The organism is Agrococcus jenensis (assembly GCF_003752465.1).
GTDB classification, from domain to species: domain Bacteria; phylum Actinomycetota; class Actinomycetes; order Actinomycetales; family Microbacteriaceae; genus Agrococcus; species Agrococcus jenensis.
The window spans coordinates 2,684,409-2,794,473 of record NZ_RKHJ01000001.1 but is presented as its reverse complement, the minus strand read 5'-3'; the positions used below and the strand labels follow the sequence as shown (position 1 = coordinate 2,794,473).

At 73.3% G+C, this 110,065-nt stretch carries 113 protein-coding genes, 2 tRNA genes, 1 pseudogene and 1 riboswitch (2 of these 117 only partly in view); of the genes and pseudogenes, 75 read left to right on the top strand and 41 right to left on the bottom strand.

Going from position 1 to position 110,065, the window contains the following annotated elements; translation table 11 throughout:
* A protein-coding gene (locus EDD26_RS13750) for a GNAT family N-acetyltransferase (RefSeq protein WP_123698220.1) crosses the window boundary here: on the bottom strand, window positions 1-752 show its 5' portion. 334 nt of this gene lie to the left of the window's left edge; the window shows 752 of its 1,086 coding nt (coding positions 1-752); it begins with the start codon at window positions 750-752; the stop codon falls past the left edge of the window.
* Complete coding sequence (locus EDD26_RS13745) at window positions 749-1,825, bottom strand: GNAT family N-acetyltransferase (protein WP_123698219.1); 1,077 nt, start codon at window positions 1,823-1,825, stop codon at window positions 749-751. Before EDD26_RS13745 ends, EDD26_RS13750 begins: the two co-directional genes overlap by 4 nt.
* 124 nt (window positions 1,826-1,949) lie before the next feature.
* Here EDD26_RS13745 and smc point away from each other — a divergent pair, with 124 nt between their 5' ends.
* Window positions 1,950-5,432 (top strand): chromosome segregation protein SMC, encoded by a 3,483-nt coding sequence (smc, locus tag EDD26_RS13740; protein WP_123698218.1) that lies wholly within the window; start codon window positions 1,950-1,952, stop codon window positions 5,430-5,432.
* A 6-nt stretch (window positions 5,433-5,438) separates the two neighbouring features.
* Here the strand turns inward: smc and EDD26_RS13735 are convergent, their stop codons facing one another.
* Window positions 5,439-6,113 (bottom strand): hypothetical protein, encoded by a 675-nt coding sequence (locus tag EDD26_RS13735; protein WP_123698217.1) that lies wholly within the window; start codon window positions 6,111-6,113, stop codon window positions 5,439-5,441.
* 93 nt (window positions 6,114-6,206) lie between these two features.
* On the opposite strand from EDD26_RS13735, the gene EDD26_RS13730 reads away from it, so the two are divergent.
* Window positions 6,207-6,926: an arginase family protein gene (locus EDD26_RS13730; protein WP_123698216.1), complete on the top strand. Its 720-nt coding sequence runs from the start codon at window positions 6,207-6,209 to the stop codon at window positions 6,924-6,926.
* Window positions 6,927-6,958: 32 nt separating this feature from the next.
* Here EDD26_RS13730 and EDD26_RS13725 read toward each other — a convergent pair whose 3' ends face one another.
* Entirely contained in the window at window positions 6,959-8,329 is a 1,371-nt protein-coding gene (locus tag EDD26_RS13725; protein WP_170165643.1) for an FAD-binding oxidoreductase, read from the bottom strand.
* A gap of 62 nt (window positions 8,330-8,391) precedes the next feature.
* Between EDD26_RS13725 and EDD26_RS13720 the strand changes: the two genes are divergently transcribed.
* Window positions 8,392-9,534 carry a class I SAM-dependent methyltransferase gene (locus EDD26_RS13720; RefSeq protein ID WP_245989929.1) on the top strand — a complete coding sequence of 381 codons (1,143 nt, stop codon included), beginning with the start codon at window positions 8,392-8,394 and terminating at the stop codon, window positions 9,532-9,534.
* Between the two features lie 13 nt (window positions 9,535-9,547).
* Window positions 9,548-10,468 (top strand): DUF817 domain-containing protein, encoded by a 921-nt coding sequence (locus EDD26_RS13715; RefSeq protein WP_123698213.1) that lies wholly within the window; start codon window positions 9,548-9,550, stop codon window positions 10,466-10,468.
* A 260-nt stretch (window positions 10,469-10,728) separates the two neighbouring features.
* On the opposite strand, the gene EDD26_RS13710 is transcribed toward EDD26_RS13715, so the two are convergent.
* Window positions 10,729-11,568 carry a DNA-3-methyladenine glycosylase family protein gene (locus tag EDD26_RS13710; protein WP_123698212.1) on the bottom strand — a complete coding sequence of 280 codons (840 nt, stop codon included), beginning with the start codon at window positions 11,566-11,568 and terminating at the stop codon, window positions 10,729-10,731.
* A gap of 7 nt (window positions 11,569-11,575) precedes the next feature.
* On the bottom strand, window positions 11,576-12,862 hold the full coding sequence (locus tag EDD26_RS13705; protein ID WP_342769318.1) for a TerC family protein: 1,287 nt from the start codon (window positions 12,860-12,862) through the stop codon (window positions 11,576-11,578).
* Between the two features lie 169 nt (window positions 12,863-13,031).
* Between EDD26_RS13705 and ftsY the strand changes: the two genes are divergently transcribed.
* Together ftsY and EDD26_RS13695 are read left to right on the top strand one after the other, a co-directional pair.
* On the top strand, window positions 13,032-13,901 hold the full coding sequence (gene ftsY, locus EDD26_RS13700) for a signal recognition particle-docking protein FtsY (RefSeq protein WP_123698210.1): 870 nt from the start codon (window positions 13,032-13,034) through the stop codon (window positions 13,899-13,901).
* Window positions 13,902-13,911: 10 nt separating this feature from the next.
* On the top strand, window positions 13,912-14,457 hold the full coding sequence (locus EDD26_RS13695; RefSeq protein WP_123698209.1) for a hypothetical protein: 546 nt from the start codon (window positions 13,912-13,914) through the stop codon (window positions 14,455-14,457).
* 100 nt (window positions 14,458-14,557) lie between these two features.
* Here the strand turns inward: EDD26_RS13695 and EDD26_RS13690 are convergent, their stop codons facing one another.
* Window positions 14,558-15,721, bottom strand: a complete 1,164-nt coding sequence (locus EDD26_RS13690; protein ID WP_170165642.1) for an AMP-binding protein — start codon at window positions 15,719-15,721, stop codon at window positions 14,558-14,560.
* Between the two features lie 79 nt (window positions 15,722-15,800).
* Here EDD26_RS13690 and ffh point away from each other — a divergent pair, with 79 nt between their 5' ends.
* The 6 genes from ffh (at window position 15,801) to EDD26_RS13660 (ending at window position 22,089) form a co-directional block, all read left to right on the top strand.
* Window positions 15,801-17,342, top strand: coding sequence for a signal recognition particle protein (ffh, locus tag EDD26_RS13685; RefSeq protein WP_123698207.1), 1,542 nt, complete (start codon window positions 15,801-15,803; stop codon window positions 17,340-17,342).
* Between the two features lie 150 nt (window positions 17,343-17,492).
* Window positions 17,493-18,485: a siderophore ABC transporter substrate-binding protein gene (locus EDD26_RS13680; protein ID WP_123698206.1), complete on the top strand. Its 993-nt coding sequence runs from the start codon at window positions 17,493-17,495 to the stop codon at window positions 18,483-18,485.
* Between the two features lie 90 nt (window positions 18,486-18,575).
* Window positions 18,576-19,556, top strand: coding sequence for an ABC transporter permease (locus tag EDD26_RS13675; RefSeq protein WP_123698205.1), 981 nt, complete (start codon window positions 18,576-18,578; stop codon window positions 19,554-19,556).
* Entirely contained in the window at window positions 19,549-20,640 is a 1,092-nt protein-coding gene (locus tag EDD26_RS13670) for an iron chelate uptake ABC transporter family permease subunit (protein ID WP_245989928.1), read from the top strand. The genes EDD26_RS13675 and EDD26_RS13670 overlap by 8 nt, the downstream gene beginning before the upstream one ends.
* Window positions 20,637-21,392 (top strand): iron ABC transporter ATP-binding protein, encoded by a 756-nt coding sequence (locus EDD26_RS13665; RefSeq protein WP_123698204.1) that lies wholly within the window; start codon window positions 20,637-20,639, stop codon window positions 21,390-21,392. Before EDD26_RS13670 ends, EDD26_RS13665 begins: the two co-directional genes overlap by 4 nt.
* A 37-nt stretch (window positions 21,393-21,429) precedes the next feature.
* Window positions 21,430-22,089, top strand: a complete 660-nt coding sequence (locus tag EDD26_RS13660; protein WP_123698203.1) for an NAD(P)H-binding protein — start codon at window positions 21,430-21,432, stop codon at window positions 22,087-22,089.
* Window positions 22,090-22,095: 6 nt separating this feature from the next.
* Here the strand turns inward: EDD26_RS13660 and EDD26_RS13655 are convergent, their stop codons facing one another.
* Window positions 22,096-23,202 carry a GNAT family protein gene (locus EDD26_RS13655; RefSeq protein WP_123698202.1) on the bottom strand — a complete coding sequence of 369 codons (1,107 nt, stop codon included), beginning with the start codon at window positions 23,200-23,202 and terminating at the stop codon, window positions 22,096-22,098.
* A 31-nt stretch (window positions 23,203-23,233) separates the two neighbouring features.
* On the opposite strand from EDD26_RS13655, the gene EDD26_RS13650 reads away from it, so the two are divergent.
* Window positions 23,234-24,043, top strand: a complete 810-nt coding sequence (locus EDD26_RS13650; RefSeq protein WP_211333867.1) for an LLM class F420-dependent oxidoreductase — start codon at window positions 23,234-23,236, stop codon at window positions 24,041-24,043.
* A 124-nt stretch (window positions 24,044-24,167) separates the two neighbouring features.
* Here the strand turns inward: EDD26_RS13650 and EDD26_RS13645 are convergent, their stop codons facing one another.
* Window positions 24,168-25,262 (bottom strand): glutamate--cysteine ligase 2, encoded by a 1,095-nt coding sequence (locus EDD26_RS13645; RefSeq protein WP_123698201.1) that lies wholly within the window; start codon window positions 25,260-25,262, stop codon window positions 24,168-24,170.
* Between the two features lie 183 nt (window positions 25,263-25,445).
* On the opposite strand from EDD26_RS13645, the gene rpsP reads away from it, so the two are divergent.
* The 8 genes from rpsP to EDD26_RS13605 all read left to right on the top strand — a co-directional run bounded on the left by rpsP (window position 25,446) and on the right by EDD26_RS13605 (window position 30,365).
* Window positions 25,446-25,871, top strand: a complete 426-nt coding sequence (gene rpsP, locus EDD26_RS13640; protein ID WP_123698200.1) for a 30S ribosomal protein S16 — start codon at window positions 25,446-25,448, stop codon at window positions 25,869-25,871.
* A gap of 2 nt (window positions 25,872-25,873) precedes the next feature.
* On the top strand, window positions 25,874-26,110 hold the full coding sequence (locus tag EDD26_RS13635; RefSeq protein WP_123698199.1) for an RNA-binding protein: 237 nt from the start codon (window positions 25,874-25,876) through the stop codon (window positions 26,108-26,110).
* The gene (gene rimM / locus EDD26_RS13630; RefSeq protein WP_245990119.1) at window positions 26,103-26,840 is read left to right on the top strand and encodes a ribosome maturation factor RimM; all 738 of its coding nucleotides are present in this window, start codon (window positions 26,103-26,105) and stop codon (window positions 26,838-26,840) included. Before EDD26_RS13635 ends, rimM begins: the two co-directional genes overlap by 8 nt.
* A gap of 3 nt (window positions 26,841-26,843) precedes the next feature.
* Window positions 26,844-27,584 carry a tRNA (guanosine(37)-N1)-methyltransferase TrmD gene (gene trmD / locus EDD26_RS13625; protein ID WP_123698198.1) on the top strand — a complete coding sequence of 247 codons (741 nt, stop codon included), beginning with the start codon at window positions 26,844-26,846 and terminating at the stop codon, window positions 27,582-27,584.
* 46 nt (window positions 27,585-27,630) lie between these two features.
* Window positions 27,631-28,260, top strand: a complete 630-nt coding sequence (locus EDD26_RS13620; protein ID WP_123698197.1) for a hypothetical protein — start codon at window positions 27,631-27,633, stop codon at window positions 28,258-28,260.
* A gap of 195 nt (window positions 28,261-28,455) precedes the next feature.
* Window positions 28,456-28,806 (top strand): 50S ribosomal protein L19, encoded by a 351-nt coding sequence (gene rplS / locus EDD26_RS13615; RefSeq protein ID WP_123698196.1) that lies wholly within the window; start codon window positions 28,456-28,458, stop codon window positions 28,804-28,806.
* A 132-nt stretch (window positions 28,807-28,938) separates the two neighbouring features.
* Entirely contained in the window at window positions 28,939-29,712 is a 774-nt protein-coding gene (lepB, locus tag EDD26_RS13610; protein ID WP_123698195.1) for a signal peptidase I, read from the top strand.
* Window positions 29,712-30,365 carry a ribonuclease HII gene (locus EDD26_RS13605; RefSeq protein WP_123698194.1) on the top strand — a complete coding sequence of 218 codons (654 nt, stop codon included), beginning with the start codon at window positions 29,712-29,714 and terminating at the stop codon, window positions 30,363-30,365. The genes lepB and EDD26_RS13605 overlap by 1 nt, the downstream gene beginning before the upstream one ends.
* Window positions 30,366-30,396: 31 nt before the next feature.
* Here the strand turns inward: EDD26_RS13605 and EDD26_RS13600 are convergent, their stop codons facing one another.
* Window positions 30,397-30,948: an alpha/beta fold hydrolase gene (locus tag EDD26_RS13600; RefSeq protein WP_170165641.1), complete on the bottom strand. Its 552-nt coding sequence runs from the start codon at window positions 30,946-30,948 to the stop codon at window positions 30,397-30,399.
* Window positions 30,949-31,016: 68 nt separating this feature from the next.
* Here EDD26_RS13600 and EDD26_RS13595 point away from each other — a divergent pair, with 68 nt between their 5' ends.
* Window positions 31,017-31,340, top strand: a complete 324-nt coding sequence (locus EDD26_RS13595) for a DUF2469 domain-containing protein (RefSeq protein WP_123698192.1) — start codon at window positions 31,017-31,019, stop codon at window positions 31,338-31,340.
* Between the two features lie 11 nt (window positions 31,341-31,351).
* On the opposite strand, the gene EDD26_RS13590 is transcribed toward EDD26_RS13595, so the two are convergent.
* Complete coding sequence (locus EDD26_RS13590; protein WP_123698191.1) at window positions 31,352-31,747, bottom strand: hypothetical protein; 396 nt, start codon at window positions 31,745-31,747, stop codon at window positions 31,352-31,354.
* Between the two features lie 3 nt (window positions 31,748-31,750).
* Window positions 31,751-31,939 carry a hypothetical protein gene (locus EDD26_RS13585; RefSeq protein ID WP_123698190.1) on the bottom strand — a complete coding sequence of 63 codons (189 nt, stop codon included), beginning with the start codon at window positions 31,937-31,939 and terminating at the stop codon, window positions 31,751-31,753.
* Window positions 31,940-32,049: 110 nt separating this feature from the next.
* Here EDD26_RS13585 and EDD26_RS13580 point away from each other — a divergent pair, with 110 nt between their 5' ends.
* The 5 genes from EDD26_RS13580 to EDD26_RS13560 all read left to right on the top strand — a co-directional run bounded on the left by EDD26_RS13580 (window position 32,050) and on the right by EDD26_RS13560 (window position 37,037).
* Window positions 32,050-32,403, top strand: a complete 354-nt coding sequence (locus EDD26_RS13580) for a YraN family protein (RefSeq protein ID WP_123698189.1) — start codon at window positions 32,050-32,052, stop codon at window positions 32,401-32,403.
* Window positions 32,400-33,911 (top strand): YifB family Mg chelatase-like AAA ATPase, encoded by a 1,512-nt coding sequence (locus EDD26_RS13575; RefSeq protein ID WP_123698188.1) that lies wholly within the window; start codon window positions 32,400-32,402, stop codon window positions 33,909-33,911. Before EDD26_RS13580 ends, EDD26_RS13575 begins: the two co-directional genes overlap by 4 nt.
* A complete protein-coding gene (gene dprA / locus EDD26_RS13570) occupies window positions 33,908-35,113 on the top strand; it encodes a DNA-processing protein DprA (protein WP_123698187.1) in 1,206 nt (401 codons plus the stop codon). The genes EDD26_RS13575 and dprA overlap by 4 nt, the downstream gene beginning before the upstream one ends.
* A 126-nt stretch (window positions 35,114-35,239) precedes the next feature.
* A complete protein-coding gene (locus tag EDD26_RS13565) occupies window positions 35,240-36,133 on the top strand; it encodes a metallophosphoesterase (RefSeq protein WP_245989926.1) in 894 nt (297 codons plus the stop codon).
* A 1-nt stretch (window position 36,134) separates the two neighbouring features.
* Entirely contained in the window at window positions 36,135-37,037 is a 903-nt protein-coding gene (locus EDD26_RS13560; RefSeq protein WP_123698186.1) for a tyrosine recombinase XerC, read from the top strand.
* Between the two features lie 144 nt (window positions 37,038-37,181).
* Here the strand turns inward: EDD26_RS13560 and EDD26_RS13555 are convergent.
* A pseudogene (locus EDD26_RS13555) lies at window positions 37,182-37,532 on the bottom strand (murein hydrolase activator EnvC family protein); the annotation flags it as partial.
* A gap of 262 nt (window positions 37,533-37,794) precedes the next feature.
* On the opposite strand from EDD26_RS13555, the gene rpsB reads away from it, so the two are divergent.
* The 9 genes from rpsB (at window position 37,795) to EDD26_RS13510 (ending at window position 44,348) form a co-directional block, all read left to right on the top strand.
* The gene (rpsB, locus tag EDD26_RS13550) at window positions 37,795-38,715 is read left to right on the top strand and encodes a 30S ribosomal protein S2 (protein WP_123698185.1); all 921 of its coding nucleotides are present in this window, start codon (window positions 37,795-37,797) and stop codon (window positions 38,713-38,715) included.
* 10 nt (window positions 38,716-38,725) lie between these two features.
* The gene (gene tsf / locus EDD26_RS13545; RefSeq protein ID WP_123698184.1) at window positions 38,726-39,553 is read left to right on the top strand and encodes a translation elongation factor Ts; all 828 of its coding nucleotides are present in this window, start codon (window positions 38,726-38,728) and stop codon (window positions 39,551-39,553) included.
* Window positions 39,554-39,713: 160 nt separating this feature from the next.
* Window positions 39,714-40,427 (top strand): UMP kinase, encoded by a 714-nt coding sequence (gene pyrH / locus EDD26_RS13540; protein ID WP_123698183.1) that lies wholly within the window; start codon window positions 39,714-39,716, stop codon window positions 40,425-40,427.
* Between the two features lie 44 nt (window positions 40,428-40,471).
* Window positions 40,472-41,023: a ribosome recycling factor gene (gene frr, locus EDD26_RS13535; RefSeq protein ID WP_123698182.1), complete on the top strand. Its 552-nt coding sequence runs from the start codon at window positions 40,472-40,474 to the stop codon at window positions 41,021-41,023.
* Window positions 41,024-41,045: 22 nt separating this feature from the next.
* On the top strand, window positions 41,046-41,975 hold the full coding sequence (locus tag EDD26_RS13530) for a phosphatidate cytidylyltransferase (RefSeq protein WP_245989925.1): 930 nt from the start codon (window positions 41,046-41,048) through the stop codon (window positions 41,973-41,975).
* 28 nt (window positions 41,976-42,003) lie between these two features.
* Window positions 42,004-42,552, top strand: a complete 549-nt coding sequence (locus EDD26_RS13525) for a DivIVA domain-containing protein (protein WP_123698613.1) — start codon at window positions 42,004-42,006, stop codon at window positions 42,550-42,552.
* Window positions 42,553-42,622: 70 nt separating this feature from the next.
* Window positions 42,623-43,291, top strand: a complete 669-nt coding sequence (locus EDD26_RS13520; RefSeq protein WP_245989923.1) for an aggregation-promoting factor C-terminal-like domain-containing protein — start codon at window positions 42,623-42,625, stop codon at window positions 43,289-43,291.
* Window positions 43,292-43,403: 112 nt separating this feature from the next.
* Window positions 43,404-43,580: a hypothetical protein gene (locus EDD26_RS13515; RefSeq protein ID WP_342769317.1), complete on the top strand. Its 177-nt coding sequence runs from the start codon at window positions 43,404-43,406 to the stop codon at window positions 43,578-43,580.
* Between the two features lie 45 nt (window positions 43,581-43,625).
* The gene (locus EDD26_RS13510) at window positions 43,626-44,348 is read left to right on the top strand and encodes an alpha/beta hydrolase (protein WP_123698181.1); all 723 of its coding nucleotides are present in this window, start codon (window positions 43,626-43,628) and stop codon (window positions 44,346-44,348) included.
* Between the two features lie 16 nt (window positions 44,349-44,364).
* Here EDD26_RS13510 and EDD26_RS13505 read toward each other — a convergent pair whose 3' ends face one another.
* Window positions 44,365-45,432, bottom strand: a complete 1,068-nt coding sequence (locus EDD26_RS13505) for an AI-2E family transporter (protein ID WP_123698180.1) — start codon at window positions 45,430-45,432, stop codon at window positions 44,365-44,367.
* 186 nt (window positions 45,433-45,618) lie between these two features.
* Here EDD26_RS13505 and EDD26_RS13500 point away from each other — a divergent pair, with 186 nt between their 5' ends.
* On the top strand, window positions 45,619-47,538 hold the full coding sequence (locus tag EDD26_RS13500; protein ID WP_148058749.1) for a DUF8094 domain-containing protein: 1,920 nt from the start codon (window positions 45,619-45,621) through the stop codon (window positions 47,536-47,538).
* Window positions 47,539-47,561: 23 nt separating this feature from the next.
* Window positions 47,562-48,461 carry a tetratricopeptide repeat protein gene (locus tag EDD26_RS13495; RefSeq protein ID WP_123698178.1) on the top strand — a complete coding sequence of 300 codons (900 nt, stop codon included), beginning with the start codon at window positions 47,562-47,564 and terminating at the stop codon, window positions 48,459-48,461.
* A gap of 430 nt (window positions 48,462-48,891) precedes the next feature.
* Here EDD26_RS13495 and glgB read toward each other — a convergent pair whose 3' ends face one another.
* The gene (gene glgB, locus EDD26_RS13490; RefSeq protein WP_123698177.1) at window positions 48,892-51,087 is read right to left on the bottom strand and encodes a 1,4-alpha-glucan branching protein GlgB; all 2,196 of its coding nucleotides are present in this window, start codon (window positions 51,085-51,087) and stop codon (window positions 48,892-48,894) included.
* Window positions 51,084-53,075 (bottom strand): alpha-1,4-glucan--maltose-1-phosphate maltosyltransferase, encoded by a 1,992-nt coding sequence (locus tag EDD26_RS13485; RefSeq protein ID WP_123698610.1) that lies wholly within the window; start codon window positions 53,073-53,075, stop codon window positions 51,084-51,086. The genes glgB and EDD26_RS13485 overlap by 4 nt, the downstream gene beginning before the upstream one ends.
* 85 nt (window positions 53,076-53,160) lie before the next feature.
* Here EDD26_RS13485 and glgP point away from each other — a divergent pair, with 85 nt between their 5' ends.
* Window positions 53,161-55,698 (top strand): alpha-glucan family phosphorylase, encoded by a 2,538-nt coding sequence (glgP, locus tag EDD26_RS13480; RefSeq protein WP_123698176.1) that lies wholly within the window; start codon window positions 53,161-53,163, stop codon window positions 55,696-55,698.
* Window positions 55,699-55,732: 34 nt separating this feature from the next.
* Here the strand turns inward: glgP and glgX are convergent, their stop codons facing one another.
* Window positions 55,733-57,862 carry a glycogen debranching protein GlgX gene (glgX, locus tag EDD26_RS13475; protein WP_245989921.1) on the bottom strand — a complete coding sequence of 710 codons (2,130 nt, stop codon included), beginning with the start codon at window positions 57,860-57,862 and terminating at the stop codon, window positions 55,733-55,735.
* A 20-nt stretch (window positions 57,863-57,882) separates the two neighbouring features.
* Here glgX and EDD26_RS13470 point away from each other — a divergent pair, with 20 nt between their 5' ends.
* Window positions 57,883-59,064: a cysteine desulfurase family protein gene (locus EDD26_RS13470; protein WP_123698175.1), complete on the top strand. Its 1,182-nt coding sequence runs from the start codon at window positions 57,883-57,885 to the stop codon at window positions 59,062-59,064.
* Window positions 59,065-59,094: 30 nt separating this feature from the next.
* Here EDD26_RS13470 and EDD26_RS13465 read toward each other — a convergent pair whose 3' ends face one another.
* On the bottom strand, window positions 59,095-59,655 hold the full coding sequence (locus tag EDD26_RS13465; protein WP_123698174.1) for a DUF2238 domain-containing protein: 561 nt from the start codon (window positions 59,653-59,655) through the stop codon (window positions 59,095-59,097).
* Window positions 59,652-60,425 carry a glycosyltransferase family 2 protein gene (locus EDD26_RS13460; protein WP_123698173.1) on the bottom strand — a complete coding sequence of 258 codons (774 nt, stop codon included), beginning with the start codon at window positions 60,423-60,425 and terminating at the stop codon, window positions 59,652-59,654. Before EDD26_RS13460 ends, EDD26_RS13465 begins: the two co-directional genes overlap by 4 nt.
* 57 nt (window positions 60,426-60,482) lie before the next feature.
* Here EDD26_RS13460 and mnmA point away from each other — a divergent pair, with 57 nt between their 5' ends.
* The gene (gene mnmA / locus EDD26_RS13455) at window positions 60,483-61,586 is read left to right on the top strand and encodes a tRNA 2-thiouridine(34) synthase MnmA (protein WP_123698608.1); all 1,104 of its coding nucleotides are present in this window, start codon (window positions 60,483-60,485) and stop codon (window positions 61,584-61,586) included.
* Between the two features lie 20 nt (window positions 61,587-61,606).
* Here the strand turns inward: mnmA and EDD26_RS13450 are convergent, their stop codons facing one another.
* Together EDD26_RS13450 and EDD26_RS13445 are read right to left on the bottom strand one after the other, a co-directional pair.
* A complete protein-coding gene (locus tag EDD26_RS13450) occupies window positions 61,607-62,098 on the bottom strand; it encodes a hypothetical protein (protein WP_123698172.1) in 492 nt (163 codons plus the stop codon).
* A gap of 10 nt (window positions 62,099-62,108) precedes the next feature.
* Window positions 62,109-62,519, bottom strand: a complete 411-nt coding sequence (locus tag EDD26_RS13445; RefSeq protein ID WP_123698171.1) for a DUF4383 domain-containing protein — start codon at window positions 62,517-62,519, stop codon at window positions 62,109-62,111.
* A gap of 192 nt (window positions 62,520-62,711) precedes the next feature.
* Between EDD26_RS13445 and ligA the strand changes: the two genes are divergently transcribed.
* From ligA to EDD26_RS13430, 3 genes are read left to right on the top strand one after another with little or no spacing between them, the layout of a single operon-like run.
* Window positions 62,712-65,054, top strand: coding sequence for an NAD-dependent DNA ligase LigA (gene ligA, locus EDD26_RS13440; protein WP_123698170.1), 2,343 nt, complete (start codon window positions 62,712-62,714; stop codon window positions 65,052-65,054).
* Complete coding sequence (locus EDD26_RS13435) at window positions 65,054-65,560, top strand: mycothiol transferase (protein WP_123698169.1); 507 nt, start codon at window positions 65,054-65,056, stop codon at window positions 65,558-65,560. Before ligA ends, EDD26_RS13435 begins: the two co-directional genes overlap by 1 nt.
* On the top strand, window positions 65,557-66,723 hold the full coding sequence (locus EDD26_RS13430) for an AAA family ATPase (RefSeq protein ID WP_123698168.1): 1,167 nt from the start codon (window positions 65,557-65,559) through the stop codon (window positions 66,721-66,723). The genes EDD26_RS13435 and EDD26_RS13430 overlap by 4 nt, the downstream gene beginning before the upstream one ends.
* A gap of 15 nt (window positions 66,724-66,738) precedes the next feature.
* Here the strand turns inward: EDD26_RS13430 and EDD26_RS13425 are convergent, their stop codons facing one another.
* A complete protein-coding gene (locus EDD26_RS13425; RefSeq protein ID WP_123698167.1) occupies window positions 66,739-67,800 on the bottom strand; it encodes an Rv2578c family radical SAM protein in 1,062 nt (353 codons plus the stop codon).
* Between the two features lie 251 nt (window positions 67,801-68,051).
* Between EDD26_RS13425 and EDD26_RS13420 the strand changes: the two genes are divergently transcribed.
* The 5 genes from EDD26_RS13420 (at window position 68,052) to EDD26_RS13400 (ending at window position 72,880) form a co-directional block, all read left to right on the top strand.
* Window positions 68,052-69,032 (top strand): YdcF family protein, encoded by a 981-nt coding sequence (locus tag EDD26_RS13420; RefSeq protein ID WP_245990116.1) that lies wholly within the window; start codon window positions 68,052-68,054, stop codon window positions 69,030-69,032.
* Between the two features lie 64 nt (window positions 69,033-69,096).
* Window positions 69,097-69,396, top strand: a complete 300-nt coding sequence (gene gatC, locus EDD26_RS13415; protein WP_123698165.1) for an Asp-tRNA(Asn)/Glu-tRNA(Gln) amidotransferase subunit GatC — start codon at window positions 69,097-69,099, stop codon at window positions 69,394-69,396.
* Between the two features lie 17 nt (window positions 69,397-69,413).
* Window positions 69,414-70,976, top strand: a complete 1,563-nt coding sequence (gene gatA / locus EDD26_RS13410) for an Asp-tRNA(Asn)/Glu-tRNA(Gln) amidotransferase subunit GatA (protein ID WP_123698164.1) — start codon at window positions 69,414-69,416, stop codon at window positions 70,974-70,976.
* Window positions 70,973-72,484 (top strand): Asp-tRNA(Asn)/Glu-tRNA(Gln) amidotransferase subunit GatB, encoded by a 1,512-nt coding sequence (gene gatB / locus EDD26_RS13405; RefSeq protein WP_123698163.1) that lies wholly within the window; start codon window positions 70,973-70,975, stop codon window positions 72,482-72,484. The genes gatA and gatB overlap by 4 nt, the downstream gene beginning before the upstream one ends.
* A gap of 120 nt (window positions 72,485-72,604) precedes the next feature.
* A complete protein-coding gene (locus EDD26_RS13400) occupies window positions 72,605-72,880 on the top strand; it encodes a GlsB/YeaQ/YmgE family stress response membrane protein (protein ID WP_123698162.1) in 276 nt (91 codons plus the stop codon).
* A 148-nt stretch (window positions 72,881-73,028) separates the two neighbouring features.
* Here EDD26_RS13400 and EDD26_RS13395 read toward each other — a convergent pair whose 3' ends face one another.
* On the bottom strand, window positions 73,029-73,949 hold the full coding sequence (locus EDD26_RS13395; RefSeq protein ID WP_123698161.1) for a TIGR03560 family F420-dependent LLM class oxidoreductase: 921 nt from the start codon (window positions 73,947-73,949) through the stop codon (window positions 73,029-73,031).
* Window positions 73,950-74,011: 62 nt separating this feature from the next.
* Between EDD26_RS13395 and EDD26_RS13390 the strand changes: the two genes are divergently transcribed.
* Window positions 74,012-74,875: a DUF3097 domain-containing protein gene (locus tag EDD26_RS13390; protein ID WP_425453452.1), complete on the top strand. Its 864-nt coding sequence runs from the start codon at window positions 74,012-74,014 to the stop codon at window positions 74,873-74,875.
* Window positions 74,876-74,892: 17 nt separating this feature from the next.
* Here the strand turns inward: EDD26_RS13390 and EDD26_RS13385 are convergent, their stop codons facing one another.
* A complete protein-coding gene (locus EDD26_RS13385) occupies window positions 74,893-75,654 on the bottom strand; it encodes an SGNH/GDSL hydrolase family protein (RefSeq protein WP_123698160.1) in 762 nt (253 codons plus the stop codon).
* 69 nt (window positions 75,655-75,723) lie between these two features.
* Window positions 75,724-75,833: riboswitch (TPP riboswitch) on the top strand.
* Window positions 75,834-75,856: 23 nt separating this feature from the next.
* On the opposite strand from EDD26_RS13385, the gene EDD26_RS13380 reads away from it, so the two are divergent.
* The 5 genes from EDD26_RS13380 to EDD26_RS13360 all read left to right on the top strand — a co-directional run bounded on the left by EDD26_RS13380 (window position 75,857) and on the right by EDD26_RS13360 (window position 80,315).
* A complete protein-coding gene (locus EDD26_RS13380; protein WP_123698159.1) occupies window positions 75,857-76,468 on the top strand; it encodes an ECF transporter S component in 612 nt (203 codons plus the stop codon).
* A complete protein-coding gene (locus EDD26_RS13375) occupies window positions 76,465-77,940 on the top strand; it encodes an ABC transporter ATP-binding protein (RefSeq protein WP_211333866.1) in 1,476 nt (491 codons plus the stop codon). Before EDD26_RS13380 ends, EDD26_RS13375 begins: the two co-directional genes overlap by 4 nt.
* Window positions 77,937-78,701: an energy-coupling factor transporter transmembrane component T family protein gene (locus EDD26_RS13370; protein ID WP_123698158.1), complete on the top strand. Its 765-nt coding sequence runs from the start codon at window positions 77,937-77,939 to the stop codon at window positions 78,699-78,701. The genes EDD26_RS13375 and EDD26_RS13370 overlap by 4 nt, the downstream gene beginning before the upstream one ends.
* The gene (locus tag EDD26_RS13365; RefSeq protein WP_148058748.1) at window positions 78,701-79,177 is read left to right on the top strand and encodes a nucleoside/nucleotide kinase family protein; all 477 of its coding nucleotides are present in this window, start codon (window positions 78,701-78,703) and stop codon (window positions 79,175-79,177) included. The genes EDD26_RS13370 and EDD26_RS13365 overlap by 1 nt, the downstream gene beginning before the upstream one ends.
* A gap of 79 nt (window positions 79,178-79,256) precedes the next feature.
* Window positions 79,257-80,315, top strand: a complete 1,059-nt coding sequence (locus EDD26_RS13360) for an NAD(P)-dependent alcohol dehydrogenase (protein WP_123698156.1) — start codon at window positions 79,257-79,259, stop codon at window positions 80,313-80,315.
* Window positions 80,316-80,570: 255 nt separating this feature from the next.
* Here EDD26_RS13360 and EDD26_RS13355 read toward each other — a convergent pair whose 3' ends face one another.
* Window positions 80,571-80,915, bottom strand: coding sequence for a metallopeptidase family protein (locus EDD26_RS13355; protein WP_123698155.1), 345 nt, complete (start codon window positions 80,913-80,915; stop codon window positions 80,571-80,573).
* A gap of 92 nt (window positions 80,916-81,007) precedes the next feature.
* Between EDD26_RS13355 and EDD26_RS13350 the strand changes: the two genes are divergently transcribed.
* Both EDD26_RS13350 and EDD26_RS13345 read left to right on the top strand, forming a co-directional pair.
* Window positions 81,008-81,844, top strand: coding sequence for a siderophore-interacting protein (locus EDD26_RS13350; RefSeq protein ID WP_123698154.1), 837 nt, complete (start codon window positions 81,008-81,010; stop codon window positions 81,842-81,844).
* Window positions 81,845-81,887: 43 nt separating this feature from the next.
* Window positions 81,888-82,166: a DUF3253 domain-containing protein gene (locus tag EDD26_RS13345; protein ID WP_123698153.1), complete on the top strand. Its 279-nt coding sequence runs from the start codon at window positions 81,888-81,890 to the stop codon at window positions 82,164-82,166.
* A 32-nt stretch (window positions 82,167-82,198) separates the two neighbouring features.
* Here EDD26_RS13345 and EDD26_RS13340 read toward each other — a convergent pair.
* The 4 genes from EDD26_RS13340 to EDD26_RS13325 all read right to left on the bottom strand — a co-directional run bounded on the left by EDD26_RS13340 (window position 82,199) and on the right by EDD26_RS13325 (window position 84,221).
* Window positions 82,199-82,271: transfer RNA gene (locus EDD26_RS13340), tRNA-His, on the bottom strand.
* Between the two features lie 102 nt (window positions 82,272-82,373).
* A complete protein-coding gene (orn, locus tag EDD26_RS13335; RefSeq protein WP_281273321.1) occupies window positions 82,374-82,997 on the bottom strand; it encodes an oligoribonuclease in 624 nt (207 codons plus the stop codon).
* Between the two features lie 9 nt (window positions 82,998-83,006).
* Entirely contained in the window at window positions 83,007-83,666 is a 660-nt protein-coding gene (locus tag EDD26_RS13330) for an HAD family hydrolase (RefSeq protein ID WP_123698152.1), read from the bottom strand.
* 33 nt (window positions 83,667-83,699) lie between these two features.
* On the bottom strand, window positions 83,700-84,221 hold the full coding sequence (locus tag EDD26_RS13325) for a pyridoxamine 5'-phosphate oxidase family protein (RefSeq protein ID WP_123698151.1): 522 nt from the start codon (window positions 84,219-84,221) through the stop codon (window positions 83,700-83,702).
* Window positions 84,222-84,294: 73 nt separating this feature from the next.
* Here EDD26_RS13325 and EDD26_RS13320 point away from each other — a divergent pair.
* From EDD26_RS13320 to EDD26_RS13305, 4 genes are all read left to right on the top strand, one after another.
* Window positions 84,295-84,367 (top strand) — tRNA-Arg (locus tag EDD26_RS13320).
* Window positions 84,368-84,461: 94 nt separating this feature from the next.
* The gene (locus EDD26_RS13315) at window positions 84,462-84,896 is read left to right on the top strand and encodes a hypothetical protein (protein WP_123698150.1); all 435 of its coding nucleotides are present in this window, start codon (window positions 84,462-84,464) and stop codon (window positions 84,894-84,896) included.
* A gap of 35 nt (window positions 84,897-84,931) precedes the next feature.
* Window positions 84,932-85,606 (top strand): DedA family protein, encoded by a 675-nt coding sequence (locus EDD26_RS13310; RefSeq protein ID WP_123698149.1) that lies wholly within the window; start codon window positions 84,932-84,934, stop codon window positions 85,604-85,606.
* 113 nt (window positions 85,607-85,719) lie between these two features.
* Window positions 85,720-86,280, top strand: coding sequence for a YceI family protein (locus EDD26_RS13305; RefSeq protein ID WP_123698148.1), 561 nt, complete (start codon window positions 85,720-85,722; stop codon window positions 86,278-86,280).
* 59 nt (window positions 86,281-86,339) lie between these two features.
* Here EDD26_RS13305 and EDD26_RS13300 read toward each other — a convergent pair whose 3' ends face one another.
* Window positions 86,340-86,591, bottom strand: coding sequence for a hypothetical protein (locus tag EDD26_RS13300; RefSeq protein ID WP_123698147.1), 252 nt, complete (start codon window positions 86,589-86,591; stop codon window positions 86,340-86,342).
* A gap of 69 nt (window positions 86,592-86,660) precedes the next feature.
* On the opposite strand from EDD26_RS13300, the gene msrA reads away from it, so the two are divergent.
* The 6 genes from msrA to EDD26_RS13270 all read left to right on the top strand — a co-directional run bounded on the left by msrA (window position 86,661) and on the right by EDD26_RS13270 (window position 91,998).
* Window positions 86,661-87,185, top strand: coding sequence for a peptide-methionine (S)-S-oxide reductase MsrA (gene msrA / locus EDD26_RS13295; RefSeq protein ID WP_123698146.1), 525 nt, complete (start codon window positions 86,661-86,663; stop codon window positions 87,183-87,185).
* Between the two features lie 81 nt (window positions 87,186-87,266).
* Entirely contained in the window at window positions 87,267-87,761 is a 495-nt protein-coding gene (locus EDD26_RS13290) for a single-stranded DNA-binding protein (protein ID WP_123698145.1), read from the top strand.
* A gap of 78 nt (window positions 87,762-87,839) precedes the next feature.
* Complete coding sequence (locus EDD26_RS13285; protein ID WP_123698144.1) at window positions 87,840-88,277, top strand: DUF6993 domain-containing protein; 438 nt, start codon at window positions 87,840-87,842, stop codon at window positions 88,275-88,277.
* A 4-nt stretch (window positions 88,278-88,281) separates the two neighbouring features.
* Complete coding sequence (gene ettA, locus EDD26_RS13280; RefSeq protein ID WP_123698143.1) at window positions 88,282-89,964, top strand: energy-dependent translational throttle protein EttA; 1,683 nt, start codon at window positions 88,282-88,284, stop codon at window positions 89,962-89,964.
* Window positions 89,964-90,419 carry an acyl-CoA thioesterase gene (locus EDD26_RS13275; protein ID WP_123698142.1) on the top strand — a complete coding sequence of 152 codons (456 nt, stop codon included), beginning with the start codon at window positions 89,964-89,966 and terminating at the stop codon, window positions 90,417-90,419. The genes ettA and EDD26_RS13275 overlap by 1 nt, the downstream gene beginning before the upstream one ends.
* Window positions 90,420-90,471: 52 nt before the next feature.
* Window positions 90,472-91,998, top strand: coding sequence for a CoA-acylating methylmalonate-semialdehyde dehydrogenase (locus EDD26_RS13270; RefSeq protein ID WP_123698141.1), 1,527 nt, complete (start codon window positions 90,472-90,474; stop codon window positions 91,996-91,998).
* Between the two features lie 72 nt (window positions 91,999-92,070).
* Here EDD26_RS13270 and EDD26_RS13265 read toward each other — a convergent pair whose 3' ends face one another.
* Together EDD26_RS13265 and EDD26_RS13260 are read right to left on the bottom strand one after the other, a co-directional pair.
* The gene (locus EDD26_RS13265; RefSeq protein ID WP_123698140.1) at window positions 92,071-92,643 is read right to left on the bottom strand and encodes a GNAT family N-acetyltransferase; all 573 of its coding nucleotides are present in this window, start codon (window positions 92,641-92,643) and stop codon (window positions 92,071-92,073) included.
* A complete protein-coding gene (locus EDD26_RS13260; RefSeq protein ID WP_123698139.1) occupies window positions 92,640-93,521 on the bottom strand; it encodes an acyl-CoA thioesterase in 882 nt (293 codons plus the stop codon). The genes EDD26_RS13265 and EDD26_RS13260 overlap by 4 nt, the downstream gene beginning before the upstream one ends.
* Before the next feature lie 52 nt (window positions 93,522-93,573).
* Between EDD26_RS13260 and EDD26_RS13255 the strand changes: the two genes are divergently transcribed.
* A complete protein-coding gene (locus EDD26_RS13255; protein ID WP_123698138.1) occupies window positions 93,574-94,188 on the top strand; it encodes a DUF8185 domain-containing protein in 615 nt (204 codons plus the stop codon).
* A gap of 24 nt (window positions 94,189-94,212) precedes the next feature.
* Here EDD26_RS13255 and EDD26_RS13250 read toward each other — a convergent pair whose 3' ends face one another.
* Window positions 94,213-94,680 (bottom strand): VOC family protein, encoded by a 468-nt coding sequence (locus EDD26_RS13250; protein WP_123698137.1) that lies wholly within the window; start codon window positions 94,678-94,680, stop codon window positions 94,213-94,215.
* A gap of 179 nt (window positions 94,681-94,859) precedes the next feature.
* Here EDD26_RS13250 and EDD26_RS13245 point away from each other — a divergent pair, with 179 nt between their 5' ends.
* Entirely contained in the window at window positions 94,860-95,906 is a 1,047-nt protein-coding gene (locus tag EDD26_RS13245) for an NAD(P)-dependent alcohol dehydrogenase (RefSeq protein WP_123698136.1), read from the top strand.
* Window positions 95,907-95,969: 63 nt separating this feature from the next.
* Here EDD26_RS13245 and EDD26_RS13240 read toward each other — a convergent pair whose 3' ends face one another.
* The 3 genes from EDD26_RS13240 to EDD26_RS13230 are packed head-to-tail and all read right to left on the bottom strand — an operon-like array spanning window position 95,970 to window position 98,163.
* The gene (locus tag EDD26_RS13240; RefSeq protein WP_148058747.1) at window positions 95,970-96,377 is read right to left on the bottom strand and encodes an NUDIX domain-containing protein; all 408 of its coding nucleotides are present in this window, start codon (window positions 96,375-96,377) and stop codon (window positions 95,970-95,972) included.
* A 17-nt stretch (window positions 96,378-96,394) separates the two neighbouring features.
* Window positions 96,395-97,432 carry an App1 family protein phosphatidate phosphatase gene (locus tag EDD26_RS13235; protein ID WP_123698134.1) on the bottom strand — a complete coding sequence of 346 codons (1,038 nt, stop codon included), beginning with the start codon at window positions 97,430-97,432 and terminating at the stop codon, window positions 96,395-96,397.
* Window positions 97,433-97,467: 35 nt separating this feature from the next.
* Window positions 97,468-98,163 carry an SOS response-associated peptidase gene (locus tag EDD26_RS13230; RefSeq protein WP_123698133.1) on the bottom strand — a complete coding sequence of 232 codons (696 nt, stop codon included), beginning with the start codon at window positions 98,161-98,163 and terminating at the stop codon, window positions 97,468-97,470.
* A 49-nt stretch (window positions 98,164-98,212) separates the two neighbouring features.
* On the opposite strand from EDD26_RS13230, the gene EDD26_RS13225 reads away from it, so the two are divergent.
* The 5 genes from EDD26_RS13225 to cydC all read left to right on the top strand — a co-directional run bounded on the left by EDD26_RS13225 (window position 98,213) and on the right by cydC (window position 104,823).
* Window positions 98,213-98,884 carry a TetR/AcrR family transcriptional regulator gene (locus EDD26_RS13225; RefSeq protein ID WP_123698132.1) on the top strand — a complete coding sequence of 224 codons (672 nt, stop codon included), beginning with the start codon at window positions 98,213-98,215 and terminating at the stop codon, window positions 98,882-98,884.
* 67 nt (window positions 98,885-98,951) lie between these two features.
* A complete protein-coding gene (locus EDD26_RS13220; protein WP_123698131.1) occupies window positions 98,952-100,376 on the top strand; it encodes a cytochrome ubiquinol oxidase subunit I in 1,425 nt (474 codons plus the stop codon).
* A gap of 9 nt (window positions 100,377-100,385) precedes the next feature.
* A complete protein-coding gene (gene cydB / locus EDD26_RS13215) occupies window positions 100,386-101,417 on the top strand; it encodes a cytochrome d ubiquinol oxidase subunit II (protein ID WP_123698130.1) in 1,032 nt (343 codons plus the stop codon).
* The gene (gene cydD / locus EDD26_RS13210; protein WP_245989919.1) at window positions 101,357-103,186 is read left to right on the top strand and encodes a thiol reductant ABC exporter subunit CydD; all 1,830 of its coding nucleotides are present in this window, start codon (window positions 101,357-101,359) and stop codon (window positions 103,184-103,186) included. The genes cydB and cydD overlap by 61 nt, the downstream gene beginning before the upstream one ends.
* Window positions 103,183-104,823 (top strand): thiol reductant ABC exporter subunit CydC, encoded by a 1,641-nt coding sequence (cydC, locus tag EDD26_RS13205; RefSeq protein ID WP_123698129.1) that lies wholly within the window; start codon window positions 103,183-103,185, stop codon window positions 104,821-104,823. Before cydD ends, cydC begins: the two co-directional genes overlap by 4 nt.
* Window positions 104,824-104,829: 6 nt before the next feature.
* On the opposite strand, the gene EDD26_RS13200 is transcribed toward cydC, so the two are convergent.
* Complete coding sequence (locus EDD26_RS13200) at window positions 104,830-105,474, bottom strand: DedA family protein (RefSeq protein WP_342769316.1); 645 nt, start codon at window positions 105,472-105,474, stop codon at window positions 104,830-104,832.
* Window positions 105,471-106,283, bottom strand: coding sequence for an aminotransferase class IV (locus EDD26_RS13195; protein WP_123698128.1), 813 nt, complete (start codon window positions 106,281-106,283; stop codon window positions 105,471-105,473). Before EDD26_RS13195 ends, EDD26_RS13200 begins: the two co-directional genes overlap by 4 nt.
* A 12-nt stretch (window positions 106,284-106,295) precedes the next feature.
* Here EDD26_RS13195 and EDD26_RS13190 point away from each other — a divergent pair, with 12 nt between their 5' ends.
* Entirely contained in the window at window positions 106,296-107,612 is a 1,317-nt protein-coding gene (locus tag EDD26_RS13190; RefSeq protein ID WP_123698127.1) for an anthranilate synthase component I family protein, read from the top strand.
* Between the two features lie 505 nt (window positions 107,613-108,117).
* Here EDD26_RS13190 and EDD26_RS13185 read toward each other — a convergent pair.
* The 3 genes from EDD26_RS13185 to EDD26_RS13175 all read right to left on the bottom strand — a co-directional run.
* Complete coding sequence (locus tag EDD26_RS13185; protein WP_342769315.1) at window positions 108,118-108,477, bottom strand: ArsR/SmtB family transcription factor; 360 nt, start codon at window positions 108,475-108,477, stop codon at window positions 108,118-108,120.
* Entirely contained in the window at window positions 108,474-109,439 is a 966-nt protein-coding gene (locus tag EDD26_RS14775; protein WP_170165640.1) for an SRPBCC domain-containing protein, read from the bottom strand. The genes EDD26_RS13185 and EDD26_RS14775 overlap by 4 nt, the downstream gene beginning before the upstream one ends.
* Before the next feature lie 163 nt (window positions 109,440-109,602).
* On the bottom strand, window positions 109,603-110,065 hold the 3' portion of the coding sequence (locus EDD26_RS13175) for an SRPBCC domain-containing protein (RefSeq protein ID WP_123698602.1). Its footprint extends 8 nt past the window's final position; the window shows 463 of its 471 coding nt (coding positions 9-471); its start codon lies beyond the right edge, outside the window — the gene reads right to left on this strand; the stop codon is at window positions 109,603-109,605.

The following is a 110,065-nucleotide window of genomic DNA, read 5'->3' as shown; positions in this document are numbered from 1 at the left end:
GTCTCGTAGCGCTCGAGCCGCTCCGCGTCCCAGCCCTCGGCCTCGTGCTCGACGCCCGCCGACGGCGCGTCCGTCGACATGCGCGCGTGCAGCGCGGCGAGCGATGCGACCCGCTCGGCCGGTGCTCGACCCTCCCAGGTCTCGACGCGGTACCGCGGCGCGGCATGTGCCTCGGCATCGGCGCGGTGCGCGGCCAGCGCAGGCACGGCGGCCGCGAGGCGCAGCTCGCTCGCCCGCTCGATCTGCTCGAGCTCGAAGCCGTAGCGCTGCAGCAGCGCCACCTGCGCGCTCGCGGCGGGGATCTCGCCGAAGCCGGTCGGCGACGGCATCGTCGGTCCCGGCTCCGGGTGGTGGTCGACCCACGCCTGGAACGTCGTCGCGCCGCGCTCCCGCATCCGCGCGACGAGGTCGTCAGCGAGCGCAGCGCCGACACCGCGGCGCCGCGCGCTCGGCAGCACCATCACGTCGACCTCGGCGATCGTCGTCCCCTCGAGCAGGCCGCGCGACGCGTAGCCCCGCCCCGCGGGCACGCCGTCGAGGAGCGCGACCGTGCGGAGGTCGTCGCTCTCGCCCACCTGGCTCTGCCACTGCGCCCAGGCCTCCCGATAGCTGAAGGCGTGGCTCTCGTCGCCGCCCCAGCCGTCGACGACCACGGCGTTGCGCACGTCGACGAGCATCCGCAGCCGCCTGGCGCCCTCGCTGTCGTCGTCCCACGCGGCCGGCACCTGCACGTCGATGATCTCGATCGTCATCGCTCCGCCTTCCACTGCCACTGCGCCTCGTAGGCGACCGGTGCGAATCCGGATGCCTCGTTCACGGCGAGCATCGGCCGGTTCTCCTCGGCGTTCCAGGTGACGACGCGCACGAGCTCCGGCCGCAGCTCGCGGAGCCGCACGAGGTTGTCGAGCTTCATGAGCATGCCGAGGCCGTGGCCGCGGTGCGGCTTCGTGACGAGGGTGTCGTGCTGGCGGGCGGTCGCACCGCTGAGCGGGAGGATGAGCGTCGAGAAGCCGCCGAGCTCGCCGGTCGACCGCTCGCGCGCGGCGACCGTGAGCAGCGTCCGGCCGCCCGCCTGCACCGTGCGCTCGAACTCCGCCAGCCGCGGCTCGTCCCAGACCTCCTCCTCCCAGGCGAGGTTGCCGATCGGCGCATCCGTCGACATGCGCTCGTAGAGCGTCCGCATCGCCGGCCGGTGCTCAGCGGGCGTGCCGCCGATCCAGCGCACGAGCTCGTACGCCGGGGCACCGGCCGCTGCCGCAACGAGCCGCGCATCGAGGTCGGGCAGGTCGGCGAGCTCGGCCACGCTCACCCGGTAGACCTGCTCGAGGGCGTAGCCGCGGCGCACGAGCGGCGCGGCCTCCGGATGCGCGGGGTCGGCACCCCCGAAGCCGCTCGTCGCGGTGACGGCGCCCTCGGCGGCGCCGACGGTCGACATGATGACCGTCGAGCGCCCGGCCGCGGCCGCCAGCTCGTGGGCGCGCTCGGTGAGGGCCTCGGCGAGCTCGTGCTGCTCGGCGGCGCTCAGCTCGCTCGAGAGCTCGGGCTGCGCCTCGACGACGTCGGTCGAGTCGAGCAGGTTCGAGTAGACGGTGATGATGCCCACGAGCCGGTCGCCGTCCCACGCGTGCAGCCGGTCGAGCCGGTAGTCGGCGTTCGGCTGCAGCGAGGCGAGGAACTCGACCGGGGTGTTCACGTAGAGGCCCTCGCCGTAGCGCTCGGCGTTGCTGCGCTCGTTGTAGGCGTGCGCGAGGCGGAACTCGTCGCCCGCCGGGCCGTCCTCGTCCGGGTGCGCCGGCAGCACCATGGGGCGGATGTCGATCTGCATGGGATTCCGCCGCTCGCACCGGCACCGTGCCGGCGGGCAGCCTTGCAGAGTAGCCGCGCGCGTGCCGTCGGCGCAACGAGCGATCGCCCGGCTACGGTGTTCCCAGCACCGACCCGGGAGCCGCATGCACCTCAAGACCCTCACCGTCAAGGGCTTCAAGTCGTTCGCGCGCCCGACGACCTTCCAGTTCGAGCCGGGCGTCACGTGCGTCGTCGGCCCGAACGGGTCGGGCAAGTCGAACGTCGTCGACGCCCTCGCCTGGGTGATGGGGGAGCAGGGCGCGAAGACGCTCCGCGGCGGCAAGATGGAGGACGTCATCTTCGCCGGCACCGCGACGACGGGGCCGCTCGGCCGCGCGCACGTCGAGCTGACGATCGACAACGCCGACGGCGCGCTGCCGATCGAGTACGCCGAGGTGCAGATCTCGCGCACGCTCTTCCGCAACGGCGGCTCCGAGTACGCGATCAACGGCGAGTCCTGCCGCCTGCTCGACGTGCAGGAGCTGCTGAGCGACTCGGGCCTCGGCCGCGAGATGCACGTCATCGTCGGCCAGGGTCAGCTCGACAACGTCCTGCAGGCGACGCCGGCGGATCGCCGCGGCTACATCGAGGAGGCCGCGGGCATCCTCAAGCACCGGCGGCGCAAGGAGAAGACGCTCCGCAAGCTCGACGCGATGCAGGCGAACCTCACGCGGCTGCAGGACCTCACGGGCGAGATCCGCCGCCAGCTCAAGCCCCTCGGTCAGCAGGCCGAGATCGCGAAGGAGGCCGCGACCATCCAGGCGACCGTCCGCGACGCTCGCGCACGGCTCATGGCCGACGAGGTCATCGGGCTGCGCCAGCAGCTGGAGTCGGCCGCCCGCTCGGAGTCGGAGCGCAAGTCGGAGCGGATCGTGCTGCAGGAGCAGCTCGAGCAGGCGCGCCTGCGCGCCGGCCGCATCGAGGAGTCGATGGTCGGCGACGACGTCGACCGGGCCCGCACCGTCGCCCACGCGCTCGAGCGGGAGCTCTCGCGCCTGCAGTCGCTGCACGCGCTCGCGGGGCAGCGGCTCGCGCTGCTCGAGGAGGCGCCGGAGGTCGGCGACGCGGCACCGCTCATCACGCCCGACATGGTGCAGGCCGCGCGCGACGAGGCCGCGGCGCTCGGCGCTCGGGTGGCGGATGCCGAGGGTCGCCTGGGCAAGGCCGCGTCGGCGACCGCGCTGGCCCGCGCCGGGCTCGACTCGCTCGACGAGGAGATCGCCGCGCAGGCCGCGCTGGTCTCGCGCCACGACCTCGAGGCTGCCGCCCATCGCTCGAAGGTCGAGGTCGCGCAGTCGACGCTCGCCGCCCGCGAGGCGGAGGTCGCGCGACGCGCGAGTGCGCTCGCGAACGCCGAGCAGCGGCTCGCCGACGCGCAGGGCGCCGCCACCGACCTCGGCGATGATCAGGCCGACGGCGACGCCGAGTCGCTCGCGCAGCGCTACCGCGACGCCGACGACCGGCAGGCTGCACTCTCCGCCGACCTCGACGAGCGGCGCGAGGCGCTCCACGCGGTCGAGCGCGAGCGCGATGCGCTCGCCGCCCGCACCTCGGCCCTCACGGCGGCGCTCGCGACCGCGAACGCGTCCGCCGGTCTCGTCGATGCGGGCATCCCGGGACTCCGAGGCCTGGTGGCCGAGCGGGTGAAGGTCAAGAAGGGCTTCGAGGCGGCGATCGCGGCGGCGCTCGGCACGCTCGGCGAGGCGGTGCTCGCCGACACGCGCGAGGCCGCTGCGGCCGCGATCGAGCACGCGCACGAGGCCGGCCTCGGCCGCGTCGAGGCGGTCGTCGCGGATGCGACGCCCATGCGGCCCGGCGTGCGGCCCATCGAGGGGGCCGTGCACGCGCCGTCGGTCGTGGATGCGCCGGCCGGCGTGCTGGGCGTGCTCGCGTTCACGTTCGTCGTCGACTCGCTCGAGGCGGCGCAGCAGGCGGGGCCGGCGATCGCGGCGCTCGAGCTCGGCGCGCCGGTGACGATCGTGACGAGGCGCGGCGACTACGTGAGCGAGTACCTGCTGCGCGGCGGCAGCGACGACGCGCAGTCGCGGCTCGAGCTGCTCGCCGAGCGCGACGCGGCGACCGAGCGGCTCGACGAGCTCTCGACCGCGATCGAGCGGGAGGCGGGCGCGCTCGAGGACGCGCGCCAGGCGCACCAGCAGGCCAAGCGCGGCGCGCAGGAGGCGCTCGAGGAGCTCCGCGCGCACGACGCGGCGTCGGCGGCGCGCGGCGAGCAGCGCAGCCGGGCTCGGGCCCGGCTCGAGTCGGCGACCGGTGAGCACCAGCGGGCCGAGGCCGCGCTCGCCGAGGCGAGGCAGGGCATCCGCGAGGCCGCGGAGGGCGTCGAGGCTGCGCAGCTCGCCCTCGAGCGCTTCCAGGCCAAGCCGCGGCCGATGCTCGACGCGTCCGCGCGCGACGGGATGCTGCAGGAGCTGGAGGCCGCGCGCACGGCCGAGACGGACCTGCGCATCGAGCTCGAGACGGCGCGCGAGCGCGTGCGCGCCGAGCTCGCCCGCGCCGAGTCGCTCGCCCGCGACGTCGAGGCGCAGCGGGCGCGCGCTGAGGAGGCCGCGCGGCGCGCCGTGCTGCGCGAGCGCCAGCGCGAGCAGGCGGCACGGGTGCTCGCCGCGATCCCGCCGGTGCTCGGCGTCGCCGAGCGATCGGTCGCCGACGCCCGCGGCGTGCTCGCCGAGCGCGAGGCCGCGCGACGCGACCGCAACGAGGAGCTCGGCAGGCTGCGCCGCGACGAGGCGAGCCTGCGCGAGCGGCTGCAGGTGATCACCGAGCACGTGCACGTCGCCGAGATGGAGGCGTACGAGCAGCGGCTGCACCTGTCGAACCTGCTCGAGCGCGCCGGCAGCGAGCTGGGCCTCGAGGAGGCGGTGCTCGTCGCCGAGCACGCGCCGGAGGAGGGCTGGGACCGCAAAGCGGAGCAGGCCCGGCTGCAGGACGCCGAGCGCAAGCTCGCTCGCCTCGGCCGCGTCAACCCGCTCGCGCTCGAGGAGTTCGCCGCGCTCGAGCAGCGCCACACGTTCCTCACCGAGCAGCTCGCCGACCTCGCGTCCACTCGCAAGGACCTCGAGCAGATCATCGCCGATCTCGACGTGACGATGGAGCAGATCTTCGCGGCGGCCTTCGAGGACACGAAGGCGGCCTTCACCGAGGTCTTCCCGATCCTGTTCCCGGGCGGCTCGGGCGCGCTTGCGCTCACGGACCCCGACAACATGCTCGAGACGGGCATCGAGGTGACGGTGCGGCCGGCGGGCAAGAAGATCGACCGCATCTCGCTGCTCTCGGGCGGCGAGCGCTCGCTCGCGGCGGTCGCGCTCATGGTCGCGATCTTCAAGGCGCGGCCGAGCCCGTTCTACATCATGGACGAGGTGGAGGCGGCGCTCGACGACGCCAACCTCGGGCGACTGCTGACCGTCTTCGAACAGCTGCGCGAGGCGAGTCAGCTCATCATCATCACGCACCAGAAGCGCACGATGGAGATCGCGGATGCCCTCTACGGCGTCTCGATGCGACAGGACGGCGTCTCGGCGGTCGTCGGCCAGCGCACGGTGCGCGAGCGGGAGCGCGTCGAGGCGTAGCGGGCGTCAGCCGCGCAGCGCCGGCACCACGAAGACCACGCCGTCGCCGTAGATGTCGTCGATGGCAGCCTGCACCGAGCCGTCGTCGTAGGTGACGTTCAGCACGACCGTGCCGCGCTCGCCCCAGCTGCCGAGCATGTTCGGCCCGGGGATGGTCGTCAGGTCCTCCTGCACGGCCGCGATCGTCGCCTCGTCGAGCTCGCCCTCGGGCGTCTCGACCGCGGGCAGCTGGATGGCGGCGGCGCTCGTCGGCTCGCCCGTCGGCGTGAAGGTCTGCGCCTCCGCGTCGTAGGTGCCCTCGATGGCGACGCCCTGCACCCAGCGCACGCCGCCGGTCTCCTCGTGGTCGAACGCGGCCCAGTCCCACCCGAGCAGCTCGGGGCCGTCGCACTGCGGCGGCGCGGACTCGGCCACGGCACCGACGCAGAGGATCGCGCCGCCGTCCTGCTCGAGCACGGTGCCGATCGCGAGCACGGGCTCGGTGGCGCTCGGGGTCGGCAGGTCGGCGAGCCGTGCCTGCGCGTCAGCGCCCGTACCGACGGGTGCGGCTGGAGCGGTAGGGCTGTCGGTCGCGCCCGGTGATGCGGGGGCGTCGGGCGCGCTCCCGGCTGTCGTAGCGCAGCCGGCGAGGGCGAGGACGAGCGATGCGGCCGCGATGCCGCCGAGCACGATGCTTCTCATGGCATCACGCTAGGTCGGCGCCGCGCGAAGCACATCCCAACGTTCTCCGGCATTCGCACGTCCAAGGCTCGGCACGCGGGCTAGCGTGACCGCATGCCGGTCATCCTGTCGCCGTTCCACCTCGATGAGCGACTGCGCGGCGGCTGGCCGCTCGACGCCGCGACCGTGCTCGACCCGTCGCTGCCGGATGCAGCGCCGTGGGAGCGCATGGCGGTCATCGCGCGCGGCATCGCGGATGCGGTCGCCGCGGAGCGCGCGCGCGGCGCGGTGCCGCTCGTGCTCTCGGGCGACTGCGTCGCCGCGCTCGCGGTCGTGGCCGGCGTGCAGCGCGTCGGCGACGACCCGGTCGTCGTCTGGCTCGACGCCCACGGCGACGTGCAGTCGCCGGAGACAAGCGCCTCCGGCTACCTCGGCGGCATGCCGATCCGGCAGCTGCTCGGCGGTGCCGACCGCACGGTCCCCGAGGCGCTGGGCCTGCGGCCGCTCGACGAGGGCGACGTGGTGCTGCTCGACGGGCGCGACCTCGACCCGCCGGAGGCGGCCTTCCTCGCCGCCTCGCGCGTGCGGCACGAGCCGCTCCACGCGGCGGAGGCCGACCGCCCGGTCGTGCTGCACGTCGCGGACCTCCCCGGCCTGCTGTTCCCGGTGGGCGGCGGACCGTCGCTCGAGCGCGTCGTGGAGGTCGTGACGGCGATCGTCGCCCGCAACGACGTCGTCGCGGTGAGCCTCGCGTGCACGACGGCGGATCGCGCGTCGGCCGGCGTGCGTGCGATCGCCGAGGTCGCGCGGGGCGCGCTCGAACGCTCGCGCTGAGCCGTCGCCTGGCTCGCCGAGCAGCGGCGAGGTCAGCGGGGGAGTCGCCCCTCGTGCAGCACGCCGTCGGGGTCGGCGGCGTCGCGGATCGCGCGCAGCCGCGCGAGGTCGTCGGCAGTCGCGCAGCGCTCGAGCGTGTCGTCCTCGCCGAGGAAGGTCGGCACCATCCGCTCGGAGGCGTGCGGCCGCAGCAGCGCGTCGAGACCGGCGAGGCTCGCTGCGCCCGCCTCGGGCGGTGCGCTCGGGAACATCGGCGCGAGCCCCATCGAGAGCCACGAGGCACCCGCGAGCGTCGCGAAGCCCGGACGCTGCGGCGCGTCGAGCGCACCGCCGAGCATGCGCATCGTCACGCCGATGAGCGGCGCCTGCTCGGGCAGCGCGCGCCACTCGAGCAGCTCGTCGATCACCGGGTCGGGCAGCGCGTCCAGCGCGATCGAGCTGCCGCGGCTCGGCGACGGATCCTCGGGCTCCATCGACATCGCGGCCATCGCCGCCTGGGTGGTCGCGCCGAGCTGCTCGCGGATCGGCGTCGCGACAGCGCGCAGGCCGGCGAGGGGTGCGAGGTCCGCCTCCGCGCGTGCGAGCACGTCGACGGTCGTGAAGCTGCGCCCGCGCACCTGCTCCGGCAGCATCGGCGCGTCCGGCATGCGCATCGTCGAGACGAACAGCCCGAGCCCCTCGGGGGCGTCCGCCGCCGCATCGCGCACGGCCCGCAGCACCGCGGGTCCGTCGGCGGCCGAGAACACGAGCGAGCCGCCAAAGAGTGTCGGCGCTTCGAGCAGGTCGATCTCGAGCTCGGTCACGATGCCGACCGTGCCGCCGGCGCCGCGCAGCGCCCACATGGTGTCGGGGTCGGAGGCGTCGTCCACGCGCTCGTGCGTGCCGTCCGGCCGCACGATCCACGCGGCCCGCAACGACTGCGCGCCGAGCCCGGCCCAGCGGCTCAGCCACGAGTGCCCGCCGCCCAGCAGGTAGCCGGCGGGGCTCACCACCCGGCTCGTGCCGGAGGGCACGACGAGGCCCGTGCCGTCGAGCGCCGCGATCACCGCGCCCCACTGCACGCCCGCGCCGACGACCGCGGTGCGCGCATCCGCGTCGATCTCGAGCCGGTCGAAGGCGGCAGGACGCGTGAGGATCGCCCCCTCGAGCGAGCCCGAGGCGCCGTGCCCGTTCGGCTGCACGGTGACGGTCGCGCCGCTGTCGCGGGCGAAGGCGAGGATCGCTCGCAGGTCGTCGACGCCCGCGGGGTGGGCGATCGCGGCGGGGCGCTGGTCGACGGCGAGGTTCCAGGGGGAGCGCTCGGCGTCGTAGCCGGGGTCGTCGGTGGTGGTGAGGCGACCGCGGAGGCTGGCGGCGAGGGAGGTGAGGGCGGCGGGGGCGACGTAACGCTGTTCCGTGGTCACGCGGGCGAACGTACTCCCTGCGACGGATGCCCGCCAGATGCGCGAGGTGCGAGGATCGACGGGTGACCGACCGCGACGCCCTCTTCGCAGGCCTCCGCCGGTGGCCCGACGTCGAGGACGCGGCGCTGCAGGCGCACGACGCGAGCGACGCGCTCATCCTCGACGAGGCGGCCGGGGGGACGGCACAAGGCAGGATGCCCGCCGACGTCGTCGTAATCGGCGACCGGCACGGGGCGCTCACCCTCGGCGCGCTGCACGACGGTGCCGAGCACGTGCGGGTGCACCAGGACTCGATCGTCGGGGAGCGGGCGCTCGACGCGAACGCGGCAGCGGCGGGCATGACGGGCTTCGCGCACCATCCGCTCGACGCCTCGCTCGTGGAGGGCGCGCGGCTCGTGCTGCTGCAGCTGCCCCGGTCGCTCGACGAGCTCGACGAGATCGCCGAGCTCGTCGCCACGCACGCCGACGAGCGCGTCGTGCTCGTCGCCGGCGGGCGCGTGAAGCACATGTCGATGAGCATGAACGCGCTGCTCGAGCGCAGCTTCCGCAGCGTCCACGCGTCGCTCGGCTGGCGCAAGTCGCGCGTGCTGCGCGCCCAGGCGCCGCGGCGGCCCGGCATCAGCTGGCCGCGCACGCGCCGGCACGACGTCGCGGGGGAGCCGCTCATCGTCGCGGCCCACGGCGGGGCGTTCGCCGGCACCTCCATCGACATCGGTGCGCAGACGCTGCTCGCCCACCTGCCGGAGATCCTCGACCGGCCGCTCGCGGCGGATGCGCCGCAGGTCGTCGACCTGGCGTGCGGCACCGGCGTGCTCGGCGTCGCGCTCGCGCTCGCGCTCCCCGACATCCGCGTGCTCGCGACCGACGCCTCCGCCGCGGCGGCGGCGTCGGCGCGGGCGACGGCCGCCGCGAACGCGGTGGAGGACCGCGTCGTCGTGCGGCAGGCCGACGGCCTCGAGGACGTGCCCGACGCCTCCGTGCCCCTCATCCTGCTGAACCCGCCGTTCCACATCGGCGCCGCGGTGCACACGGGCATCGCGGAGCGGCTCATCGCCGACGCGGGCCGGGCGCTCGCGCACGGCGGTGAGCTGTGGTGCGTGTGGAACGGCCACCTCGGCTACCGCCCGCTGCTCGACCGGATCGGCGAGACCCGCCAGGTCTCCCGCAACGCGAAGTTCGTCGTCACCGCCACGCGGCGTCGGTGACCGCGCACACCCGATGAGCGCCCGATCCGCGTCGGCACGCGAGTTCACCGCGGTCGAGGAGGCGATCGACCGCGCCGCTCACCGGCTGCTCGACGGCCGAGGCCGCTCGCGCTGGCGGCGGGGCGTCATCGAGCTGGGCGTCTTCACGCTCAAGCAGGCGTGGGCGAGCGTCTTCGGCGGCCTGCTCCTCGCCTGCATCCTCGCCGCGCGGCTGTGGTGGCCCGACGACGCCGCCATCGCGCGCAACGACGCGCTCACCGTCGCGGCCGTGCTCATCCAGCTGGCGATGCTGGGCTTCCGGCTCGAGACGCTGCGCGAGCTCTGGGTGGTCGCGCTCTTCCACGTCGCGGGCACGGTCATGGAGCTCTTCAAGACCGACGTCGGCTCGTGGGCCTACGAAGCGGAGGGCATCCTGCGCGTCGGGGGTGTGCCGCTGTTCTCCGGCTTCATGTATGCGGCGGTCGGCTCCTACATGGTGCGCACGATGCGCATGTTCGACCTGCGCTTCACGCGCTACCCGCCGCTCTGGGCGACGATCGCGGTGGCGGTCGGCATCTACGCGAACTTCTTCCTCCACCACTTCTGGATCGATCTGCGCTGGGTGCTCGTCGCCGCGATCGTGCTGCTGTGGGGCGCGTGCACGATGCGCTTCCGCGTGCTCCGTACCCACCTGCGGATGCCGATCCTCGCGGCGTTCGCGCTCGTCGCGATCGTGATCTGGGGCGCCGAGAACATCGCGACCTGGGGCGGCGCCTGGGCCTACCCCGACCAGCTCGACGGCTGGCAGCCGGTGTCGTGGACGAAGATCGTCAGCTGGTTCCTGCTGATGATCCTGTCGGTGGTGCTCGTGACGCTCGTGCACCGTCCGCAGCCGACCGTGCACCCGCGCGCCGACACGCCGTCGCCGCTGCGCGACGGCGTGCACGGCGACTGATCTGATGGCGGCACAGGAACCCGGCCACGTATGAGGTGGCCGGGCTTCGTGCATCCGGGGCTCCATGCATCCAGGGCAGCCCCGCCGGGGAGCGGGACGCCCTGAGACGAGGAGGAGGCCCCGCGCGGTATGAGCGTGCGGGGCCTCCGGCCCTCCGAGGAGGGTCACCCTCCGGAGAGGGTCGCATCAGCATGCACCTCGCCTCGACCGAGCGCAAGCCCCGTCGGCCAACCGGCCTCGACCGGTGGTCGAGGGTTCGGTCAGGGCCGCTCGCTCGCGGCCGCCCAGCAGCGCAGCATGAGCGCCGAGCGGTGCCCCGCGCAGTCCGCGGCGAAGGCGGCGAGGTCGGCGAGACCGTCGCCGATGCCGAGCCGCCGCGCGCCCTTCCGCACCGCGACGTCGCCGAGCAGCAGCACGTCGGGATCGCCCAACCGCAGCGAGAGGTAGCCGACGGTCCACGGCCCGATGCCCTTGAGCGCGAGCAGCTGCGCGCGGATCGCCTCGAGGTCGGCGGTGCCGGCGTGGGATGAGCGCTCGAGGGGGATCGCGCCGCTCGCGACCGCCTCGGCCGCCCGTCGCACGGTCGCGGTCTTCGCGGCTGGACCGCGCAGCACGTCGGCGCCGTCGGCGACCTGCGCCATCGTCGGGAAGCAGCGCTCGATGCCGTCGGCGGTGAGCGCCGGCGGCAGCGCGTCGCCCAGCGCGCCGAGCAGCGCGAGCTGCTGCGTCGCCGCGACGACCGAGATCTGCTGCCCGACGATCGCGCGCACGAGCATCTCGTGCGCGTCGGCGCAGCCAGGCTGGGCGAGCGCCGGCTCCTGGGCGACGGCGTCGGCGAGCGCAGGCACCCCGTGCCGCTCCGCCGCCCACGTGAGCCGCGCATCCGCATCGGCCCGCGCATCCGTGCCGCCGGCCGCCCGGTGCAGGTCGAAGACCCGCGCGAGGTCGGGGTCGGCCGTCGTGGCGACGTCGCCGGCCACCGCCGCGGTCGTCACGCGGGGACCGTGCAGCGCACGCCGGTAGCCGTCGGGCGCGACGACCTCGACGCCCGGCACCGCGCGCGGCGCGAGCCACGCGAGGATGCCGGACGCCCCGGTCACGCGTCGGTCAGACGTTGCGGTCGCCGCGCTCGTCGAGCTCGCGCGCGTCGAGGTTCTCGCCCTTCGCGATGCGGCGACGGACCTCCTCGAGCGCGTCCGGGTCCATGTCCTCGCGAGCGGCCTCGCGGAGCACGTCCTCGTGGAAGTCGGCGGCGGGCGCCTCGGTGCCCTTCGCGTCGATCACCTGAAGGGTGCCGGTCTCGGAGTGCTCGACCCGCAGCGGGCGGTAGAAGGTCCGGCCGGTCGCGTCGACGATGTGGTAGTGGCCGTCGGCGCCCAGCTCGGCCTCGGACGGGCCGAGGTGGAGCGATGCGTCGCCGGTCTGCTTGGCGTCCATGCGGATCTTGATGAGCGATGCGACGACCGCGACGACCATCGAGACGAGGATGACCAGCAGCGAGTGCCAGGTCTCGATGTGGGGGACCCACTCGATGTGCTGGCCGCCGTTGATGAACGGCAGCTCGTTCTCCTCCATGGCGTGGAAGACGAGCTTGACGCCGATGAAGCCGAGGATCGCCGCGATGCCGTAGTGCAGGTAGACGAGGCGGTCGAGCAGGCCACCGAGCAGGAAGTAGAGCTGGCGGAGGCCCATGAGGGCGAAGATGTTGCACGCGAAGACGAGGAACGGATCCGTCGTCACCGAGAAGATCGCAGGGATCGAGTCGATCGCGAACAGCAGGTCGGTCGTGCCGAGCGCGATGATCACCATCAGGAACGGGGTGAAGTAGCGGACGCCCTGCTCGGTGAGCGTGGCCTTGCCGCCGTTCCAGGTGTCGGTGAAGTTGACGCGCTTCTTCATGAGGCGGACGACGAGGTTGTCCTTCTCGCCGGAGTCGTCGTCGTGGCCGAACGCCTGCTTGTAGGCGACGTAGACCAGGTAGCCGCCGAAGATGTAGAAGAGCCACGAGAGCTGCTCGACGAGCTGCACGCCGACGACGATGAAGATGCCGCGGAGCACGATCGCGATGAGGATGCCGATCATGAGCACCCGCTGCTGCATCTCCTTCGGCACCGAGAAGCGGCTCAGGATGATGATGAAGACGAAGAGGTTGTCGATCGACAGCGAGTACTCGAGCAGCCAGCCGGTGACGAACTCGCCCGCGTGCTGGGCGTCGCCCATCACGAAGAGCACGCCGGCGAACACGAGCGCGAGCGCGACGTAGACGACGACCCAGCCGGTCGCCTCCTTCATCGACGGCACGTGCGGCCGCTTGATGACGATGAGCAGGTCGAAGATGAGGATGGCGACGAGGATCGCCATCGAGGCGATCTCGAAGATCTGATACGGAGTCAAGCGACGGCCTTCCGATGGGTGCGCGAACGGGCGCGAACGTCTCTCCCGCGCTTCACGCGCCGCCGCGACCGGGAGCGCAGCATCGGGCTCCGTGATGACGATCGCGGCGAGTCGGGATACTCCCCTTCGCCGGAGCCGAGTCTAGCGGCTGCCCGCCTAGCATGGACGCATGGCAGCGAAGTGGTCTCTCACCGGCGCCCTCCGGGGCATGTTCCAGCGCGAGACGATCACGGAGGAGACCTGGGACGACCTCGAGACGGCGCTCATCACGGCCGACTTCGGCCCCGACATCACCGAGCAGCTCGTCGACGCGCTGCGCGCTGACGTCGAGCGGCTCATGGTCGATGACCCGCAGGACCTGCGCCGGATGCTGCGGGAGCGGCTCGAGGAGCGCTTCGCCGAGTACGACCCGACGCTCGCGCTGAAGGAGCGGCCCGCGGTCATCCTCGTGGTCGGCGTCAACGGCGTCGGCAAGACCACGACGATCGGCAAGCTCGCGCGCTTCCTCGTCGTGAACGGCCAGTCGGTCGTCGTGGGCGCCGCCGACACCTTCCGCGCCGCGGCCGTCGAGCAGCTCGCGACCTGGGCGCAGCGCGCGGGTGCAGCGATCCTGCGGCCGGAGCGCGAGGGCCAGGACCCCGCATCCGTCGCCTTCCAGACCGTCGAGGCGGCGAAGGCGCACGGCCACTCGATGTGCATCATCGACACCGCCGGCCGCCTGCACACCAAGGGCGGGCTCATGGACGAGCTCGGCAAGATCAAGCGCGTCATCGAGAAGCAGTCGCCGATCGCCGAGGTGCTGCTCGTGCTCGACGCCACCACCGGTCAGAACGGCGTGAACCAGGCGATGGCCTTCATCGAGCACGCCGGCATCACCGGGCTCGTCGTGACGAAGCTCGACGGCAGCGCCAAGGGCGGGTTCATCCTCGCGGTGCAGGAGCGCACGGGCATCCCCATCAAGCTCATCGGTCAGGGCGAGGGGATCGACGACCTGACGGGCTTCACGCCGCACGTCTTCGTCGAGCAGCTCGTCGGGTAGATCGGCCGTCGTGACGGAAGGGCGATTGAGGGCGACGCCCGTTGCAGGGTCCCGCACGCAATTCGCCAATCCCTTCCAGCTCAACGCGTTGCTGCTCGCTGCGGCTCCCCTTCTGATCGTGATGGTCGGTCGTCATGCGCTCGCGGAGCGGGACTGGCTCGTGTGGTCGATGGCCTCGGCGACGCTCCTGAGCGGAACGCTCGCGCTCCTGGCGCTGGGTTGGCGCTGTCGCGTGCTGGTCACCGAGCACGAGGCGATCTTCATCAAGCGTCTCTCGGTCGTTCGCCTCGAGCGCCGCGCGATCGAGCGATTCTCGACCGTGGAGGACTGCGACGCGGCGACGGACATCGTCTCGCTCAGCCACCTGAACCTTCATCCGGATCTCTGCTCGATCGAGGTGCGCATGGTCGGACGACCACCCCTGCGCTTCAGGTCGAACGCCGGTACCCGACGCTCCGTCGAGGAGACCGTGAGGCGCTTGAACCTGTGGCTCGGAGACGGCGTCGCAGGCGCTACCCAGCCGCTTGCGGATCGGAGCAGACGGCACGAGGCATGACCGGGATGAGCCGCGTTCGAGGACCGGTGCATCCCTGCGCGCACGACGCCACCTCAGCTCCTCGATCAGCGGTGACGCCTCCCGCGGGATGGTCTCGCGGCTAGTCCGACGTGTCGGGCTGCGTGAGCGGGCCGACGATCGTCAGCATGCCGTCCTCGATGCGGGCGCGGTCCTCGGTGATGACGGTCGAGTGCGCCCCGCGCACCCACAGCAGGCCGCTCGCGTCGCCGCGGCCACGGTGGCCGACGATGCCGAAGTCGCTGCCCGGCAGGCGCCGCCCGACGGTGCCGGGATGCGCCGAGAGCACCTCCGGCGTCGCGACCGCGACCGTGCCGGTCTGCACCGACCCGTAGGCGCTCAGCACGATCGGTCCCCAGACCGTGTGGAGACGGCGCACGAGGTCGGCGTCGACATCCTGGCCGGCGACCACGATGCGGCGCAGTCGCGGCGGTGCCTCGCCGGTGCGCTCGAGCTCGTCGAGGATGCCGGCCAGCTGGCTCGGTGACGCGGAGAGCACCGACACGAAGCGGTCGCGGATGATGCGGATGCGATCGGCCGACGGCGTGTGGGCGGCGCTCACGAGCGTCGCGCCGGTGAGCAGCGCCATGCCGAGCAGCTGCAGTCCCTTACCGCGGTGCAGCGGCGCGCAGGTGAGGATGACGTCGGTGCCCTCGATGCCGAGCCGGTCGTGCAGGCCCGCGAGCTGCCGCAGGCCCTGCACGCCCATCGCGCCCTGCACATGCGTCGTGATCGTGCCGGCGAGCGAGCGGTCGGGGAGCACGATGCGCGCCCGGCGGCGCGGGCGGGCGAGACCGGAGCCGTCGCTGGTCGACCACGCGACGATCTGCTCGGCCTGCACCGTCGGGCCGCGGTGCCAGGCAGGCGCCTCGCCGTCGTGGATGAGCAGCGCGTCCTGCGGCACGGCCCGGCGGAACTCCTCGAGCGAGCCGCGGCTCACCGGCATGACGTCGAGCCCGAGCCGCGCGACGGCGATGAGCGAGAGCGGCATCGCCGGTCCGGCGCACGCGATCACGACCGGTCGTGGCGTGCGGTCGAGAGGCCCGAGGTAGAGCACGGCGGCGACGCCCTGCGCCGCGCTCCAGAGCTCGCCGAAGGTCACGCTCCAGCCGTCCACGACGAGCCCGAGGCTGTCGCGGTGCACGCGCGCCGCGTGGCGGGCGAGGGCCGTGATCGTGAAGCCGTGGAAGCGGACGCTGCGCGCCAGCGACCTGGCGTGCGACGGCGGCATGCCTCGAAGACGCATCCGGACCCTCCTCGTGCTGGCGGCAGGCGCGGCCTGCTCGCCACCAGCATGCCAGTCGGATCGGTAGACTCGGCCCATCATGGCTGCCTTCGGTTCACTCTCCACCCGCCTCACCGAGACCCTCGCCAAGCTGCGCACGAAGGGCAAGCTCTCGGCGGCGGACGTCGACGGCACGGTGCGGGAGATCCGTCGCGCCCTGCTCGACGCGGATGTCGCGCTCGAGGTCGTGAAGTCGTTCACCGCCGCGGTGCGCGAGCGCGCCCTCGGCGCGGAGGTGTCCGAGGCGCTCAACCCCGCGCAGCAGGTCGTGCAGATCGTCAACGACGAGCTCGTCGGCATCCTGGGCGGCGAGTCGCGCCGGCTCGAGCTCGCGAAGCAGCCGCCCACCGTCATCATGCTCGCCGGCCTCCAGGGCGCGGGCAAGACGACGCTCGCCGGCAAGCTCGCGAAGCACCTGCTCGGCCAGGGGCACACGCCGCTGCTCGTCGCGAGCGACCTGCAGCGACCGAACGCCGTCACGCAGCTGCAGGTCGTCGGCGGCCAGGCGGGCGTGCCCGTCTTCGCCCCCGAGCCCGGCAACGGCGTCGGCGACCCGGTGCGCGTCGCCCGCGACGGCGTCGCCGAGGGCAAGCGCAAGCAGCACGACATCGTCATCGTCGACACGGCCGGCCGCCTCGGCGTCGACGCCGACATGATGCGCCAGGCCGCGGACATCCGCCGCGCGGTGCAGCCCGACGAGGTGCTGTTCGTCATCGACGCGATGATCGGCCAGGACGCGGTCGCGACCGCGAAGGCCTTCCAGGAGGGCGTCGACTTCACCGGCGTCGTGCTCACGAAGCTCGACGGCGACGCGCGCGGTGGCGCCGCGCTCTCGATCCGCGGCATGACCGGCAAGCCGATCCTCTTCGCGTCGACGGGCGAGTCGCTCGACGACTTCGAGCCCTTCCACCCCGACCGCATGGCGAGCCGCATCCTCGACCTCGGCGACATCCTCACGCTCATCGAGCAGGCGCAGAAGGCGTTCGACGAGGACGAGGCGCTCCGCATGGCGGAGGCGATCGCGACCGACGGCTTCACGCTCGAGGACTTCCTCAAGCAGATGCAGCAGCTGCGCAAGGCCGGCAACTTCAAGCAGATGCTCGGGATGCTGCCGGGCGGCAAGGGCATGCGCCAGGCGATCGACTCGTTCGACGAGCGCGAGCTCGTGCGCACCGAGGCGATCATCCAGTCGATGACGCCGCAGGAGCGCAAGCAGTCGAAGCTGCTCAACGGCTCGCGCCGGCTGCGCATCGCGCGCGGTGCCGGCGTGACCGTGACCGACGTCAACCAGCTCGTCTCCCGGTTCGAGCAGGCGGCGAAGATGATGAAGACGGTCGCGAAGGGCGGCGTGCCGAACATGCCCGGCATGGGCCCGATGCCTCCGGGCATGCGCCCGCCGAAGAAGGCCGCGAAGCCGCAGGGCAAGCAGCAGCGACGGTCGGGCAACCCGGCGAAGCGCCAGGAGCCCGCGGCCGAGGCGCCGCAGGGGAGCGCCTTCGGCAAGCCGAAGGCGGAGGGCGCCTTCGGCGAGCTCTCCGGCCCCGACCAGGCGGCGCTGCAGCGCATGCTCGGCAACGGCTGACGCGCCGCGCCGAAAGATTTGACTTAGGTAAGGCTTACCTCATAGCCTGCTGTCAGACATGCAGGGCCGCCCGCGGCCGCATGCTGACCTCGCCCCGCTGAGCCCACGCCGGTCCAGCGCGCCGGCGGCATCCAGCACAAGGAGACAGCCATGCCCTCGAACCGTTCGCTTGCCGGCCTCTCGGCGCTCGCCGCGTCAGCGATGCTCCTCGCGGGCTGCTCCGCCGCCACCGCCGAGGAGGCGCCCGCCGAGACGACCGCTGCCGCCTCGACGGTCGAGATCACCGACAACGCGGGCACGCACACGATCGCGCTGCCGCCCACCTCCGTCGTCGCCCTCGACAACCGCACGTTCGAGACGCTCGACGCCTGGGGCATCGAGCTGAGCGCCGCCGCCGTCGCGCTCATGCCCGACACGATCTCGTACACCGAGGACGACGCGATCATCGACATCGGCAACCACCGCGAGCCCGACCTCGAGGCCATCGTCGCCGTCGAGCCCGACCTCGTCATCAGCGGCCAGCGCTTCTCGGACCGCGACGCCGACATCGCCGCCCTCGTGCCCGACGCGACGATCCTGCAGCTCGAGCCGCGCGAGGGCGAGCCCTTCGACGAGGAGCTCCGCCGCCAGGTGACCGTGCTCGGCGAGGTGTTCGGCAAGCAGGCGGAGGCCGCGCAGCTCGTCGCCGACTTCGACGCCGCGATCGAGCGCGCCGCCGCAGCGTACGACGACGCGGACTCGGTCATGGCGGTCACGACCTCCGGCGGCGAGATCGGCTACCTCGCGCCGAGCGTCGGCCGCACGCTCGGACCGGTGTTCGACATCCTCGGCCTGACGCCGGCGCTCGAGGTCGACGGCTCGACCGACGACCACCAGGGCGACGACATCTCGGTCGAGGCGATCGCGGCCTCGAACCCGGCGTGGATGCTCGTGATGGACCGCGACGCGGCCGTGGCCGCCGACGACCCGGCCTTCTCGCCCGCCGCCGACATCCTCGAGAGCTCGGAGGCGCTCGCCGGCGTCACCGCGGTGCAGGAGGACCGGATCGTCTACATGCCCGCCGACACGTACACGAACGAGAGCATCCAGACGTACACCGAGTTCTTCGAGGCGTTCGCCGACGCCCTCGAGTCGGCGAGCTGATCCGATCGTGACGCGAGCGACGGCGGCGGCGCCCGGCCCTGTGGCCTGGGCCGCCGTCGTCGCGCCGTCGCACCGCGCAGCGGGGGAGCGATGACCGCCACCGAGGTCCGGGCCGGCACGCGCCCGCCGCTGCTCGACGCCCGCCTGGTCATCGGCATCGCCGTCGTGCTGCTGCTGCTCGGCGCGTCGCTCCTCACCGGCGTCTACGACGTCTTCGGCGCGAGTGACGGGCAGGAGATGTTCGCGATCACGCGCATCCCGCGCACGATCGCCCTCGTGCTCGCGGGCGCGGCGATGGCGATGTGCGGCCTGGTGATGCAGCTGCTCACCCAGAACCGCTTCGTCGAGCCGACCACGACCGGCACCACCGAGTGGGCAGGGCTCGGGCTCATGGCCGTCATGATCATCGTGCCGACCGCGGGCATCCTGCCGCGCATGCTCGGCGCGGTCGCCGCGGCCTTCGTCGGCACGATGCTCTTCTTCCTCTTCCTGCGCCGCATCTCGCTGCGCTCGTCGCTCATCGTGCCGATCGTCGGCATCATGATGGGCGCCGTCGTCTCGGCGGTCTCGACCTTCATCGCGCTGCAGACCGACATGCTGCAGAGCCTCGGCGTCTGGTTCGCCGGCAGCTTCACCTCGGTGCTGCGCGGCCAGTACGAGCCGCTCTGGATCGTCGCCGTCGTGGCGATCGTGGTCTTCGTCGTGGCCGACCGCTTCACGCTCGCGGGGCTCGGCGAGGAGGTCGCCACGAACGTCGGTCTGAACTACCAGCGCGTGGTGCTGCTCGGCGCGGCGCTCGTGGCGATCGCGACCGGCGTCGTGACCGTCGTCGTCGGCAACCTCCCGTTCCTCGGCCTCATCGTGCCGAACATCGTGTCGATGGTGCGCGGCGACGACCTGCGCAGCAACCTCCCATGGGTGTGCCTCGTCGGCATCGCGATCGTGACCGCGTGCGACCTGCTCGGCCGCACGATCATCGCGCCGTTCGAGGTGCCGGTGTCGCTGATCCTCGGCGTGCTCGGCGCCATCGTGTTCATCGCCCTCCTGCTGCGGCAGCGTCGCCGTGGTTGACGTCGTGCGCCAGGGGCCAGCGGACGGCGCGCGAGCGGCTGCGACGCATGCGGATGCGACGCGGGCGGATGCTGCCCCGACGGCCGCACGCGCCTCCGGGCCGCTCGCCGGGCGCGCGCGCCGCCGCTACTGGGTCGTGCTCGGCGCGCTCATCGTGCTCGCGCTGGTGTTCGGCTTCGGCCTGCTCGCGTGGGACAACCCCATGCCGATCGGCTCCGCCGGCTTCTGGACGATCGCGGAGATGCGCGCCACGAGCGTCACGGTCATGGCCGTCGTCGCGGTCTGCCAGGCGTTCGCGACCGTGAGCTTCCAGACCGTGACGAGCAACCGCATCATCACCCCGTCGATCATGGGGTTCGAGGCGCTCTACGTGGCGGTGCAGACCACCTCCGTCTACATGCTCGGCATCGCCGGCGTCGTGGCCCTCCAGGGCGTGCCGCAGTTCGTGCTGCAGGTCGCGCTCATGGTCGGCTTCGCGCTGCTGCTCTACGGCTGGCTGCTCTCCGGCCGCTACGGCAACCTCCAGGTCATGCTGCTCATCGGCATCGTCATCGGCGGCGGGCTCGGCTCGGTGTCGGCCTTCATGCAACGGCTGCTCTCGCCGAGCGAGTTCGACGTGCTCAGCGCGCGGCTCTTCGGCAACGTCTCGAACGCCGATGCCGACTACCTGCCGATCGCGATCCCGCTCGTCGTGGTCGCGGCCGCGCTGCTCTGGATGCGGTCGCGGCGGATGAACGTGCTCGCGCTCGGGCGCGACGCGAGCACCAGCCTCGGGCTGCACCACCGCGGCGAGGTCATGCGCGTGCTGCTGCTCGTGTCGATCCTGATGGCCGTCTCGACCGCGCTCGTCGGGCCGATGGTGTTCCTCGGGTTCCTCGTCGCGACCCTCGCCTACCAGGCGGCCGACACGCACGACCACCGGTACATCCTTCCGGTCGCCGCGCTGCTCGGCTTCGTCGTGCTGAGCGGCGCCTACTTCATCATGCGCCACGTGTTCTACGCGGAGGGCGTCGTCTCGATCATCATCGAGCTGATCGGCGGCAGCGTGTTCCTCTTCGTCATCCTCAGGAAGGGCCGACTGTGATCACGCTCCGAGGAGTGCGGAAGGACTACGGCAGCGAGGTGTCGATCGGGCCGGTCGACCTGGAGATCCCGCGTGGCGGCATCACGGCGCTCGTCGGCCCCAACGGCGCCGGCAAGTCGACGCTGCTCACGATGATGGGCAGGCTGCTGAGCCTCGACGCGGGCTCCATCGAGATCGCGGGGCACGACGTGACGCGCACGCCGTCGAAGCGGCTCGCGACCGTCGTCTCGATCCTGCGGCAGGAGAACCACTTCGTCACGCGCCTCACCATCCGCCAGCTCGTCGCGCTCGGCCGCTTCCCCCACTCGCCCGGCCGCCTGACGCCGGAGGACGAGCGGCACGTGAGCGCCGCGATCGACTTCGTCGACCTCCGCGAGCTCGAGCACCGCTACCTCGACGAGCTCTCGGGCGGCCAGCGGCAGCGCGCCTACGTGGCGATGGTGCTCGCGCAGGACACCGAGTACGTGCTGCTCGACGAGCCGCTCAACAACCTCGACATGCGCCACTCGGTGCAGATGATGCAGCACCTGCGCCGGGCCGCCGAGGAGCTGGGGCGCACGATCGTCATCGTGCTGCACGACATCAACTTCGCAGGGCACTACGCCGACCGCATCTGCGCCGTGAAGGACGGCCAGGTGGTGGAGTTCGGCACGCCCGACGAGGTGCTCACCGACGAGGTGCTGTCGCGGGTGTTCGACACGCCCGTGCAGATGGTCGACGGACCGAGCGGCAGGCTCGCCGTCTACTACTGACGCGCCGCGTCCAGGCGCCCCGCGTAGCGTTGCGGCCATGGCACGCATCCTCGTCCTCGGCGGACACGGCAAGATCGCCCTCCTCGCGCAGCGCATGCTCGCATCGGCCCAGCACACCGTGCACGGCGCCATCCGCAACCCCGACCACGCCGGCGACGTCGCCGAGACCGGTGCGGAGCCCGTCGTCGCCGACCTCGAGCAGCTCGACCAGCAAGGCGTCGACGAGCTCGTCAAGGGCTTCGACGTCGTCGTCTGGTCGGCGGGCGCGGGCGGCGGCTCCGCCGAGCGCACGTGGGCCGTCGACCACGACGCGGCGCTGCGCGTGCTCGACGCGGTGCAGCGCAGCGGCGCCCGGCTCGTGATGGTCTCCTACTTCGGCTCCCACCGGGACCACGGCGTCGCCGAGGACCACCCGTTCCACACCTACGCCGAGGCGAAGTCGCTCGTCGACGAGGCCATCCGCGCCTCCGGCGCCGACTGGGTGATCCTCGCGCCCTCCACCCTCACGCTCGACGAGGAGGGCGGCATCGAGCTCGACGAGCCTTCGGGCTCGCTGGAGTCGGGGGAGATCCCGCGCGCGACCGTCGCGCGGCTCATCGCAGAGGTGGTCGCGCACCGCGGCGTGCGCGGCATCACGCTCCGCTGCAACGCCGGCGGGACGCCGGTCGCCGAGGCGCTGGGCTCGCTGCCCTGGTAGGGCCGGTCAGAGCTCGATGGACGCCATGTGCGAGCCGGAGACCTTGACGTAGCCGAGCCGCGCGTAGAGGCCGTCGGCGCCCGTCGGGCTCGCCGTGTCGACGTCGAGCACCGCGGCATCCATGCCGTCGGCGGCGAAGGCGCGGATGCCCGCGGCGAGCGCCACGACCGCCACGCGGCGGCCGCGGTAGGCGCGGCGCACCCCGAGCAGGTCGGTGTAGCCGAACGAGTAGCCGCGCAGCGCGAAGTCGCCCTCGTAGCGGCTCGCGAGCTGGTAGCCGACCACGAGGGGCTCGCCGGCGCGCAGCGACGCGGCCGTCTCGTCGTCGGTGGACGGGTCGGCGAGCAGCGCGTCGACGTCGGGCGCGTCGTCGACGACCAGGTACGACCACGTCGGCGCGAACTCGCTGCGCCCGTTCGTCCACTGCTCGCGCGTCTGCGGCTCGCTGCCCCAGTGGTCGCGGAAGGCGTCGTTGTGCGCGAGCCGCGCAGGCTCGTCGAGCTCGTCCGACCACGGCACGAGCCGCAGCGAGCCCGAGAGCTCGACCTCCGGCACCGGCTCGCCGTCGACGATCGGCCGCTTGAGGTCGGCGAACCAGCGGCGGATCTCGAAGCCGCCCTGCTCGTGGAGCCGCAGCTTCGACTCGGGCGCGTCGTCCTCGGCGAACGTGGCGATGCGCGCGGGGAGCTCCTTGCCGGAGGCGGCCAGCACCTGCCGGGCGCGCGCAATGAGCCACGCCTGCAGCTGCGTGCCGATGCCCTCGCCGCGGCGCTCCGGGTGCACGTTGCCGAAGACGAACGCCCGCACGGCGCGCACGTCGCCGGGCGCGGTGTTGACGAAGCCGGATGCGCGCAGCTCGCCGTCGGCATCGAACCCGAGCAGCGAGTCCGTGTCGAGGCTGCGCCACGGCGCCGCCAGGTCGTCGTGCACCTCCTCGAGCGACTCGCGGTACGGCTCGCGGTCGGCGTCGCCGACGGCGCCGTAGAGCGCGACGAGCGCGGGCGCGTCGTCGACGGTCGCGGCGCGCCACGTCAGGGCGCCGGCGGTGATCTCGGGCAGCGTGGCGGGCGCCTGGGCGCGCTCGGCGATGGGGGCGAGGGGGGTTGCGGTCACCGCCCCAGGCTAGCCGCGTAGGGTCGATCGCATGATGGAACGACCCACGAGGATCGGCGTGCAGCTCGCGCCGCAGCACGCGCCCATGCAGGCCACGATCGACGCCGCGCGCCGGCTCGAGGACATGGGCGTCGACGCCGTCTTCGGCTGGGACCACTTCTTCCCGCTCTCGGGCGATCCGGAGGGCGTGCACTTCGAGTCGACGACGCAGCTCGCCGCGTGGGCGGTCGCGACCGAGCGCGTGCAGATCGGCCCGCTCGTCTTCTGCAACTCGTACCGCAACCCCGACCTGCTCGCCGACGTCGCCCGCACGATCGACCACATCTCCGGCGGCCGCTTCGTCTTCGGCATCGGCTCGGGATGGTTCGAGCGCGACTACATCGACTACGGCTACGACTTCGGCACGGTCGGGACGCGGCTCGACGCGCTCGCCGAGGCCCTGCCGCGCATCCGCGCCCGCTGGGACCAGCTGAACCCGCCGCCGCTCGGCCGCATGCCGATCCTCATCGGCGGCAAGGGTGAGCGGAAGACGCTGCCGCTCGTCGCGCGGCACGGCGACATCTGGCACTCCTTCGTGGGGCCCGACGAGCTGTCGCAGAAGCTCGACGTGCTGCGCGGGCACTGCGAGGCGATCGGCCGCGACGTCGCCGAGATCGAGATCTCGAACGGCGCGAGCGTGCGCGACGGCATCGGCGGCGTGGGCTTCGAGCGCCTCGACGCGCTGCACGCCGCGGGCACGCGGCTGCTCACGATCCCGCTCTCGGGCGACGACGGCCCCGACGGCTACGCGCTCGACCGGGTGCCGGCCTTCCTCGAGTGGCGCGACCGCAAGAACGGGTAGCGAGCGGCCGGACCCGCCCGGACGAGCCTGCGCTCGATGTGGCTGCGCCGCCCACCGGGCTCCCCACGGGGCCGGGTCGTGGCGCAGCCCGATCGGACTCGCGCGGTCCCCGAGGGTCGCGCGACTAGGCGCGCATCGCCTCGATGAGCTCGGCGAGCACCGCCTCGTGGCCGCCGCGCTCGAACGCCGCGCGCTGCCGGGCCGCCGAGCCGCCCCCGTCGAGCACCCGCTCGACGGTCGCGAGCGACCGGGCGGCGCCGAGGTCCTCGGCGATCGGGCGCAGCCGGTCGGCCGCCTCCGCGATCGCGTCGCGGGCGTTCTGCAGCGTGCCCTGCTCGTCGACGATCACGGTCGCGCCGAGGCCGTCGCGCGCCGCGCGCCACTTGTTCTCGCGCACGAGCCAGTAGGGCAGGTGGTGCTGCGGCGCGCCGTCGTCGAGCGCCCGCGAGGCCTCCTCGATGAGGCAGTGGGTGAGCGCGGTCACGGCCGCGAGGTCGTCGATCGACGGGGCGCCGTCGGCGACGCGCACCTCGAGCGTGCCGATCGAGGGGGAGGGGCGCACGTCCCAGCGCAGCTCGCCGAGCTCGTCGATGACGCCGGCGGCGAGCATGTCCGAGAGCGTGCGCTCGTACTCCGCCCAGTCGACGAGCATCGGCGGCAGCCCGCCGGTCGGCAGCTGCTGGAAGAGCATCGTGCGGTGCGAGGCGAAGCCGGTGTCGAGGCCCTGCCAGAACGGGCTCGACGCCGAGAGCGCGAGGATGAGCGGCAGCCGGTCGAGCATCGTGCGCAGCAGCGGCACGACCTTCTCGCGCTGCTCGATGCCGACGTGGTTGTGCACGCCGAAGATGATGAGCCGACGTCCCCAGTCCCCGGCCTTCTGCACCACGCGGCGGTAGCGGGCGTCGTCGGCCTGCTCCTGCTCGCGCCAGCGGCTCGTCGGGTGCGTGCCCGTGCCGACGATCGCGACGCCGAGGCGCTCGGCGGCCGCCACGGCGACGTCGCGCATCTCGCGCAGCTCGTCGACCGCCGCATCCGTCGTGGTGTGCACGCCCGTGATGAGCTCGATCATCCCGGTGAGGAACTCCTTGTCGAACCGCGGATCGTCGATCGCGGTGAGCAGCTCCTTGGCCCGGGGCACCATCTCGCCCGACTGGGGGTCCACGAGCGCCAGCTCCCACTCGACGCCGAGCGTCGAGCGCCTGGAGGATGCGAAGTCCATGGGTCGAGCGTAGGGCCGTGCCGCTGGATGGCGCGCACGTCGCCCCGCGGTGTGCCAGAATAGGGGGTCGAGCACGCGCCCGACCCTCTATCCGGCGCGCGGATGCTCACCGAGCTTTGCGGGCCGCGCATATCCCACGTGCGCAGGCCGCGGTGCAACACGAGAACACAAAGCAGGAGAACTGTGGCAGTCAAGATCCGTCTGAAGCGCTTCGGCAAGATTCGCGCACCCTTCTACCGCGTCGTCGTGGCCGACTCGCGCACCAAGCGCGACGGCCGCGTGATCGAGGAGATCGGCAAGTACCACCCGACGCTGAACCCGTCGCTGATCGAGATCGACAGCGAGCGCGCCCAGTACTGGCTCGGCGTCGGCGCGCAGCCGACCGAGCAGGTGCAGGCACTCCTCAAGCTCACGGGCGACTGGGGTCGCTTCACGGGCGAGGGCCCGACCGAGAGCCAGGTCAAGCAGCCGGAGGGCAAGAAGGCGTTCGTCGCCGACGAGCTCAAGAAGCCGGTGCTGAAGCCCAAGGCCGAGAAGCCCGCCGAGGCTCCGGCCGCGGCTGCCGAGGAGGCGCCCGCCGCCGCCGAGGCCGAGTCGACCGAGTCCTGAGCATGCTGCGCGACGCCCTCGAGCACCTCGTCAAGGGGATCGTCGATCGCCCCGACGACGTGCGCGTCGGCGCGCGCGACACGCAGCGCGGCGAGGTCCTCGAGGTGCGCGTGCACCCCGAGGACCTCGGCCGCGTCATCGGGCGCGGCGGCCGCACGGCCGGCGCGCTGCGCACCGTGATCGGTGCGCTGCCCGGGGGGCGCCGCGTCCGCGTGGACGTGGTGGACACCGATCGCTAGGCCCGCCGTGCCCGCTCGCACCCAGCTGCGCGTCGGCCGGCTCACGCGCGCCCATGGGCTGAAGGGCGCGATCAAGGTCGAGCTCTACACCGACGACCCCGCGCGGCGCTTCACGCCCGGCGCGACGTTCACGCTGCAGGTGCCCACGTCGTCGAAGTGGCACGGCAAGACCCTCGAGCTGCTCGAGCTGCGCGTCTACAACGGCACGCCCGTCGCATTCTTCGCCGGCGTCACCGACCGCACCGAGGCGGAGTCGCTCGTCAAGGCGGTGCTCTGGATCGATCAGGACGCCACCGAGGTCTCGACGGAGCCCGACGCCTGGTACGTGCACCAGCTGGCCGGCCTCGACGTCATCCGCGACGGCGCCCGCATCGGCCGCGTCGTGCGCGTCGACCCGATGCCCGCGCAGGACATGCTCATCATCGACATCGACGGCACCGAGACGATGGTGCCGTTCGTCAAGGCGATCGTGCCGGAGGTCGACCTCCGCGCCGGGCGCATCGTCGTGACCCCGCCGCCCGGGCTGCTCGAGGATCTCGAGACGCCCGACGAGCAGGCCGAGGCCACCGCTGACGAGGCGACCGCCGACGAGGCGACCGCCGACGAGGCCACCGCCGACGAGGCGACGGCCGACGCGGCGGTCATCGACGACGCGACCGCGGACGGCGCACCCGAGGCACCCGCGGACGACGACGCATCCGCAGGCGACGCGCCCGCCGACCGGGCCTAGGCCGTGCGCTTCGACATCGTCACGATCTTCCCCGAGTTCTTCGGCGTCCTCGACGTCTCGCTGCTGGGCAAGGCGCGCCGCGACGGTGTGCTCGAGCTCGGCGTGCACGACCTCCGGCAGTGGACGCACGACCGCCACCGCACGGTCGACGACACGCCCTACGGCGGCGGCGCCGGCATGGTCATGAAGCCCGAGCCGTGGGGCGAGGCCTTCGACGCGCTGCTCGGACCGGACGAGGACGCGGCAGGCACGTCGGACGCGGTGGTCGTCTTCACGACGCCCGCCGGCACCCCGTTCACCCAGTCGCTCGCGCGCGAGCTCGCGGCCGAGCGCCGCATCGTCTTCGCGTGCGGCCGCTACGAGGGCATCGACGCGCGCGTCGTCGAGCACGTGGCCACGCGGGCGCGCGTGCTCGAGGTGAGCCTCGGCGACTACGTGCTCAACGGCGGCGAGGTCGCCGCGATGGCGATGATCGAGGCGATCGGCCGGCTCGTGCCGGGCGTCGTCGGCAACCCCGAGAGCCTCGTCGAGGAGAGCCACGAGAGCGGCCTGCTCGAGCACCCCTCGTACACGAAGCCGCGCGTGTGGCGCGGCCTCGAGGTGCCCGGGGTGCTGCACGGCGGCAACCACGCCGCGGTCGCCGCCTGGCGCCGTGAGCAGGCGCTCGAGCGCACCCGTCGCGTGCGGCCCGATCTGCTGCCGGACGGCGACGGCGCGGAGCGCACGGCGTCCCGCCAGCCCTGAGCGAACATCCGGGCGCCCATCGGCTCGGCCGGTTAGCCTCGATGGCATGGCAGGGACCGCAGGCACGTCGGCAGGCTCGCGCCCCGGTGCACGGCACTGGGCGCTGCGAGGCTTCTTCTGGGCGATGATCGCCGCGATCGTGGTGCTGCCCGCCTGGATCATGTTCGGCCGCGCCTTCGCGGGTGCGCCGCTGGGCGACTGGCTGCTGCTGCAGGCGCTGCTCGGCCCCGGGCTCGCGGTGCTCATCGGCGTCGTCGTCGGCCTGACCGTCGCCCGCAAGGAGGTGCGCCGGCCCCGCGCCGTCCAGTGGCGCGACCTGCGCCTCGTCGGCCCCTGGCTGCTCGTCATCGCGCTCCTCGGCTTCACCGTCGTCGACTCCGGCGGCGGGCGCACCGGCAGCGCGCTCACCGCGTGGTTCGGCGACGGCTGGCTCACGGCATCCCAGTCGCTGACCTCGATCGGCATCCTGGCGGTCGTCCTCGGGGGCGCCGTGATCGCGTGGCTGCAGGTGCTCGAGCTCGGTCGCGAGACCCGCGCCCGCGTCGAGCGCGCCGTGAACGACCTGCAGTCGCCGCTGCTCGAGCAGCGCGCGCGTCAGGCCGACGCGACGTTCGAGCCCGTCGACGGACCGCAGGCCGGCCGGATCATCAGCATCGACGACGACCCGCGCCGCTAGCGGGCCCGCGCGCGTTGGCGCGCGCCGCCGCGGTATGGCAAGATGGTCCGTTGGTGCCACACGCAGTCACCGCCTCCGTGCGGCCTCTGCCACATTTCCTCTGCCACAGGGGAGCGGCGGGCACCGAGCAAGAACCCCCTGATCCTTCCATTCATTCGCGGCCGACCTGTGGCGGCTGCAGAGAGCGATACCGCCATGCACATCCTCGACAAGGTCGATGCCGTCAGCCTCCGTTCCGACGTCCCCGACTTCCGACCCGGCGACAACGTCAAGGTCCACGTCAACATCATCGAGGGCTCGCGCTCGCGCGTGCAGATCTTCCAGGGCGTCGTCATCGGCCGCCAGGGCCACGGCGTGCGCGAGACCTTCACGGTCCGCAAGGTCTCGTTCCAGGTCGGCGTCGAGCGCACGTTCCCCGTGCACTCCCCGGTCATCGACCACATCGAGCTCGTGAGCCGCGGCGACGTCCGCCGTGCGAAGCTCTACTACCTCCGCGGCCTGCGGGGCAAGGCTGCGAAGATCCGCGAGAAGCGCGACTTCTCCTGATCGCACCAGAACGGGGCCGGCATCATGCCGGCCCCGTTCTGCGTTCGTCGCCGAATCGTGACCCGATGCGTCGCGGCGGCGACGGGGCGGCGCACGCGCGCGCCTAGACTTGCCGAGGCGAAGGGTCGAGGGATGACGGAGACGGTGGAGACTGGCGCAGCGGGCCGCGAGCAGCGGTCCGGTGGCCGTGGCTTCCTGCTGTTCCTGCGCGACCTGGTGGTCATCTTCCTCATCGCGCTGCTGATCTCCTTCCTCGTGAAGACGTTCCTGATCCGGCCGTTCTGGATCCCGTCCGAGTCGATGAACGAGACGCTCCAGGTCGACGACCGCATCATCGTCAGCCTGCTGACGCCCTCGGTCGTCGCCGCCGAGCGGGGCGATGTCGTCGTCTTCGAGGACCCGGGCGGCTGGCTGCCCGAGCCGACGCCCGAGCCCGAGTCCGGCGTCTTCGGCGCGATCGACTGGTTCCTGACCTTCGTGGGCCTCGCCCCCGAGGACGAGCACGGCTACCTCATCAAGCGCGTCATCGGGCTCCCGGGCGACCGCGTGCAGTGCTGCAACGACTTCGGCCAGCTGACGATCAACGGCGTGCCGATCGACGAGCCCTACGTGCACCTCGACGCCGCCGGCCAGCCCGCGAGCTCGGTGCCCTTCGACGTCACCGTGCCCGAGGGCCACGTCTGGGTGCTCGGCGACAACCGCAACCACTCGGGTGACTCCCGCGCGCACATGGACGCGCCGGGCGGCGGCTTCGTGCCCATCGCGTCGATCGTCGGCCGGGCCGTGCTCGTGTCGTGGCCGCTCGAGCGCTGGACCTGGCTGGACGGCTACGAGCCCTCCTTCATCGGTGTCGAGCCGCAGAGCGCTCCCGCGGAGCAGCTGCTGCCGGTCGCCGTCGCCGGCTGATGCCCGCCCTGCCGACGCTCGAGGTCGAGCGCACGCTGTGGACCCAGACGCCGCTCGTCATCGGCATGGATGAGGTCGGCAGGGGCGCGCTCGCCGGCCCGGTGAGCGTCGGCGCGCTCGCGCTGCAGGCCGACTGCGGGGACTGGCCGGAGCACCTGCGCGACTCGAAGACGATGACGGAGCCGCGCCGCACCGCGACGGCGCCGCTCGTGCGCACGTGGGGCGTGAGCGCCGTCGGCCACGCCACGAACGACGAGATCGACGAGCTCGGCATCCAGGTGGCGCTCGGGCTCGCCGGCCGGCGCGCGCTCGTCGCCCTGCACGAGGCGGGCATCGACGTGCCCGCCGCCGCGATCCTGCTCGACGGCATCCACGACTGGCTCGCGCCGGCGCTGCGGCGGCCCGTGCGCACGATCCTGCGCGCCAAGGCCGACCGCGACTGCGCATCCGTCTCGGGCGCGGCGCTCGTGGCGAAGGTCGAGCGCGACGGCCGGATGATCGAGTGGGACGACGTGCACCCGGGCTACGGCTGGGTGTCGAACAAGGGCTACGGCTCCGCCGCCCACATGGCTGCGATCGCCGAGCTGGGCCCGAGCGCGCTGCACCGACGGTCGTGGCTGCACGCGCCGGGCGCGGCGCCCGTCGAGGACTGAGCCTCGCGCGCTGCGCTGCACGCGCTGCGCTTCACAGGCTGAGCGCCGCGCGGATGCCCTCGGCGACGACGCGCAGGTCGTCGCCCAGCTGGTGCCCTCCCGTCGTCGTCCGCGTCGTGGCCCGGGGGATCGCGGCGGCGTAGCGGGCGCGGTGGGCGAACGGCACCGTCTCGTCGTCCTCGCTCGCGCACAGGAGCACCGGCACATCCGCGGGCAGCCGCCGGTCGAGGTCGTCCGGCAGGTCGAACCCGTCGAACGTCCACGCCGGATCGGCGCCCGGGAACGGTGCGGCGATGAGGCAGATGGCGGCGACCGCACGGGGCCTGGGCCGGAGCGCGAGGTGCTTGACCAGCAGGTAGCCGCCGATCGAGTGACCCACGAGCACGACCGGCTCGGATGCCGCATCGATCGCCGCGCCGATCGCGTCGAGCCACCGCTCGTCGTCGGGGTCGTCCTCCGGCAGGCGCGGGACCGAGACCGAGAAGCCGGAGCCCAGGTGACGCGCGAGGCTGTCGGCGAGGGCCGCGTCCTCGTCGAAGGCACCCGCGCCGGCACCGTGGAGGAACACGACGTCGATGGTCACGGCGCACACCTGCTCTCCTGATCGGCCGTGCAGACGGGGCGCCCGCACGGGGGCCATAGGATGGCACCGTGGAACCCGAGGACATCGAGGACTACGACCGCGAGGTCGAGCTGGCCCTCTTCAAGGAGTACCGCGACGTCGTCGGCATGTTCAAGCACGTCGTCGAGACCGAGCGACGCTTCTACCTGGCCAACGACGTGAAGGTCACCCGCCACGATGCGGGCACGGACTTCTACTTCGAGCTCGAGCTGACCGACGTCTGGGTGTGGGACATCTACCGCTCCGACCGCTTCATCAAGTCGGCGCGGGTGCTCACGTTTAAGGACGTGAACGTCGAGGAGCTCGCCTCCCGCGACCTCGAGCTGCCGAAGGACCTCGCGATCGAGGAGTAGCCCCGCGCGGCTCACGCCGAGTCGGCGGCGGTCCGCGCGCGTCGGTGCTCGGCCACGACATCGGCGACGCCGACGGTCATCAGCGACGTGCCGAGCAGGACGGTGAGCCAGCTGGACTCCCGGTCGACGCCCACCTTCAGCGTCACCACGAACGCCGCGGTGCCGGCGAGCAGCACGCCGCGCAGCCGCGGCCGCGGGCGGGCGTCCGCGCCCGCCGGCGCCGACGGCAGCGCGCCGGTGACGGTCACCACGAGCCCGGCGACGAACGTCCCGATCGCCCACACGCGCACGGTGCCCGGCAGCCCGCCCTCGGCCGGGTCGATCGCGATCACCGCCGCGATCGAGAGCGCGGCGAGCAGCAGCCCGCCGAGGATCCGCCTCCGACTGCGGCGCGGTGACGCGCGCACGCGTCAGCTCTCGGTGCGCTTGGAGCGCTCCTCGCGCACCATCGTGGCCGCCTGCTCGCGGTCCGGCTCGATGCCCGCCTCGCGCAGCTGCCGCAGCACGTCGTCGATCGCGGCCGCCTCGTCGCCGTCGAGCGCGATGTGCACGCCGCCGCTGAGCAGCCGCCTGAGCTCGGGCGTCCACGCGATCTCCATGCGCCCAGCGTGGCACCGCGGCCCCGGCCGGCGGTAGGGCCCATCTGCGTTCTCCACAGGCGGTGCCCGAGCCCGCACCGACGGGCGGCTCGCTGCGCTTCCATGCGCCCATGCGAGCGAAGGACCAGCTGGGCCTCGACGGCGAGGCCGCGGCGAGCGTGCACCTCGAGCGCGCCGGGATGCGCATCGTCGAGCGGCGCTGGCGCTGTGCCTACGGCGAGCTCGACATCGTCGCGCTCGACGGCGACACGCTCGTCTTCGTCGAGGTGAAGACCCGGCGCGGGCTCGCCCACGGCCATCCGTTCGAGGCGATCACGCCCGCGAAGGTCCGGCGGCTGCGCACCCTCGCGGGGCTGTGGCTGCAGGAGCGGCCGCACCGCGGCCCCATCCGGATGGATGCGGTCGGCATCGTCGCGCCCCGCGCGGGCTCGTGGCGGGTCGAGCACCTACGGGGCATCCAGTGAGCGGCTTCGGCCGGGCGGCGTGCATCGCGCTGCAGGGACTCGCCGGCATCAGCGTGCAGATCGAGGTGCACGCGGCGTCCGGGCTGCCCGCGGTCTTCATCGTCGGGCTGCCCGATCAGGCGGTGCGCCAGGCGCAGCACCGCACGTGGAGCGCGATCGCCCGCATGGGCATCGCGGCGCCGAGCGGGCGCGTGGTCATCAACCTCACGCCCGCGTCGCTGCCGAAGGCGGGCACGCACTTCGACCTCGCGATCGCCATTGCGGTGCTGCGGGCCACGGGCGTCGTGCCGCCGGACGACGGCGAGACCGCGCTCATCGGCGAGCTGGGCCTCGACGGACGGCTGCGACCCGTGACGGGCACCCTGCCGCTCGCCCGAGCCGCCGCGGAGGAGGGACGCACGCGCATCGTCGTGCCGACCGGGTCGGTCGGCGAGGCGTCGCTCGTCGAGGGCATCCGCGTGCTCGGCGCGCCGAGCCTCGCGCATGCCGCGGCGCTGCTGGGCGCCGAGCTCGATCCCGAGCCGGTCGACGCCGTGCCGGCGCCCGCCGCGGTGCCTCGGATGCACGCCGACCTCGACCTCGCCGACGTGGTCGGCAACCGAGATGCCGTGCAGGCGCTCGAGATCGCGGCCGCCGGCGCGCACCACCTGATGATGGTCGGCCCGCCCGGCGCGGGGAAGACGATGCTCGCCATGCGGCTCCCGGGCATCCTGCCGGCGCTCGACACCGACGCCGCGCTCCAGGTCGCGTCGCTGCGCTCGCTCGCGGGCGAGCCGCCGCCCTCGACCCTCGACGTCCTGCCGCCGTTCGAGCATCCGCACCACTCCGCCACCGCCGTGTCGCTCATCGGCGGCGGCTCCGGCGCGATCCGCCCGGGTGCGGCGGCGCGGGCGACCCACGGGGTGCTCTTCCTCGACGAGGCTCCCGAGTTCCCACGGGCGGTGCTCGACATGCTGCGGCAGCCGCTCGAGTCCGGCACGATCACGATCCACCGAGCGATCGGGGTCGCGACCTTCCCCGCTCGGTTCCAGCTCCTGCTCGCCGCGAACCCCTGCCCGTGCGGCCTCTTCGGCTCCGGGGAGTGCACGTGCGCGCCGCAGCAGCGCCGTCGGTACTTCGGCAGGCTCTCGGGTCCGCTGCTCGACCGCGTCGACCTGCAGGTGCGGGTCGACCGGGTCGCGCCGGGGGCCGACGGTGCCCGTCGCACGACCGCGGAGGCGTCCGCCCGGGTCGCGGCGGCACGGGAGCGCGCGGCGCAGCGCCTCGCCGGCACCGGCTGGACGGCGATGGGCCACGTGCCCGGGCCGTGGCTGCGCCGCAACCTCCCGCTCGACCGCGCCCTCCTCGAGCCGCTCGAGCGCGCCGTCGAGCGCGGCGCCCTGACGATGCGCGGCATGGACCGCGCGATCCGCGTGGCGTGGACCGCTGCCGACCTCGACGGCGTCGCCGGCCCGACGCGGACGCACATCGGTCGAGCGCTCTCGCTCCGGAAGGGGATCCCGGCATGACCCCCTTCCGCATCGACCTCGCACGGCTGCGGGCAGCCGTCACGCCGACGCTGCCGGATGGGAAGGCCGACATCTCGGATGCCGACGTGCTCGAGCGCTTCGCGGCGGGCGCGTGGACGGTGCTGCCCGAGCCGGGCGACGGCGTCGCCGGCCTCGTGCGCGAGCGCCTCGGCCCCGTGCGGTCGCTGCAGCTGCTCATCGACGGCGCGACCGCCGCGGACTGGGTGCGGGAGCTCGACGATCGGGAGTCGGCGAGCGGCGTCGCGCAGGGGATCGCGCGCTGGCAGCCGCGGCTCGCCGCCGAACGGATCCTCGGCGCCTTCACGCAGGGCGCCGCCTTCGGTCAGCGGCTCCTGACCCGAGCCGACGAGCACTGGCCGCACGCGCTCGACGACCTCGGACCGCACGCCCCGGCGGCGCTCTGGATGCGCGGCGACCCGGCAGCGCTCGCCGCGTGCGAGCGGTCGGCAGCGCTCGTCGGCTCGCGCGCCTCGTCCGGCTACGGCGAGCTCGTCACCGGGCAGCTCGCGGCGGGCCTCGTCGGCCGGCGCTACGCCGTCGTCTCCGGCGGCGCCTACGGGATCGACGGCACGGCGCATCGCGCCACGATGGCGGCAGGCGGCGTCACCGTCGCGGTGCTGGCCGGCGGCCTCGACCGGTTCTACCCGGCCGGGCACGACGAGCTGCTGCAGCGCGTCGCCGACACCGCGTGCGTGATCGCCGAGGCGCCGAGCGGCGTGCCGCCGACCCGCTGGCGGTTCCTCGCGCGCAACCGGCTCATCGCGGCGCTCGCGAGCGTCACGGTCGTGGTCGAGGCGGGCAGCCGGTCGGGCTCGATCAACACCGCGGGGCACGCAGCGGCGCTCGGCCGTCCGCTCGGCGCGGTGCCGGGGCCGGTCACCTCCGGCGGCAGCACCGGCTGCCACCGGCTGCTGCGCGAGTACGGCGCGGTGCTCGTGGAGCGCGCCGAGCACATCGTCGAGCTCGTCGAGGGGCCGGGCGAGGAGCCCGCGCCGCTCGGCGGGGAGTCGCGCGACGAGATGTGCGTGCTCGACGCGCTCAGCACCCGCGCCCCGCGATCTGCCGACGAGCTCGCGATCCGCACCGGCATGGCGCCGTCCGACGTCTCGGCCTCGCTCGCGCTGCTCGAGCTGGGCGGGCGGGCCGTCGAGCGGGGCAGCGGCTGGGTGCGGTCATCGTGACCCAGTAGCCGACGGGACCCGCTCCACCGGACGGGACCCGGTGCACCGGGTCCCGTCGGGTCGACGGGGTCCTCGTCGCGGGCGAGGCGGCACCGCGCGGCGCCCTGGCGTGACTAGCCTGGGCGCGTGACCCTCGGGATGCATCCGGAACCGGCTGCGGTGATCGCCCACCTCAGCGACACCCACCTGCTCGCGGGCGGTGCGCCGCTCGCGGGCGTCGTCGACACCGAGGGGCACCTGCGCGCCACCGCCGAGCGGCTCGCCGTCGCCGCGGCCGACGCCGACGTCATCGTCGTCTCCGGCGACGTCGCCGACCTGGGGGAGCCGGAGGCGTACGCGCTGGCCCGCGAGATCCTCGAGCCGGTCGCCGCCGGCATCGGCGCGCCCATCGTCTGGACCGCCGGCAACCACGACGAGCGCGCACCGATGCGCGCGTCGCTCGGACTGCCGGGGGCGCCGCTCGACCCGCTCGACTCGGTGCTCGAGGTCGCGGGCCTCCGCATCGTCGCGCTCGACTCGAGCCTCCCGGGCTGGCACCACGGCGGCCTCGACGACGGGCAGGCCGCGTGGCTGGCGGGTGCGCTCGCCGACCCGCCGCCGCTCGGCACCGTGCTCGTGATGCACCACCCGCCGCTCGCGTACCGGGGCCAGCTCATGCGGCTGCTCGAGTTCCGCGACGAGGCGCTGCTCGCCGAGGCGATCGGCGGCGCCGACGTGCGCGCGATCCTCTCGGGCCACCTCCACATCAACGGCTCCGGCACCTTCGCCGAGATCCCGGTCGTGCTCGCCGGCGCCACGAGCTACGCCGACGACCTGGGCGGCCCGCCGCCCGCGATGCACGGCATCGACGCGACGCAGTCGTTCAACCTCATCGAGGTCTACGCCGACAGCATCGCGCACTCCGTCGTGCCAGCCCTGCCGCACCCGACCCGCGAGACGATCTCGCTGCAGCTCGCCGAGCAGGTGATCGCGCTCGACCCCGAGACGCGCGCCGACCGCTTCAGCCGGAAGCCGGACTGACGTGCAGATCGCCGAGGCCGTCGACGGCTACCTCGACCACCTCGAGCGCGAGCGCGGGTACTCGGCGAACACGGTGCGCGGCTACCGGGGCGACCTCCGCAGCCTCACGGAGCACTGCGACGGCGCAGGCCTCGAGGACGCCACCGCGCTCGACATCGACGTGCTCCGCGACTGGCTCTACGCGAGCTCGGAGGCCGGCATGGGCAAGTCGACGATCGCGCGCCGCAGCGCGGCCGCCCGCGGGCTGAGCCGCTGGATCGCCGCGCACGGCGGCGCCGACGTCGCAGGACGCCTGCGCACGCCGAAGCGCGACCGCCACCTGCCGCGCGTGCTCTCGCGCCAGGTGATGGACGGCGTGCTCGGCTCGCTCGCCGCCGCCGCGGGGGAGGGTGACCCCGTGGCGCTCCGTGACCTCGCCGTCGTCGAGCTGCTCTACGCGAGCGCGCTGCGGGTGAGCGAGCTCGTCGGGCTCGACGTCGACGACGTCGACCTCGAGCGGCTCACCGTGCGCGTGACGGGCAAGGGCTCGAAGGAGCGCGTCGTGCCGTTCGGGCGGCCAGCGCTCGACGCGGTGCTCGACTGGATGCGCGTCGGCCGCCCGCAGCTGGCCGACGCCGAGCGCGCCCATCCGGCGCTCTTCCTCGGCGCCCGGGGCGGACGGCTCGGCCAGCGGCGCGTGCACGAGCTCGTCACGGCGCTGCTCGAGGAGATCCCCGGCTCCGGCCCGCACGGCCCGCACACGCTGCGCCACACGGCGGCCACGCACCTGCTCGACGGCGGCGCCGACCTGCGAGCGGTGCAGGAGCTGCTCGGGCACGCGAGCCTCGGCACCACCCAGATCTACACGCACGTCTCGCTCGAGCGGCTCGCCGAGGCGTACCGCGGCGCGCATCCGCGAGCCTGAGCCCGACGCCGAACCCGACGCCGGGCCCGGCGCGGCGCCGCGCATCGGCAGCAGCACCGGCCGGGCGACGCCGAGGAGCGGCAGCGGATCGACGTAGGCGCCGCGCAGCCGCGCGCCGAGGTGCAGCCGCGCGTGCAGCCCGGATGTGCCTCCGTGGCCGGCGAGCAGCAGCCCGATGGTCTCACCGCGCTCGACGCGCGCGCCCGCGACGACCGACGGCTCGACCGGCTCGAAGCTCGACACGAGCCCGCCGTCGTGCTCGATCGAGACGACCGGCCGGCCCGCGACCGGTCCCGCGAAGCGCACCACGCCGCTGTCCGGCGCCACCACCGCCGACCCCGCGGACGCCCTGAGGTCGATGCCCCGGTGGCCCGCGCCGTAGGGTGACGCAGGCAGGTCGAACGCGCGCACGACGTCGAGCGGCGACGCGGCGGACGAGACCGGCCAGGCCCACGTGCCGGCCGCGACCGCCAGCAGGACCGCGAGGATGCGCATGCCCCGCATGGTGCCCGGGCGGCCGCCGCGCGCGTGCGCCGCGCGAGGCGAGCGGTGGAGAGCGGGCGTCCGCGAGCAGGGCCCCCGAGCGTGTATCGTGGGAGGGCATCGCTCATGCGATGACTTCGCGCGCCCGTCGCGACGACACCCCCTTCGGTCCAGCTGCTCGAGCTCGCTCGCGCGCCTGGTGGTGGTGCGTCAGGGCGCCAGGGGCTCGACCACCCGGTCGCGCCGGCAACCAGAACAGAAGAAGGAGGCGGCCATGGCCGTCGTCACGACTCGCCAGCTGCTCGACAGCGGCGTCCACTTCGGGCACCAGACCCGTCGTTGGAACCCCAAGATGAAGCGCTTCATCTTCACGGAGCGCTCGGGCATCTACATCATCGACCTGCAGCAGTCGCTCGCCTACATCGACAAGGCGTACGACTTCGTCAAGGAGACCGTCTCGCACGGCGGCTCGGTGCTCTTCGTGGGCACGAAGAAGCAGGCGCAGGAGTCGATCGCCGAGCAGGCGACGCGCGTGGGCCAGCCCTACGTCAACCAGCGCTGGCTCGGTGGCCTCCTCACCAACTTCAACACGGTCTCGAAGCGCCTGAGCCGCATGAAGGAGCTCGAGGAGCTCGACTTCGAGGACACCACGCAGGGCTACACGAAGAAGGAGCTGCTGCTCAAGAAGCGCGAGCTCCTGAAGCTGCAGAAGTCGCTCGGCGGCATCCGCAACCTCCAGCGCACGCCGTCGGCGATCTGGATCGTCGACACGAACAAGGAGCACCTCGCGGTCGACGAGGCGAAGAAGCTGGGCATCCCCATCATCGCCATCCTCGACACGAACTGCGACCCGGACGACGTCGCCTACCCGATCCCGGGCAACGACGACGCGATCCGCTCCGTCGCGCTGCTGACGAAGATCGTCGCCGACGCTGCCGCTGAGGGCCTCATGCAGCGCCACGGTGGTGGCGACGCCGCTGCCGAGCCGATGGCTGAGTGGGAGCGCGAGCTCCTCGAGCAGCACGAGGCCGAGGCCGCCGCGCCGGTCGTCGAGGAGACGCAGGCCGAGGAGCCGGCCGCCGAGGCACCGGTCGCCGACGAGCCCGCCACCGAGGAGCCGGCCGCCGACGCGCCCGTCGCCGAGGAGCAGCCCGCCGAGACCACCGAGGGCGACACGACGCCCGAGTCCAAGTAAGGAGCAGCGGATGGCATCCATCAGCATCGCCGACCTCAAGATGCTGCGCGAGCAGCTCGGCACCGGCATGAGCGACACGAAGGCAGCCCTCGAGGAGGCCGGCGGCGACGTCGAGAAGGCCACCGAGATCCTCCGCCTCAAGGGCGCGAAGGGCAACGCGAAGCGCGCCGACCGCTCGACGAGCGAAGGCCTCGTGGCCGTCGCCGCCGTCGACGGTGCGACGACGATGATCGCGATCGGCTGCGAGACCGACTTCGTCGCGAAGAACGAGAAGTTCATCGCGCTCGCCGACCGCGTGGTCGCCGCTGTCGCGGCCGCCGGCGCCACCGACCTGGCTTCGGCGCTCGCCGCCCCGGCCGAGTCCGGCACGGTGCAGACCGTCATCGAGCAGCAGGCCGCGACGCTCGGCGAGAAGATCGAGCTGACGAAGGTCGCTCGCATCGAGGGCGAGCAGCAGGCCGTCTACCTGCACCGCACGTCGAAGGACCTGCCCCCGCAGGTCGGCGTCGTGGTGGCCTACTCGGGCGACGACGCGGACACGGCTCGCGCCGTGGCGCAGCACATCGCCATGTTCGACCCCACCTACGTCACCCGCGACGAGGTGCCGGCGGATGCGGTCGAGAAGGAGCGCGAGCTCGTCACCGAGATCGCACGCGGCGAGGGCAAGCCCGAGGGCGCCATGCCGAAGATCATCGAGGGTCGCATCAGCGGCTTCTTCAAGCAGATCGTCCTGCTCGACCAGGACTACGCACGCGACAACAAGCAGAGCGTCGCCAAGGTGCTCGAGGCCGCCGGCCTCACGGTCACCGGCTTCGCGCGCTTCAAGGTCGGCGCGTAGGCACGAACGCACGATGAGGGCCGGGGGAGACCCCGGCCCTCTTCGCGTCCGCGGACGGTCCCGCAGGCGCGGAGCGGCCCGCGGGGGACGAGTCCCGCCACCGGCGCACGGTAGGCTTCTGCACGGCCCGCTCGGGTCGTGACCCCCAGGAGGACGCCCGATGACAGCACAGCCGCGACGCCGAGTCCTCCTGAAGCTCTCGGGCGAGTCGTTCGGCGCCGGCAGCCTCGGCGTGAACCCCGACGCGGTCGCCTCCTTCGCCCGGCAGATCGCGGATGCGGCGGAGACCGTCGAGATCGCGATCGTCGTCGGCGGCGGCAACTTCTTCCGCGGCGCGGAGCTGAGCCAGCGCGGCATGGAGCGCGGTCGCGCCGACTACATGGGCATGCTCGGCACCGTGATGAACGCCCTCGCCCTGCAGGACTTCCTCGAGCAGGCTGGCGCCGAGACGCGCGTGCAGTCGGCCATCCAGATGACGCAGGTCGCCGAGCCGTACATCCCGCGCCGCGCCGAGCGCCACCTCGAGAAGGGCCGCATCGTCATCTTTGGCGCCGGCGCGGGCCTGCCCTACTTCTCGACCGACACCGTCGCCGCGCAGCGCGCGCTCGAGATCACCGCCGACCAGGTGCTGGTCGCGAAGAACGGCGTCGACGGCGTCTACTCGGCCGACCCCAAGCACGACCCGACGGCGACGCGCTTCGACGAGATCACCTACCAGGACGCGCTCGTCCGCGGCCTCAAGGTCGTCGACTCGACGGCCTTCAGCCTCTGCATGGACAACAGGATGCCCATGCGCGTGTTCGGCATGGACGGCGACCGCGCCCTCGAGCGCGCGCTCCTCGGCGAGCCCGTCGGCACGCTCGTGCGCGCCTGACGCCCGCCCCACGCAATACACTCAGCAGCGACGGAAGGAACCACGTGATCAGCGACGTTCTGGCTTCGGCCAAGGAGAAGATGGCCCAGTCGATCGAGGTCGCGAAGGCCGACTTCCAGACGGTCAGCGCGGGCAGGGCCAACCCGGCGCTGTTCCAGAAGCTGCTCGTCGAGTACTACGGCTCGCCGACGCCGCTCGTGCAGCTCGCGGGCTTCCAGCAGCCCGACGCGCGCACGCTCGTCATCACGCCGTTCGACAAGAGCGCGCTCAAGGACATCGAGCGCGCGATCGTCGCCGCGCCCCACCTCGGCGTCAGCCCGTCGAACGACGGCGCGATCATCCGCGTCGTCATGCCGGAGCTCACCGAGGAGCGCCGCCGCGACTACGTCAAGATCGTCAAGGACAAGGCCGAGCAGGCCCGCGTCGCCGTCCGCAACATCCGTCGCCAGGCGCTCAGCGACCTCGACAAGCTGACCGAGGTCGGCGACGACGAGGTCGCGCGCGCCGGCAAGGAGCTCGAGGCCGCGACGAAGCAGGCCGTCGACGGCATCGACGACGCACTGAAGAAGAAGGAGTCCGAGCTCCTCGAGGTCTGATCGAGGAGTCGGGAGGCGACGCGTGCGACGAGAGCATCGGAGCCCCGCCGAGATCGAGGCGCAGATCCAGGCGCAGATCCACGCCGCGCGGGACCAGATCGAGGCGACCCGCGCGCGCGTGAACAAGCGCACGGGCCGCGACCTCGCGGCAGCGACCGGCATGGCGGTCGTGCTGGGCGTGGTGCTGCTGGCGAGCCTGCTGTGGGTGAAGACGCTGTTCATGGTCTTCGCGACCGTGCTCGTCGGCTTCGCGCTCTACGAGCTCGCGAGCGCGATGCGGTTCGGCGGCCGCGACGTGCCGCGCATCCCGCTCGTGCTGCTCGGCAGCGCGATCCTGCCGATCACGTGGGTGCTCGGGGCCGCGGGCATGTGGTGGTCGACGCTCGGCGCGATCGCCGCGGTCGCCCTCGCGCGGGTGCTCGAGCTCGCCGACCGCAGGACCCGCACCGGCGTCCGTGCCGTCGCGGCCGACATCGCCGGGGGAGCGCTCTGCATCGCCTACGTGGCGGTGCTCGGCGGCTTCGCGGTGCTGCTCACCGCGCAGGACGGCGGCCAGTGGTGGACGCTCGCGATGATCATCATGACGACCGTGATCGACACCGGCGCGCTCGCCGCCGGCGTGCTGCTCGGCCGCCACAAGCTCGCGCCCCGCATCAGCCCGGGCAAGACCTGGGAGGGGCTCGCCGGCGGCGCCCTGTTCGCGACCATCACCGGCATCGCGCTCTCGGTGTGGATGCTGCAGCAGGAGTGGTGGTTCGGGTTCGTCCTCGCGGCGCTGCTCGTCGCGGCCGCCACGGTCGGCGACCTCGCCGAGTCGATCATCAAGCGCGACCTCGGCATCAAGGACATCGGCTCGTTCCTGCCCGGCCACGGCGGCTTCCTCGACCGGCTCGACTCGATCCTCCCGAGCGCCGTCGTGATGATGGCCCTGTTCCAGGTGGTGCACGCCTGACCAGGCTGCCGCTGGCATGATGGAGACGATGAGCACGTTCCCGAGGGCAAAGCGCTCGCAGCCCGGCTACGACATCGAGCAGGTCGAGGACTTCCTCGAGGATGCTCGGCGCGCGTACGCCACGGACGCGCGCGCGGCGACCGCGATCGACAGCTCCACCATCCGCCGCATGAGCTTCACGATGCAGAAGGGCGGCTACTCGCCGGCCCACGTCGACGCGGCGCTCGAGCGGCTCGAGGAGGCCTTCGCGCGCCGCGAGCACGAGCGCGGCGTCGTCGAGCACGGCGAGGACGCCTGGTACGCGAAGGTGCGGGACCGGGCGCAGCAGGCGCTCGAGACGCTCAAGCGCCCCGACGGCGAGCGCTTCCGCCGCGTCAGCCGCATCTCGCGCGGCTACCGGGTGCTGGAGGTCGACCGCTTCGCCGCGAAGATCGCCGACTACCTCGAGGACGGGCCGGACATGACGGTGCGCGAGGTGCGCACGGCGCAGTTCGACGCCCAGTTCGGCGGCTACGACGAGGACGAGGTCGACCAGCTGTTCGACACCGTCGTGAGCCTCATGCTGGCGGTCCGCTGACCGCTGCGGGCCTCCGCCGCCAGGGCTCGACCCTGGGCGTCGTTACCATTCCGTGATAACGTCGATTCTCGTGTTCACCAGGTCCCACTCCGCTTCCGCGCGCTCGACGCGCACGCGCGGCGTGCTCTCCGGGGTGTCGCTCGTGGCCGCGGCGGGCTTCGTGCTCGTCTCCGTCGCCGCGAGCCCTGGCTCCGAGGTGATGGCCGAGCCCGCGTCGCTGCCGAGCCAGCCCCGCGCCGGCCAGGCCGTCGACGCGATCACCGGCTCGCAGGCCTCCCTCGTCCGCGACGAGATCGTGGTGCACACGCCGACCCCGACGCCGACGCCGACGCCCGAGCCGGCACCCGCCGCCGCACCGGCAGCCGCCGCCGCACCCGCTGCCGCGAGCGCCCCGCGCGCGGCGTCGATCGCGATCCCCGCCGTCGCGGCGCCGAACCCCGGCAGCGCCCAGGCCGCGGCCCGACAGATGGTGCTGGCGCGCGGATGGGGCGAGGACCAGTACTCGTGCCTCTACAACCTGTGGCAGCGCGAGTCGAACTGGAACGTCTACGCGCAGAACCGCTCGAGCGGCGCCTACGGCATCCCGCAGGCCCTGCCCGGTTCGAAGATGGCGACCGCGGGCGCCGACTGGCAGACCAACCCCATCACCCAGATCAGCTGGGGCCTCGGCTACATCGCCGGCCGCTACGGCACGCCCTGCGGCGCCTGGGGCCACTCAGAGTCTGTCGGCTGGTACTGAGGTGGCCGCGCGGCGGCCCAAGCGTCGCGCGCAGCCCCACGTGCCGCTCGACGTCGACCGCCTGATGCATGGCGCGGCCCGCACCGAGCATCGTGCGGGAGCGGAGTGGCACGTGCAGCCGATCTCGCCGCGCAACGCGGCGAAGGAGTACGCGTGCCCCGGCTGCGGCGGCACGGTGCCGGCGGGCGTCGCGCACGTCGTGGTGTGGCGCGCCGACTCGATCTTCGGCGACGAGCGCGCGCTCGAGGATCGGCGCCACTGGCACACCGGGTGCTGGCGCGCGCGCTGACCGCACCCGCGTTCGGATGCCCGGGAGGGCGAGACAGGAGATGACGTGACGGAGACCATCGAGATCCGCTCCGGCGCCGAGCTGCCCGCACGGCGCGAGGAGATCGAGCTGCACACGCTCGACGGCCTCACGCTCGTCGGCGAGCTGGCGCTGCCGCTCGAGCGCGATCCGGTCGCGACCCTCGTCTGCCTGCACCCGCTGCCGACCCACCACGGCTTCATGGACTCGCACGTGCTGCGGAAGGCCGCGCTCCGGCTCCCCGCGCTCGCCGACCTCGCGGTGCTGCGCTTCAACTTCCGCGGCGTCGAGAGCCCGCGCGGCCGCAGCGAGGGGGAGTTCGACGGCGGTGACGACGAGCGCTACGACCTCGCCGCCGCCCTCGGGCTCGTGGCCGAGCGCGCGCTGCCGTCGCCGTGGCTGCTCGGCTGGTCGTTCGGCACCGAGGTCGCGCTCAAGCACGGCCGCGAGTCGAGCGCCGTCGGCGCGCTGCTGCTGTCGCCGCCGCTGCACCGCACGAGCGAGCAGGAGCTGCGCGCCTGGGCCGGATCCGGCAAGCGGATGACGGCGATCGTGCCGGAGCTCGACGACTACCTGCAGCCGGCCGAGGCGCGCGAGCGCTTCTCGGTCGTGCCGGAGGCCGAGATCGTCGCCGTCGAGGGCGGCAAGCACCTGTGGGTGGGCGAGAACCAGGTGCGGCGCGTGCTCGACGAGATCGTCGCGCGCGCCAACCCCGCCGCGGCGCCGCTGCCGACGCACTGGCCCGTCTAGGGTCGCGCCGGCTGGGCTACTTCGAGTCCTGCCGGGGGATGACGACTTCCTTCAGGATCAGCTGGATCGCCGCCGCGATCGGGATCGCGACGAGCGCGCCCAGGATGCCGAGCAGCGTGCCGCCGATGAGGGCGGCCAGCACGACGACGACGCCCGGCACCTTGACCGCGCGGTTCATGATCTGCGGGCTGATGACGTAGGCCTCGAGCTGCATGTAGATGAGGTACCAGATGGCCACGGGCAGCGCGGTCTGGGGCCCGTCGAGCAGCAGCACGAGCAGCGAGATGACCACCGAGGCCGAGATCGTGCCGACGAGCGGGATCGTGGAGGCGATGAGCGCGATCACCGCGTAGACGCCCGCGAGCTCGGAGCCGACGATCGACAGCACGATGAACGACAGCACGCCGTTGAGCAGGCCGAGCGCGCCCTGGCCGAGCACGAAGCGGCCGACCGACCGCATGATCTGCTCGGCGATCTCGATGAACTTGGGCCGCGACGACGCCGGCACGAGCCGGTACATGCCCGACTTCAGCGCGGGCATCGAGCCCGTGAAGTAGAGCATCAGCACGAGCACGATGAGCAGGCCGCCGATGGCGAACACGACCTGCACCGCACCGCCGACGATGCCCGCGGCGATGTCGGCGACCCAGGGCGGCAGGCTCGACCAGGTGTTGAAGTCGCTCAGGGCCTCGCTCAGCTGCTGGAGCGAGCCGTCGACGTCGAACTGCGGGAACGTCTCGCGCACCCACTCGAGCACGCTCTCGAATGCGCCGCCCTCGATCTCCGCGACGATCGACTGCACGAGCACCGCGAACTGCGCGACGATCGTCGGCACGATGAGCCAGGTCGCACCGACCGCGATGCCGAGGATCAGCGCGAAGATCACGAGCACCGCAGCCCATCGGGGCACGCCGCGGCGGATGAAGAACTGGATGACCGGCTCGACGCCGAGCGCGAGGAAGATGCCGGCGAAGGCCCACACGAGCACGGTGCTGATCTGCTGCACCGCGACGCCGATGGCGAGCGCGAGCAGCACGCCGAGGCCACCGACGAGGCCGAGCAGGAAACCGTTGCGGATCTTCACATCGGCAATCCTAGGGTCGCGCCGACGGGCGCCCCTGCCGCCCCGCCCGCGGCCGGGGTTGGCAGGCTCAGGACCTCCCGGTACCCTGGAGGCTTGCCCGCTCTGCGCCGTCCTGCCCGGACGGCCCGCCGGATCCGCCGGTGAGCGTGAAAGGACCTCTGACTCGTGCGATACATCCTCGCGGCCGTGAGCCTCGTGATCTCGCTCGTGCTGCTCGGGCTCGGCATCGGACAGCGCACCATCTGGGCTCCGCCGGAGTCGATCGTCTCGCAGCTCGACACCGCCACCGACTCGCAGATCCTCGTGATCCCCGGCACGACCATGAACGCGCACGACGGCAGGCAGAGCGTCGTCATCACCGGCGACGGGCCGATCACCGCCGTCGTCGGCCGCGAGCACGACGTGCTCGGCTGGGTGGGCGAGACGGCGCACGCCGTCGCGGGCATCGACGAGTCGGATGCGCTCACGCTCACGGAGCAGTCGGGCAGCAGCGACGCCGTGCCGCAGCTCGCGGGCAGCGACATGTGGATCGAGGAGCACGCCGGCGAGGGCGAGGTCAGCTTCTCGATCGACCTGCCGGTCGGGTACTCGATCGCGATCGCCGGTGAGCCCGGCACCGCCGCACCTGCCGACGTGCGGGTCGAGTGGCCCTTCGACGCCAAGACCCCGCTCTTCGGGCCGCTCATCACCGCGGGCCTCGTCTTCCTCGCGCTGGCGCTCGTGCTGTTCCTGCTGGCGCTGCGCCGCCACCGCCGGCGCCGCGGTCCGCAGCGCCGCTCGCACCGCGAGCTGACCCGCGCGGAGCGCCGTGCGCTCGTGCGCGACGCCCGGGAGGGCACGCCGCGGGGTGCGGTCGGACCCGCCCAGGGCGCGATCGAGGCGCCGACGGCTGACGCGGGCGCGACAGGCGCCTCGGACGCGGTCATCGCCCCCGATGCCGTCGACGCCCCCGACAGCTCGCAGGCGGCCACGGACGCGACGGACGAGCCGCAGACGGATGCGACGACGGACCGGTCGCGCGGCACGGCCGAGCGCACCGCCGCGCCGACCGGCCGCCGCCGCTTCGGCATGATCGCGCTGCCGATCGTCGCGGTCGTGGCGCTCACGGGCTGCGGGCCGCAGTACTGGCCGAGCGGCCCCTCGACGCCCGCGGCGACCGAGGAGCCCACGCCGACGAGCCTCGAGGACACGCTGCCTCCGGTCGCGCTCACCGAGAACCAGTTCGACCGCGTGCTGGAGGAGACGCGGACGGTGACCGCTGCCGCCGACGAGGCGCGCGACCTGGAGCAGGTCTCGACCCGCGTCGGCGGTGCGGTGCTCGACGCCCGCACCACGAACTACGAGGTGCGCGGCCTCAACGGCGAGGTCGAGCCGCTGCCGGGGATCCCGGACGGCGACGTGCAGCTGATCCTGCCGCAGCAGACCGAGGTCTGGCCGCGCACGGTCATGGCGGTCGTCGCGTGGCAGGACGAGGCGCGCGCGCAGTCGGCGCTCGTCTTCGAGCAGGCCGACGCCCGCGCCGACTACCGGCTCGTCTACCAGACGACGCTCGCGTCCGGCGTGCAGCTGCCCGCCGTCGCGAGCCCCACGATCGGTGCCGCGAGCCTGCCGGGCGACACCCCGCTGCTGCAGCGCCGCCCGACCGAGATCACCGACGCGTACGCCGACCTGCTGCTGCGGGGTGACGCCTCCGAGTTCGCCGCGTGGTTCCGCGAGGACGGCGACACCCTGCGCGCCGACCTCGGCCGCGCCGCGAAGGACGAGCTCATCCAGCGGCCGGAGTTCGCGCTCTCGGTGCTCGAGTGGGGGGCGGCGGGCGACGCCCCCGCACCGCTCATGCTGGTGACGAACGAGGGCGGCGCGCTGCTCGCGACGTCGTTCAACGAGACGGTGCGCGTCACTCCGAAGGAGGAGGGCGTCGAGATCTCGACGAGCGGCGCCGCCGCCAGCCTCGCGGGCGTCCAGGAGACGACCGCGGGCATCGAGACGACGTACCAGATCCAGGTGCTCTTCGCCGTGCCGCCGGCCGATGCACCGGAGGGCACGCAGATCCAGGTCGTCGGGTACAGCCAGGCGCTGCTCGACGCGAACGAGGTGGGACAGTGACCGATACGCAGCTTCCGGCATCCATGGGTGGGGCCATCGACCTCTCGGCGCTCGCCGCTCGGCGGGACCAGCCGCCGGCGCCCGAGCGCGCCCAGGGCGGTGCGCCCGGCGTGATCGTCGACATCGGCGACGCCGACTTCGGCCAGATCGTCGAGCTGTCGAGCAGCGTGCCCGTGATCATCGACATCTGGGCCGAGTGGTGCGGGCCGTGCAAGCAGCTCTCGCCGGTGCTCGAGCGCCTCGTCGAGGGCTACGGCGGCCGGCTCGTGCTCGCGAAGGTCGACGCCGACCAGAACCCGCAGCTCGTGCAGGCGTTCAACGCGCAGTCGATCCCGACCGTCGCCGCCGTCATCGGCGGACGGCCTGCGCCGCTGTTCACCGGTGCGCTGCCGGAGGACCAGGTCAAGGACGTCCTCGAGCAGGTGCTCGCGTTCGCCGAGCAGCAGGGCATCACCGGCCGCGTGCCGGTGGGCGACGCGCCCGCGGACGCAGAGCCGGAGCCCGAGCCCCTGCCGCCGCTGCACCAGGAGGCGTACGACGCGATCGACGCCGGCGACCTCGACACGGCGATCGCCGCGTTCGAGAAGGCCATCGCGCAGAACCCGCGCGACACCGACGCGATCGCCGGCCTCGCGCAGGTGCGCCTGCTCGCGCGGCTGCGCGACCGCTCCGCCGACGACATCCGGTCCGCGGCCGCCGCGCAGCCTCGGGACACCGAGGCGCAGCTGCTCGCCGCCGACCTCGACCTCTCGGGCGGCCACGTCGAGGACGCGTTCCTGCGCCTGCTCGACCTCATGGCGACGCTCGTCGGCGACGAGAAGCAGGACGTGCGGCTGCGGCTGCTCGACTACTTCGAGATCGTCGGACTCGACGACCCGCGCGTGCACGCGGCCCGCCGCCGCCTCACCACGCTGCTGTACTAGCCGCCGGCGCCCGGCCGCACGCGCCGCCGGCGCCCGGCCCGCTGTGGCGTCGAGGTGGTCGCCCGCGGGCGCGTGCAGCGGCCGAGAGGCCGTCCGGGAAGGTGCACGGTCGCTCGCACGGGAGCGTGGTCGATCCGGCGAGTGAGTGGTCAGTCCGGTCCGTGAGTGGTCAGTCTGGAGCGTGGGTGGTCAGGTCCGCAGATGACCGGTCAGTTCCGCAGGTCAGCCGCGAGCACGGGATGCGTTCGTCGGTCCGGGCGTGGGAGTGACCGCTCGGGCGTGGGAGTGACCGCTCGGGCGTGGGAGTGACCGCTCGGGCGTGGGAGTGACCGCTCGCGCGTGGGGGTGACCGCTCGGGCGTGGGGGTGACCGCTCGCATGCGAGTGGCGCCGCCCGAGCCCGGGCGGCGCCACGCACGCGAGGGCGCCTGTCAGCTGGAGGCGGGCTCGGTCGCCGGGAGCCGCTTCGCGGAGGCCTTCGGGCGCAGGATCAGGCCCGCGAGCGGCGGGATGGTGACCGTCGCGGATGCGGGGCGGCCGCCCCACGGGTCGCCGGTCGCGTGCACGGTGCCCAGGTTGCCGACGCCCGAGCCGCCGTACTCGACCGCGTCGGAGTTCACGAGCTCCTCCCACTCGCCGGCGAACGGCAGCCCCATCCGGTAGCCCTCGATGGGCCGGCCGGAGAAGTTCATGATCGCCGCGACCGGGTCGCCGTTCGCGCCCCACCGCAGGAACGCGATGACGTTGTCGGACGAGTTGCCGCCGTCGATCCACTCGAAGCCGCCGGGCTCGTTGTCGCGCAGCCACAGCGCCTCGGTCTCGCGGTAGACGCGGTTGAGCTGCGAGACGAGCGACATGAGCCCGCGGTGCACCGGCTGGTCGAGGATCCACCAGTCGAGGCCGCGCGCCTCGCTCCACTCGCTCGGCTGCCCGAACTCCTGGCCCATGAAGAGCAGCTGCTTGCCGGGGTGCGCCCACATGAACGTCAGGTAGGCGCGCACCGAGGCGAGCTTCTGCCACTGGTCGCCGGGCATCTTGTTGAGCAGCGATCCCTTGCCGTGCACGACCTCGTCGTGGCTGATGGGCAGCAGGAACTGCTCGCTGAACGCGTAGAGGAACGAGAACGTGATCTCGCCGTGGTGGTGCGACCGGTACATCGGGTCGACCGCCATGTACTGGAGCGTGTCGTGCATCCAGCCCATGTTCCACTTCATGCCGAAGCCGAGGCCGCCGGCGCTCGTGGGCTTCGTCACGCCCGGCCACGACGTCGACTCCTCGGCGATCATGATGATGCCGGGGCAGCGGCGGTAGACCGTCGCGTTGACCTCCTGCAGCAGCGAGATCGCCTCGAGGTGCTCGCGGCCGCCGTGCACGTTGGGCAGCCACTCGCCCTCGTTGCGCGAGTAGTCGAGGTAGAGCATCGAGGCGACCGCGTCGACCCGCAGGCCGTCGATGTGGAACTCCTCCATCCAGTACACGGCGTTCGCGACCAGGAAGTTCTTCACCTCCGGGCGGCCGAAGTCGAACACGTGCGTGCCCCAGTCGGGCTGGTCGCCGCGCCGGGGGTCCGGGTGCTCGTAGAGCGGCCGGCCGTCGAAGCGCGCGAGCGCCCACTCGTCCTTCGGGAAGTGACCGGGCACCCAGTCCATGATCACGCCGTAGCCGGCGCGGTGCAGGCGGTCGATGAGGTAGCGCAGGTCGTCGGGGTGGCCGAAGCGGCTCGTCGGCGCGAAGTAGCCGGTGACCTGGTAGCCCCAGGAGCCGCCGAACGGGTGCTCGGCGAGCGGCATGAACTCGACGTGCGTGAAGCCCGTCTCCTCCAGGTGCTCGATGAGCGCATCCGCCATCTCGCGGTAGCCGAGGCCCGGCCGCCAGGAGCCGAAGTGCAGCTCGTAGGTCGACATGGGGGAGTTGTGCACGTCGCGGGCGGCGCGCGCGGCCATCCAGTCGTCGTCGCTCCACGCGAAGCGGCTCGAGCCGATCTTCGACGCGGTCGCGGGCGGCACCTCGGTGTACCGGGCCATCGGGTCGGCGCGCGTCACCCAGCCGTGGTCGGTGAGGATCTCGTACTTGTAGGCGCTGTGCTCGAGGTCGCCGGGCACGAAGAGCTCCCAGACGCCGCTCGAGCCCATGGTGCGCATCGCGTGCGTGCGGCCGACCCAGCCGTTGAAGTCGCCGATGATGCGCACGGCGCGCGCATTGGGCGCCCAGACGGCGAACGCCGCACCGGCGACGCCCTCGTGCTCGACGAGCCGCGAGCCGAGCACCTTCCAGGCCTGCTCGTGGCGGCCCTCGCGCCACAGGTGGAGGTCGAGCTCGCCGAGCGTCGGGGTGAAGCGGTAGGGGTCCTCGGACTCCCACGAGCCGCCGTCGCCGTAGGTGGTGCGCAGGCGGTACGGGCGCACCGGTCCCGGCACGCTCGCCTCCCACAGGCCGTGGCCGACGTGGGCCATCGGGGTCGTGACGGCGCCGGTCGCGCCCTCGCCGACGACCTCGACGGCCGTCGCGAGGTGCCGGACGGCCCGCACGACGTGCGCCGAGCCATCCGGATGCGCGCCGAGGAGGTCGTGGGGTGCGGCGTGCGCGCCGGCGGCCAGCTGCTGGATCGTCGATTCGTCGAGCATCATGCGACCGATCGTCGCACGTGCAGCACGTGAGCCGGCTCGACGAAGGCGTCGAGCCGCACGAAGTTGTGGTCGCTCCACGTCCAGGTCTCGCCCGTGATGAGGTCGTGCGCCTCGAACGACTCGCCGGGGCGCAGGCCCAGCTTCGTCAGGTCGAGGTGCACGGTCGTCTGCCGAGCCGAGTGCGGGTCGACGTTCGCGACCACGATGATCGTGTCGTCCTCGCCCGACGCGGTGAAGCGGGCCTCGAGGTGCTTCGAGTAGACGAGGATCGCGTCGTCGTCCGACCAGTGCACGTCGAGCGCCCACAGCTGCTGCACGGCGGGGTGCTGGGCGCGGATCTCGTTGAGGCGCGTGATGTAGGGCGCGATCGTCGTGCCGTTGCGCGCAGCCTGCTCCCAGTCGCGCGGCCGGTACTGGAACTTCTCGTTGTCGTTCGCCTCCTCGGCGCCCGGCCGCGCGACGTCCTCGATCAGCTCGTAGCCGGCGTACATGCCCCACGTGGGCACGGCGGTCGCCGCGATCGCCGCGCGCACCTTGAACGCCGGCACGCCGCCGAACTGCAGGTACTCGGTGAGGATGTCGGGGGTGTTGACCCAGAAGGCGGGCTTGAACCACGCCGCCTGCGGACCGGTGACCTCGCGCAGGTACTCCTCGAGCTCGGCCTTCGTGTTGCGCCAGGCGAAGTAGGTGTACGACTGCTGGAACCCGACCTTGCCGAGCGCCTGCATCATCGCGGGGCGGGTGAACGCCTCGGCGAGGAAGACGACGTCGGGGTGCGCCGCGTTCACGTCGCGGATGAGCCGCTCCCAGAACCACAGCGGCTTCGTGTGGGGGTTGTCGACGCGGAAGATCTCGACGCCGCAGTCGATCCACTGCTCGAGGATGCGCAGCACCTCCGCCAGGATCCCCTCGGGGTCGAGGTCGAAGTTGATCGGGTAGATGTCCTGGTACTTCTTCGGCGGGTTCTCGGCGAACGCGATCGAGCCGTCCGGGAGGGTCGTGAACCACTCCGGGTGCTCGGCGACCCAGGGATGGTCGGGCGCGGCTTGCAGCGCGAGGTCCATCGCGACCTCGAGGCCCTCGGCCTCGGCGCGCTGCACGAACGCGCGGAAGTCGGCGATCGTGCCGAGATCGGGGTGGATCGTGTCGTGGCCGCCCGCCTTCGAGCCGATCGCCCACGGGCTGCCCGGGTCGCCCGGCTGGGGCGTGAGCGTGTTGTTCGGTCCCTTGCGGTTGATCTCGCCGATCGGGTGCACCGGCGGCAGGTAGAGCACGTCGAAGCCCATCGCCTTGACGGCGGGCAGGCGCTCGGCAGCGGTCGTCAGCGTGCCGGAGGCCCAGCTGCCGTCCTCGCGCTGCTCGGCGCCCTCCGAGCGGGGGAAGAACTCGTACCAGGCGCCGACGGCGGCCCGCGCGCGCTCGACGCGCAGCTGCAGCGTCTCGGATGCGCTGACGAGCGAGCGCGGCCGGTTGCGGTCGACCGCGGCGAGCACGGCGGGGTCGTTGACCTCGGCCCAGCGCTGGAGCGGCGCGGTCTCGGTGCGGCGCATCCGCTGAGCGGCACTCGTGAGCGCCGAGGCGTCCGCGGCCTGCGCCTGCGCGGCGGCGCGCTCGAGCAGGTCGGCGCCCATCGTCGCCATGAGCTCGACGTCGATGCCCGCGGCGATCTTGATCTCGGCGTTGTGGTGCCACGTCGCCCACTCGTCGGACCAGGCCTCGACGAACCAGGACCACATGCCCTGCTCGTCGACCTGGGCGAGCGCGCGGTAGGTGTCGAAGCCGTCGAGGAGCGGCTCCATGGGCACGCGCTGCTGCGCCCCGGAGGGGGAGCGGAGCACGAGGGTCACGCCGATGCGGTCGTGCCCCTCCCGGAAGGCGACGGCCTGGAACGGCACCGCGTCGCCCACCACCGCCTTCGCGGGGAACCGGTTTCCCGGCACCTGCGGCGCGAGGTCGAGCACCGGGATCCGGGGCGTCAGGACATCCATCTGCTGGGCATTGGTCTGCTTCGGCACGGCACTAACGTAGCGAGCCTGCCTGCGAGCGGGGAGGATGCCCCTAGGCTCTGTCCTCGTGAGAGCGATCCGCAAGTTCACCGTCCGCACCTCCCTTCCCGCGCGCCTCGGCAGGCTCGAGGCGCTCGCCTCCAACCTGCGGTGGTCGTGGCACGAGCCGACTCGCGAGCTGTTCCGCGAGATATCCCTCGACGGGTGGCGCGCCACCGGCCACGATCCGGTCCAGCTGCTGGGATGGGTCGGCCCCGAGCGCCTGCACCAGCTCGCCGAGGACGACGACTTCGTCGCGCGCGTCGACGCGCTCGCCGACGACCTCGACGACTACCTGTCGCAGGCTCGCTGGTACCAGTCGCTCGACGATGCCCCCGAGTCGATCGCCTACTTCTCGCCGGAGTTCGGCATCACGAGCGCACTGCCGCAGTACTCGGGCGGCCTCGGCATCCTCGCCGGCGACCACCTCAAGGCGGCGAGCGACCTGGGCGTGCCGATCGTCGGCGTCGGCCTCTTCTACCAGTCCGGCTACTTCAAGCAGGCGATCTCGCGCGAGGGCTGGCAGCAGGAGTCGTACCCGGTGCTCGACCCGGACGGCCTGCCGCTGACGATCCTCCGCAACCCGGACGGCCGCCACGCCACGGTGGCGCTCGCGCTGCCCGGGCACCGCACGCTGCACGCGCGCATCTGGGTCGCGACGATCGGCCGCGTGCCGCTGCTGCTGCTCGACACGAACATCCACGAGAACGACCCCGACCTCCGCAGCGTCGCCGAGCGCCTCTACGGCGGCGGCGGCGAGCTGCGCCTGCAGCAGGAGCTGCTGCTCGGCATCGGCGGCGTCCGCGCGCTCGCCGTCTACAGCGAGCTCACCGGCGCGCCGGTCCCGGCCGTCTTCCACTCCAACGAGGGCCACGCCGGGTTCCTCGGCATCGAGCGCATCTCGCAGCTCACGGCCACCGGGCTCTCGTTCGACGCCGCCCTGCAGCTCGTGCGCGCCGGCACGGTCTTCACGACGCACACGCCGGTGCCCGCGGGCATCGACCGCTTCGACGTCGAGCTCGTGCGCCGCCACCTCACGCGCGAGCTCGTGCCGGGCGTCGACGTCGAGCGCGTGCTCGCGCTCGGCCGCGAGTCCGACCCGACGATCTTCAACATGGCGCAGCTCGGCTTCTCGATCGCGCAGCGCGCGAACGGCGTCTCGAAGCTGCACGGCAAGGTCTCGCGGCAGATGTTCCAGGACCGCTGGCCCGGCTTCGACGTGCAGGACGTGCCGATCACCTCGGTGACGAACGGCGTGCACGCGCCGACCTGGACGTCGCCGATCCTCAAGCACCTCGCCGAGCGCGAGCTCGGCACGCTCGACACGGCGCGCTGCGACTGGGCGTCGGAGGCGATCACCGACGAGACGCTCTGGGGCGTCCGCCGCGAGATGCGCGAGCACCTCGTCGAGGAGGCGCGCGACCGCACCCGCGTCAAGCACGAGCGCAACGACGGCGTCGTCCCGTCGTGGGTCGACACCATGCTCGACCCCGACGTGCTGACGATCGGCTTCGCCCGGCGCGTGCCGACCTACAAGCGGCTCACGCTCATGCTCCACGACCGCGACCGCCTGCGCTCGATCCTCACGAACGCCGAGCGCCCCGTGCAGCTCGTCATCGCCGGCAAGTCGCACCCCGCCGACGAGATGGGCAAGGCGCTCATCCAGGAGCTCGTGCGCTTCACGCAGGAGCCGGACGTGCGCGGCCGCATCGTGTTCCTCGAGAACTACGACATCTCGATGGCGAAGTCGCTCTACCCCGGCTGCGACGTGTGGCTCAACAACCCGCTGCGCCCGCTCGAGGCGTGCGGCACGAGCGGCATGAAGGCAGCGCTCAACGGCTCGCTCAACCTGTCGATCCTCGACGGCTGGTGGGAGGAGTACTTCGACGGCAAGAACGGCTGGGCGATCCCGTCGGCGCACGAGCAGATGGACGCCGCCGAGCGCGACGCGTTCGAGGCGAACGCGCTCTACGACCTCATCGAGCACCAGGTGGCGCCGCGCTTCTACGACCGCGACGAGCGAGGCCTGCCGACCGCCTGGATCGCCTCGATCCGGCACACGCTCGCGACCCTCAGCCCCGAGCTGTCGGCCGAGCGGATGCTCGCCGAGTACGTCGGGCGCCTCTACACGCCCGCCGCGAAGGCTGCCGCTGCGGCCGCCGCAGACGGTGCGAGCGCCGCGCGCGACTTCGCCGAGTGGACCGCGCGGATGCGCGACGCGTTCGGCGGCGTGCAGGTGCACCACGTCGAGGTCGAGGGCGTCGACGTGCCGCCGATCATCGGCGACGCCGTGACGGTGCGGGCGTTCGTCGCGCTGGGCTCGCTGCAGCCCTCGGACGTCGCCGTCGAGGTCGTCGCCGGCACCGTCACCGAGGAGGGCGAGCTGCGCCACGCGCGCCGCTTCCCGCTCGCCGATGCGGGCGCCGAGGACGGCAACCACCGCTTCGAGTCGGCGATCGGCCTCGAGCGCGCCGGCACGTTCGGCTACACGGTGCGCGTCGTGCCGCGCCACCCGATGCTCGCCTCCGACGCGGAGCTCGGCCTGGTGGCCTACCCGCGCAGCTGACCAGCACTCCGCGCAGCGACCGTCGCCGCCTGCCCTACGGGGTGGGCGGCGACGTCGTCGCGGGGGATGGGGGCGACGCGGGGGAGCGCAGCCGCATCACGGTCGGCGCAGGCGCGCCTGCCGCCGGCATGCCGTGCACCGCGTACACGCGCATGCTCATCGCAGTCATGGCGACCGCATCGCCCGGCACGACCCGCTCGGCGCCCTGGTGATCGGCGGCGGAGTCCCACAGCAGCTCGAGCGCGGTCGCCCCGTCGGCGACCGGCGTCGTCACCCGCGTGTCGCGCGGCGAGCCGTGGAAGATCACGAGCACGCGAGAGTACGGCTCCTCCACGGGGGTGGACTCGGCGAGCATCTGCATCGTGCGGTCGTGGGAGTGGTCCCAGTCGTCGATCGTCATGCGCAGACCCGCGGCGTTCCACCAGTCGAGGCGCGACGACCCCGCCACGCGCTGACCGGTCTGGCCGTACTCGAGCGGCCGCAGCGCGGGGTGCTCGCGTCGCAGCTGCAGCAGCCTGCGGGTCTGCTCGAGGAACGCGTCCTGCCAGTCCCGGCGGTCCCAGCGCATCCACGTCAGCGCGGAGTCCTGGCAGTAGGCGTTGTTGTTGCCGCGCTGGCTGCGGCCGAACTCGTCGCCCATCGTGAGCATCGGCACGCCCGCCGAGACGAGCAGCGTGCCGAGGAGGTTGCGCATCGACTTGCGGCGGTCGAGCTGCACGGCGACGTCGTCGGTGCGCCCCTCGATGCCGTGGTTGTACGAGTGGTTGCCGTCGGTGCCGTCGCGGTTCTCCTCGCCGTTCGCCTCGTTGTGCTTGCGGTCGTAGCGGGTGAGATCGGCGAGCGTGAAGCCGTCGTGGGCGGTGATGAAGTTGACGCTCTGCAGCGGGCCGCGCTCGGAGGCGATGAGCCCCTCGGAGCCGGAGACGGCGTGCGCGAGCGGGCCGACGCCCGTGGCGCCGTCGCCGCCGTGGCGGAACGAGCGGTAGTCGCTCAGCCAGAACTGGCGCGCGGTGTCGCGGTAGCGGTCGTTCCACTCGCCGAAGCCGTCGGGGAACCGGCCGGTCTGCCAGCCGTCGGGGCCGACGTCCCACGGCTCGGCGATCATCGTCGCGCCGGCGAGCAGCGGGTCGGTGACGATGCGCCGCAGCAGCGGATGCTCGGGGTCGAACGCGCCGTCCGCCCTGCGGCCGAGCACGGGTGCGAGGTCGAAGCGGAAGCCGTCGACGTGCACCTCGCGGTGCCAGTAGCGCAGCGAGTCGAGCACGAGCTCCTCGGCCGCGTGCTCGGAGCAGTCGAGCGTGTTGCCGCAGCCCGTGTAGTCGATGCACTCGCCGTCGGGGCCGGTCCGGTAGTAGGACGCGTTGTCGATGAGCCGCAGGCTCGAGGGCGGGCCGTCCGCGCCCTCCTCGGCGGTGTGGTTGTAGACGACGTCGAGGAAGACCTGCAGGCCGGCCTCGTGGAGCAGCCGCACCATGCCCTTCACCTCGCGCAGCACGCCGCCCGTGCCGTCGAAGCGCGCGCCGCGCGACGCGTAGTCGCTGTGCGGCGCGAACCAGCTGAGGGTGTTGTAGCCCCAGTAGTTGACGCGGCCCTGGCGGATGAGCCGCTGCTCCGAGACGAACTGGTGGATCGGCAGCAGCTGCACCGTCGTGACGCCGAGGTCCTTGAGGTAGCCGATCGTCGACGGATGCGCGAGGCCCGCGTAGGTGCCGCGCAGCTCCTCCGGCATGTGCGGGCTCAGCTTCGTGAGCCCCTTGACGTGCGCCTCGTAGATCACCTGGCGGTCGAGCGGCACGTGCGGGCGCGGCACGTCACCCCAGTCGAAGGCCGGGTCGACGACGGTCGCGCGGTGCTGCCCGTGCGGCGTGCGCACGATGCCGCGCGCGTGCGGCGGGATGGCGTGGCGGCCCGGGTCGAAGGCGTGACCGGGGCCGGTCGGGCCGTCGACGCCCACGGCGTACGGGGTGCCGAGCTCCAGCAGCGGGGTGTCGATCGTGAAGTCGTCGCCCACGCGCTCCATGGGCAGCGATGCCCGCAGCCAGTCGGGATCGTCGCGGTCGAAGAGCCGCAGCTCCATGCTCGTCGCGCTCCGCGACCACACCGTCAAGCGGTGGCCCTCCGGGGTGCGCTGGATGCCTCGCACCCGACTCCCCGACTCCACCACGCGCCCTAGGCTATTGGAGCATGTCCCAGTCCGAGCACCGAGCCACCGAGCGGGGCTCCGCCGCGCCTCGACCGGCCCGGCAGCTGCTGTTCGACCACGCGGCCGCGACGCCCATGCGCGACTCCGTGCGGCACGCGCTCGCGAGCGCGGAGCCGCTCGCCAACCCGGCGTCGACGCACCGCGAGGGCCAGCGCGCGCGGGCGGTGCTCGAGGAGGCCCGCGAGCGGCTCGCGGCGGCCCTCGGGGCCCATCCGACCGAGGTCGTGCTCACCTCCGGCGGCACCGAGTCGATCAACCTCGCGCTCAAGGGCGCGTGGTGGGCCTCCCGCGATGCCGGCTCGAGCGAGGCGCTCGTCGTGCCGGTCGCGGAGCACCACGCCACGCTCGACGCGGTCGAGTGGCTCGAGCGGCAGGGTGCCACGGTGCGGTGGGTGGGCGTCGACGGCGCGGCCGTCACCGACGCGGACGCCTTCGCGGCGGCGCTCGCCGACGGCGCGGCGGTCGCGACGATGCTCGTCGCGAGCAACGAGCTGGGCTCGATGCAGCCCGTCGACGCCGTCGCGGATGCCGCCGCGCGCGCGGGCGTGCCGCTCCACCTCGACGCCGTCGGGGCGTTCGGCCACGTGCCGCTGCGGTTCGACCAGACGGGGGCGGCGCTCATGAGCGTCGCGAGCCACAAGCTCGGCGGACCGCACGGGGTCGGCGCGCTCGTGGTGCGCCGCGACGCGCGCCTGCAGGCGCTCCACCACGGCGGCGGGCAGCAGCGCGGGCTGCGCTCGGGCACCCAGGACGCGCTCGGCGCCTCGCTCTTCGCGCTCGCCGCGGAGGAGGCGCAGGCCGAACTGGCCGCGGAGTCGGCGCGGCTGCGCGCCGAGACCGACCGCATCCTCGCCCTCGCGGCGTCGCTCGACGGCGTGCGCGTGCTCGCCGCCCCCGACCGGCTGCCGCACATCGCGCACCTCGTGGTGGAGGGCGCGGAAGGGGAGTCGCTGCAGTTCCTGCTCGACGAGGCGGGCTTCGCGGTCTCGAACGGATCGGCATGCTCCGCAGGCGTCGCGCGCGAGTCGCACGTCGTGCGCGCGTGCGGCGTCACGGGCGTCGCGCCGCTGCGGCTCTCGCTCGGCCGCACGACGACGGCCCAGGACGTGGATGCCCTGCTGGCAGCCCTGCCCGCGGCGATCGCGCGGGCCCGTTCACTTTGAACCACCCCGCGCGGTGACCGCGCGTCGCGCTCAGGCCGCGCGCCGCCGCGCGAGCTCGACGACCACCACGGCGACGATCGCTCCGACCACGTCGGCGACGAGGTCGCTCAGCGTGTCGGCGTAGCCGACGCGGATCGCGGTCGTGATGAGCGCGTTCCCGGCCCACTCGCCGAGCTCCCACAGCAGCCCCAGCAGCGCCACCCCGCTGACGACGTGGAGCATGCGCGCGGCCGCCGCCCGACCGCCGTCGCGGCCGGGGAGCAGCCCGGCCTGGAGCAGCAGCGCCCGCGCGAGGAGCGCGAGCACCGCGCCCGAGGCGACGTGCGCGATGAGGTCGAGGGCGGGCACGGTCTCGTAGAGCCCGAGCGTCGCGCACCAGGCTGCCGCGAGGAGCACCGCCTGCGTCGTGAGGTCGACCGGGCTCGAGATAGGCGCGATGCGCGTGAGCATCGACCCGCCCAGCACGAGCAGCATCGCGGCGGCGGAAGGCGGGCCGGCGATGAGCCACGCGACCGGGATGGAGGCGAGGATCACGAGCCGCAGCGCGTCGGTGGCGTGCCACCGCCCCAGCTCGAGCACGCGCGCGCTCATCCGCGCACGCGTCGCAGCCGGCTCGGGGAGAGCCGGCGCGCCCAGCGGCGGCCGGGGGAGCCGCCCTCGGCCCAGTTGCGGCGGAACGTGCGCATCGCGACCGAGACGCGACGGCGCACGTCGTCGCGGCTGCGGAAGATGCGGCCCTCCGCGCTCACGCGCATGCGCGGGTCGAAGCGGATCCGCGCCGCGGGTCCGAGGCGCATCGCCACGTCGAGGTCGTCGTGCACGTCGGCGTCGTCGCGCGTGGCGCGGTGCGCGATCGCCGTCCACGCCGAGCGCCGCAGCGCCATGTTCGATCCCCAGAGCGGCACGTTGCCGATCGCGGCGCCCGCGACGACGAACGTGCCGAACGCGTAGGCGACGCTCGCGAGCCCCGCCCAGGGCGCCGGCACGTCGTGGAACCGGCCCGGACCGGTGATGGCGTCGAGCGCCGCGTCGTGGGCGAACGCATCGGCGATCCGCGCCACCCAGTCGACCGGCACGCGCGAGTCGGCGTCACAGCGGGCGATCACGTCGCCGCGCGCGGCGTCGTAGCCGCACGCGGCGGCCGCACCCACGCCGGGGCGGAGCTCCTCGACGACGCGCGCACCGCCGGCGAGGGCGACCGCGGCGCTGTCGTCGGTGCTGCCGTTGTCGACCACGATGATCTCGAGGGGCACCACCGACTGCGCCGCGAGGCGGGCGAGGCAGCCCCGCAGCGCGACCGCGTCGTCGCGCACCGGGATGACGACGGAGACGCGCGAGGGCGTCGTCGACTGGGCGCTCACCCCACCAGCCTCGCACGCCGCGCCCGATCGGTACCCTGGCACGCGGAGGTGGAGCGCATGAAGGTGCTGGCAGCCATGTCGGGCGGGGTGGACTCCGCGGTCGCGGCCGCGCGCGCGGTCGACGCCGGGCACGAGGTCGTCGGCGTGCACCTCGCGCTCAGCCGCATGCCCGGCACGCTCCGCACCGGCAGCCGCGGCTGCTGCACCGTCGAGGACGCGATGGACGCGCGCCGCGTCGCCGACCGCCTCGGCATCCCGTTCTACGTGTGGGACTTCTCCGAGCGCTTCCACGGCGACGTGGTGCAGGACTTCGTCGACGAGTACGCGGCGGGCAGGACGCCCAACCCGTGCCTGCGGTGCAACGAGCGCATCAAGTTCGAGGCGCTGCTCGACCGCGCGATCGGGCTGGGCTTCGACCGGGTCGTGACCGGCCACTATGCGCGGGTCGAGCGCACCGCCGATGGCGTCGAGCTGCACCGGGCGGCGGACTGGGCGAAGGACCAGTCCTACGTGCTGGGCGTGCTCACCGCCGCCCAGCTCGCCCACTGCTGGTTCCCGCTCGCGGACACGCCGACGAAGGCGGCCGTGCGCGCCGAGGCGGCCGAGCGCGGGTTCCTGCTCGCGCAGAAGCCCGACAGCCACGACATCTGCTTCATCCCGGACGGCGACACCCGCGGGTTCCTCGCCGAGCGGCTCGGCGCCGATCCGGGCGACATCGTCGACCGCGACGGCCGCGTGGTCGGGGGCCATGACGGCGTGCACGGCTACACGGTCGGGCAGCGGCGCGGCCTCTCGCTCGGCGTGCCGTCGCCGGATGGGCGCCCTCGCTTCGTGCTCGAGGTGAAGCCGTCGACGCGGCAGCTCGTCGTCGGGCCGAAGGAGGCCCTCGATGTCGTGCGCCTCGCGGGCACCCGGATCTCGCATGCCGGCGCGGTGCATCCGCAGCTCGCCGACGGGCTCGACGTCGAGGTGCAGATCCGCGCGCACGCCGATACCGTGCCCGCGCGAGCGCGGATGGACGGCGACGAGCTCGTGATCGAGCCGGCGGTGCCGCTCAGCGGCGTCGCGACCGGGCAGTCGGCCGTGCTGTACCTCGGCACGCGGGTGCTCGGGCAGTGCACGATCGACCGCACGGTCGCCGCCGACGTCGTGGCGGCGTAGCGCGCCTCGCGAGCTGGCGGTCAGTGACCGCCGTGCTCCTCGACGGCGATGCCGTGCTCGCCGTGCGGCTGGGCGAACTGGCCGGCGTTCGTGCCGGCGAGGGCGGTGGTCGCGATGGTCGCGACGACCGCGGCCGACGAGAGCAGCCCGAGCACGGTGTGGATGGGCTTCGGCTCGTCGTCATGCGTGCGCCGCAGCAGCAGGAGCGCCGCTGCGCCGAGCGCGAGGGTGGACTCCGCGAGCAGCGGTGCCATCGGGAGGGACGACGCCGCCTCGGGCACCGCGAGCAGCGCACCGAGCCAGACGATCGTGGGCAGCAGCAGCGGCACGAGCACGATGCCGGGGTGCCAGCGGGTGCCGCGCAGGGCCGCGACCGCGATGACGGCCTGGGCGATCCCCGCGGCCACCATGGGCACCGCGATCCACGGCACGGCCGCGGCGCCCACCGCCAAGGCGATGAGCGCCGCGCCGAGCGCTGCCACGGCTCCCCAGATCCGGGTCAGCGCTGCCATGACGTGATCCTTACGCGACCGCGCGGCGCGTCGTCGTGCCGCGGTCGAGCGCGAGGCCCGTGCCGAGGAGGACGATCGCCGAGGCGAGGTGCAGGATGTGGTCGGCGGTGTTGAGCGCCAGGATGTTCAGCGCCGTGCCCACGAGGAAGAAGCCCACGATGCCGAGCAGCAGGTAGACCGCGCCGACCGTCGTGTTCGTGGCCTTCGCCGCGGGGGTGCTGCGGAGGCCGGCGGCCAGCAGGGCGCCGCCGATGATGAGGTGCGCGACGTTGTGCAGGTGGTTGACCTGGAAGATGCCGAGCAGCAGGCCGCCTTCCTCACCGACGATGTTGCCGCCGGCCACGAAGAGGCCGAGCACGCCGACGAGCAGGTAGACGGCGCCGAAGATCGTGGCGACGAGGCGGTTGGGGGACTGAGTCATGACTCCTCCTTCTGTCAGGGCCGTTTCCGGCCTGCGCGCCGAGGTGGCGCACAAGGTGTCGATCAAGGTTCGGAGCCTCGGTCGACGCGGATTGGTCCTGATGCTGTGAATTCCTGTGCTGATGGACAGGCGGTGCATAGGGCTTGCACGTGAGGCAAGCATGCACGCATCGGCTGAGTGCATGATGGGCACATGGTGGGAATCGAGGCGGACGCCGCCCTCAGTGACGCGAACGCTCGAGCGCAGGAGCTGCGCGCGCGGATCGAGGAGGCGAGCACCGCCTACTACGACCGCGACGCGTCGATCATCGACGACGCGACGTACGACGCGCTCGTGCGCGAGCTCGACGAGCTCGAGCGCGCGCACCCCGAGCTGCAGAGCCAGGACTCGCCGACGCAGGCGGTGCAGGGCGGCACGGGCAGCGGCCTGCCGACGATCGAGCACCGCGAGCGCATGCTGAGCCTCGACAACGTCTTCTCGGTCGAGGAGCTGCGCGAGTGGTGCGCGAAGGCCGAGGCCGCGGCGGGCAGGCGGGTCGCGTGGCTCACCGAGCTGAAGATCGACGGCCTCGCGATCGCGCTGCGCTACGAGCACGGCGTGCTCACGTCCGCCGCGACGCGCGGCGACGGCCGCGTCGGCGAGGTCGTGACGGTCAACGCGCTGCGCGTCGCGGGCGTGCCGGAGCGCCTGGCCGGCACCGGGCATCCGCCGGTCGTCGAGGTGCGCGGCGAGGTCTTCATCCCGGTCGAGGCCTTCGAGCGACTCAACGCCCTGCAGGCGGCGCTGCGCGACCGCTCGGTCGAGGAGGACCGCGGCAAGTGGGAGCGGCGGCCCGCCGGGAGCCGCGGGGACTTCGACGCCGAGCGCGCGGCCGACCGCGCGGCGAAGCGCTTCCCGGCCTTCGCCAACCCGCGGAACGCGGCCTCCGGCGGCCTGCGGCAGCAGCTCGAGAAGAAGACGGGGCTCGAGCTCGAGGCCGGCGAGGCGCGCATCGCGGCGCTCGCGATGTACGTGCACGGCTTCGGCGCGTGGCCAGACCCGCCGGTCGCGGCGCAGAGCGAGGTGTACGGCCTGCTCGCCGGCTGGGGGCTGCCGACGAGCCCGCACGTCGAGGTGCTCGACGCCATCGACGGGGTCGTCGCGTACGTCGAGCGCTTCGGCGAGCGGCGCCACGCGGTCGAGCACCAGCTCGACGGCATCGTGGTGAAGGTCGACGAGCTCGCGCTGCACGACGAGCTGGGGCAGACGTCCCGCGCGCCGCGCTGGGCGATCGCCTACAAGTACCCGCCCGAGGAGGTGCACACGAAGCTCCTCGACATCGTCGTGAGCGTCGGCCGCACCGGACGCGCGACGCCCTACGCCAACATGGAGCCGGTCCAGGTGGCCGGCTCGGTCGTGCGGCAGGCGACCCTGCACAACCAGGACGTCGTGCGCGTCAAGGGCGTGCTCATCGGCGACACGGTGGTGCTGCGGAAGGCCGGTGACGTCATCCCCGAGGTGCTCGGCCCCGTGGTCGAGCTGCGCGACGGCACCGAGCGCGAGTTCGTCATGCCGGATGCGTGCCCGGAGTGCGGCACGACGCTCCGGCCTATGAAGGAGGGCGACATCGACCTCCGGTGCCCGAACGCGAAGGACTGCCCCGCGCAGGTGCGGGGCCGCGTCGAGCACATCGGCAGCCGCGGGGCGCTCGACATCGAGGCGCTCGGCGAGGTCACCGCCGCGGCGCTCACGCAGCCGAGCGTGCCGGCCGAGCCGCCGCTCGCGACCGAGGCGGGGCTCTTCGCGCTCACCCTCGAGGCGCTCGTGCCGATCGAGGTGGTCGTGCGCGACGCCGAGACCGGCCAGCCGAAGCTCGACGACGCAGGTTCGCCGGTCGTCCGCCGGCCCTTCCAGCGCCTCGCCACCGCCGCGGAGCGCAAGGCGGGCGCCGACGGGCCGCAGCCGTCGAAGCAGGCCGAGACGCTGCTCGCCGAGCTCGAGCGCGCGAAGACGAAGGACCTCTGGCGCCAGCTGGTCTCGCTCAACATCCGGCACGTCGGACCGGTCGCGGCGCGCGCGCTCGCCGACTGGTTCGGCTCGCTCGCCGCGATCGAGGCGGCGACGCCCGAGGAGCTCGCGCAGGTGGAGGGCGTCGGGCCGATCATCGCCGACGCCGTCACGGAGTGGCTCGCTGTCGACTGGCACCGCGACATCGTGGCGTCGTGGCGCGACGCTGGCGTGCGGTTCGCGACACCCGACCACCCGGGACCGGGAGCCGCCGCCGAGCGCGGCGGCGTGCTCGCCGGGATCACCGTCGTCGCGACCGGCACCCTCGAGGGCTACACCCGCGAGGGAGCGCAGGAGGCGATCATGGCCGCCGGCGGCAAGGCGGCCTCGAGCGTCTCGAAGAAGACCGACTTCGTCGCGGCCGGTCCCGGCGCGGGCTCGAAGCTCGGCAAGGCCGAGGCGCTCGGCCTGCGCATCCTCGACGCGGCGCAGTTCCGCATCCTCGTGGAGCAGGGCCCGGACGCGCTCCCCGCGGTCGAGGAGGCGTGATGGACGGCATCGCCGTGCTCGTCGAGGCCTTCTCCCGCGTGCCCGACGCCGCCCGCCGGGCGGTGCGCGGCCTCACCCCCGAGCAGCTCGTGGCCGCGCCCGCCGAGGGCGCGAACACGATCGGCTGGCTCGTCTGGCACCTCGCGCGCGGGCAGGACGCGCAGATCGCCGACGTCGCCGGCACCGAGCAGGTCTACCTGTCGAGCGCGTGGGCCGCCAGGTTCGGGCTCGGCCCGGACCCGGACGACACCGGCTACGGCCACGACCCGGCCGCGGTGCGCGCCGTGCGCCCGGAGTCGGCCGACGCGCTGCTGGACTACCTCGACGCGGTGCACGCGGCGACGCTCACGTACCTCGGCACGCTCGACGACGCCGATCTCGACCGCGTGGTCGACGACGCGTGGGATCCGCCGGTGACGCTCGGCGTGCGGCTCGTGAGCATCGTCGACGACGACGTGCAGCACGTGGGTCAGGCGGGCTACGTGCGCGGGCTGCTGGGCGCGTGATCGACCGGCTCGCGATCGAGGGCTACCGCTCGATCCGCTCGCTCGTCGTCGACCTCGCACCGCTCACCGTCGTGACGGGCCGCAACGGCAGCGGCAAGTCCAGCCTCTACCGCGCCCTGCGACTGCTCGCCGCCGCGGGCCAGGGCAGGGCGGTGGGCGAGCTCGCGGCCGACGGCGGCCTCGACGCCGTGCGCTGGGCCGGGCCCGAGCGCATCTCGCGCGCCGTCCGCGAGGGCGGGCCGACCGAGGGGCTCGTGCGCTCGGGTCCGGTCGCGCTGCGGCTCGGCTTCGGCGCGGCCGACGGGCTCGGCTACGCGATCGACCTCGGCCTGCCGGTGCCCGCGAGCGGCGGCGGCTTCGTCAGCCACTTCGACCGCGACCCCGACATCAAGCAGGAGCACGTCTTCGCCGGGCTCGAGCCACGACCGTCGAGCGTGCTCGTCGAGCGTCGGGGCGGCGTCGCGCGGGTGCACGGCGACGACGGCTGGCGCGAGCTCGCCCGCGGCATGCCGGCGTGGGGCTCGGTGCTCGACGAGCACGCCGGTGCGGCGGATGCGCCCGAGATCGCGGGCCTCCGGCGCGAGATGCGCGCGTGGCGGTTCCACGACGCCTTCCGCACCGATGCCGGGGCGCCCGCCCGACGGCCGCAGGTCGGCACCAGGAGCCCGCGGCTCGACGACGACGGCGCGAACCTCGGCGCCGTGCTGCGCACGTCGATCGAGGCGGGCCACGAGCGCGAGATCGCGCGTGCCGTCGCCGAGGCGTTCGACGGCTCCGAGCTCGAGATCGTGGGGCAGGACGGCCGCATGACGCCCGCGCTGCGGCAGCCGGGGGTGCTGCGGATGCTCACCGCCGACGAGCTCTCGGACGGCACGCTGCAGTTCCTGCTGCTGCTCGCCGCGCTCACGTCGGTCGAGCGGCCGACGCTCATCGTGCTGAACGAGCCGGAGCGCAGCCTGCACGCCGAGCTCTTCTCGCCGCTCGCCGCGCTCATCCGCCGCGCGAGCGAGCAGACGCAGGTGCTCGTCGTCACGCACCAGCGGCAGCTCGCCGACGCCCTCGACGGCTCGCGCATCGAGCTCGAGAAGGAGCACGGGCAGACGGTGGTCGCGGGCCGCGACGGCCTGCTCGACCAGCCGGGCTGGCACTGGCCGAAGCGCTGACGGGCCGCGGGCCTGTCAGAAGAGCGTGGGCGCGGCGACGAGCGGCTCGCTCGTCGACGCGAGCTGCCGCGCGCGCGGCGGCGGCGCGCTCCCGGGCGCGGCGAGACCCGTGCCCGCGGTCACCTGCACCGGTCGGAGCCGGTGCTCGCGCATGAGCGGGCGGATGCGGTCGCGGAGCCAGTCGCGGTAGCCGCGGTCGGCGTAGCTGCCGGTGCCGTAGATGCGCGCGTAGAGCGGCACGAGGTGCGGGTGCGCCTCGCGCAGCCACTGCGTGTACCACTCGCGGGCGCCGGGCCGCAGGTGCAGGGCGCTCGCGATCGCGCGCGTCGCGCCCGCCTCGGCGATCGACGCGAAGGCCGTCTCGAGGTGCGCGCGCGTGTCGGTGAGCCCCGGCAGCACCGGCATCGCGAAGACGGCGCAGTCGAGCCCGGCGTCGCGCACCGCGCGGACGGTCTCGAGCCGCGACCGGGTCGTCGGGGTGCCCGGCTCGACCTGCTGCTGCAGCTCGTCGTCGAAGATGGCGATCGACATCGCGATCGAGACCGGCACGTCGCGCGCGATCTCGGCGAGCAGCGGCAGGTCGCGGCGCAGCAGCGTGCCCTTCGTGAGGATCGAGATCGAGGCGCCGTGCCGCGCGAGCGCTCGCAGCACGCCGGGCATCAGCCGGTAGCGGCCCTCGGCGCGCTGGTAGGGGTCGGTGTTCGTGCCGAGCTGCACGGCCGTGACGTCCTTGCGCGGCCCGGCGAGCTCGCGCTCGAGCACCTCGACCAGGTTCGCCTTCACGACGATGCGGGAGTCGAAGTCGGCGCCCGCGTCGAGGTCGAGGTAGGTGTGCGTGTTGCGCGCGAAGCAGTAGCGGCACGCGTGCTGGCAGCCGCGGTAAGGGTTGATCGTCCACGCGCCACCCATGAAGCCGTCGCCGGCGACGTGGTTGAGGGCGCTCTTCGCCGTCACCTCGAGGAAGGAGGCGCCGTCGAAGCCGGGCGTCGGCCACGACTCCAGCACGCTGCCGCGCTCCTCGAGCCCCGGCAGCGCATCCGCGTCGACGTGTGCCGCCGTCTGTCCCTCCCACCGCATGCCTCCATTCGAACACACGTTCGATCACCGTGCAACCTCGCCCCGCAGCCGTGCGCACAACGCAAGCCCGCCGGGCTGGTCCAGCGGGCGAGCGGGCGAGCGTCACCCGATGGGGCCGGATCCGGGCCGCCGGGCTTGCGTTGTGCGGAGGGGTCGGTGCGGAGGGGTCGGCGGGGGGCGGAGCTCGCCGAGAGGAGCTCGCCGGGAGGCGCGAGCGCGGAGGCCGGCGCGGCTAGGGTGCTGAGGTGGCGATGCGACGGCGGATGCGCGTGCTCGCCCCGGCGCTGTGGGCGGCGCTCGTCGTCGCCACCGGTGCGCTGCTCGCCGCACGGCTGCTGCAGCGGCCGGTCGCCGAGTGGCTCGACGTGCCGCTCGAGCACGGCGGGTGGGCGCTGCTCGTCACCGTCGCGGCGATCGCGACGCTCGGCCTCGGCGGCGCCTCGCTCTGGCACGCGCTCATGCTGCCCCGGCTCGTGCGCGTGCGCCGGGTCGACCGGCTGATCGCTGCGCTGGGCGCCGGCATGGCGGCGCTCGCGGCGGCGATCGTGGTGGCCGGCGCGCTCGACCCCGTGCTCGCCCGGGCGGCGCTGCTCGTCGCGCTGCCGCTCTGGGCCGCCGGCGTCGGCACCGCCGTGCTCGTCGTCGCGATGCTCGTGCACGCCCGCGCTGCGCGCACGCCGCCGCCGCCCGGCACGGTGCTCATCCTCGGCGCGGGCCTCCGCGGCCGCGAGGTGGGCCCGCTGCTGCGCCGTCGCGTGCAGCGGGGTGCCGAGGTGTGGCGCGATGCGGTCGCGCAGCGGCCGGACGCGCGGATCGTCGTCTCGGGCGGGCAGGGCGCCGACGAGGTGCGCTCGGAGGCGTCGGCGATGGCCGAGCACCTCGAGCGGCAGCTGGGCGTGCCGGCATCCGCGATCGACCTCGAGGACGCGTCCACCACCACCCGCGAGAACCTGCGGCTGTCGCGGCCGCTCGTCACCGCGCCCGGCCGGGCGCCGCTCGCCGTCGTCACGAGCGAGTACCACGCCTACCGCACCGCCGGCCTGCTCGCCGAGGCCGGCATCGACGGCACCGTGATCGGCGCGTGGACCCGGCCCTCCTACCGGCCCGGCGCCATCGTGCGCGAGGCGCTCGCGATCGCCGCCGACCTGCGATGGTGGTGCCTCGCCGCCGCGATCGCGCTCGAGGCGCTCGCGGTCTGGGCGCTCGTGGTGACGCAGCAGGCGGGCCCGTAGCCGGTCCGTCACCGCGGGGCCGGACCGTAGGATTGAGCGACCCCCGCCGCCGCAGAGGAGACGCATGTCCGAGATCACTCGCGAGGATGTCCAGCACCTGGCTGGACTCGCTCGCATCGCGCTGACCGACGACGAGGTGACGAGCCTCACGACCGAGCTCTCCGCCATCGTCGACGCGATCGCCACCGTGCGCGAGATCGCCGGCGACGACGTCCCCGCCACGAGCCACCCGGTGCCGCTCACGAACGTGCTGCGCGCCGATGTCGTCGGCGAGACCCTCGTGCACGAGCAGACCTTCGCCGGCGCTCCCAGCCACGACGGCGAGCGCTTCCGCGTCTCGGCGATCCTGGGGGAGGAGCAGTGAGCGGGCACCGAGCAGTGATGGGATCGGCACCGGGCGACCTCACGCGCCTCGCGGGCCACGAGCTGGCCGGCCTGCTCGCCTCCGGCGACGTCTCGAGCGTCGAGGCCACGCAGGCGCACCTCGACCGCATCGCCGCGGTCGACGGCGAGATCCACGCGTTCCTGCACGTCAACGACGGCGCGCTCGACGCCGCCCGGGCGATCGACGAGCGCCGGGCGGCCGGCGAGCAGCTGCACGAGCTCGCGGGCGCCCCGATCGCGATCAAGGACGTGCTCTGCACGATCGGCATGCCCTCGACCGCCGGCTCCCGCATCCTCGAGGGCTGGATCCCGCCCTACGACGCGACCGTCGTCGAGCGCGTGAAGGCGGCCGGCCTCGTCGCGCTCGGCAAGACGAACATGGACGAGTTCGCCATGGGCTCGTCGACCGAGCACTCCGCCTACGGCCCCACCCGCAACCCCTGGGACCGCGAGCGCATCCCGGGCGGCTCGGGCGGCGGCTCGGCTGCCGCCGTCGCCGCCTTCGAGGCGCCGTTCGCGCTCGGCTCCGACACCGGCGGCTCGATCCGGCAGCCCGCCGCGGTCACCGGCACCGTCGGCGTCAAGCCGACCTACGGCGGCGTGAGCCGCTACGGCGCCATCGCGCTCGCCTCGAGCCTCGACCAGGTCGGCCCCGTCACCCGCACGGTGCTCGACTCGGCGCTCATCCACGACGTCATCGGCGGGCACGACCCGCACGACTCCACGAGCCTCGCGCGCGAGTGGCCGTCGTTCACGGCCGCGGCCCGCGAGGGCGCCGCATCCGGCAGCCTGCAGGGCGTGCGCGTCGGCATCGTCAAGGAGCTCGACGCCGAGGGCATCGCCGCCGACGTGGAGGCGCGCTTCCGCGAGACCGTCGACGTGCTGACGGCCGCGGGCGCCGAGGTCGTCGAGGTCTCGTGCCCGTCGTTCGCCTACTCGGTCGCCGCCTACTACCTGATCCTGCCCGCGGAGGCGTCGAGCAACCTCGCCCGCTTCGACTCCGTGCGCTTCGGGCTGCGCGTCGAGGGCCCCGGCCAGACGGTCGAGGACGTCATGGCGGCCACCCGCGAGGCTGGGTTCGGCGCGGAGGTGAAGCGACGCATCATCCTCGGCACGTACGCGCTGTCGGCCGGCTACTACGACGCCTACTACGGCTCCGCGCAGAAGGTGCGCACGCTCATCCAGCGCGACTTCGACGCCGCGTTCGAGCAGGCCGACCTGCTCATCAGCCCCGCGGCGCCCACGACGGCGTTCAAGCTCGGCGAGAAGCTCGACGACCCGCTGGCGATGTACGTCAACGACATCACGACGATCCCCGCGAACCTCGCGGGCATCCCCGGCATGGGGCTGCCCATGGGGCTCGGCGATGACGGGATGCCCGTCGGCCTGCAGATCCTCGCGCCGATGTTCGAGGACGAGCGGCTCTACCGAGCGGGCGCCGCGATCGAGGCGCTGCTCGCCGACCGCTGGGGCGGCATCCTCACGACCAAGGCACCCACCCTTCGAGACGCCGGCTCCGCCGGCTCCTCAGGAACCAACCTCACGGAGGCGGCGCGATGAAGGACAAGCTGATGGACTTCGACGAGGCGCTCGAGCGCTTCGAGCCGGTGATGGGCTTCGAGGTGCACGTCGAGCTCGGCACGCGCACGAAGATGTTCTCGGGTGCCCCGAACCCCGCGCACCCCGACTTCCACGACGTCGAGCCGAACACGCTCGTCGACCCGCTGAGCCTCGGCCTGCCGGGCAGCCTGCCGGTCGTGAACGAGCAGGCCGTGCGCTACTCGATCGCGCTCGGCCTCGCGCTCGGCTGCGAGATCGCGACCTCGAGCCGCTTCGCGCGCAAGAACTACTTCTACCCGGACACGCCGAAGAACTACCAGATCTCGCAGTACGACGAGCCCATCGCCTTCGAGGGCTCGGTCGAGGTCGAGCTCGCCGACGGCCGACGGATCACGATCCCGATCGAGCGCGCGCACATGGAGGAGGACGCCGGCAAGCTCACGCACGTCGGCGGCTCGACGGGTCGCATCCAGGGCGCGGAGTACTCGCTCGTCGACTACAACCGCGCCGGGGTGCCGCTCGTCGAGATCGTGACGAAGCCCATCTTCGGCGGCGAGCACTCGGCGCCCGAGATCGCGAAGGCCTACGTCGCGACGATCCGCGACATCGTGCTGTCGCTCGGCATCTCGGAGGCGCGGATGGAGCGCGGCAACCTGCGCTGCGACGCGAACGTGAGCCTGCGCCCGCGCGGCCAGGAGGCGCTCGGCACGCGCACCGAGACGAAGAACGTCAACTCGATGCGCTCGGTCGAGCGCGCCGTGCGCTACGAGATCCAGCGGCAGGCCGCGATCCTCGCAGCCGGCGGCACGATCGTGCAGGAGACGCGGCACTGGCACGAGGACACGGGCACGACGAGCCCCGGGCGCCCGAAGTCGGACGCCGACGACTACCGCTACTTCCCGGAGCCCGACCTGCTGCCCGTCGCGCCGAGCCGCGAGCTCGTCGATGAGCTGCGCGCACAGCTGCCGGAGCAGCCCGTCGCCCGCCGCCGACGGCTGAAGGCCGACTGGGGCTTCGCCGACCTGGAGTTCCAGGACGTCGTGAACGGCGACATGCTGCATCTCGTCGAGGCGACCGTCGCCGCCGGCGCGACTCCGCAGTCGGCGCGCAAGTGGTGGACGGGCGAGCTCGCCCGCGTCGCCAACGAGCGCGGCGTCGAGGCGTCGACGCTCGTCGAGCCGGCCCATGTCGCGGAGCTGCAGCGGCTCATCGACGAGGGCACGCTCACCGACCGGCTCGCGCGCCAGGCGCTCGAGGGCGTCATCGCGGGCGAGGGGTCGCCGAGCGAGGTCGCGGCCGCTCGCGGCCTGCAGGTCGTCACCGACGAGTCCGCGCTCGTCGCGGCCGTGGACGACGCGCTCGCGGCGCAGCCCGACGTGCTGCAGAAGATCCGCGACGGCAAGGTGCAGGCCGCCGGAGCGGTGATCGGCGCCGTCATGAAGGCCATGCGGGGACAGGCAGACGCGGCACGGGTCCGCGAGATCGTACTCTCGCGCGCCCAGGCCTAGTCAGGCGAGTTCCCAGGAATTCTCAATGAATCCGCGTACGCTTGCAGTCGGACATCGCAGAGCGCGAAGTCCCGGCGGAGCGACACCCTTGCACCGCTGCGACACGGAAGGATCACTTACATGGGATTCCTCGTCTTCCTCATCTTCGGCCTCATCGCAGGCGCACTGGCCAAGCTCATCCTGCCCGGCAAGCAGGGCGGCGGCTGGATCACGACGCTGATCCTCGGCGTCGTCGGCGCCATGCTCGGTGGCTGGATCGCTGGTGGCATCTTCAACCTCGACATCTACAACAGCTTCTTCGAGCCGCTGGCGTGGGTGTTCGCGATCGGCGGCGCGATCATCGTGCTGCTCATCTGGGGCCTCGTCACCAAGAACCGCGGTCGTACGCGCGCCTGAGTCTCGACGCACACGAAGGGGGCTGCCTGCGGGCGGCCCCCTTTCGTGTGCCCGGGCGGCGGGCGCCGTGGGCCGGGACGCCGAAGTGTCGGCTTCGTGCGCGAGTGTCGGGACACTCGAGCAGCATCCCGACACTCGCCGGCACGGGTCAGGTGGCGCTGACCCCGGCGAAGGCCGCGATCTCGTCGACGTGATCGAGGTCGGTCATGTCGAGCACCTGCAGGTAGACGCGCTCGACGCCATCGTCGGCGAGCGCGCCGAGCCGGTCCTCGACCTCGGCGCGCGAGCCGGCGATGCCGTGCTCGCGCAGCTCCGCCGGCTCGCGGCCGATCGCCGCGGCGCGACGGGCGACCGTCGCCTCGTCGTCGCCCACGACCGTCACGAGCGCCACCGATCGCACGACCGGAGTGGTGCGCTCGGCGCGCTCGATCGCGCGGTCGAGCGCCGCGAAGAGCGGGCGGATGCGGTCGAGCGCGGGGAAGGGCAGGTTGTGCTCGTCGGCGAACTCGGCCGCGAGGCGCGGCGTGCGCCGCTCGCCCAGACCGCCGACGATCACCGGCAGCCGGTCCTGCGTGGGCTTCGGCAGCGCGGGGGAGTCGTCGAGCCGGTAGTGCTCGCCCCCGAACGAGAAGCGGGCGCCGGCGGGCGTCGCCCACAGCTCGGTCACGATCGCGAGCTGCTCCTCGAGCAGGTCGAACCGGCGCTCCGGGAACGGGATGCCGAAGGCCGAGTGCTCCTCGGCGAACCAGCCCGTGCCGAGGCCGAGCTCGACGCGCCCGCCCGACATCTGGTCGACGTTCGCGACCTGCACGGCGAGGATGCCCGGCAGCCGGTAGGTGACGGACGACACGAGCGTGCCGAGCCGCACCCGCTCGGTGTCGCGGGCGAGGCCGGCGAGCGACGTCCACGCATCCGTCGGGCCGTAGCCGGGATCGCCGTCGCCCATCCGGAGGTAGTGGTCGGAGCGGAAGAAGCCGTCGAAGCCGAGCTGCTCGGTGCGCTGCGCGATCGCGAGCAGCTCGTCGTAGGAGGCGCCCTGCTGGGGCTCGGTGAAGATGCGGAGGTCCATGCCGGAAGCCTGGCACAGCGCGCCTCGCGGGCAGCGGCGCGACGCCCGCGTACGCTCGATCGGTGCCGAACGACAGCCTGCGGATCGACTGGGACGCCTGGGGCGGCGACGTGCTGTCGCCGGAGGCGAGGGCCGCGAGGAAGCCCGCGCCGCCGAAGCGGGTCCCGGCCGAGCGCGACCTCGTGGTCGAGCGCCACGACGGCTGGGTGGGTGCCGTCGTGCGCGTCGAGACCGGCAACGTGCACCTCGAGGATCGCCGCGGCAGGGTGCGCGCCTTCCCGCTCGGCCGCGGCTTCTTCGTCGACGGCGTCGAGGTCGAGCTCGTGCCGGCGGCGTCTCGGCAGCAGGCGGCCACGCGCACGGCGTCCGGATCCCGCGCCGTCGCCGACGTGCGGGCGCGCGTCGCCCTGCCGAGCCGCATCCTCGTCGAGGGCGTGCACGACGCCGAGCTCGTCGAGCAGGTGTGGGGCCACGACCTGCGGGTCGAGGGCGTCGTCGTCGAGCCCCTGCACGGCGCCGACGACCTCGCGGGCATCGTCGCGGAGTTCGCGCCGACCGCGGAGCGGCGGCTCGGCATCCTGCTCGACCACCTCGTCCGCGGCTCGAAGGAGACGCGCATCGCCGAGGCCGTGCTGCGCGGCCCGCACGGGGCGCACGTGCGCATCGTCGGCCATCCGTTCATCGACATCTGGCAGGCGATCAAGCCCGCCCGGCTGGGCATCCCGGCATGGCCGGACGTGCCGAAGGGCGAGGACTGGAAGCGCGGGACGCTGCGCAGGCTCGGCATGCCGCACGAGTCGCAGGAGGACGTCGGCCGCGCGTGGCAGCGGATGCGCACGCGCGTGCGCGACTGGAACGACCTCGAGCCCGCGCTGCTCGCTCGGGTCGAGGAGCTGATCGACTTCGTGACGACGAACCGCCACTGAGCGGAGCCCGCGTCGCGCTACGCGATCGGCTGCACCTCGGTCAGTGCCGGCAGCTTCGGGTCGCGGCCGTCGCCCGAGGAGCGCCCGGTGAAGCGGCGCCCGAGCCACGGCAGCACGTACTCGCGGTAGTAGCCCAGGTCGCGCCGGCCCTCCGCGGTGCTCGCGCCCGCCAGGTCGCGCCAGCCGGGCGGTGCCTCGTGCCCGAGCGCGCGCAGCACGTTGCGAGCGACGTGCGCGTGCCCGGCCGCGTTGAGGTGGAGCCGGTCGACCGACCAGAAGCGGGGGCTCGCGAGCTCCGGGTCAGACCAGTTGTCGACGTAGGGCGCGTCGAGGTCGCGGATGCGCGCGTGCACGGCACGGGCGAGCGCGTCGCCGCGCCGCTGCATGACCGCGCCGATCGGCATGACCTGGCTCGGGTTGCCGCCCGAGAGCAGGATCGGGCGGATGCCCGCCGCGGCGATGCGGTGGGCGGCGTCGGCGAGCCGCTCGCCCACGTGCTCGATGGAGACCTTCGGGCGCAGGATGTCGTTGCCGCCGCCGTTGAGGCTGATCGCGTCGGGCTGGAGCGCGATGGCCGCATCGAGCTGCTCGTGCAGGATGCCGGCGAGCTTGCGCCCGCGGATCGCCAGGTTCGCGTAGCGCACCGGCTGCCCCTGCGCGGTCGCGAGGCCCGCGGCGACGAAGTCGGCCCAGCCGCGCACGCTGCCGTCGGGCAGCTCGTCACCGACGCCCTCGGTGAAGCTGTCGCCGATGGCGACGAACGATCGGATCGGCTGCACCGCTCCACCCTACGCGCGCCGCGAGGGGCGTGCGGTGCGCCGCCGGCCGGTCGGACCGCGGGGCTACACTGATGGCATCACGGGAGTCCGGTGCGCCGGGCTGAGAGGAAGGCCGAAGCCTTCGACCGTCAAACCTGATCTGGATCATGCCAGCGCAGGGAGGACACCACACCCGTGCCATCTCCTCGAGGAAGGCACTGCAATGACCACCACCGCACCCGCGCCCACGCGCACCCGCTCCAGCCGCTGGCGCGTCGTCGACATCGTCGTCGCCGCGGTCCTCGGCGTCGCGACCGGCCTGCTGTTCGTCGTCTGGAACGGCGTCGGCTACGTCTGGTTCAGCGCGATGGAGGCGCTCACCCCCGGCTTCGGCGGCCTCGCGGCCGGCATCTGGCTCATCGGCGGCGTGCTCGGCGGGCTCATCATCCGCAAGCCCGGCGCCGCGCTCTTCGTCGAGCTGCTCGCCGCGAGCGTCTCCATGCTGCTCGGCTCGCAGTGGTCGATCGAGACCGTGTACTCGGGCATCGCGCAGGGGCTGGGCGCCGAGCTGGTGTTCCTGCTCTTCGCCTACCGACGCTTCGGCCTCCCGGTCGCGATGCTGGCGGGCGTCGGCGCCGCCGTCGCCGCCTGGACGCTCGAGCTCTTCACCTCCGGCAACCTCGCGAAGGGCGCCGAGTTCCTCGGGATCTACCTGGGCTGCCTCGTCGTCTCCGGCGCCCTGCTCGCCGGTCTCGTCGGCTGGCTGCTCACCCGAGCGCTCGCCGCGACCGGCGTGCTCGACCGCTTCGCCTCGGGTCGGTCGCGCTCCCGGTGACCGGCTCCCGCATCCGCGCGCGCGGGTGGGGCTGGCGGCACGCGAGCCGGTCGGCGCCCGCCGTCGCCGGGCTCGACCTCGACGTCGAGCCCGGCGAGCGCGTGCTGCTGCTCGGGCCCTCAGGGGCCGGCAAGTCGACGCTGCTCGCGGCGCTCGCCGGCGTGCTCGGCGGCGAGGACGAGGGCGACGAGACCGGCGAGCTCGCGGTCGACGGCGTGCATCCGTCGGCCAGGCGGGGCGCGCACGACCGCGGCTCCGCCGGGCTCGTGCTGCAGGATCCGCAGGCGAACACGATCATGTCGCGCGTCGGCGACGACGTGGCGTTCGGCTGCGAGAACCTCGCCGTGCCGCGCGACGAGATCTGGCAGCGGGTGCGCGCCGCGCTCGACGCGGTCGGGCTCGACGTGCAGCTCGACCGCTCGACCGCGGCGCTCTCCGGCGGGCAGCGGCAGCGGCTCGCGCTCGCCGGCGTCATCGCGATGCGGCCCGGTCTCATCCTGCTCGACGAGCCGACCGCCAACCTCGACCCCGTGGGCGTCGCGGAGGTGCGGGATGCGGTCGCCCGCGTGACCGCCGAGACCGGTGCGACGCTCGTCGTGGTCGAGCACCGCGTCGAGACGTGGCTCCCGGTCGTCGACCGCGTCATCGTGCTCGAGCCGGGCGGGGGTGCAGCGGCCGACGGCTCGCCCGAGCGGGTGCTCGACGCCCACCGGGACGAGCTCGCGGCGCACGGCGTCTGGGTGCCGGGGCTGCCGGTCGATGTGCCGCGCGGCCGCCGGTCGCTGGGCGACGCGCTGCTCGTCGCCGACGCCGTGCGCTCCGGCCGCGCCGGCGCGCCGGTGCACGCGGCGGTCGACCTCGAGATCCGCGCGGGGGAGGCACTCGTCGTCACCGGCCCGAACGGCGCGGGCAAGTCGACGCTCGCCCTCACGCTCGCGGGGCTGCTGCCGCCGGTCGCCGGTGCGGTGCGGGCCACCTCGGCGCTGCGCGGTGACGTCGCCGCCGAGGCGCCCATCCGGTGGCGGCCCAAGCAGCTCGCGACGCGCATCGGCACCGTCTTCCAGCAGCCCGAGCACCAGTTCGTCGCCGCGCGCGTGCGCGACGAGGTCGCGGCGGGGCTCCGGGCACTGCGGCTGCCGCCCGCCGAGATCGACGCGCGCGTCGGCGGGCTGCTCGCCGCGCTGCGGCTCGACGCGCTCGCCGACGCCAACCCCTTCACGCTCTCCGGCGGGGAGCAGCGGCGGCTCTCGGTCGCGACCGTGCTCGCGCCGGCGCCCCGCGTGATGGTGCTCGACGAGCCCACGTTCGGGCAGGACCGCCGCACGTGGCAGGAGCTCGTGCGGCTCATCGCCTCGCTCGTCGACGATCGGGGCTGCGCGGTCGTCGCGGTGACCCACGATGCCGACGTCGAGCGGGTGCTCGGCGACCGCGTGCTCCGGCTCGGCGCGCAGGCGGCCGAGGCTGCGGCATGAGCGCGCTCGACCGCGTCAACCCGGTGACGCCGCTCGCGGCTGCCGTGCTCTACTCCATCCCGATGCTGATGACGATCGACGTCGTGACCGCGGCGGTCGCGCTCGGCGCATGGCTCGTCGTCTTCGCCGCCGCAGGGCTCGGCGCCCGCACGGTGCTGCGCCGCTCGTGGCCGCTGCTCATCGCCGCGCCCCTCTCCGCCGTCAGCATGCTGCTCTACGCCGAGCCCTCGGGGCGCATCCACGCGCAGGTGTGGCTCGCCACGATCAGCGACGGATCGATCGAGCTCGCGCTCGCGATCGGGCTGCGCGTGCTGGCGCTCGGTGTGCCGACGCTCGTCGCGCTCGTCGGGCTCGATCCCACGCGGCTCGCGGACGGCCTCGCGCAGGTCGCGCGGCTGCCGCACCGCTTCGTGCTCGCGGCGCTCGCCGGCACGCGGCTGTTCGGTGTGCTCGGCGAGGACTGGCGGCAGATCGGCCTCGCGCGGCGGGCGCGGGGGCTCGGCGACACGGGCGCGGTTCGGCGGGTGCTGCAGTCGGCGTTCGCCCTGCTCGTCGTCGCGCTCCGCCGCGGCGGGACGCTGGCGACCGCGATGGAGGCACGCGGGTTCGGCGGGCCGACGCGCACGTGGGCGCGGCCGTCGACGGTCGGTCGCGCCGACGCCGTGCTGCTGATCCTGGCGATCGCCGTCGCGGCGCTCGCGATCGGCGTCTCGATCGCGGCAGGATCGTTCCGACCCGTCTGGGAGGGAGCCTCGTGGTGATGCGCACGCCGATCACGATCGTCGACGGCCGCTCGGGCGCGGGCAAGACCGCGCTCGCCGCGCGGCTCGCCGAGGCGTCGGGGGCGCGCGTGCTGCACATGGACGACCTCTACGCCGGCTGGCACGGCCTCGCGACCGGCTCCCGGCTGCTCGAGCGCGGCATCCTCGCGCCGCTCGCCGCCGGACGGCGCGCGGTCTGGCGACGCTGGGACTGGGAGGTCGGTGACTGGGGCGCCGAGGACAGCGCGTCACCGGGGGAGCCGCTCATCGTCGAGGGCTGCGGCTCGCTCACGCTCGAGAGCCGCGAGCACGCCGCCCGCGCCATCTGGCTCGAGGCGCCGGAGGACGTGCGGCGCAGCCGCGCGCTCGCGCGCGACGGCGACGACTCCTGGTGGCTGCTGTGGCGCGAGCAGGAGGACGCGCACGTCGCGGCGAACGACCCGGCGTCGCTCGCCGACGAGGTGTGCGCGACGTAGCGGCACCCGGCGGGCTCGCCGCTGCACGGTCGTAGGCTTGCCGCCGGCGTCGCACGATGCCCCACGACGAGGAGGCGCCATGCCCATCCGCACCCGAGCCCTGCAGAAGACCGCACCCGACCAGCCGTTCCGGATCGCCGAGATCGAGCGGCGCGACCCGCGCCCGAACGACGTGGTGATCGCCATCAAGGCCGCCGGCATCTGCCACAGCGACATCCACACGATCCGCGACGAGTGGGGCGCTGCGCCGTTCCCGCTCACCGTCGGCCACGAGATCGCCGGCGTCGTCGAGGCGGTCGGAGACGCCGTCACCCGGCACGCCGTCGGCGACCGCGTGGGCGTCGGCTGCATGGTCGACTCGTGCGGCGAGTGCGAGCAGTGCACCGCCGACCAGGAGCAGGACTGCCTGAACGGCACCGTCGGCACCTACGCATCCGTCGACCGCGACGGCACCGTCACGCAGGGCGGCTACAGCGAGCACGTCGTCGTCGACGAGCGCTTCGTGCTGCGCATCCCGGAGGGGATCGAGCTCGACGTCGCGGCGCCGCTGCTGTGCGCGGGCATCACGCTCTACTCGCCGATCGACCGCTGGGGTGTGGGCCCCGGCACGAAGGTCGCGGTCGTCGGGCTCGGCGGCCTCGGCCACATGGGCGTGCAGCTCGCGGCCGCGAAGGGCGCGGAGGTGACCGTGCTCTCGCGCTCGCTCTCGAAGGCCGACCTCGCGGCCGAGCTCGGCGCCGCGCGCACCGTCGCGACCGGTGAGGAGGGCTGGGCGGAGGCGCACCGCGGCGAGTTCGACGTCATCCTCAACACGGTGAGCGCGGATCTCGACCTCGGCATGTACCTCTCGACGCTCAAGCCGCACGGCGCGATGGTCAACGTGGGGCTGCCGCCCGAGCCGCAGCAGCTGTCGCTCGGCTCGCTGATCGGCGGCGGCAAGGTGCTCGCCGGCTCGAACATCGGCGGGATCCGGCAGACGCAGGAGATGCTCGACTTCTGCGCCGAGCACGGGATCGGCGCGGTCATCGAGCGGATCGGCGTCGACGACGTGGATGCGGCCTACGACCGGGTGGTCGACGGCGACGTGCGCTTCCGCTTCGTGATCGACACGGCGACCTTCGCAGCTGCCACCGCCTGATCGTCGTCTCGATACGCGGCCTTCGGCTGCTACTCGACGAGCGGGTGGGGCGGAGCGCGGCGGCTTCACCCCCGCGCTGATCGAGTAGCAGCCGCCCTACCCCGCTGATCGAGTAGCAGCCGGCGGAGCCGGCCGCGTATCGAGATCAACTTCTGTCGCCTCGATACGCGGCCTTCGGCTGCTACTCGACGAGCAAGGGAGTGCGGCCTTCGGCTGCTCCTCGACGAGCCTGCCGAGGAGAGGCGCTGGCCGCCGCTACGCCCAGCCCAGCTCGTGCAGCTGCTCGTCGTCGAGGCCGTAGAAGTGCGCGATCTCGTGCACGAGCGTCGTGCGCACCTCGGCGCGCAGCTCCTCGAGCGTCTCGGTCGTCTCGAGGTGCGGCAGGCGGTAGACCATGATGCGGTCGGGCAGCTCGCCGAAGCCGTACTGCCCGCGCTCGGTGATCGCGACGCCCTCGTAGATGCCGAGCAGGTCCTCGTCCGGGTGCTCGTCCTCGACGAGGAAGACGACGTTGTCGAGGCCCTCGACCATCTCATCCGGCAGTGCGTCGAGCACCTCGGTGACGAGCGTCTCGAACGCACCCTGGTCGAGGTCCAGCATGCGTCCTCCGGTCTCTGCACGATCATCGTGAGCCTAGCGGCGGCTCGCGGGACGGCCCGCGCATGAGGCCCGCTGCTAGCGTCGAGAGCACCATGAGCATCCCCGGTCGCGCGCCCCGCCCCAACCGCCCGCAGCACGTCATGGAGGTCGTCCGCACCGAGCGGATCGCGCCGAGCCTCGTGCGGGTGTGGATCGGCGGCCCGGGGTTCCGCACCTTCGTGCCGAACGACTTCACCGACGCCTACGTGAAGCTCCACTTCGTGAAGCCCGAGCTCGGTCTCGAGCCGCCCTACGACCTCGCCGCGCTGCGCGAGACGCTCGCGCCCGACGACCTGCCGGTCACGCGCACGTACTCGGTGCGGGCCGTCGCGCCCGACTCGATCGCGCTCGACTTCGTCGTGCACGGCGACGCCGGCATCGCGGGCCCCTGGGCGGCGCGGGTCCAGCCGGGGGAGCGGGTCGTCTTCGGCGGCCCGGGTGGCGCCTTCGCGCCCGACCCCGCCGCCGACTGGCACCTGTTCGCCGGCGACGAGTCGGCGCTCCCGGCGATCGCGCGCGCGATCGAGGCGCTCCCCGAGCATGCCCGCGGCATCGCGGTGCTCGAGGTGAGGGACGGCTCGGAGGAGATCGCGCTCCGGCACCCGGACGGCGTCGAGGTGCAGTGGCTGCACCGAGGCGAGCCGAGCGAGGCGACGATCGGGCTGCTCGCCGCCACCGTGGGCGCGATCGCATGGCCTGCGGGCCGGGTGCAGGTCTTCGCGCACGGCGAGCGGGAGTCGATGAAGGCGATGCGCGAGCAGCTCTTCACGCAGCGCGGCCTCGAGCGATCGCAGGTGTCGCTCTCGGGCTACTGGGCGCTCGGCCGCACGGAGGACCGCTTCCAGGCCGAGAAGCGCGAGCCGATCGGCGTGGTGCTGCCGCCCGCATGACGGGACGGATGCGCTGCGGCGCGCGCCGCGGCAGGATGGCGGCATGACCGACGACGCGATGGAGACCGCGATCCTCGAGCTGCTCGCGACCCGACGGCCGGGCGCGACCATCTGCCCGAGCGACGCGGCACGGCGCGTGGCGGGCGACGATCCGACGGCGTGGCGGCCGCGCATGGACGACGCACGAGCGGCGGCCGCACGGCTCGTCGACCGCGGCGAGGTCGTCATCACGCAGCGCGGGGATCCGGTCGATCCGGAGCTCGCGCGCGGGCCCATCCGCATCCGCCGCATCCATGACGAGCAGGCGCCCGAAGACGAGTGAAGGCCCGGAGGACGAACCTCCGGGCCTCTCTGGGTGAGTAACGGGACTTGAACCCGCGACATCCGCCACCACAAGGCGGCGCTCTACCAGCTGAGCTATACCCACCATGTGCGCTCGAAACGCAACCAGGACAGCATACGACATCCTGAGCCTGATCGCCGCATCGGGCGATCGCCGCCTATCGGATCAGCAGCGCAGCCGTGCCGATCACTCGGGCAGCAGCTCGCCGAATCCCTCGGTCACCTCGCGGGCGATGCCCTGCAGCTCGTCGCTCGGACGGCCCGGCGCGTCCGTGAAGACCGCGCGGCGGTAGTAGCGCAGCTCGCGGATCGACTCGAGGATGTCGGCGAGCGCGCGGTGCCCGCCGGCCTTCTCGGGCGCCTGGAAGTAGGCACGGGGGAACCAGCGGCGCGACAGCTCCTTGATGCTCGACACGTCGATCGAGCGGTAGTGCAGGAAGCCGTCGAGGGTCGGCATGTAGCGCGCGATGAACATCCGATCGGTGCCGATCGTGTTGCCGCCGAGCGGGGCCGATCGCTCGACCGGCACGAAGCGCTGCACGTACTCGAGCACCTCGAGCTCGGCCTCGGCGAGCGAGACGCCGTGCGCGAGCTCCTGGTCGAGGCCGCTCGTCGCGTGCATCGTCCGCACGAAGTCGCCCATCTGCGCGAGCGCGGCGTCGGAGGGCTTGATGACGATCTGCAGCCCCGGGTCGAGCACCTCGAGCTCGAAGTCGGTGACGACGACCGCGATCTCGACGAGCTCGTCGACCGACGGGTCGAGCCCCGTCATCTCGCAGTCGATCCAGACGATCCGATCAGCAGCAGCCACGGGCAGAGTCTACGTCGCGGGGACCGCGCCGCCGAGCGCGGCGAAGAGCTCGTCGGCGTCGACGTCGGCGAGCGTGCCGATCGTGCGCTCGGCCGGCACCGGGGATGCGGTGAGCTGCGTCGTGAGGAACCACAGCCGGGCGCCTGCCGCGGTCGCGGCGCGCGCCCCGCTGCCGGAGTCCTCGAAGGCGATGGATGCGGCGGCGTCGGCGCCGAGCCGCTCGATCGCGCGGGCGTAGGGCTCGGGATCGGGCTTCGAGCGCGACACGTCGTCGGCGGAGATCGCGAAGCGCAGCGCGCCCTCCGGCGCAGCCTCGAGCATCGCGCGGGCGTTCTCCGCCGACGCGTTCGTGATGAGCGCCGCGGGGATGCCGGCCTCGGCGACGCGCTCGAGCAGGGCGAGGCTGCCGGGCAGCCACGGCACGTCGTCGCGCACGAGCGCCGCGACGGCGCCCGCGACCGTCGCGATGATCGACGGGGCGTCCATCGTCACGCCGCGCTCGCGCATCCGCTCCGCCCACTCGACCATCGGCCTGCCGGTCGTCCAGTGCGCGTCGTCGGCGGTCCACTCGATGCCGTGGTGGCGGGCGAAGACGCGCATCTGGTCGTGCCACATGGGCTCCGAGTCGATGAGGGTCCCGTCCATGTCGAACAGCAGAGCACCGGCCATGGGTTCAGCCTGGCATGCCGGTGCTGCGCGTGCTCACCAGCGGAAGCGCGTGACGTCCTTCGGGAACGAGAACCAGGCGAGCACCCGCTCGGGCGTGACGACGCGCAGCCCGCCGCCGTCGTCGCCGGACCAGGCGTCCGGCGCGGGCGCGTAGCCGTCGTCGGCGTACTTGCCGAACGCCGCCGAGAGGCGCTCGCCCGGGCCGTCGGGCTCTGCTCCGGTGGCGACCGAGGTGCCCTCGACGATCACGACCTGGGTGCCGCTCTCGAGCGTGAGCGTGACGGCCGGGTTGCGCTGGGTGTTCCGGGCGTGCTGCGTGGTCGGTGCGCCGTCGTACCACCAGCGGCCGTCGACCCAGACGCCCCAGCGGGGGATGCTGTGGGGCCGGCCGTCCGGTCGCACCGACGAGATCCAGTAGTGCTTCGCGGCGACGAGGCGCGCCTCGACGTCGGCCCAGTCGAGCAGGCCGTCGTCGTCGGCGGGGAGACCGTAGCCCTCGGGCAGTCGAGCGCGATCACGACGCGGAGCAGGCAGCGGCGGCAGGGGAGCGTCCATGCGCCGGACGCTATGGGGCACCACCCACACGGCACCCGGAGGCGGTCGTCGATGCTCCCGGTAGATTGGATGAGCCCCCGTAGCTCAGCGGATAGAGCAGAGGCCTTCTAATCCTTTTGTCGCGGGTTCGACTCCCGCCGGGGGCGCACAGCTGCCTGGGCACAGCGCCGGACGCAGCTCGACACCGTGGTTCGGCGGCGTTGCCGCTCCGCTGTCGGTGGTGCCGCGTACCCTCCGGCCATGAAGCGCTGTGCGCGGTGCCTGGCGGAGCGACCGATCGAAGACTTCAATCGGAGCCCGAAGAACAAGGACGGTCGGCACTCCTACTGCCGCGCGTGCCAGAAGGCGCACTACCGAGCGAATGCGGTCCGGCACAAGGCCAACGTGCGCCGCACGAGCAAGGCCCGGCGTCAGCAAGCGCTCGACGCGATCATGGTGCGGTTCTCTGCAGGCTGCGTCGACTGCGGCAGCTCCGACATCAGGGTGCTCGAGTTCGATCACGTGCGCGGGACGAAGGTCGCGAGCGTCAGCAGCATGGTCCGCAGAGGGCGCGCGCTGAGCATCATCCAGGCGGAGATCGCGAAGTGCGACGTGCGCTGTCGGAACTGCCATGCCATCGTCACGATCAAGCGCAGGGGCTCGTCGTGGCACGACGCGTACATGATGCGTTCCTGATGCGTCGATCGGATCGGCGACCGTAGGCTGTCTTGATGCTCCCGACGATCCTGCAGTCCGTTCCCGACACGTCCGAGCTCACCGGCGTCGCTGGCTGGGCCGTCGGGCTCATGGAGGCGGTCGGAGCGCCGGGAGCGGCGATCGCCATCGCCGCAGAGAACCTCTTCCCGCCCATCCCGAGCGAAGTCATCCTCCCGCTCGCCGGGCTCACCGCCGCAGCCGGCGGCTTCACGCTCGCGGAGGCGATCATCTGGACGACGAGCGGCTCCGTCGTCGGCGCCCTGCTGCTCTACGCGCTCGGCCGCGTCCTGGGCCACGAGCGGCTCTCGCGCATCGCGGCGAAGATGCCGCTCGTGCGGGCGAGCGACATCGACAAGACCACCGCGTGGTTCTCCAAGCACGGGTGGAAGACCGTGCTCTTCGGGAGGTTCCTGCCCATCTTCCGCAGCCTCATCTCGATCCCTGCGGGGATCGAGCGGATGCCCGTGCTGCTCTTCCTCGGCCTCACCGCGGTCGGCTCCGCCATCTGGAACACGATCTTCATCATGCTGGGCTTCACGCTGGGCCAGAACTGGCACGTCATCGAGCCCTACATGGATTGGCTGCAGTGGCTCGTGGTCGCTGCGGTGATCGTCGTGATCGCCTGGTGGGTGACCCGCCGCATGCTGCTCAACCGCCGCGAGGGGAAGCACCTCTTCCACGGCGAGTGAGCCGCCGCCGGGATCCGTCCGACGGATCGGGAATGGATCGGCGACGGAGGCAGTTCCCTCCTCTCGGACCGCTCGTTCGATTCTGAACGACTCCCCCTGACAGAGAGGCACCCATGCTGCAGAACATCCCCGGCTACCAGCCCGGCACCTACGTCATCGACGGCTCGCACTCGAACGTGACCTTCTCGGTCCGCCACATGATGGTGGCCAAGGTCCGCGGCGAGATCGAGGGCCTCGAGGGCACGATCGTCCTGGCCGAGCAGCCCGAGGCGTCGTCGATCACGGCGACCGTCGACCCGTCGACCATCAACACGAAGAACGCGGACCGCGACACGCACCTGCGGTCGGGCGACTTCTTCGCGACCGAGGAGCACCCCGAGTGGACGTTCACGTCCACCGGCGCGCGCGTCGAGGGCGACGACCTCTACATCGATGGCGACCTGCAGCTCCGCGGCGTGACCAAGCCGGTCTCGCTGCTCGTCGAGTTCGGCGGCATCGGCCCGGACACGTGGGGCAACACCCGCGCCGGCGCCTCCGCCCGCACGCGCATCAAGCGCAGCGACTTCGGCATCACCTGGAACGTCGCCATCGAGTCGGGCGGCGTCATGCTCTCGGACGACATCGACATCGAGATCGAGATCTCGGCGATCCAGCAGGCGCCCGTCGCGGCCTGAGCAGATCCGCAGCAGCGGGGTCGAGGCGCGAGCCTCGGCCCCGCTGTCGCGTTCGCGGGCTAGGGCCCGGTGAAGCACGCGAGGGCGTCGGCGAGCGACCACCCGCCGCCGATCGGCACCATCGCCGTGCCGCCGGGCAGCAGGCGGCGCGACTCGAAGGCAGGCCCCGTCGGGCCGTCGACGCGCGCGATGTAGCCGAGCGCGAGGCCGGATGCGCTGACGACGCGCCAGAGGTCGTCACGCACGCGGCGGGTGGCGACGTTGCTCGCCTGGGGCGCCGTGCGCCGCTGGGTGCTGGACATGATGGCCATGGCCGCTCCTCTCCCTCGTCTGCGACGCTACGGCGGGCCACCCACACGGGCGCGGGCTAGGCTCGGACCATGCAGGAGATCGTGCTCGCCGGTGGTTGCTTCTGGTGCCTGGACGCCGCGTATCGCGTCGTCGAGGGCGTCGAGGATGTCGTGTCGGGCTACACGGGCGGCGACGTCGCCCACCCCAGCTACGACGCGGTGTGCACCGGCAGGACCGGGCACGCGGAGGCCGTGAAGGTCATCTACGACGAGGAGCGGCTGCCCACCGAGGTGGTGCTCGACATGTTCTTCACGATGCACGACCCGCGCCAGCTCAACCGGCAGGGCAACGACATCGGCACGCAGTACCGGTCAGCCATGTTCTACCGCGACGACGCCGAGCGCGAGCGCTTCGAGACCGCGATCGCCCGCGCGGGCGAGTGGTGGCCGGGAGAGATCGTCACGACGCTCGAGCCGCTCGGCGCGTTCTACGACGCCAAGGACTACCACCAGGACTTCTTCGCCAAGAACCCGACGCAGGGCTACTGCCTCGCCGTCGCTGCCCCCAAGGTGAACAAGATCCGCGCTGGCTTCGCCGACTACCTGCGCGTCTGACGGCCGCTGGGGCCTGACGCTCTCCACAGGCCGTCGGGCCCGTCGCACGCCGCGGTGCGTCGCGGATGCATCCTCCGAGGCATGAACGAAGACGTCATCACCGTCGTCGGGCGCCTCGGCGGCGACCCGACGCTGAAGTCCGTGCACGGCGACCGCGTCGCCGAGTTCCGCCTCAGCAGCAAGCCGAGGCGCAAGGAGGGCGAGACCTGGGTCGACGGCACGCCCAACTGGTACTCGGTCGAGGCCTGGGGCGACTTCGCGCAGCACGTCGCCGCCTCGCTCCGGAAGGGCGACCTCGTCGTCGTGCTCGGCAAGCTCAAGGTCGAGCAGTGGGAGTCGGGGGAGCGGCGCGGCACGAGCGTGAAGATCCGCGCCGACCACATCGGCCACACGCTGCGCGCCGGGGCGGTCGCGAAGGACCGCAGGCCTCGCGAGCAGGAGCCGGTGCGCGCGCCCGAGCATCAGCCAGCCGCGGCGGCCGAGCCGGAGCGGGAGCCGGAGCGCGAACCCGCGATGGCGCTCACGGCGACGGAGGCATGGACCGCGCCGCTCACGGAGCCAGACACGCCCTTCTGACCCGCCTGGCCCGACGCCCCGACGCCCCGATGGCCGCCCCGTAGGCTTGCACGGTCCAGCAGCGGCGGAGGAGGGTGCGTGCATCGGCATCGGATCGCGGCGGTCGCGCTGCTCGCAGCGCTCGTGCTCGCCGGCTGCACCTCAACCGGCATCACCGAGCCGCCCGTCGCGAGCGATGGCGCCGTCGAGACGCCGGATGGGGCCGCCGGCGGCGCGGTGGACGCAGCTCCCGACGCCGAGCTCGACGCCTTCCGCGCTGCGATTGCCGGGCACGCCCCCACGGATCCCGACGCACTCGTCGCCGCCGTCGAGTCCGCCGGCTTCCCGCGCTCGGCGATCGAGCGCACCCGCGAGGTCGACTCGCTCGGCGCACCGGTGACCTTCGTGCAGATCGCCGTGCGCACCGAGGCGGGCTGCATCGTCGGCGAGGTGGGCGCCGGCGAGCCGAGGGCCGTGCGGGCGGCTGCGCTCGGCGGCGGCCGGTGCCTGGTCGGGGAGATCGTCACCGTAGACTGAGGGCATGGCCGAATACATCTTCTCGATGGTGCGCGCCCGCAAGACTGTGGGCGACAAGGTGATCCTCGACGACGTCACGACGGCGGTGATCCCTGGCGCCAAGATCGGCGTCGTGGGACCCAACGGCGCGGGCAAGTCGACGATCCTCAAGATCATCGCCGGCCTCGACACGCCGTCGAACGGCGAGGCGAAGCTGACCCCCGGCTACTCCGTCGGCATCCTCATGCAGGAGCCGGAGCTCGACGAGTCGAAGACGGTGCTCGAGAACGTCCAGGAGGCGTTCGGCCACCTGACGGCGAAGCTCACGCGCTTCAACGAGATCTCGGCCGAGATGGCCGACCCGGACGCCGACTTCGACGCGCTCATGACGGAGATGGGGCAGCTGCAGGAGCAGATCGACGCGGCCGACGCGTGGGACCTCGACTCCCAGCTCGAGCAGGCGATGGACGCGCTCCGCTGCCCGCCCGGTGACTGGCCCGTCACGACGCTCTCCGGTGGTGAGCGCCGCCGCGTCGCGCTCTGCAAGCTGCTGCTCGAGAAGCCCGACCTGCTGCTGCTCGACGAGCCGACGAACCACCTCGACGCCGAGAGCGTGCTCTGGCTCGAGCAGCACCTCGCGAAGTACCCCGGCGCCGTCATGGCCGTCACCCACGACCGGTACTTCCTCGACCACGTGGCCGGCTGGATCTGCGAGGTCGACCGCGGTCGTCTCTACCCCTACGAGGGCAACTACTCGACCTACCTCGAGAAGAAGGCCGAGCGCCTCCAGGTGCAGGGCAAGAAGGACCAGAAGCTCGCGAAGCGCCTCTCGGACGAGCTCGAGTGGGTCCGCTCCAACGCGAAGGGCCGGCAGGCGAAGTCGAAGGCTCGCCTCGCCCGCTACGAGGAGATGGCGGCCGAGGCCGAGCGCACCAGGAAGCTCGACTTCGAGGAGATCACCATCCCGCCGGGCCCGCGCCTGGGATCGATCGTGCTCGAGGCGAACGACCTCGAGAAGGGCTTCGGCGACCGCAAGCTCATCGACGGGCTGTCGTTCTCGCTGCCGCGCAACGGCATCGTCGGCGTCATCGGCCCGAACGGCGTCGGCAAGACGACGCTCTTCAAGACGATCGTCGGCCTCGAGCCGCTCGATGACGGCGCGCTCAAGATCGGCGAGACCGTCAAGCTCAGCTACGTCGACCAGAGCCGCTCGAACCTCGACCCGAACAAGAACCTGTGGGAGGTCGTCTCCGACGGGCTCGACTACATCCAGGTCGGCAACGTCGAGATCCCGTCGCGCGCCTACGTCAGCCAGTTCGGCTTCAAGGGCCCCGACCAGCAGAAGCGCGCCGGCATCCTCTCGGGTGGCGAGCGCAACCGCCTGAACCTGGCGCTCACGCTCAAGGAGGGCGGCAACCTGCTGCTGCTCGACGAGCCCACCAACGACCTCGACATCGAGACGCTCGGCAGCCTCGAGAACGCGCTGCTCGAGTTCCCCGGCTGCGCCGTGGTCATCACGCACGACCGGTGGTTCCTCGACCGCATCGCGACGCACATCCTCGCCTACGAGGGCACCGACGAGGACCCGGCGCAGTGGTACTGGTTCGAGGGCAACTTCGAGGCGTACGAGCAGAACAAGATCGAGCGCCTCGGCCCCGACGCCGCCAAGCCGCACCGCTCCGCGTACCGGAAGCTCACGAGGGACTGATGCGCCTCGAGGTGCCGGTGCAGGTGCGCTGGTCGGACCTGGATGCGTACGGGCACGTCAACAACGCCTCGCTGCTGACGCTCCTCGAGGAGGCGCGCGTCTCGGCCTTCTGGGCGGGCGGGCCCGAGGGCTCGCCGACGACGGCGATCATCGACGCCGGTCCCGGCGCGACGAGCATCACCGTCATCGCGCGCCAGGAGGCGGAGTACCTCGGGCAGATCCCGCACCACCGGGAGCCGATCCTCGTCGACACGTGGGTCGGCCACCTCGGCGGCGCGAGCATGCAGGTCTGCTACGAGGTGCTCTCGCCCGACCGCACAGAGCTCTACGCGCGCGCCGCGACGATCGTCGTGATGCTGGATGCGTCGACGGGCGCGCCGCGGCGGCTCACGGATGCGGAGCGCGCGGCCTGGGAGCCGTACCTCGGGCCGCCCGTCGACTTCCGGCGCGGCTGAGCCTCGCTAGGCTGGCGGCGCAACGATGCCACCACGCCGAGGAGCTGCCACCATGACCGACACCGCCGTCGACACCGCGAACGCGCCCGCCGCACCCACCTCGATCCCGCACTGGATCGCGGGCCGCCGCCAGGAGGGCTCGAGCCGCACCGCGCCCGTCTTCAACCCCGCGCTCGGCACCGCCGTGAGCGAGGTCGCGCTCGCGAGCGCCGACGAGGTGGCCGAGGCGATCGCGACCGCGAAGGCCGCCTACCCGGCCTGGCGCGACCTGTCGATCGCGAAGCGGCAGGCGATCATGTTCCGCTTCCGCGAGCTGATCGTCAGCCGCAAGGACGAGCTCGCGCAGATCATCACGCGCGAGCACGGCAAGGTGCACGCCGACGCGCTCGGCGAGATCGCCCGCGCGATCGAGGTCGTCGAGCTCGCGACCGCCTTCCCGCTGCTGACGAAGGGCGAGTACTCCGAGAACGCCTCGACCGGCGTCGACGTCTACTCGCTGCGGCAGCCGCTCGGCGTCGTCGGCATCATCAGCCCCTTCAACTTCCCAGCGATGGTGCCGCTGTGGTTCGCGCCCATCGCCCTCGCCTCCGGCAACGTCGTGGTGCTCAAGCCGAGCGAGAAGGACCCCTCGGCATCGGTGTGGATCGCCGAGCTCTACCAGGAGGCGGGGCTGCCGGACGGCGTGCTCACCGTCGTGCACGGCGACAAGGAGGCCGTCGACACGCTGCTCACGCACCCGGACGTCCAGGCGATCTCGTTCGTCGGCTCGACGCCGATCGCGCAGTACGTCTACGAGACGGGCTCGAAGCATGGCAAGCGCGTGCAGGCCCTCGGCGGCGCGAAGAACCACATGCTCGTGCTGCCCGACGCCGACCTCGACGTGACCGCCGACGCGGCCGTCAACGCCGGCTTCGGCTCGGCGGGGGAGCGCTGCATGGCGATCTCCGTGGTCGTCGCGGTCGACGCGATCGCCGACGAGCTCGCCGCGAAGATCGCCGAGAAGATGGGCGGCATCCGCACCGGTGACGGCACGCGCGACAACGACATGGGACCGCTCATCACGGGTGCGCACCGCGACAAGGTGGCCGGCTACATCCAGACCGCAGCCGACGACGGCGCCGAGCTCGTCGTCGACGGGCGCGACCCCGAGGTCGACGGCGACCCGAACGGCTTCTGGATCAAGCCGACGCTCATCGACCGGGTGCCGACCACCTCCTCCGCCTACCGCGAGGAGATCTTCGGCCCGGTGCTGTCGATCGTGCGGGTCGCCTCCTACGAGGAGGGCCTCGCGCTCATCAACGACAACCCGTACGGCAACGGCACGGCCATCTTCACGAACGACGGCGGCGCCGCCCGGCGCTTCCAGAACGAGGTGCAGGTCGGCATGGTGGGCATCAACGTGCCGATCCCGGTGCCGGTGGGCTACCACTCGTTCGGCGGCTGGAAGCAGTCGATCTTCGGGCAGGGCAAGGCCTACGGCAAGCACGCGTATGACTTCTACACGCGCGAGAAGGTCATCACGAGCCGCTGGCTCGACCCGAGCCACGGCGGCCTGAACCTCGGCTTCCCCTCCAACTGACCGACCTTCCCAACGTCGCCAGTGGTCGCACGACCCGCCATGCGGGCTGTGCGACCACTGGCGACGTTGAGATCAGGGGCGGCGGATGGCCAGGATGAGCGAGGTGCCGAGCTCGCCGGTCGCGGGGTTGACCTCGTCCTCGACGTGGCGCGCCTCGACGACCATGCCGAGCCGCTCGGCGACGCGTCGCGACGCGACGTTCTCCTCGTCGAGGTGCGCGATCACCCGGTGGGCACCCATCGCCCACGCGAGCTCGAGCGCCGCGCGCGCGGCCTCGGTCGCGACGCCCTTGCCCTGCGCCTCGGCGGCGACCATCCAGCCGAGCTCCGCCTGTCGGCTCCGCAGGCTCGTGATGCGCACCATGAGGTCGCCGACGAGCGCGCCGTCGAGCTCGATGCCGAGCTGCGTCGCGTCGCCGTCGCGCAGCACCACCGGGGCGCCGCCGGCCGTCCAGGCCATGAGCTCGGCCTCGGTCTGGTCGGGCGTGTAGGTCCAGCGGCGCTGGCCCGGCGCGTTGCGGTAGCCGCGCACGACGTCGATGTCGTCGGGGCGCAGCGTGCGCAGCACGAGCCGCTCCGTGCGCAGCGGCAGCGCGCCCCGCAGCGCCCGCATCGCGCCGGCGGGCGCGATCGGGTCGACCCTCATCGCTCGCCCTCGTGGGGCACGCGCACCATGCCCTCCTGGGCGATCGTCGCGACGTGGGTGCCGTCGGCGCTGTAGACGAAGCCGTTCGCGAGCCCGCGGCCACCGCCCGACGAGCTCGTCTCGAGCTCGAGCAGCAGCCACTCGTCGACGCGCGCCGGTCGGTGCCACCAGACGGCGTGGTCGAGGCTCGCCGCCTTGAGGCCCGGGGTCGCCCATGCGGCGCCGTGCATGCGCACGATCGGCTCGAGGATCGCGTAGTCGGACAGGTAGGCGAGCGCGGCGCGGTGGAGCGCGTCGTCGTCGGGCAGCGGATCCTTCGCCTTGATCCAGACGTGCTGCTTGCCGTGCCGCGGACGCGAGGGGTCGGGCACGTAGACCGGTCCCTCGACGTGGCGGATGTCGAACGGCCGCGCGATGACGGCGCGCGCCTGCGGGTGCCCGGCGTAGGGCGCGAGCAGGTCCTCCGAGCTCGGCAGCTCCTCCGGCGCGGGCAGCCCGGTCGGGATGGTGTGCTGCGAGCTGGGGCCGTCGTCGGGGTCCTGGAAGGAGGAGATCATCGACATGATCGGCAGCCCGTGCTGGTAGGCCTGCACGCGGCGCGTCGAGAACGACCGGCCGTCGTGGATGCGCTCGACCGAGAACGTGATCGGCAGCTCGACGTCACCGGGCCGCACGAAGTAGCCGTGCACCGAGTGGATCGGGCGCGGCGAGTCGACCGTGCGCTGCGCCGCGACGACCGCCTGCGCCATCACCTGGCCGCCGAAGACGCGACCGAACGGCATCGGGTGGCTCGCACCGGTGAAGATGTCCTCGCTCGTGCGCGCACCGGTGTCCTCCAGCGCGAGGGTCTCCAGCAGGATGCGGATGCGCTCGGTCATGCGGGTCCTCTCGACGGTGCCCGGTGCGGGGCCGCTCTAGTCTAGGGAGCGCATGCACGCCATCCTCGCCCTCGACGACCGCTCCCGCGCCGACCTCGTCCTGCTGCTCGACCGCGCAGCGGTGTTCGGCGATGGCTCCGTCCGGCTGGTCGCCGACGGCGAGGTCGCGCTGCTCACCACGCCGATGGCCGCCGCGAGCGGTCTGCTCGACACCGGCCCGACGGTGCTGGTCGCGCGCGCCTCGCGGATGCGCGCCGCGGCGCGCTTCGACGGCGTCGTCCCGCTCGCCGCGCTGCGCGACGCGCTGCGCGAGGGCGCCGACGTCGAGGTGCCGGACGCGATCGGCCGGCCCGCGTGGGCGGCCGTGTCGCCGCCGCAGCGCGGCTGGGCGCACGGCGGTGACGTGACCGCCGACGCGGTGCGCGCGTTCGCCACGCAGGCCGCGGCGGACGTCGAGGCTGCGCTGCCGCGATCGCCGGGCGAGGCCGTGCGCCGCCGCGCCGAGCGCGCGGTGTGGGCCCGAGCGGTCGACCCGAGCGGGCTCACCGCCGGGCAGGCGGCCGCGCTCGTGGCGATGCGGTTCCTCGGCGACGCACCCGTGCGCGTGACCACCGCGGGCGGCTGGACCCGCGCCTCCGGTCGCGCCGGCGAGGTGCTCGCCCGCTAGCAGCCCCCCGGCCAGCCGAAGCGGCTAGGTGGTGGGGTCGAGCATGCCGGAGGGATCGCCGATCTCCTCGGCGAGCTCGACGATGATCTCCTCCGGTCCGCGCACGTAGCAGAGCAGGTAGATGCCCCGGTAGTCCTCGACCGTGCCGACCGTCTCGAAGCCGAGCCGGGCGAGCCGCTCGAGCATGCCGCGCAGGTCGGTCACCACGAACGCGAGGTGCCGGATGCCGAGCCGGTTCGAGCGCGCCGGCTGCGGCCCGTCCTCGTCGACGGGCTCGAGGAACCGGCTGACCTCGAGCCGCGCGTGCCCGTCGGGCGTCTCGAGCATCACGAGCTCGACCCGCTGGCCCGGCAGCCCCGTCACGCGCCCCGCCCACGGCTCGTCCACTCGCGCCTCGCCGACGGCGCGCAGTCCGATCTCCTCGAAGAAGGCGCGCGCGCCCTCGAGGTCCTCGACGATCACCCCGACGTGGTCCATCCGCTCCACCGCCATGCGCTCACGCTCGCACGCGAGTGGCGCGGGCGGAAGGACCGGCTCCTCGTGCGGCTGAGGGGCACCGACAGGGCCTCCCGGCGAGCGATCGACCACGCGAGACTCGACGAGGCGCGCCGACGCGCGCCATCCCTCGACATCGCACACCCGGGTCATCCATGCCCGGGAGAAGGAGCACGATGCTGACCGTCAACGCATACGCCGCACCATCGGCCACCGAGCCGCTCGTCAAGACCACGATCCAGCGCCGCGACCTCGGCCCCAAGGACGTGCTCATCGAGATCGCCTACGCGGGGATCTGCCACTCCGACATCCACACCGTCCGCGGCGACTGGGGACCGATCACGTACCCGCAGGTGGTTGGGCACGAGATCGTCGGCCATGTCACCGAGGTCGGCTCCGACGTCACGAAGCACCGGGTCGGCGATCGCGTCGGCGTCGGCTGCATGGTGAACTCCTGCGGCGAGTGCGAGCAGTGCCTCGCGGGCCAGGAGCAGTACTGCCTCGAGGGCAACATCCAGACGTACAACGGCGTCGACCCCGCCGACGGCACGATCACGCAGGGCGGCTACGCCCAGGCCGTCGTCGTCGACGAGGGCTTCGTGCTCCGCGTGCCCGAGTCGCTCGACATCGAGAAGGTCGCGCCGCTGCTCTGCGCCGGGATCACCACCTACTCGCCCCTGCGCCGGTGGAACGCCGGACCCGGCACGAAGGTCGCCGTCGTCGGCATGGGTGGGCTCGGCCACATGGCCGTCAAGATCGCCGTCGCGCTCGGCGCCGACGTGACCGTGCTGTCGCAGACCACCGCCAAGCGCGAGGACTCGCTCCGCTACGGCGCGACGGCGCACTACGCGACGAACGACGCGGCGACGTTCGACGAGCTCGCGAGCACGTTCGACCTCATCATCAACACGGTCTCCGCGAAGATCGACATGGGTGCCTACCTGGGGCTGCTCGCCGTCAAGGGGACGCTCGTGAACGTCGGCGCCCCGGCGGACCCGCTCGAGGTGCCGGTCTTCCAGCTGATCATGGCCGGCCGCAGCTGGGCGGGCTCGGCCATCGGCGGCATCGCCGAGACGCAGGAGATGCTCGACTTCTGCGCCGAGCACGGCATCCTGCCCGAGACCGAGCTGGTCTCGGCGGAGCAGATCAACGACGCCTACGAGCGCGTGCTCGCCTCCGACGTGCGCTACCGCTTCGTCATCGACGCGAAGACCTTCGCCTGAGGCCTGAACACTGGTGCGTGATCCCCGATGGCCGGCGGCGATGCCGCCGGCCATCGGTCGCAGCTAGCCCTCCGCGTCGAGCAGCTCGAGCAGCCCACCTGGCACGACCTCGAGCGCGGGGTCGTCGAAGCGGTCGCGCTCGAGCCACCACACCGGATGCCCCGCGTCCGTCGCGGTCGGGAGCGTCGCATCCGCCGGCAGGTCGACCGACAGGATCGTGACGCGCTCGTGCAGCGCGCGACCGGCGAACACGATTCGATGCTCGAGCTCGCCGAGCTCGCGCGGGCGCGCGGCTTCGACGCCGAGCTCCTCGCGCAGCTCGCGCACGACCGCATCCGCCGCCGTCTCGCCCGGATCGATGCCGCCGCCCGGCGGTCGCACGAGCGTGCGTCCGGTGCCGGGCTCGGTGGCGCTCGTCACGAGCAGCGCGCCGTCAGCGCGGCGGACGACCGCGATGGCGATCGCGCGCATGCCGGCCGGATCCGCCGTCACAGCACCTGCAGCTCGGGCAGCGACGCGAGCTCCTTCACGAGACCGCCGCCGTTCGGCGACCACACCCACGGGTGCATCGAGCGCGTCTCGGCGTGCTTGCGGCCACCGGCGAGCACCGCCTCCTGCGTCGACAGCTCGCGGATCGCGACCGCGCGCACCGAGGTGGGGTGCGCGTTCGCGAACTCGCCGTAGAGCTCCTCGTCGTGCTGGCCGTCGTCGCCGACGAGCAGCCACTGGATGTCGGGGAACTCGCGCGCGAGCCGCTGCAGCTGCGAGCGCTTGTGCTCCTTGCCGGAGCGGAAGAAGCGGTCGTGCGTCGGGCCCCAGTCGGTCAGCAGCATGCTGCCGGCCGGGTAGAGGTTGCGTGACAGGAAGCGGGTGAGCGCGGGCGCCGCGTTCCAGGCGCCGGTCGAGAGGTAGACGAACGGGCTGCCCGGGTGCTGCTGCTTGATGCGCTCGTAGAGCACCGCCATGCCCGGCACCGGGGTGCGGCCGTGCTCGTCGAGCACGAAGGCGTTCCAGGCGGCGAGCAGCGGCCGGGGGAGCGACGTGACCATGACCGTGTCGTCGATGTCGCTCACCACGCCGAAGCGGGTCGCGGGGTCGACGACGAGCACGGGCGCGACGACGGGCAGCGAGCCGGCGACCGAGACCGTCACCTCGCGCCAGCCGGGCTCGAGGCGGATGGGCACGATCGCGTCCACGACGCCGCCGCGATCGGCCGTCACCACGTGCCGGTCGTCGCCGGCCGCGATGGTGACGTCGACGTCGTTGAGCGTGAGCGACGTGAAGGAGCGCCAGCCGCGCACGTTCTCGTACTGGGCGCGCTGCTCGCCGCCCGGCTCGACGAGCAGCACGCGCGCGAGCACGCGCACCCAGCCGTCGCCGCCGTAGCCCGGGTACGAGACGATCACGGGCAGCCTGCCCGAGCGCAGCGCCCGCGCCTCGCGCTGCTCGTGGAACCAGTCCTCGATGCGGGCGGCGGTGTGCTTGATCGGCTCCGGGATGCGGGCGAGCGGATCCAGCTCATCCATGCGTGACCTCCGAGCGCCGTGAACGATTCCCGACCCTACCCGGTGGTGGTTGCCGCGATGAGATCGGGTCCCTGCTCGCGCACGTTCCCGACCCGGTTGTCGACGACGTGCGCGGCCAGGTCGGCGACGACGGAGGGCGCCTCGGCGATGACGGCCTCGAGCGCGGCCTCGCCGTCCTCGGTGGGGTCGAGCCAGGCATCGCGCATCTCGGGGGAGACGACGAGCGGCATCCGCTCGTGGATCGCGGCGAGGTCGCCGGTCGCGGCGGTCGTGAGGATGCTGGTCGACAGCAGCCAGGTGCCGTCAGGCTGCTTCCACCACGCGTAGAGGCCCGCGAACGAGATCGGCGCGTCGCCGTGCACGTAGTGCGGCGTCTTCGCGTCGCCCTCGCGGTGCCACTCGAACCAGCCGTCGGCGGGCACGAGCGCGCGCCGCTCGCGCACGGCGTCGCGGAACATCGGCTTCTCGGCGGCCGACTCGCTGCGCGCGTTGAAGGCGCGCACGCCGACCGAGATGTCGTCGGCCCAGGCGGGCACGAGCCCCCAGCGCGCCGCCTCGAGCCGGCGGATGGGCGGCGAGTCGTCGCGCGGCGCGGGCTCCACGACGATCGGCACGGTCGTCGTCGGCGGGATGTTCCAGTTCGCCTCCGGCTGGTCGGGACCGACCTCGTCGATCTCGAAGAGCGCGACGAGGTCGCTCGTCGGGGTGGCCATCACATACCGTCCGCACATGGATGAAATGGTCTCACCTTGACGTCCCCCGGTGCGAGAGGATGTGCGCATGAGCGATCGTCCGAACGGCCAGCCCTCGGTCACCGTGCGCCATGAGCCGGTGCAGGCGCGAGCCGCGCAGCGCGTCGAGGCGCTGCTGGACGCCGCCGCGGCGGTGGTCATCGAGCACGGCATCGAGCACCTCACGACAGCGCTCGTCGCCGATCGCGCCGGCGCCTCCATCGGCACGGTCTACCGCTACTTCCCGGACCGCGTCGCGGTGCTCGTCGCGCTCGCGGAGCGCAACCTCGAGCGGATGCGCCACGCGGTCGGCCGGGTGCTCGCGCAGCCGCACGAGACCTGGACGGACGCGACGGATGCGGTGATCGGCGCGATGGTCGACACGTTCCGCGAGGTGCCCTCCTTCCGCTCGCTCCGCACTGGCGAGGGCCTCGACCTCGGGCCGGTCGCCCGGCAGGAGGTCGCGCCGCTCTTCGCGGACGTCATCGCCGAGTACGTCGCCGAGCGCTGGGGCATCGAGCTCGACGACGAGCGGCGCGACGACCTCGTGCTGGCGATCGGTGGCCTGGACGCGCTCGTCACCTACGCGTTCCTGCACGACCCGCACGGGGATCCGCGCTACCTCGCGCTCGGCCGCATGTGCGCGATGCAGCACCTGACCGCTGCCTTCGGCGACCCGGTGGCCCCGGATGACCCCCGAGATGGCGCACCTGTCACATAGGTATCGGCGTGTCGTTGCTGTCATATAGGTCGCGGCGAGAGGATGGAGGCATCCGAAAGGCGGCCTGATGCCCATCGTCCCTCTCGCGCAGGAGCTCGACCCGCTCGTCCTGTCCCAGTGGCAGTTCGGGCTCACGACGATCTACCACTTCCTCTTCGTGCCCATCACGCTCGGCATGGTGTGGCTGACCGCCGGGTTCCAGACGGCCTGGCTTCGCACCGGCAACGTGGACCACCTCCGGCTCACGCACTTCTTCGGCAAGCTCTTCCTCATCAACTTCGCGATCGGCGTCGCGACCGGCATCGTCCAGGAGTTCCAGTTCGGGATGAACTGGTCCGACTACTCCCGCTTCGTCGGCGACGTCTTCGGCGCCCCGCTGGCGTTCGAGGGCCTCATCGCCTTCTTCTTCGAGGCGACCTTCATCGGGCTGTGGATCTTCGGCTGGAACCGCCTGTCGCCGAAGCTCCACCTGCTGACCATCTACATGGTCGCGCTCGGCACGATGGCGAGCGCCTACTTCATCCTCGCCGCCAACGCGTTCATGCAGAACCCCGTCGGCTTCGCGATCAACGAGGCGCGCGAGCGCGCCGAGCTCACCGACATCGGCGCGGTGCTCACCAACCCGGTGCTGCTCGCCTCGTTCCCGCACACGATGTTCGCCTCCGTCATGGTGGCGGGGGCCGTCATGGTCGGCGTCGCGGCATGGCACCTGAAGCGCGCGCAGCACACGTCGATGATGTACACCGCGCTCCGCGTGGGGCTCTGGAGCGTCATCGGTGGCGGGATGCTGACCTTCATCACCGGCGACATGGTCTCGATCGCGATGGTCGCCGCGCAGCCGATGAAGATGGCCGCGGCGGAGGCGATGTACGACACGTCCTCCGGCTACGACGCATCCTTCTCGCTCTTCAGCCTCGGCACGCCGGACGGCCAGCACGAGGTCTTCTCGGTGCGCGTGCCGTACCTGCTCGCGCTGCTGTCGACGCACGACCCGCTCGGCACCGTCGAGGGCATCAACGACCTCGAGGCGGAGTACACCGCGCTCTGGGGACCCGACGACTACACGCCGATCATCTGGGTGACCTACTGGTCGTTCCGCTGGATGATGGGCCTCGGCTTCCTGGCCTTCGCGATCGCGATCGTCGGCCTGTGGCTCACCAGGAAGCGGCGCATCGAGCAGCCGCGATGGGTGTGGAACGTCGCCATCTGGAGCCTGCCGCTGCCGCTCCTCGGGATGACGGTCGGCTGGGTCTTCACCGAGATGGGCCGCCAGCCGTGGCTCGTCTTCTCGCAGATGCGCACCGAGGACGGCGTGAGCCCCGGGGTGAGCGGCGGCGAGGTGCTCACCTCGCTGCTGGCCTTCACCGCGATCTACGCGATCCTCGGCGTCATCGAGTTTCGGCTCATGCAGCGGGCGGCGCAGCACGGCCCCGCCGAGGCGCCCGAGCTCGACGAGTCCGGCCGGCCCGCGCAGCCCGTCACGGTCTACTAGGAGGCTGTCGTGGATCTCCCGCTCATCTGGTTCCTCGTCATCGGGTTCATGTTCGTCATGTACTTCGTGCTCGACGGGTTCGACTTCGGCGTCGGCATGAGCCTGCCGATCCTGGGCCGCAGCGAGACCGACCGTCGCCGCATCATCAACGCGATCGGCCCGGTCTGGGACCTCAACGAGACGTGGCTCATCGTGGCCGGCGCGAGCCTGTTCGCGGCGTTCCCCGAGTGGTACGCGACGATGTTCTCCGGATTCTTCCTGGCGCTGCTCGTGCTGCTGCTCGGCCTCATCGCGCGCGCCGTCTCGTTCGAGTTCCGGCACCAGCGCGACTCCGCCCGCTGGCGTGCGGGCTGGGACGCGTGCATCGTCGCCGGCTCCGTGATCCCGGCGCTGCTGTGGGGCGTCGCGTTCGCGAACGTCGCGCAGGGCGTGCCGATGGAGCCGCACCAGGGCGGTGCGCTCGTCACCGGCTCGCTGCTGACGCTGCTCAACCCCTACGGACTCCTCGGCGGGCTCACGATGGTGGCCCTGTGCCTCTCGCACGGCGCCGTCTTCCTCTCGCTGAAGACCGACGGCGACCTGAAGGCCCGGGCGCACCGCCTCGCGGACCGCGCGCTGCTCTCCACCGCCGGGCTGGCCGTGGTGTTCCTGCTGTGGACGGTCATCCAGAACCCGGCGCCGCTCGTCGTCGTGCTCGCGGCGCTCGCGGCGATCACGTGCCTCGCGGCGTGGATGCTCAACCGCGTCGAGCGCGACGGGTGGGCGTTCGCGTCGACGGCGGCGACGGTCGTGCTCGCCGTCTCGACGCTCTTCGGCTCGCTGCTGACGCGCGCGGGCGGACCGTTCGTGATGCCCGCCTCCGACCCGGAGGGCGGCTTCGTCGGCCTCACGGTCGCGAACGCCTCGTCGAGCGCGTACACGCTCGAGGTGATGAGCTGGGCGGCGCTCGTCTGCCTCCCGCTCGTGCTCGCCTACCAGGCGTGGACGTACTGGGTGTTCCGCCGGCGCGTCACTGCCGCGGCCGTCGAGGTGCTGCACTGAACGAGCAGCGATCAGACGAGCGGCACGCGCACGAGCAGGGCCCGACGGGTCGCGCGCGCCGCGGCCCGCTCGACCCGCGGCTCCTGCGGCACGCGCCGGGCGCCCGCGCGCACCTCGCGCTCGAGGCCGCGATCGCGCTCGTGCAGACCGGCGCGATCGTCGCCTTCGCGTGGTTCGCCGGCCACGCGATCGGCGCGGTCGTGCAGGGCGCGCCGCCCGCCTCGATCCTGCCCGACGTCGGCCTGGCGGCGGTCGCCGTCGTCGTGCGTGCGGCGTGCGCCTGGCTGTCGGGATCGCTCGCCCCCGCGGCCGCCGCGCGCGTGCAGTCGCAGCTGCGCACCGCCGCCCTCGCCCGCATCGGCGCGCACGGCAGCCCGGCCGGCGCCGCCGACACCGCGACCGCGCTCGGCCGCGGGCTCGCCGCGCTCGACGGCTGGTTCGGCCAGTTCCTGCCGCAGCTCGTGCGCACGATCGTCGCGACGCCCATCATCGTGCTCGCGCTCTGGTCGCAGGATGCGTTCAGCGGCATCGCGGTGCTCGTCTGCCTGCCGCTCATCCCCGTCTTCATGGTGCTCATCGGCCTCGCGACCGAGCACGTGCAGCGCGAGCAGTGGGCCGCGACGGGCAGGCTCGCGCGCTCGTGGCTCGACACGCTCGAAGGGCTCGCGACGCTGCGGCTGTTCGGCCGCGACCGCCGCGCGGGCGCACGGGTCGACGCGCTGAGCGACGAGCACCGCGCGCGCACGATGGCGGTGCTGCGCGTCTCGTTCGTCTCGTCGATGGTGCTCGAGCTCGCCGGCGCGCTGTCGGTCGCGCTCGTCGCCGTCTCGGTCGGCATCCGGCTGGTCGAGGGCGACATCGCGCTCGGCCTCGCGCTCAGCGTGCTCATCCTCGTGCCGGATGCCTTCCTCCCGGTCCGGCAGGTGGGCGCCGCCTACCACGCGTCCACCGAGGGCATCGAGGCGTCGCGCGCCGTGCTCGACCTCATCGACGCGCCGACGCTCGCCGAGCGGCCGGGGGTCGCGACGGGCTCGGTGCTCGAGGTCGGTGCCGAACTTGTCGTCGACGCCGGGCTCGTCGTCGACGCGCTCGAGGTGCGGCGCGGCGAGCGGTGGCTGCCGCCGGTCTCGCTCTCGGCGCGCCCCGGCGAGCTCGTCGTGCTCGCAGGGCCGTCCGGCGTCGGCAAGTCGAGCGTCATCGCCGCGCTGCTGGGCCTCGCGCCCGCACGGGGCACCGCATCCCTCGACGGCGCAGCGCTCGAGCCCGAGCGGCTCGCGTGGGCACCGCAGGGCGCGTGGGATGCGGTCGTCACCGGCACGGTGCGCGAGAACCTCGCGCTCGGCCGGGCGTCCGCCGACGACGCGGGGCTCCGCGCGGCGCTCGCCCGCGCGGGCGTCGACGTCGACCTCGACGCGCGCATCGAGCCGGCCACCGGCGGCTCGCTCGGACTCTCCGGCGGGCAGGCGCAGCGCGTCGTGCTCGCGCGGGCGCTCCACCGCGTCGCGACCGGCGCGGCCGTGCTGCTCGCCGACGAGCCGACGAGCGCGCTCGACGACGAGGCCGAGCGGCAGGTGATCGCAGGACTCCGCGCCGCCGCCGCCGAGGGCGCGATCGTCGTCGTCGCCAGCCATCGGCCCGCCGTCGTGGGGGCCGCGGACCGGGTGGTGCGGCTAGGCGCGGTGCTCGACGGCACGGCGCCTCACGGCACAGCGCCCGACGACACAGCGCCCGACGGCACGGCGGCAGACAGCATCGGGGTGCGCGCATGACCGGCCGCGAGGTGCTCGCGACGCTCGGGCAGCGCCGCCGCATGGCCGGCGGCATCGCGGCCGCCGCGCTCACCGCGGTGCTCGCGATCGCGCTCATGGCCACCGCCGGCTGGCTGCTCGCCGCCGCCTCGTTCCAGCCGCCGATCCTGCACCTGCAGATGGCGATCGTCGGCGTGCGCGCCTTCGCGATCGGCCGCGCGGCCGGCAGGTACCTCGAGCGGGTCGTCTCGCACGACGCGGCCTTCCGGATGCTCGGCTCAGCCAGGCGCGCGGCGTTCGACCGGCTTCGCCCGGTCGCGCCCGTCGGCGTGGGCCGCTCGAGCGAGCTCATGCCGCGCCTCGTCGGCGACGTCGACCGGCTGCAGGACTGGCCGCTGCGCGTGCTCGGCCCGCTGTCGTCGAGCGGCATCGCGGTCGGCCTCGCGATCGCGACGGTCGCCTGGATCCTGCCAGCGGCCGGCCTCGCGCTGCTCGTCGCGGTCGTGGTGGCGGGCGGGCTGGCCGCCCTCGTCACCGCGCGCATCGCGGGCGCCGCCGACGCCGCGCTCGGTCCGCTGCGGTCACGGCTCGAGAGCGCGCTCGTCGACCACGTGCGCGCGCTCGACCTGCTGCGCGCCTACGGCGCCGAGCCCGAGCGCCGCGCCGCGATCGAGGCGCTCGACCGCGACATCGCGCAGCGGGCCGGCCGGCACGCGCTGGCGGCCGGCGCGGGCGCCGGGCTCATCGCGCTCGCCGCCGGCGGCAGCGTGCTCGTCGCGACGCTCATCGCCGCGCCCGCGGTCGCGGACGGTGGCCTCGACGGCCCGCTCGCGGCGCTCGTCGCGCTCATCGGCCTCGCGGTGTTCGAGGTGTGGGGCGCAGTGCCGCCCGCCGTGCTCGCGTGGCGCGAGTCGCGCGCCGCGGCCGCACGGGTGGCGGAGTCCCTCCCGGGCGACGAGGCGCTCGCCGCCGTGCCCGGCGAGGGCGGGGAGCAGGAGCCGCTGGTCGGGGTGCTCGAGCTCGTCGGCCTGCAGGCGGCGTGGTCCGGCAGCGGCCCGGCATCCGCGCCGGTCAACCTGTGGGCCGAGCCGGGCGAGGCGGTCGCGATCGTCGGCGCATCCGGCGCCGGCAAGTCGACGCTCGGCCTCGCGCTCGTGCGGCTGCTCGAGTCGACCGGCGAGTACCGCATCGGCGGCCGCGACGCGCGCGCGATCGACCCGGATGCGCTCCGCCGCTCGGTGCTGCTCGCCGAGCAGCGACCGCACATCTTCGACGAGGACCTCGAGCAGAACCTGCGGTTCGCCCGCGAGGACGCGACCCATGAGGAGCTGTGGGCGGTGCTCGAGCGCGTCGGGCTCGCCGCCTGGGCGCGCGAGCGCGACGGCCTCGCCACGCGACTGGGGGAGCGCGGCGGACTCGTCTCCGGCGGGCAGGCGCAGCGGATCGCGCTCGCGCGCGCGCTGCTCGCCGACGCGCGCATCCTCGTGCTCGACGAGCCGACGGCGAACGTCGACCGCGAGCTCGCCGAGCCGCTGCTGCGCGACATCCTCGAAGCGGCGCGCGGCGACGGCCGCATCCTGCTCGTCATCAGCCACGCGCCGCTGCCCGTCGACCTCGTGAGCCGCACCGTGCGGATCCGTGCGGCAGCAGCGCGCTGACCGGGGTCAGTCGTCGAGGTGCCGTGCCTCGCTGCGGGCGATGAGCCGCTTGACGACGTAGACGGCGGCGACGAACACCGCGACGACCGCTACGAGCACGTAGCCGGCGCCGTGCAGCTCGTCGGCGAGCTCTCGGTAGCTGCCGCCGGCGAGCCATCCGGCGGTCGAGTACGCGGTCGCCCAGAGCAGGCACGCGGGCAGCGTCCAGGCGAGGAACCTGCGGTACGCCATGCCCGCGCTGCCGGCGATGAGCGGCACGAGCGAGTGCGCGACGGGCAGGAAGCGCGAGAGGAAGATCGCGATGCCACCCCGGCGCGCGAGGTAGCGCTCGGTCCTGCGCCAGCGCAGCGACGCCTTCGGCCAGCGGCGCTCGAGCCAGCGGTCGATCGCTGGCCCGATCCAGCGGCCGATCGCGAAGCCGATCGACTCGCCGCACAGCGCGCCGACCACCGTCGCGCCGATGAGCGCGAGCCACCACGGCCACTCCTCGACCGCGAGCGCGGCGATGATGACGATCGTGTCGCCGGGCACGGCGAGCCCGAGGAGCACGCTCGTCTCGAGCAGCATCGCGAGGCCGGCGAGCACCGTGCGCAGCAGCGGGTCGATCGAGCCGATCGTCTCGAGCAGCACGCCGATCGCGTCGTCGATCACCGCCGGCTCGCGATCGGCGCGTCGATCGCCGGTGCCTGCCGCAGCGCCGCGAGCCGCTCCTGCCACGCGGTCGCGCGCTCGCCGCGGCCGACCTCCGGGCCGCCGTGCCAGCGCGTCACGACGCGGATCCCGCGCAGCGCGTTCGCGAGCCACACCTCGTCGCCCGCGAGGTCGTCGGGCCTCGCGTGCACCTCGCGGACGACGACGCCGTCGGCCTCGGCGAGCTCGAGGAGCACGGCCGCCGTCACCGACGGCAGCCGCGGGACGCCGGCCGCCGGCACGCGCAGCTCGTCGCCGTGCCACCACAGCAGCGCAGACCAGGCGCCCTCGGCGACCAGGCCACCCGCATCCGCACCGGTCGTGAGGATCGGCTCGACCTCGGCGCCGGCGCGCTCGCGCTCCTCCGCCTGCAGCAGGGCGAGCGCGGCGAGGTCGGGCCCCTTGCGGAGCGGCAGCGTGCGCGGGTCGCGCGACGCCGTGACGACCTCGACGGTGCCGCGCGCCGCGGGGGCGGGGCGGATGCGCAGGCGGATGCCCTCGGGCGTGAGGTCGAGCCGGGGCGACCAGTTGCCCGCGGGGACGTGCTGCATCGCGGCGTCGACGGCTGCGCGGGCGGCGGCCGGGTCGCCCCCGACCTCGGCGGCGGCCCGCGCGAACCGCTCGCGATGGCGGTCGAGCGCGAGCACCGCGCCGTCGACGACGAGCCAGGAGTCGGCCGCGAGGATGAGGTCGGCTGCGCCGTGCTCGGCGGGGTCCGCGGGCTCGAAGCCGGCGCCCGTCCAGGCGCGCACGACATCCCTCCCGCTCATAGGATCGACCCTATGCCAGCGACCCCTGCGGCACTCCTGCCGCACCTCGGGGCGCGCTGGACGCAGCCTGTGACGACGACGCCCGAGGCTGCGTTCGCCGCGCTCGAGGCCGCCTCGACCGACGTCGTCTGGCTCGACTCCTCCTCGGAGGGCGCGCACATCATCGGCGTCGGCGCGCACGTGCTGGTCGTGCGCGGGGGCTGCGCGAGCCTCGACGGACGGCCGATCCCGGGCGACGCGGTCGCCGCGCTCGAGGCGGCGCGCGCCGAGCTGCCGGGTGCGTGGGTCGGCTGGCTCGGCTTCGAGGCGGGCGTGCGGATGCTCGGGCTCCAGCCCGTCGAGAGCCGCTTCCCGGAGGCGGCGTGGCTGCTGCTCGACCGCTGGGTCGTCGTCGAGGGCGGGCAGGCGCAGCTGCAGTCGCGCGACGGGCTGCCGTGGTCGCTGCCGGACGGGCCTGTGCCGGCGCTGTCGACGCCGGCGCTGCCGCCCATGGCGCGGGTCGAGCCGAGCGCGCTCCGCTGGCGGGACGAGGACGCCGCCTACGCGGCGAAGGTCGAGCGGTGCCGCGAGCACATCCGCGAGGGCGACTCCTACGTGCTGTGCCTCACCACCGCGATCGAGGCGCCGCCGATCGACCCGATCGCGACCCATGCGCGGCTGCGGTCGGCGAGCCCCGTGCACCACGGCGGGCTGCTGCGCATCGCGGGCGTCACCGTCTCGAGCGCGAGCCCCGAGACGTTCCTGCGCGTGCAGGACGGCGTCGCGACGACCCGGCCGATCAAGGGCACGCGCCGCCGCGGGGCGGAGGACGACGCGGCCCTCGCGCGCGAGCTGTTCGACAGCGAGAAGGAGCGCGCCGAGAACGTCATGATCGTCGACCTGTGCCGCAACGACCTGCAGCGGGTGTGCGCGCCCGGGACCGTCGACGTGACGAGCCTGCTCGGCGTCGAGACGTTCCCGACCGTGCACCAGCTCGTGTCGACCGTGCAGGGCCGGCTGCTGCCTGGGCTCGGCCCGCTCGACGCCGTGCGCGCGCTCTTCCCCGCCGGCTCGATGACGGGAGCGCCCAAGCGCCGCACGGTGCAGCTGCTGCAGGAGCTCGAGGGTGCGCCGCGGGGCGTGTACGCCGGATGCTTCGGGCTCGTCGCGGGGGAGACGTGCCAGCTCGCGATGGTGATCCGGAGCGTCGTGGCCGATGCGCACGGCGCGCACATCGGCGTCGGCGGCGGCGTCACCGCCCTCTCGGAGGCTGCCTTCGAGGTCGACGAGCTGCACGTGAAGGCGGCGGCCCTGCTCGCGGCCCTCGTCCCAGCCGCCCCCTCTCGCTGATCGAGGAGCAGCCGGCCAACCCCGATGATCGAGTACCAGCCGCCGAAGTGGGCCCCCACCCGCTGATCGAGTAGCAGCCGGCGAAGCCGGCCGCGTATCGAGATCATGCCGTCTCGATACGCGGCGCCTCCGGCGCAGCTACTCGACGAGCAAGTACCGCCGATCGAGTAGCAGCCGGCGAAGCCGGCCGCGTATCGAGATCACGTCGTCTCGATACGCGGCGCCTCCGGCGCAGCTACTCGACGAGCAAGTACCGCTGATCGAGTAGCAGCCGTCGGAGCCGGCCGCGTATCGAGATCAGGTCGCGAGGGACTGTCGTCTCGATGCGCGGCGCCTTCGGCGCTGCTACTCGACGAGCAAGATGTGCTGATCGAGGAGCAGCCGGCGGAGCCGGCCGCGTATCGAGATCACGCCCACGCAGGAGATTCATCTCGCTACGCGGCGCCTCCGGCGCTGCTACTCGACGAGCGAGAGGCTGAGCCGGCCGCCCATCGAGATCACACCGTTACTCCGCGGGAGCAGAGCCCGCCCGTGCCTCCGCGATCCGCGCGATCCGGTCGAGCCGCGACTCCCACTGCCGGCCGATCGCGTCCAGCCGGTCGGCCAGCGCGCTGAGGCTCGCGCCGATCGCGCGGTAGCGCAGCGCGCGGCCGTCGCGCTCGGCATCGACGAGCCCGGCGGCCTCGAGCACCGCGAGGTGCTTCGCGATCGCCTGCCGCGAGACCGGCAGCTCGCGCGCGAGGTCGCTCGCCGACCGCGGCTCGCTCCCGAGCAGCTCGAGGATCGCCCATCGGGTGTCGTCGGCGAGCGCCGCGAGCTGCATGGCTGCGAGCTCCCGCGTCGGTGCTCCGGGTGCGCCGCTCACGGCGCGACCGCGCCCAGCACGTGCGCCCGCAGGCCGTCGAGCACCTGCTCCCACCCGCCCGCGTTGCCGCGGATCCGCTCGTCGCGCTCCTCGTCGGGCACGCGCATCCACCCCGACTCGACCACCGTCACTCGCGTGCCGCCATGCTCGAGCTCGTCGAGGTCGAAGCGCACGTCGCACGCGCCCGGGCCAGGCTCGGCTTCGCCGAACTCACCCCACCGGAACGCGAACGTCTGCTCGGGGCGCAGCACGCGGATGGCGACGGGCCATCGCTGCCCCTCGTGCTCGAAGGTGCCCGTGACGCCCTCGCGGAGGCCGCCGGGGAACACGGCCGGATGCCCCCACCACAGCTCGATCGACGCGGGATCGGTGAGGTGACGCCAGACGCGCGAGCGCGGCGCGGGGATGTCGAGCACACGCGTGATCGTGCCGGCGAGCCCGTCTACGGTCGCGGGTGTCCAGCGGCGGGCGAGGAGTGCCACGAGCTCATCGAGCTCGTGCGTCCAGCCGTGCTGGTTGTCGCGCATCGCGGCGCGCGCCGCTGCGGCGTCGCCGAGCCGCTCGAAGCCGGTCTCGACGACCGTGAGCCGCGTCCCGGCGTCGAGCGGCTCGAGCGTGAAGGTCGCGAGCGTGCTGTTGTCGTCACGCAGCTCCTCGCCGGGCCGCCCCCAGCGGAACGCCCAGACGTGCGGCCGCTCCGAGCGCTCGACGACGGCGGGGAACGAGCCGTGGTCGCTCCAGCCGAAGCTGCCGACCGCGCCGGCACCGGTGCCGTCGGGGAACTCCGCGCTGTCGCCGAACCACTCGGCGATCTCGCGCGGATCCGTGAGCGACTCCCAGACCACCTCGATCGGCGCCCGCACCTCGATCGTCCGGGTGACGCGCGTCGCGCCCTCGTCGATGACGGCCTCGGCTTCGTGCCTGCCGCCCTGCTGCCGCTCGCTCCGCACTGCGTCGTCCATGACCCCTCCTGCAATCGTTCGGTTGCAGGAGACGCTATGCCTAGGCCTGAGCGGACGCAACCCTCGGGTTGCACATCGCGCGAGTGGGGCGTCGACCTTCCCCGAACTCCGGGATCTCGGCCGCGAATCCCGCAGTTCGGGGAAGCTCGGTGACGGGGAGGCGTCAGCGGACGAGCGACTCCGCGAGGTCGACGAGCTCGTCGAGCTCGACCGTCCAGCCTGCCGCGAGCGCGCGCAGCGCCTCGCGCCGCGTGGCGTCGTCGCCCTCGAGCGGGAAGCCGTGCTCGACCAGGTGCAGCTGCGTCGAGCCGTCGATGTCGCGCAGGCCGATCTCGACCGTCGACGCGCGGCCGGACAGGATGCCCTCCGCCCAGTCGAAGACGAAGCGCTCCTCGGCGTCGACCTCGAGGATGCGCGCGGCGAGCACCACCTCGCCGGTCCAGGCGAAGCGTCCGGTCGCGCCCGCGACCACACCATCCGGGAACGCGGCGATGTCGCCGAGCCAGCGCGCGAGCAGGTCGGGCTCCGTGAGGCAGCGCCAGACGGCGCTCCGAGGAGCGTCGATCGCGACGATGCGCGTCACGCGCGAGGCGGGCACGTCGACCGTCGCTGGCGGGTTCTCGAAC

Bases quoted from the DNA above. Each gene is read 5' to 3' on its own strand.
- EDD26_RS13745 (WP_123698219.1), bottom strand. From the start codon at position 1,825: ATGCAGATCGACATCCGCCCCATGGTGCTGCCGGCGCACCCGGACGAG.
- smc (WP_123698218.1), top strand. From the start codon at position 1,950: ATGCACCTCAAGACCCTCACCGTCAAGGGCTTCAAGTCGTTCGCGCGC.
- EDD26_RS13735 (WP_123698217.1), bottom strand. From the start codon at position 6,113: ATGAGAAGCATCGTGCTCGGCGGCATCGCGGCCGCATCGCTCGTCCTC.
- EDD26_RS13730 (WP_123698216.1), top strand. From the start codon at position 6,207: ATGCCGGTCATCCTGTCGCCGTTCCACCTCGATGAGCGACTGCGCGGC.
- EDD26_RS13715 (WP_123698213.1), top strand. From the start codon at position 9,548: ATGAGCGCCCGATCCGCGTCGGCACGCGAGTTCACCGCGGTCGAGGAG.
- ftsY (WP_123698210.1), top strand. From the start codon at position 13,032: ATGGCAGCGAAGTGGTCTCTCACCGGCGCCCTCCGGGGCATGTTCCAG.
- EDD26_RS13690 (WP_170165642.1), bottom strand. From the start codon at position 15,721: ATGCGTCTTCGAGGCATGCCGCCGTCGCACGCCAGGTCGCTGGCGCGC.
- ffh (WP_123698207.1), top strand. From the start codon at position 15,801: ATGGCTGCCTTCGGTTCACTCTCCACCCGCCTCACCGAGACCCTCGCC.
- EDD26_RS13680 (WP_123698206.1), top strand. From the start codon at position 17,493: ATGCCCTCGAACCGTTCGCTTGCCGGCCTCTCGGCGCTCGCCGCGTCA.
- EDD26_RS13675 (WP_123698205.1), top strand. From the start codon at position 18,576: ATGACCGCCACCGAGGTCCGGGCCGGCACGCGCCCGCCGCTGCTCGAC.
- EDD26_RS13660 (WP_123698203.1), top strand. From the start codon at position 21,430: ATGGCACGCATCCTCGTCCTCGGCGGACACGGCAAGATCGCCCTCCTC.
- EDD26_RS13650 (WP_211333867.1), top strand. From the start codon at position 23,234: ATGATGGAACGACCCACGAGGATCGGCGTGCAGCTCGCGCCGCAGCAC.
- EDD26_RS13645 (WP_123698201.1), bottom strand. From the start codon at position 25,262: ATGGACTTCGCATCCTCCAGGCGCTCGACGCTCGGCGTCGAGTGGGAG.
- EDD26_RS13635 (WP_123698199.1), top strand. From the start codon at position 25,874: ATGCTGCGCGACGCCCTCGAGCACCTCGTCAAGGGGATCGTCGATCGC.
- EDD26_RS13620 (WP_123698197.1), top strand. From the start codon at position 27,631: ATGGCAGGGACCGCAGGCACGTCGGCAGGCTCGCGCCCCGGTGCACGG.
- rplS (WP_123698196.1), top strand. From the start codon at position 28,456: ATGCACATCCTCGACAAGGTCGATGCCGTCAGCCTCCGTTCCGACGTC.
- lepB (WP_123698195.1), top strand. From the start codon at position 28,939: ATGACGGAGACGGTGGAGACTGGCGCAGCGGGCCGCGAGCAGCGGTCC.
- EDD26_RS13605 (WP_123698194.1), top strand. From the start codon at position 29,712: ATGCCCGCCCTGCCGACGCTCGAGGTCGAGCGCACGCTGTGGACCCAG.
- EDD26_RS13585 (WP_123698190.1), bottom strand. From the start codon at position 31,939: ATGGAGATCGCGTGGACGCCCGAGCTCAGGCGGCTGCTCAGCGGCGGC.
- EDD26_RS13580 (WP_123698189.1), top strand. From the start codon at position 32,050: ATGCGAGCGAAGGACCAGCTGGGCCTCGACGGCGAGGCCGCGGCGAGC.
- dprA (WP_123698187.1), top strand. From the start codon at position 33,908: ATGACCCCCTTCCGCATCGACCTCGCACGGCTGCGGGCAGCCGTCACG.
- rpsB (WP_123698185.1), top strand. From the start codon at position 37,795: ATGGCCGTCGTCACGACTCGCCAGCTGCTCGACAGCGGCGTCCACTTC.
- tsf (WP_123698184.1), top strand. From the start codon at position 38,726: ATGGCATCCATCAGCATCGCCGACCTCAAGATGCTGCGCGAGCAGCTC.
- pyrH (WP_123698183.1), top strand. From the start codon at position 39,714: ATGACAGCACAGCCGCGACGCCGAGTCCTCCTGAAGCTCTCGGGCGAG.
- EDD26_RS13525 (WP_123698613.1), top strand. From the start codon at position 42,004: ATGAGCACGTTCCCGAGGGCAAAGCGCTCGCAGCCCGGCTACGACATC.
- EDD26_RS13495 (WP_123698178.1), top strand. From the start codon at position 47,562: ATGGGTGGGGCCATCGACCTCTCGGCGCTCGCCGCTCGGCGGGACCAG.
- glgB (WP_123698177.1), bottom strand. From the start codon at position 51,087: ATGATGCTCGACGAATCGACGATCCAGCAGCTGGCCGCCGGCGCGCAC.
- EDD26_RS13485 (WP_123698610.1), bottom strand. From the start codon at position 53,075: ATGGATGTCCTGACGCCCCGGATCCCGGTGCTCGACCTCGCGCCGCAG.
- EDD26_RS13470 (WP_123698175.1), top strand. From the start codon at position 57,883: ATGTCCCAGTCCGAGCACCGAGCCACCGAGCGGGGCTCCGCCGCGCCT.
- EDD26_RS13465 (WP_123698174.1), bottom strand. From the start codon at position 59,655: ATGAGCGCGCGCGTGCTCGAGCTGGGGCGGTGGCACGCCACCGACGCG.
- mnmA (WP_123698608.1), top strand. From the start codon at position 60,483: ATGAAGGTGCTGGCAGCCATGTCGGGCGGGGTGGACTCCGCGGTCGCG.
- EDD26_RS13450 (WP_123698172.1), bottom strand. From the start codon at position 62,098: ATGGCAGCGCTGACCCGGATCTGGGGAGCCGTGGCAGCGCTCGGCGCG.
- EDD26_RS13445 (WP_123698171.1), bottom strand. From the start codon at position 62,519: ATGACTCAGTCCCCCAACCGCCTCGTCGCCACGATCTTCGGCGCCGTC.
- ligA (WP_123698170.1), top strand. From the start codon at position 62,712: ATGGTGGGAATCGAGGCGGACGCCGCCCTCAGTGACGCGAACGCTCGA.
- EDD26_RS13435 (WP_123698169.1), top strand. From the start codon at position 65,054: ATGGACGGCATCGCCGTGCTCGTCGAGGCCTTCTCCCGCGTGCCCGAC.
- EDD26_RS13425 (WP_123698167.1), bottom strand. From the start codon at position 67,800: ATGCGGTGGGAGGGACAGACGGCGGCACACGTCGACGCGGATGCGCTG.
- EDD26_RS13420 (WP_245990116.1), top strand. From the start codon at position 68,052: ATGCGACGGCGGATGCGCGTGCTCGCCCCGGCGCTGTGGGCGGCGCTC.
- gatC (WP_123698165.1), top strand. From the start codon at position 69,097: ATGTCCGAGATCACTCGCGAGGATGTCCAGCACCTGGCTGGACTCGCT.
- gatA (WP_123698164.1), top strand. From the start codon at position 69,414: ATGGGATCGGCACCGGGCGACCTCACGCGCCTCGCGGGCCACGAGCTG.
- gatB (WP_123698163.1), top strand. From the start codon at position 70,973: ATGAAGGACAAGCTGATGGACTTCGACGAGGCGCTCGAGCGCTTCGAG.
- EDD26_RS13400 (WP_123698162.1), top strand. From the start codon at position 72,605: ATGGGATTCCTCGTCTTCCTCATCTTCGGCCTCATCGCAGGCGCACTG.
- EDD26_RS13395 (WP_123698161.1), bottom strand. From the start codon at position 73,949: ATGGACCTCCGCATCTTCACCGAGCCCCAGCAGGGCGCCTCCTACGAC.
- EDD26_RS13380 (WP_123698159.1), top strand. From the start codon at position 75,857: ATGACCACCACCGCACCCGCGCCCACGCGCACCCGCTCCAGCCGCTGG.
- EDD26_RS13370 (WP_123698158.1), top strand. From the start codon at position 77,937: ATGAGCGCGCTCGACCGCGTCAACCCGGTGACGCCGCTCGCGGCTGCC.
- EDD26_RS13365 (WP_148058748.1), top strand. From the start codon at position 78,701: ATGCGCACGCCGATCACGATCGTCGACGGCCGCTCGGGCGCGGGCAAG.
- EDD26_RS13360 (WP_123698156.1), top strand. From the start codon at position 79,257: ATGCCCATCCGCACCCGAGCCCTGCAGAAGACCGCACCCGACCAGCCG.
- EDD26_RS13355 (WP_123698155.1), bottom strand. From the start codon at position 80,915: ATGCTGGACCTCGACCAGGGTGCGTTCGAGACGCTCGTCACCGAGGTG.
- EDD26_RS13350 (WP_123698154.1), top strand. From the start codon at position 81,008: ATGAGCATCCCCGGTCGCGCGCCCCGCCCCAACCGCCCGCAGCACGTC.
- EDD26_RS13345 (WP_123698153.1), top strand. From the start codon at position 81,888: ATGACCGACGACGCGATGGAGACCGCGATCCTCGAGCTGCTCGCGACC.
- EDD26_RS13330 (WP_123698152.1), bottom strand. From the start codon at position 83,666: ATGGCCGGTGCTCTGCTGTTCGACATGGACGGGACCCTCATCGACTCG.
- EDD26_RS13325 (WP_123698151.1), bottom strand. From the start codon at position 84,221: ATGGACGCTCCCCTGCCGCCGCTGCCTGCTCCGCGTCGTGATCGCGCT.
- EDD26_RS13315 (WP_123698150.1), top strand. From the start codon at position 84,462: ATGAAGCGCTGTGCGCGGTGCCTGGCGGAGCGACCGATCGAAGACTTC.
- EDD26_RS13310 (WP_123698149.1), top strand. From the start codon at position 84,932: ATGCTCCCGACGATCCTGCAGTCCGTTCCCGACACGTCCGAGCTCACC.
- EDD26_RS13305 (WP_123698148.1), top strand. From the start codon at position 85,720: ATGCTGCAGAACATCCCCGGCTACCAGCCCGGCACCTACGTCATCGAC.
- EDD26_RS13300 (WP_123698147.1), bottom strand. From the start codon at position 86,591: ATGGCCATCATGTCCAGCACCCAGCGGCGCACGGCGCCCCAGGCGAGC.
- msrA (WP_123698146.1), top strand. From the start codon at position 86,661: ATGCAGGAGATCGTGCTCGCCGGTGGTTGCTTCTGGTGCCTGGACGCC.
- EDD26_RS13290 (WP_123698145.1), top strand. From the start codon at position 87,267: ATGAACGAAGACGTCATCACCGTCGTCGGGCGCCTCGGCGGCGACCCG.
- ettA (WP_123698143.1), top strand. From the start codon at position 88,282: ATGGCCGAATACATCTTCTCGATGGTGCGCGCCCGCAAGACTGTGGGC.
- EDD26_RS13275 (WP_123698142.1), top strand. From the start codon at position 89,964: ATGCGCCTCGAGGTGCCGGTGCAGGTGCGCTGGTCGGACCTGGATGCG.
- EDD26_RS13270 (WP_123698141.1), top strand. From the start codon at position 90,472: ATGACCGACACCGCCGTCGACACCGCGAACGCGCCCGCCGCACCCACC.
- EDD26_RS13265 (WP_123698140.1), bottom strand. From the start codon at position 92,643: ATGAGGGTCGACCCGATCGCGCCCGCCGGCGCGATGCGGGCGCTGCGG.
- EDD26_RS13260 (WP_123698139.1), bottom strand. From the start codon at position 93,521: ATGACCGAGCGCATCCGCATCCTGCTGGAGACCCTCGCGCTGGAGGAC.
- EDD26_RS13255 (WP_123698138.1), top strand. From the start codon at position 93,574: ATGCACGCCATCCTCGCCCTCGACGACCGCTCCCGCGCCGACCTCGTC.
- EDD26_RS13250 (WP_123698137.1), bottom strand. From the start codon at position 94,680: ATGGCGGTGGAGCGGATGGACCACGTCGGGGTGATCGTCGAGGACCTC.
- EDD26_RS13245 (WP_123698136.1), top strand. From the start codon at position 94,860: ATGCTGACCGTCAACGCATACGCCGCACCATCGGCCACCGAGCCGCTC.
- EDD26_RS13240 (WP_148058747.1), bottom strand. From the start codon at position 96,377: ATGCGCGCGATCGCCATCGCGGTCGTCCGCCGCGCTGACGGCGCGCTG.
- EDD26_RS13235 (WP_123698134.1), bottom strand. From the start codon at position 97,432: ATGGATGAGCTGGATCCGCTCGCCCGCATCCCGGAGCCGATCAAGCAC.
- EDD26_RS13230 (WP_123698133.1), bottom strand. From the start codon at position 98,163: ATGTGCGGACGGTATGTGATGGCCACCCCGACGAGCGACCTCGTCGCG.
- EDD26_RS13225 (WP_123698132.1), top strand. From the start codon at position 98,213: ATGAGCGATCGTCCGAACGGCCAGCCCTCGGTCACCGTGCGCCATGAG.
- EDD26_RS13220 (WP_123698131.1), top strand. From the start codon at position 98,952: ATGCCCATCGTCCCTCTCGCGCAGGAGCTCGACCCGCTCGTCCTGTCC.
- cydC (WP_123698129.1), top strand. From the start codon at position 103,183: ATGACCGGCCGCGAGGTGCTCGCGACGCTCGGGCAGCGCCGCCGCATG.
- EDD26_RS13195 (WP_123698128.1), bottom strand. From the start codon at position 106,283: ATGAGCGGGAGGGATGTCGTGCGCGCCTGGACGGGCGCCGGCTTCGAG.
- EDD26_RS13190 (WP_123698127.1), top strand. From the start codon at position 106,296: ATGCCAGCGACCCCTGCGGCACTCCTGCCGCACCTCGGGGCGCGCTGG.
- EDD26_RS14775 (WP_170165640.1), bottom strand. From the start codon at position 109,439: ATGGACGACGCAGTGCGGAGCGAGCGGCAGCAGGGCGGCAGGCACGAA.